The sequence below is a fragment of the Parvularcula marina genome, assembly GCF_003399445.1.
Taxonomy (GTDB): Bacteria; Pseudomonadota; Alphaproteobacteria; order Caulobacterales; family Parvularculaceae; genus Parvularcula; species Parvularcula marina.
In genome coordinates, this window is the sequence record NZ_QUQO01000001.1 from 1,481,111 (window position 1) to 1,596,453 (window position 115,343).

Annotated in this window: 88 protein-coding genes and 1 tRNA gene (2 of these 89 running past the window's edge); 46 read left to right on the forward strand and 43 right to left on the reverse strand. The window is 58.2% G+C overall.

Going from position 1 to position 115,343, the window contains the following annotated elements; translation table 11 throughout:
- From thrS to DX908_RS07015, 5 genes are all read right to left on the reverse strand, one after another.
- Nucleotides 1-1,505, reverse strand: the 5' portion of a protein-coding gene (thrS, locus tag DX908_RS06995) for a threonine--tRNA ligase (protein WP_116391689.1). The gene continues 463 nt to the left of window position 1, outside the view; 1,505 of the gene's 1,968 nt are visible here — the first part of the coding sequence; its start codon is at nt 1,503-1,505; its stop codon lies beyond the left edge, outside the window.
- A gap of 93 nt (nt 1,506-1,598) precedes the next feature.
- Entirely contained in the window at nt 1,599-2,327 is a 729-nt protein-coding gene (locus DX908_RS07000) for a hypothetical protein (RefSeq protein WP_116391690.1), read from the reverse strand.
- A gap of 69 nt (nt 2,328-2,396) precedes the next feature.
- Nucleotides 2,397-2,618 (reverse strand): membrane protein insertion efficiency factor YidD, encoded by a 222-nt coding sequence (yidD, locus tag DX908_RS07005; protein ID WP_199564624.1) that lies wholly within the window; start codon nt 2,616-2,618, stop codon nt 2,397-2,399.
- Nucleotides 2,615-3,052 (reverse strand): iron-sulfur cluster assembly scaffold protein, encoded by a 438-nt coding sequence (locus DX908_RS07010; protein WP_116391691.1) that lies wholly within the window; start codon nt 3,050-3,052, stop codon nt 2,615-2,617. The genes yidD and DX908_RS07010 overlap by 4 nt, the downstream gene beginning before the upstream one ends.
- A 51-nt stretch (nt 3,053-3,103) precedes the next feature.
- Nucleotides 3,104-5,059: an esterase/lipase family protein gene (locus DX908_RS07015; RefSeq protein ID WP_116391692.1), complete on the reverse strand. Its 1,956-nt coding sequence runs from the start codon at nt 5,057-5,059 to the stop codon at nt 3,104-3,106.
- Between the two features lie 112 nt (nt 5,060-5,171).
- Here DX908_RS07015 and DX908_RS07020 point away from each other — a divergent pair, with 112 nt between their 5' ends.
- Nucleotides 5,172-5,810, forward strand: a complete 639-nt coding sequence (locus DX908_RS07020) for a CatB-related O-acetyltransferase (RefSeq protein ID WP_116391693.1) — start codon at nt 5,172-5,174, stop codon at nt 5,808-5,810.
- 121 nt (nt 5,811-5,931) lie between these two features.
- Here DX908_RS07020 and DX908_RS07025 read toward each other — a convergent pair whose 3' ends face one another.
- The 5 genes from DX908_RS07025 to DX908_RS16165 form a co-directional block, all read right to left on the reverse strand.
- Nucleotides 5,932-6,297 carry an endonuclease domain-containing protein gene (locus DX908_RS07025; RefSeq protein ID WP_116391694.1) on the reverse strand — a complete coding sequence of 122 codons (366 nt, stop codon included), beginning with the start codon at nt 6,295-6,297 and terminating at the stop codon, nt 5,932-5,934.
- 157 nt (nt 6,298-6,454) lie between these two features.
- Complete coding sequence (locus DX908_RS16160) at nt 6,455-6,775, reverse strand: hypothetical protein (RefSeq protein ID WP_147303746.1); 321 nt, start codon at nt 6,773-6,775, stop codon at nt 6,455-6,457.
- A gap of 7 nt (nt 6,776-6,782) precedes the next feature.
- Nucleotides 6,783-8,156: a cysteine--tRNA ligase gene (gene cysS / locus DX908_RS07035; RefSeq protein WP_116391696.1), complete on the reverse strand. Its 1,374-nt coding sequence runs from the start codon at nt 8,154-8,156 to the stop codon at nt 6,783-6,785.
- A 197-nt stretch (nt 8,157-8,353) separates the two neighbouring features.
- Nucleotides 8,354-9,157 carry a cysteine hydrolase family protein gene (locus DX908_RS07040; RefSeq protein ID WP_199564625.1) on the reverse strand — a complete coding sequence of 268 codons (804 nt, stop codon included), beginning with the start codon at nt 9,155-9,157 and terminating at the stop codon, nt 8,354-8,356.
- 32 nt (nt 9,158-9,189) lie between these two features.
- Entirely contained in the window at nt 9,190-9,468 is a 279-nt protein-coding gene (locus DX908_RS16165; protein WP_147303747.1) for a hypothetical protein, read from the reverse strand.
- Nucleotides 9,469-9,704: 236 nt separating this feature from the next.
- Here DX908_RS16165 and DX908_RS07045 point away from each other — a divergent pair, with 236 nt between their 5' ends.
- A complete protein-coding gene (locus DX908_RS07045; protein WP_116391697.1) occupies nt 9,705-10,280 on the forward strand; it encodes a TetR/AcrR family transcriptional regulator in 576 nt (191 codons plus the stop codon).
- A gap of 47 nt (nt 10,281-10,327) precedes the next feature.
- On the opposite strand, the gene DX908_RS07050 is transcribed toward DX908_RS07045, so the two are convergent.
- Nucleotides 10,328-11,311 (reverse strand): acyltransferase family protein, encoded by a 984-nt coding sequence (locus DX908_RS07050; RefSeq protein ID WP_116391698.1) that lies wholly within the window; start codon nt 11,309-11,311, stop codon nt 10,328-10,330.
- Nucleotides 11,312-11,535: 224 nt separating this feature from the next.
- On the opposite strand from DX908_RS07050, the gene folE reads away from it, so the two are divergent.
- Together folE and DX908_RS07060 are read left to right on the forward strand one after the other, a co-directional pair.
- Nucleotides 11,536-12,159, forward strand: coding sequence for a GTP cyclohydrolase I FolE (gene folE / locus DX908_RS07055; RefSeq protein WP_116391699.1), 624 nt, complete (start codon nt 11,536-11,538; stop codon nt 12,157-12,159).
- A 240-nt stretch (nt 12,160-12,399) separates the two neighbouring features.
- Nucleotides 12,400-14,379, forward strand: coding sequence for an HWE histidine kinase domain-containing protein (locus tag DX908_RS07060; RefSeq protein WP_116391700.1), 1,980 nt, complete (start codon nt 12,400-12,402; stop codon nt 14,377-14,379).
- A gap of 38 nt (nt 14,380-14,417) precedes the next feature.
- Here the strand turns inward: DX908_RS07060 and DX908_RS07065 are convergent, their stop codons facing one another.
- Nucleotides 14,418-15,131 (reverse strand): DUF3108 domain-containing protein, encoded by a 714-nt coding sequence (locus DX908_RS07065; protein WP_147303748.1) that lies wholly within the window; start codon nt 15,129-15,131, stop codon nt 14,418-14,420.
- Between the two features lie 325 nt (nt 15,132-15,456).
- Nucleotides 15,457-16,041, reverse strand: coding sequence for a hypothetical protein (locus DX908_RS07070; RefSeq protein WP_116391702.1), 585 nt, complete (start codon nt 16,039-16,041; stop codon nt 15,457-15,459).
- Nucleotides 16,042-16,232: 191 nt separating this feature from the next.
- Here DX908_RS07070 and DX908_RS07075 point away from each other — a divergent pair, with 191 nt between their 5' ends.
- The 3 genes from DX908_RS07075 to DX908_RS07085 are packed head-to-tail and all read left to right on the forward strand — an operon-like array spanning nt 16,233 to nt 18,013.
- Nucleotides 16,233-17,045, forward strand: a complete 813-nt coding sequence (locus tag DX908_RS07075) for a LytR/AlgR family response regulator transcription factor (protein ID WP_147303749.1) — start codon at nt 16,233-16,235, stop codon at nt 17,043-17,045.
- Nucleotides 17,046-17,086: 41 nt separating this feature from the next.
- Nucleotides 17,087-17,488 (forward strand): phosphoribosyl-AMP cyclohydrolase, encoded by a 402-nt coding sequence (gene hisI / locus DX908_RS07080; protein ID WP_116391704.1) that lies wholly within the window; start codon nt 17,087-17,089, stop codon nt 17,486-17,488.
- Between the two features lie 36 nt (nt 17,489-17,524).
- Nucleotides 17,525-18,013, forward strand: a complete 489-nt coding sequence (locus DX908_RS07085; protein ID WP_116391705.1) for a hypothetical protein — start codon at nt 17,525-17,527, stop codon at nt 18,011-18,013.
- Here the strand turns inward: DX908_RS07085 and DX908_RS07090 are convergent.
- On the reverse strand, nt 18,006-19,298 hold the full coding sequence (locus DX908_RS07090; protein WP_116391706.1) for an O-antigen ligase family protein: 1,293 nt from the start codon (nt 19,296-19,298) through the stop codon (nt 18,006-18,008). The two genes, DX908_RS07085 and DX908_RS07090, sit on opposite strands and share 8 nt — an antisense overlap.
- A gap of 93 nt (nt 19,299-19,391) precedes the next feature.
- On the opposite strand from DX908_RS07090, the gene DX908_RS07095 reads away from it, so the two are divergent.
- The 6 genes from DX908_RS07095 to DX908_RS07120 all read left to right on the forward strand — a co-directional run bounded on the left by DX908_RS07095 (nt 19,392) and on the right by DX908_RS07120 (nt 25,189).
- The gene (locus DX908_RS07095; RefSeq protein WP_116391707.1) at nt 19,392-20,414 is read left to right on the forward strand and encodes a glycosyltransferase family 2 protein; all 1,023 of its coding nucleotides are present in this window, start codon (nt 19,392-19,394) and stop codon (nt 20,412-20,414) included.
- Nucleotides 20,415-21,539, forward strand: coding sequence for a glycosyltransferase family protein (locus DX908_RS07100; RefSeq protein ID WP_116391708.1), 1,125 nt, complete (start codon nt 20,415-20,417; stop codon nt 21,537-21,539). It abuts the gene before it with no gap.
- The gene (locus tag DX908_RS07105; RefSeq protein WP_116391709.1) at nt 21,536-22,414 is read left to right on the forward strand and encodes a glycosyltransferase family A protein; all 879 of its coding nucleotides are present in this window, start codon (nt 21,536-21,538) and stop codon (nt 22,412-22,414) included. Before DX908_RS07100 ends, DX908_RS07105 begins: the two co-directional genes overlap by 4 nt.
- Before the next feature lie 128 nt (nt 22,415-22,542).
- The gene (locus DX908_RS07110) at nt 22,543-23,481 is read left to right on the forward strand and encodes a flagellar motor protein MotA (protein ID WP_116391710.1); all 939 of its coding nucleotides are present in this window, start codon (nt 22,543-22,545) and stop codon (nt 23,479-23,481) included.
- A gap of 11 nt (nt 23,482-23,492) precedes the next feature.
- Entirely contained in the window at nt 23,493-24,563 is a 1,071-nt protein-coding gene (locus DX908_RS07115) for an OmpA family protein (protein WP_116391711.1), read from the forward strand.
- 344 nt (nt 24,564-24,907) lie between these two features.
- Nucleotides 24,908-25,189 (forward strand): TMEM165/GDT1 family protein, encoded by a 282-nt coding sequence (locus DX908_RS07120; protein WP_116391712.1) that lies wholly within the window; start codon nt 24,908-24,910, stop codon nt 25,187-25,189.
- Here the strand turns inward: DX908_RS07120 and msrA are convergent.
- The 3 genes from msrA to DX908_RS07135 are packed head-to-tail and all read right to left on the reverse strand — an operon-like array spanning nt 25,186 to nt 27,734.
- Nucleotides 25,186-25,704, reverse strand: a complete 519-nt coding sequence (msrA, locus tag DX908_RS07125; RefSeq protein ID WP_116393021.1) for a peptide-methionine (S)-S-oxide reductase MsrA — start codon at nt 25,702-25,704, stop codon at nt 25,186-25,188. The two genes, DX908_RS07120 and msrA, sit on opposite strands and share 4 nt — an antisense overlap.
- Nucleotides 25,705-25,761: 57 nt before the next feature.
- Complete coding sequence (locus DX908_RS07130) at nt 25,762-26,976, reverse strand: serine hydrolase domain-containing protein (protein WP_116391713.1); 1,215 nt, start codon at nt 26,974-26,976, stop codon at nt 25,762-25,764.
- Between the two features lie 41 nt (nt 26,977-27,017).
- The gene (locus tag DX908_RS07135; protein WP_116391714.1) at nt 27,018-27,734 is read right to left on the reverse strand and encodes a COQ9 family protein; all 717 of its coding nucleotides are present in this window, start codon (nt 27,732-27,734) and stop codon (nt 27,018-27,020) included.
- 147 nt (nt 27,735-27,881) lie between these two features.
- Between DX908_RS07135 and rpsU the strand changes: the two genes are divergently transcribed.
- From rpsU to DX908_RS07150, 3 genes are all read left to right on the forward strand, one after another.
- Nucleotides 27,882-28,091 carry a 30S ribosomal protein S21 gene (gene rpsU, locus DX908_RS07140; RefSeq protein WP_116391715.1) on the forward strand — a complete coding sequence of 70 codons (210 nt, stop codon included), beginning with the start codon at nt 27,882-27,884 and terminating at the stop codon, nt 28,089-28,091.
- A 385-nt stretch (nt 28,092-28,476) separates the two neighbouring features.
- Complete coding sequence (locus DX908_RS07145) at nt 28,477-29,226, forward strand: pirin family protein (protein WP_233508650.1); 750 nt, start codon at nt 28,477-28,479, stop codon at nt 29,224-29,226.
- A 73-nt stretch (nt 29,227-29,299) separates the two neighbouring features.
- Nucleotides 29,300-29,998 carry a hypothetical protein gene (locus tag DX908_RS07150; protein ID WP_116391717.1) on the forward strand — a complete coding sequence of 233 codons (699 nt, stop codon included), beginning with the start codon at nt 29,300-29,302 and terminating at the stop codon, nt 29,996-29,998.
- Between the two features lie 13 nt (nt 29,999-30,011).
- Here the strand turns inward: DX908_RS07150 and DX908_RS07155 are convergent, their stop codons facing one another.
- From DX908_RS07155 to cmk, 3 genes are all read right to left on the reverse strand, one after another.
- On the reverse strand, nt 30,012-30,785 hold the full coding sequence (locus tag DX908_RS07155) for a DUF481 domain-containing protein (protein ID WP_116391718.1): 774 nt from the start codon (nt 30,783-30,785) through the stop codon (nt 30,012-30,014).
- Nucleotides 30,786-30,961: 176 nt separating this feature from the next.
- Nucleotides 30,962-32,662 carry a 30S ribosomal protein S1 gene (gene rpsA, locus DX908_RS07160; RefSeq protein ID WP_116391719.1) on the reverse strand — a complete coding sequence of 567 codons (1,701 nt, stop codon included), beginning with the start codon at nt 32,660-32,662 and terminating at the stop codon, nt 30,962-30,964.
- Between the two features lie 285 nt (nt 32,663-32,947).
- Nucleotides 32,948-33,610 carry a (d)CMP kinase gene (gene cmk, locus DX908_RS07165; RefSeq protein WP_116393022.1) on the reverse strand — a complete coding sequence of 221 codons (663 nt, stop codon included), beginning with the start codon at nt 33,608-33,610 and terminating at the stop codon, nt 32,948-32,950.
- Nucleotides 33,611-34,033: 423 nt separating this feature from the next.
- On the opposite strand from cmk, the gene DX908_RS16310 reads away from it, so the two are divergent.
- Nucleotides 34,034-34,192 carry a hypothetical protein gene (locus DX908_RS16310; RefSeq protein ID WP_158548568.1) on the forward strand — a complete coding sequence of 53 codons (159 nt, stop codon included), beginning with the start codon at nt 34,034-34,036 and terminating at the stop codon, nt 34,190-34,192.
- A 163-nt stretch (nt 34,193-34,355) separates the two neighbouring features.
- Nucleotides 34,356-34,670: a hypothetical protein gene (locus DX908_RS07170; RefSeq protein ID WP_116391720.1), complete on the forward strand. Its 315-nt coding sequence runs from the start codon at nt 34,356-34,358 to the stop codon at nt 34,668-34,670.
- Nucleotides 34,671-34,673: 3 nt separating this feature from the next.
- Here DX908_RS07170 and DX908_RS07175 read toward each other — a convergent pair whose 3' ends face one another.
- From DX908_RS07175 to DX908_RS07415, 6 genes are all read right to left on the reverse strand, one after another.
- Entirely contained in the window at nt 34,674-35,195 is a 522-nt protein-coding gene (locus DX908_RS07175; RefSeq protein WP_116391721.1) for a c-type cytochrome, read from the reverse strand.
- A gap of 93 nt (nt 35,196-35,288) precedes the next feature.
- Entirely contained in the window at nt 35,289-36,647 is a 1,359-nt protein-coding gene (locus DX908_RS07180) for a hypothetical protein (RefSeq protein ID WP_116391722.1), read from the reverse strand.
- Between the two features lie 165 nt (nt 36,648-36,812).
- Complete coding sequence (locus tag DX908_RS07185; protein ID WP_116391723.1) at nt 36,813-37,376, reverse strand: hypothetical protein; 564 nt, start codon at nt 37,374-37,376, stop codon at nt 36,813-36,815.
- 8 nt (nt 37,377-37,384) lie between these two features.
- Nucleotides 37,385-58,192 (reverse strand): calcium-binding protein, encoded by a 20,808-nt coding sequence (locus DX908_RS16170; protein WP_147303750.1) that lies wholly within the window; start codon nt 58,190-58,192, stop codon nt 37,385-37,387.
- A 169-nt stretch (nt 58,193-58,361) separates the two neighbouring features.
- Nucleotides 58,362-60,218 (reverse strand): TolC family protein, encoded by a 1,857-nt coding sequence (locus tag DX908_RS07410; RefSeq protein ID WP_147303751.1) that lies wholly within the window; start codon nt 60,216-60,218, stop codon nt 58,362-58,364.
- 160 nt (nt 60,219-60,378) lie between these two features.
- A complete protein-coding gene (locus DX908_RS07415; RefSeq protein ID WP_116391725.1) occupies nt 60,379-61,698 on the reverse strand; it encodes an HlyD family type I secretion periplasmic adaptor subunit in 1,320 nt (439 codons plus the stop codon).
- 96 nt (nt 61,699-61,794) lie between these two features.
- Between DX908_RS07415 and DX908_RS07420 the strand changes: the two genes are divergently transcribed.
- Nucleotides 61,795-64,020 (forward strand): ATP-binding cassette domain-containing protein, encoded by a 2,226-nt coding sequence (locus DX908_RS07420; protein ID WP_116391726.1) that lies wholly within the window; start codon nt 61,795-61,797, stop codon nt 64,018-64,020.
- Nucleotides 64,021-64,033: 13 nt separating this feature from the next.
- Here the strand turns inward: DX908_RS07420 and DX908_RS07425 are convergent, their stop codons facing one another.
- Nucleotides 64,034-64,696: a hypothetical protein gene (locus DX908_RS07425; RefSeq protein ID WP_116391727.1), complete on the reverse strand. Its 663-nt coding sequence runs from the start codon at nt 64,694-64,696 to the stop codon at nt 64,034-64,036.
- Between the two features lie 163 nt (nt 64,697-64,859).
- On the opposite strand from DX908_RS07425, the gene DX908_RS07430 reads away from it, so the two are divergent.
- On the forward strand, nt 64,860-66,236 hold the full coding sequence (locus DX908_RS07430; RefSeq protein ID WP_116391728.1) for a hypothetical protein: 1,377 nt from the start codon (nt 64,860-64,862) through the stop codon (nt 66,234-66,236).
- Between the two features lie 2 nt (nt 66,237-66,238).
- Nucleotides 66,239-66,712 carry a hypothetical protein gene (locus DX908_RS07435; RefSeq protein WP_116391729.1) on the forward strand — a complete coding sequence of 158 codons (474 nt, stop codon included), beginning with the start codon at nt 66,239-66,241 and terminating at the stop codon, nt 66,710-66,712.
- Nucleotides 66,713-66,780: 68 nt separating this feature from the next.
- On the opposite strand, the gene DX908_RS07440 is transcribed toward DX908_RS07435, so the two are convergent.
- Nucleotides 66,781-67,626, reverse strand: coding sequence for a GntR family transcriptional regulator (locus DX908_RS07440; RefSeq protein ID WP_233508717.1), 846 nt, complete (start codon nt 67,624-67,626; stop codon nt 66,781-66,783).
- A 142-nt stretch (nt 67,627-67,768) separates the two neighbouring features.
- Between DX908_RS07440 and DX908_RS07445 the strand changes: the two genes are divergently transcribed.
- From DX908_RS07445 to DX908_RS07455, 3 genes are all read left to right on the forward strand, one after another.
- Nucleotides 67,769-69,187, forward strand: coding sequence for a sodium/proline symporter (locus DX908_RS07445; protein ID WP_158548570.1), 1,419 nt, complete (start codon nt 67,769-67,771; stop codon nt 69,185-69,187).
- 89 nt (nt 69,188-69,276) lie between these two features.
- Nucleotides 69,277-70,476, forward strand: coding sequence for an FAD-dependent oxidoreductase (locus DX908_RS07450; protein ID WP_116391732.1), 1,200 nt, complete (start codon nt 69,277-69,279; stop codon nt 70,474-70,476).
- Nucleotides 70,476-71,237, forward strand: a complete 762-nt coding sequence (locus DX908_RS07455; RefSeq protein ID WP_116391733.1) for a maleate cis-trans isomerase family protein — start codon at nt 70,476-70,478, stop codon at nt 71,235-71,237. The genes DX908_RS07450 and DX908_RS07455 overlap by 1 nt, the downstream gene beginning before the upstream one ends.
- Here the strand turns inward: DX908_RS07455 and DX908_RS07460 are convergent, their stop codons facing one another.
- Complete coding sequence (locus DX908_RS07460; protein WP_116391734.1) at nt 71,238-72,068, reverse strand: GntR family transcriptional regulator; 831 nt, start codon at nt 72,066-72,068, stop codon at nt 71,238-71,240.
- Between the two features lie 170 nt (nt 72,069-72,238).
- Between DX908_RS07460 and DX908_RS07465 the strand changes: the two genes are divergently transcribed.
- The 5 genes from DX908_RS07465 to DX908_RS07485 all read left to right on the forward strand — a co-directional run bounded on the left by DX908_RS07465 (nt 72,239) and on the right by DX908_RS07485 (nt 79,256).
- Entirely contained in the window at nt 72,239-73,750 is a 1,512-nt protein-coding gene (locus tag DX908_RS07465) for an aldehyde dehydrogenase (RefSeq protein ID WP_116391735.1), read from the forward strand.
- Nucleotides 73,750-75,168, forward strand: coding sequence for an MFS transporter (locus tag DX908_RS07470; protein WP_116391736.1), 1,419 nt, complete (start codon nt 73,750-73,752; stop codon nt 75,166-75,168). The genes DX908_RS07465 and DX908_RS07470 overlap by 1 nt, the downstream gene beginning before the upstream one ends.
- Before the next feature lie 44 nt (nt 75,169-75,212).
- On the forward strand, nt 75,213-76,340 hold the full coding sequence (locus tag DX908_RS07475) for a class I SAM-dependent methyltransferase (RefSeq protein WP_116391737.1): 1,128 nt from the start codon (nt 75,213-75,215) through the stop codon (nt 76,338-76,340).
- Between the two features lie 4 nt (nt 76,341-76,344).
- A complete protein-coding gene (locus DX908_RS07480; RefSeq protein WP_116391738.1) occupies nt 76,345-76,653 on the forward strand; it encodes a hypothetical protein in 309 nt (102 codons plus the stop codon).
- 329 nt (nt 76,654-76,982) lie between these two features.
- The gene (locus DX908_RS07485; protein ID WP_233508651.1) at nt 76,983-79,256 is read left to right on the forward strand and encodes a TonB-dependent receptor; all 2,274 of its coding nucleotides are present in this window, start codon (nt 76,983-76,985) and stop codon (nt 79,254-79,256) included.
- A gap of 92 nt (nt 79,257-79,348) precedes the next feature.
- Here the strand turns inward: DX908_RS07485 and DX908_RS07490 are convergent, their stop codons facing one another.
- From DX908_RS07490 to DX908_RS07500, 3 genes are read right to left on the reverse strand one after another with little or no spacing between them, the layout of a single operon-like run.
- Nucleotides 79,349-80,269, reverse strand: a complete 921-nt coding sequence (locus DX908_RS07490) for a hydroxymethylglutaryl-CoA lyase (protein ID WP_116391740.1) — start codon at nt 80,267-80,269, stop codon at nt 79,349-79,351.
- Nucleotides 80,266-80,904, reverse strand: a complete 639-nt coding sequence (gene leuD, locus DX908_RS07495) for a 3-isopropylmalate dehydratase small subunit (RefSeq protein WP_116391741.1) — start codon at nt 80,902-80,904, stop codon at nt 80,266-80,268. The genes DX908_RS07490 and leuD overlap by 4 nt, the downstream gene beginning before the upstream one ends.
- Nucleotides 80,901-82,325, reverse strand: a complete 1,425-nt coding sequence (locus tag DX908_RS07500; protein WP_116391742.1) for a 3-isopropylmalate dehydratase large subunit — start codon at nt 82,323-82,325, stop codon at nt 80,901-80,903. Before DX908_RS07500 ends, leuD begins: the two co-directional genes overlap by 4 nt.
- Nucleotides 82,326-82,461: 136 nt before the next feature.
- Here DX908_RS07500 and DX908_RS07505 point away from each other — a divergent pair, with 136 nt between their 5' ends.
- Genes DX908_RS07505 through DX908_RS07520 form a run of 4 tightly spaced genes read left to right on the forward strand, consistent with a single transcriptional unit; the run spans nt 82,462 to nt 86,201 of the window.
- Nucleotides 82,462-83,127 carry an isochorismatase family protein gene (locus tag DX908_RS07505; protein WP_116393024.1) on the forward strand — a complete coding sequence of 222 codons (666 nt, stop codon included), beginning with the start codon at nt 82,462-82,464 and terminating at the stop codon, nt 83,125-83,127.
- A gap of 20 nt (nt 83,128-83,147) precedes the next feature.
- Nucleotides 83,148-84,071 carry a polysaccharide deacetylase family protein gene (locus DX908_RS07510; RefSeq protein WP_116391743.1) on the forward strand — a complete coding sequence of 308 codons (924 nt, stop codon included), beginning with the start codon at nt 83,148-83,150 and terminating at the stop codon, nt 84,069-84,071.
- Complete coding sequence (locus DX908_RS07515; RefSeq protein WP_116391744.1) at nt 84,068-85,006, forward strand: polysaccharide deacetylase family protein; 939 nt, start codon at nt 84,068-84,070, stop codon at nt 85,004-85,006. The genes DX908_RS07510 and DX908_RS07515 overlap by 4 nt, the downstream gene beginning before the upstream one ends.
- 1 nt (nt 85,007) lies before the next feature.
- Complete coding sequence (locus DX908_RS07520; protein ID WP_116391745.1) at nt 85,008-86,201, forward strand: CaiB/BaiF CoA transferase family protein; 1,194 nt, start codon at nt 85,008-85,010, stop codon at nt 86,199-86,201.
- Between the two features lie 214 nt (nt 86,202-86,415).
- Here DX908_RS07520 and DX908_RS07525 read toward each other — a convergent pair.
- Nucleotides 86,416-86,505 (reverse strand) — tRNA-Ser (locus DX908_RS07525).
- A 159-nt stretch (nt 86,506-86,664) separates the two neighbouring features.
- Between DX908_RS07525 and DX908_RS07530 the strand changes: the two genes are divergently transcribed.
- The 7 genes from DX908_RS07530 (at nt 86,665) to DX908_RS07560 (ending at nt 96,868) form a co-directional block, all read left to right on the forward strand.
- Nucleotides 86,665-87,162, forward strand: a complete 498-nt coding sequence (locus DX908_RS07530) for a CC0125/CC1285 family lipoprotein (RefSeq protein WP_116391746.1) — start codon at nt 86,665-86,667, stop codon at nt 87,160-87,162.
- Between the two features lie 6 nt (nt 87,163-87,168).
- Complete coding sequence (locus DX908_RS07535) at nt 87,169-87,759, forward strand: YdeI/OmpD-associated family protein (RefSeq protein ID WP_116391747.1); 591 nt, start codon at nt 87,169-87,171, stop codon at nt 87,757-87,759.
- A gap of 154 nt (nt 87,760-87,913) precedes the next feature.
- Nucleotides 87,914-91,402, forward strand: a complete 3,489-nt coding sequence (locus tag DX908_RS07540; RefSeq protein WP_116391748.1) for an autotransporter family protein — start codon at nt 87,914-87,916, stop codon at nt 91,400-91,402.
- 136 nt (nt 91,403-91,538) lie between these two features.
- Nucleotides 91,539-92,996 (forward strand): glucose-6-phosphate dehydrogenase, encoded by a 1,458-nt coding sequence (gene zwf / locus DX908_RS07545; RefSeq protein ID WP_116391749.1) that lies wholly within the window; start codon nt 91,539-91,541, stop codon nt 92,994-92,996.
- The gene (gene pgl / locus DX908_RS07550; RefSeq protein WP_116391750.1) at nt 92,989-93,660 is read left to right on the forward strand and encodes a 6-phosphogluconolactonase; all 672 of its coding nucleotides are present in this window, start codon (nt 92,989-92,991) and stop codon (nt 93,658-93,660) included. Before zwf ends, pgl begins: the two co-directional genes overlap by 8 nt.
- Before the next feature lie 9 nt (nt 93,661-93,669).
- The gene (edd, locus tag DX908_RS07555; protein WP_116391751.1) at nt 93,670-95,457 is read left to right on the forward strand and encodes a phosphogluconate dehydratase; all 1,788 of its coding nucleotides are present in this window, start codon (nt 93,670-93,672) and stop codon (nt 95,455-95,457) included.
- Nucleotides 95,458-95,539: 82 nt separating this feature from the next.
- Nucleotides 95,540-96,868 carry a UDP-glucose dehydrogenase family protein gene (locus DX908_RS07560; protein ID WP_116391752.1) on the forward strand — a complete coding sequence of 443 codons (1,329 nt, stop codon included), beginning with the start codon at nt 95,540-95,542 and terminating at the stop codon, nt 96,866-96,868.
- Here DX908_RS07560 and DX908_RS07565 read toward each other — a convergent pair.
- Nucleotides 96,858-98,891: a TonB-dependent receptor gene (locus tag DX908_RS07565; RefSeq protein WP_116391753.1), complete on the reverse strand. Its 2,034-nt coding sequence runs from the start codon at nt 98,889-98,891 to the stop codon at nt 96,858-96,860. The two genes, DX908_RS07560 and DX908_RS07565, sit on opposite strands and share 11 nt — an antisense overlap.
- A 122-nt stretch (nt 98,892-99,013) precedes the next feature.
- On the opposite strand from DX908_RS07565, the gene DX908_RS07570 reads away from it, so the two are divergent.
- Nucleotides 99,014-99,736, forward strand: coding sequence for a Bax inhibitor-1/YccA family protein (locus DX908_RS07570; RefSeq protein WP_116393025.1), 723 nt, complete (start codon nt 99,014-99,016; stop codon nt 99,734-99,736).
- Nucleotides 99,737-99,787: 51 nt separating this feature from the next.
- Here the strand turns inward: DX908_RS07570 and DX908_RS07575 are convergent, their stop codons facing one another.
- Nucleotides 99,788-100,126, reverse strand: a complete 339-nt coding sequence (locus tag DX908_RS07575; RefSeq protein ID WP_116391754.1) for a DUF2794 domain-containing protein — start codon at nt 100,124-100,126, stop codon at nt 99,788-99,790.
- A gap of 85 nt (nt 100,127-100,211) precedes the next feature.
- Here DX908_RS07575 and DX908_RS07580 point away from each other — a divergent pair, with 85 nt between their 5' ends.
- A complete protein-coding gene (locus tag DX908_RS07580; protein WP_116391755.1) occupies nt 100,212-100,595 on the forward strand; it encodes a hypothetical protein in 384 nt (127 codons plus the stop codon).
- A gap of 231 nt (nt 100,596-100,826) precedes the next feature.
- Nucleotides 100,827-101,771: an AEC family transporter gene (locus DX908_RS07585; protein ID WP_116391756.1), complete on the forward strand. Its 945-nt coding sequence runs from the start codon at nt 100,827-100,829 to the stop codon at nt 101,769-101,771.
- On the opposite strand, the gene DX908_RS07590 is transcribed toward DX908_RS07585, so the two are convergent.
- Complete coding sequence (locus tag DX908_RS07590; RefSeq protein ID WP_116391757.1) at nt 101,768-103,369, reverse strand: MFS transporter; 1,602 nt, start codon at nt 103,367-103,369, stop codon at nt 101,768-101,770. The genes DX908_RS07585 and DX908_RS07590 overlap by 4 nt on opposite strands.
- A gap of 137 nt (nt 103,370-103,506) precedes the next feature.
- Between DX908_RS07590 and DX908_RS07595 the strand changes: the two genes are divergently transcribed.
- Nucleotides 103,507-104,385: a 3-hydroxybutyryl-CoA dehydrogenase gene (locus DX908_RS07595; RefSeq protein WP_116391758.1), complete on the forward strand. Its 879-nt coding sequence runs from the start codon at nt 103,507-103,509 to the stop codon at nt 104,383-104,385.
- A gap of 23 nt (nt 104,386-104,408) precedes the next feature.
- Here the strand turns inward: DX908_RS07595 and DX908_RS07600 are convergent, their stop codons facing one another.
- The 3 genes from DX908_RS07600 to DX908_RS07610 all read right to left on the reverse strand — a co-directional run bounded on the left by DX908_RS07600 (nt 104,409) and on the right by DX908_RS07610 (nt 105,746).
- On the reverse strand, nt 104,409-104,795 hold the full coding sequence (locus tag DX908_RS07600) for a response regulator (protein WP_158548572.1): 387 nt from the start codon (nt 104,793-104,795) through the stop codon (nt 104,409-104,411).
- A 10-nt stretch (nt 104,796-104,805) separates the two neighbouring features.
- A complete protein-coding gene (locus DX908_RS07605; RefSeq protein ID WP_116391760.1) occupies nt 104,806-105,240 on the reverse strand; it encodes a MarR family winged helix-turn-helix transcriptional regulator in 435 nt (144 codons plus the stop codon).
- Nucleotides 105,241-105,329: 89 nt separating this feature from the next.
- Nucleotides 105,330-105,746 (reverse strand): helix-turn-helix transcriptional regulator, encoded by a 417-nt coding sequence (locus DX908_RS07610; RefSeq protein WP_116391761.1) that lies wholly within the window; start codon nt 105,744-105,746, stop codon nt 105,330-105,332.
- Nucleotides 105,747-105,898: 152 nt separating this feature from the next.
- On the opposite strand from DX908_RS07610, the gene DX908_RS07615 reads away from it, so the two are divergent.
- Together DX908_RS07615 and DX908_RS07620 are read left to right on the forward strand one after the other, a co-directional pair.
- Nucleotides 105,899-109,375, forward strand: coding sequence for a PAS domain-containing sensor histidine kinase (locus DX908_RS07615; protein WP_147303752.1), 3,477 nt, complete (start codon nt 105,899-105,901; stop codon nt 109,373-109,375).
- Between the two features lie 331 nt (nt 109,376-109,706).
- On the forward strand, nt 109,707-112,697 hold the full coding sequence (locus DX908_RS07620; RefSeq protein WP_147303753.1) for a glucokinase: 2,991 nt from the start codon (nt 109,707-109,709) through the stop codon (nt 112,695-112,697).
- A 9-nt stretch (nt 112,698-112,706) separates the two neighbouring features.
- Here the strand turns inward: DX908_RS07620 and modC are convergent, their stop codons facing one another.
- From modC to DX908_RS07640, 4 genes are all read right to left on the reverse strand, one after another.
- Complete coding sequence (gene modC, locus DX908_RS07625) at nt 112,707-113,798, reverse strand: molybdenum ABC transporter ATP-binding protein (RefSeq protein WP_158548574.1); 1,092 nt, start codon at nt 113,796-113,798, stop codon at nt 112,707-112,709.
- A complete protein-coding gene (modB, locus tag DX908_RS07630; protein ID WP_116391765.1) occupies nt 113,788-114,465 on the reverse strand; it encodes a molybdate ABC transporter permease subunit in 678 nt (225 codons plus the stop codon). The genes modC and modB overlap by 11 nt, the downstream gene beginning before the upstream one ends.
- Nucleotides 114,462-115,220, reverse strand: coding sequence for a molybdate ABC transporter substrate-binding protein (gene modA, locus DX908_RS07635; protein WP_199564631.1), 759 nt, complete (start codon nt 115,218-115,220; stop codon nt 114,462-114,464). The genes modB and modA overlap by 4 nt, the downstream gene beginning before the upstream one ends.
- 111 nt (nt 115,221-115,331) lie before the next feature.
- Nucleotides 115,332-115,343, reverse strand: partial view of an SDR family NAD(P)-dependent oxidoreductase gene (locus DX908_RS07640; protein WP_116391766.1) — the 3' portion only. The gene runs 903 nt beyond the window's last position; the window shows 12 of its 915 coding nt (coding positions 904-915); its start codon lies beyond the right edge, outside the window; its stop codon occupies nt 115,332-115,334.

The window sequence follows — 115,343 nt, forward strand, 5'->3', positions numbered from 1 at the left end:
ACGTAATCGAGCTGATAGGTGCCGCATTGCCAGGTCCGCCCGATTGCATCGCGCAGGTGGAATTCGAGCTTCGGCCCATAGAACGCGCCTTCGCCCGGCAGGATCTCATAGTCGAGGCCCGACTGTTTGAATGCCGTCTCCAGCATCTCCTCGGCCCGATCCCAGGTCTCATCCGTCCCAGCACGGACTTCCGGCCGGGTCGCGATTTTGTAGGAGATATCGGTGAAGCCGACATCGCCATAGACGGTCGCAAAGAGCTTGAGGAAGCGGATCGTTTCATCGATGATCTGGTCCTCGCGGCAGAAAATATGCGCGTCATCCTGCGTGAACTGACGCACCCGCATCAATCCATGCAACGCGCCATGCGGCTCGTTCCGGTGACAGCAGCCGAATTCGGCCATGCGGATCGGTAGGTCGCGATAGGATTTGATGCCCTGCTTGAAAATCTGCACGTGGGCCGGACAGTTCATCGGCTTGATGGCCATCCATTTGGCATCTTCCGAGATGATGTCGCCTTCGCCATCCGTGTTCGGCACTTCGTCCGGCACAACGAACATGCCTTGCGAGAATTTCTCCCAGTGGCCGGACTGCTCCCAGAATTTCTTGTCGAGGATCTGGGGCGTCTTGACTTCGCGATAGCCGTCATCATTCAGCCTGCGGCGGATATAGGCCTCAAGCTCCAGCCACATCGTGTAGCCCTTGGGGTGCCAGAAGACCGAGCCTTGCGCCTCTTCCTGCAAATGGAAGAGATCAAGCTGGGTGCCGAGCTTACGGTGGTCGCGCTTTTCGGCCTCTTCCAGCCGGGTGAGATAGGCTTTCAGCTCTTTCTCGTTGGCCCAGGCGGTGCCGTAGATGCGGTGCAGCACCTCATTGCGATGATCGCCGCGCCAATAGGCGCCGGCCAGTTTCATCAGCTTGAAGGCCTTGCCGATATGCTTCGTGGACGGAAGGTGGGGGCCGCGGCAGAGATCGTACCAATCGCCATGGTGATAGACCTTGATGTCTTCACCTTCGGGCAAGTCACGGATCAGCTCGGCCTTGTATTTCTCACCCTGCGCCTCGAAGAGCGCGACCGCTTCATCGCGCGGCAGGACTTCCTTGCGCGTCGGCAGATCGGCATCGACGAGCTCCGCCATCTTTTTCTCGATGGCGTCGAAATCTTCCGTGGAGAAAGGCTCGGGCCGCGCGAAATCGTAATAGAAACCGTCCTCGATCACCGGGCCGATGGTGACCTGCGTGCCAGGGAACAGTGCCTGGACCGCCTGCGCCAGAAGGTGCGCAGCATCGTGGCGGATGAGGTCGAGCCCGTCGGGCGTGTCGCGCGTGACGATCTCCACCTTCGCATCCGCATCGAGCGGATCCCACAGGTCGCGGACCTCGCCATCGACTTTCAGGGCGATGGCTTTCTTCGCGAGCGATTTCGAGATGTCTTCGGCGATCTGAGCACCGGTCACGGCAGTGTCGAACTGGCGTTGAGCGCCGTCAGGCAGGGTAATTACAGGCATGATATTCGGTCTGGTTATGAGGGCATGACGCCGCCGCTGTCTCTGCGGCGAACTCTTGGCCCGGGTCAAGTCTGGGAGGGGGGTGAAGCCCGCTTATTCAGGCAGGAGCGGCGGGAAGCTGATCGTCTCAGCCGATGTTGCCACCGCCGGCAGGGTCGTCACCCGCGTTCGCTCCGCCTCCGGCACCGAAACGCGCACGGACATGCGGACGGCTTCCTCATCGGTGGCGCCGACTATGGCCGCAATCTGGCGGTGATCCATCGGCACGGCCGCATGAGAGAGGGTCGTCTCGGCCAGCGTCCAGCCCGGCACGCGGGTATGCGGCCCTGCGCTCAGGGTCGCAGCCTCGCCACTGCTCAGCGTGTCAAAGGACGCGCGGCTGGCAGTCTCGAATTCCTCAATCTTGGTCATCTGGCAGGCCGCATCACAGGGCACGCCGATCATGGCGGCGCGCAGCGTGAGCTGGCCCGTCGCATTTCGGTCCCCGAAGAGCGCATTGCCAAAGGCGTCAAGCCCGGTGCCCGAATAGCTTACCGCCTTGCCGACAAGGCCGCTTTCAAGCGGGGTGGCCTGGCTCCAGACTGCGCAAGCGCCTTCATCGCAGTTGGACAGGGTGTGGATCACTGGCCAGCCCTGATGGCTGCGCGCGCCGATCACAATGCTGCCGTCGGTGGCTTCCGTGCGGTGCACGATGTCCCAGCCGGTGACCGAAAGCGCGGTTTCGAGGTCGTCGAGGCGCATGCCCGCGCCCTCTTCCGCAGCGAACGCGACGGATCTAAGCGAGACGGCCAGAGCGGCCACACTGACGGCGGAACGGATCATACCCACAACACCCACTCTCCAATGGGAAAATACAATCATTTTTGGCCGGTTCGCGCAATGGCGCAAAAGCTACGGTACCGGGTCAAATCCATGCGTGCCGCCCGGCCGGCAGCGCCCCAGACGCCCCGCGGTCAGCCGTGTAGCCTTCCAGAACGAATATTTCCGGTAGGCCTCGATCGCGTAATTCGAGCAGGTCGGCTCATGCCGGCAGCGGACCCCAATGGCCGCAAAGGCCGGCGAGAGGGTGTATTGATAGACCCTGAGGAAGAAGATCGCGAGGCGGCGCATCATAGAGCGGCCCGCAATAACTGCTCGGCGCAATCGGCAGCGGCCTCGAAAATCAGCAAGGTCGAGGTATGCCGAGCGGGATACTCCCGGATGGGCAATAGTTTTTCCAGCTCCGCCCAACGCTCACCGGAGGGGGCCGGTCCCTCCTCTTTCAGCATCGCGGTCATCTCATCGCGGAGCGTGATCAGTTCTTCGAGCGACGCCCCGCGAACGGCGCGCGCAAACATCGAGGAAGACGCCTGACCCAGCGCGCAGGCTTTCACATCGAGCGCGATGTCGGTGACGATGCCGTCTTCGGCCTTGATCGCAAGGTCCACCTCCGAGCCGCAGACGCGGCTGACTTTCCGCGCCCGCGCATCCGCCTCTGGCAGATCGGCGCGCGGCGGAATCGACGCAGCGGCTTCAAGGAGGTCGCCTGAGTAAAGATCACTGAGCATGCCCCCAATGTAGGCGGCGTGCGCGGCGGCGAACAGCCCTTCGCGTTGCGGCTAGTCGAAGCTGCGCGCGGCGGGGGTCTTCTCGGCGATTTTCTCGATCAGGAATTCCCGCACGACCGGCACGGTGAAATAGGTCGTGTGGTAGAGCTCATCCCAGGTGAAATGCTGGCCGACCTTTTCGGACAGGTTTGGAATGTCCCCGCCCAGCGAGAGGCCATAGAGGCCGACTTCCTTGCGGATGAATTCGAGCGTTTCAGGCGCCGAGCCGTTGACCCGGTCCTGCTGCGCCTGCGCGATCTCATCCGACAGGACAATCGCCCGTGAAGGCTCACCTTTACGCGGATAATAGCGGACGGCGAAGACCGACTCGCCCTGAATATCATCCGTTCCCAGAAGGACGGCCCGGATCGACCGGACGATGCGCGCATCCCCGATGGTGCGCAGGTAATCTGCCCAGGAGAGGCTGACAAAGAGCAGCGAGACCGCGACAAGCACAAAGCTACCGACAGCGAATTCAAACGGCGCATCAAAGAGCGCGGTCACGTCGCTGAGGCCTGTGAACTGCTGGGAAAGGGTCTGGCTGAGCATCCCCTCTTCCTTGCCTTTGATGGTCAAAAGGCGTTTGAGCGAGCGGATGATCGCAACGAAGGGATTATTCGATTCCTCGTCATATTCCGCCCGCAGGATGAGGGAGAAGAGGACGATCAGCACGACCCCGAACAGGATCGGCCGAAGCGCGCCCTGCGGAATAATCTTGGTCTTATCGGAGAATTTCTCAGCCCCCAGACCAAGCCCGACAACCGCTTCGTCCCGCTCAGACAAAAAGCCATTCCATTTGGGCAGAAAGACTGATCGGAAGCGGCGGGTGCGGAAGACGTTATAGAGCGCGCGATCCCGCTTCCGGCCGGTAAAGGCAAAGATTGCGACAAGCGCGATGACGATCCCGCCCATGCCGAAAAGGCCGCGCTGGAATTCCCCTAGCCAATTGACAGCTGAATCGTGCGGGGACGCTTCCTTGTCTTTTGACTTGCCTTTCGCGGGCGCCGCCTGCTGCTGGACGAAGTCTTCCTCAAGCCCGAATTGCTGCGGCATCGGGACGTCTTCCGCCATCATCCCGCCTAGATCGGAATAGTGATCCCCGAGGGAGGGCTCTTCATATTTCTCCGCTTCGACCGGCTCCTCTCCCTCATCTTCGGCTGGCGCGGTCGCAAAATCAGAGAGCGGATCACCTTCCGCAGGCGGTTCTTCGCCCGTGTCCGCCTCAGCCGACATCTCGGCTGGCTGGCTGGCCATGCTCGGCCGGTCGGTCGAGAGATCCTGAAGTTCGAGCAGCTCATCGAAACTCTCATCGAAGCCTTCGATCACCTGCGTGATCTTTTTCGGAGCCCAGCCCTGCGCCCAGTTGCAGGAGAAATCGGGGAAGAAGGAATCGCGCGCGGCGATCTTATCGACGCTGCAGCGGACATCGACCCCGGTCGCGATGCCGTAAAAGAAAAAGGCCGAGAGCCCGAGAACAAAGAGAAGTTTGGACCGTGACAGGTTCCACAGGCTGTTCGGGCGACGGAAATGAAGGAAAGGCGTGCCAACCGTGTTCCAGCTCAAAATCCGTTCAAGCTGGCGCTTTGGCAGGTCGATATATTGCAGCGCATAGCGGATGACATTGCCGCCATGGCTGTGCCCGATCAGAATGAAATAGGTGTCGTCATCGGCCTTGATGGCGCTTTCGAGTGCCTCGGCGAGGGCCATGCCGGCCTCGCGGCGCTGGGTTTCCTTGTAGGAGCCTGACCAGCGGAAGCATTCGGCCACTGCGCGGCCTTCATCACCGCCGAATTTCTTGGCGATTTCCTCAACAAAAGGGCTGGGGGGCACTTCCATGCGGTCTGGCATCTCGACCGGCTGGCCGGTGAACTGCCTCTCGCCCTGCCACCATTTGAGCCGAGACTCGCCAGAACGCGCAGGTTCTGCGTCAAAAGTCCCATGAACATTGATGATGCGAATGATCGCCATCAATAACCCCCCTCGTCCTTGAGGATGTTACGTCCTCAAAGGGGTTGTGAAAAGAGCGGTTTTAATCTGAACGATGTTCTTTTCGCGCCGAAATGACCAAAGGAGCTCGCTTATGCATGGACCAGACCCGCAAAATCCTCATCCCCTGGCCGGTCATGAGCGTGTCGGCTTCCTCAAGCCGCTGGTGACGGCGGAGAATGTCGAGATCGGCGAATATACCTATTATGACGATCCCGAAGGCCCGGCGGGGTTCTATGGGCGGTGCGTGCTCTATCATTACCCCTTTGTCGGCGATGTCCTCCGCATAGGGAAGTTCTGTGCGCTGGCGACGGGGGTGAAGTTCATCATGAACGGCGCGAACCACGCCATGGGCGGGGTCTCGACCTATCCTTTCAATATCTTTGGCGGCGGCTGGGAGGAAGGGTTTGATCCAGCCGAATGGTCCGCAGGTCACAAGGGCGATACCGAGATCGGCCATGATGTCTGGATCGGTTATGGTGTCACCATCATGCCGGGCGTGAAGATCGGGCATGGGGCGATCATCGCATCGAAATCCGTGGTGACGGGCGACATTCCCCCTTACGCGATTGCCGGCGGTAACCCCGCCAAAGTCATCCGCTCACGGTTCGATGAGAAGACTGTCGAGCGCTTGCTGGCGCTCAGCTGGTGGGACTGGCCGCCCGAAAAGATCGGGCGGCACGCAAGAGCGCTGGGCAGGATGGACTTCGAAGCGCTGGAGGGGGCGGAATAAATCGCCAAAGCCCCTCACCCGGAGACCGCAAAAGCGATCTCCGACCTCTCCCCAGACTTGGGGAGAGGTGATCTCTCGACGCCCACCCCACCTCTCCCTTGAAAAAGGGAGAGGTCGAAGCTCAGTTAACTGAGCTTCGGGTGAGGGTTTTCTGGCATTCCAAAATGATCGCGTGCAGCACCATATCGATGTCGGTTTCGATGTCATCATTCCAGAAGCGGATGACACGAAACCCCAAGCCCCCAAGAAAGGCGGTACGCCTATGGTCGTAAGCCACTTCCGCTGGTGTCCCATGCGTCGCGCCGTCAACCTCGACGATGAGTTTCGCTTCAGCACACGGAAAATCGACAATATAAGCGCCACGCGGCACCTGACGCCGGAACTTGAACCCGCCAAGCTGCTGGTTGCGTAGCCGGCGCCATAAAAGCGTTTCCGCTTGCGTCTGATCTGCACGGAGCTTTTTGGCGAAATTCAGAGTACGTGACATGATGGGAACATATCATGAACAACAAGAGGTGTCCACTTCAAGAACCCCTCACCCGGCGCTACGCGCCGACCTCTCCCCCGTCCCGGGGAGAGGTGATCTCTCGCCGTCCGCCCCGCCTCTCCCTTGAAAAAGGGAGAGGTCGAAGCTCAGCGTCCCATCAGTTTAAGTCGGGCAGAAGCCAGTACATCACTGCCAATATCGACAGCGCGCTTGTGTACCCCAGAACCATCGCGAACCAGTAAGGTCTTTGCGATGGGCGCCTGAAGACCATCGTCAAACAAAACAGAGCCGGAAGCACCGCAAAGGCCGTACCGATGGATGAAGCCAAAACAAAGCCGCCGAGCATGATGCTCGGCTGAAAATCCGCAGAGATACCAAAACAAATCGCGCCGATCAGCCCAAAACATAGCGCGCTACCTAACGAGACCCCGGCTCCAAAAAGGAATGGATTGCCTTCATATCTGAAGCCTCTAGCCACAGGGTTCCTACCCCCGCCGCCAAGTCACGCCGTCGGGACCGTCCTCGAGGATGACGCCTTTGGCGGCGAGGTCATCGCGGATCTGGTCGGAGCGGGCAAAGTCCTTGTCCGCCCGAGCCTGCTGGCGTTCCGCAATGAGGGCTTCGATTTCGTCCGCTGTCGGACCGTCGCCTGAGCCTTGCTGGAACCAGTCTTCGGCGGAAGAGGCGAAGAGCCCCATCAGTTCTCCACTGGCGCGCAGGCTGGCGGCGGCGACCTTGTCCCCGGCGCTGGCCTTTTCGCGCAGCTCATGAAGGGCGGCAATCGCCTGCGGTGTGTTGATGTCATCGGTCAGCGCCGCGCGGACGCTCGGCGCCACCTCGCCGCCTTCGGCCACATCGCTCAGCACGCGGTAGAATCGGTCAAGCTGGGACTTGCAGCTCGCCAGCAACTCCTCCGACCAGTCGAGCGGCTGGCGGTATTGTGCCGTGAGGAGCGCAAAGCGCAGCACTTCACCCGGCCAGCGCGTGAGCAACTCCTGCGGGGTTTCAATATTGCCGACGCTTTTCGACATTTTCGCACCATCGAGCCGCAGCATGCCGTTATGAAACCAGAAGCGCGCGAGCGGCGTGTCGCCAGTCTCGGTGCCGCAGCAGCTCTGCGCAATCTCATTCTCATGGTGCGGAAAGCGCAAATCCTGCCCGCCGCAGTGAATGTCGATGGTCTCGCCCAGCACATCCCGGATCATCGCCGAACATTCAAGGTGCCATCCGGGGCGTCCGCGCCCCTCAATCGGCCAATCGGCAGGCACATCCCAGCCGGGCTCGTCATCAGCGGAGGGCTTCCAGAGGACAAAATCAGCAGGGTCTTTCTTGTAAGGAGCGACCTCAACCCGCGCACCAGCGATAATCGCGTCGCGGTCGAGGCCGGAAAGCTTCCCGTACCGATCAAAGCTTTTCGTATCGAAGAGGATATGTCCGTCCCCGGCATAGGCGTGACCGCGCGCCAGCAGGATCGAGACCAGCGCCTGCATGGCGGGGATCGTCTCGGTCGCGCGCGGCGCCACGTCAGGCCGCTGACACCCCAGCGCATCAAGCCCCGCAAGATAAGCCTCGGTTGCCCGCGCGGTGATGACGCCGATCTCAACGCCCTCTTCCCTGGCGGCCTTCATGATCTTGTCGTCGATATCGGTGAAGTTCCGCGCATAGCGAACATGGCCTGCGCCAAATTCATGCCGCAGCACGCGGATCAGCATATCGGCATTCACCGCTGCACGCGCATTGCCGATATGGGGCGGCGCATAGACGGTCGGCCCGCAACAATAGACCGTCACCCGGTCGGGGTCGGCGGGGATGAATTCACGTTTCTCGCGGGTATAGCTGTCGTAAAGGTGCATTGGCATGAACGGGCATTTGCCCGCTCCGGCCGCAGGGCGCAATCATGCAGATGCCCTGCTGGACTTCACAGAAAAAGGAGACCCGGCGGGACACCGGATCTCCTCTTCGGGCAGGCGATCAGAGAATTGAGGGCAGCAATTCACTCCTCGCCTTTTGGTCAGTCAGGCATGAGCAGGGACCCTGACTGACCCAAGGCGCGTTGTCAGAGGGCTTTTGACACGCGCTCAACCGTTTCTTCCGTCGTCCAGACGCCGTTAGAGACGTAACGGAAATTGATCAGTGCAGCGAGGTAACCGTCGCCATCCGGCACGATGGCACCAGCCGTTGCGTCTTTGACGACAGCAACCTCGAAGCCCTGTTCCAGTAGCTCATAAAGATGCGCCTGGGTGCAGAGATTGGCCGACATGCCCGCAAGGATCACCTTGTCGATGCCGCGCTTACGAAGCTGGAGCGCAAGATCATTCTGCTCAGGGCCATAGATTTTGTGCGTACTCGTAATAACCGTCTCGCCGTCATGGATGTACTGGCGATATTGCGGCATGAAGTCAGAGCCGGAATTGGCGAACCCTTCGAGCGTATAGGGATCTTTACGGTCGAACATGCCGATCGAGTGCATCAGGCGTTCGAGCGCGCCTTCGAATTGCCAGCCATGGTCTGTCGGATAATAGTGGTGGGGCGAGATGAAGAGCGGCAGATCTTCATCCTTTGCCAGCTTCATCAGGCGTTCTAGGTTTTCGACCGTGTTCTGCTCGGTGACACTCTGGCCGATCACACCCCAGCTCACCCCATCGGGAGAGAGAAAGTCGATCTGCGGGTCGGTGATGACGATGGCCGTGCGCGACCGGTCAATCTCCATATCGATCTGCGGCAGCGCAGGCTCTGCCGGCTCGGCATAGGCCGGGTTCGGTGACGGCTTGACCGTCATCATGGATTCAACAGCTTCACCAGCGGCCATTTCAGCCATGAAGACGAGAGCCGTGACAGCACCTTTGAAGAAAATAGACATGTTACTCGTTCCCTTTATCTGTATAAGGATTTTCAGTCCGTGCTCGATGAGCGCAGGAATGACATTGCGGTTGATTTCAGCTTGCCTGCCAAAGAGCCCGACCATTCGCGTAGCCACAGGGCCGCATAGATTTCCTGATCGAAATGCCCCGAGCTGAGGGCATGTGATGTCACGTCTTCCAGTCTCTGCTTGCAGTGATGGGATCCGTGATCAGGGGACATGGCGCCCCCCTCCTCCCTTATGTGCCCAGCGCTGGCAGCCAGCACATTCGCATGTGTACGGATTTTCTTAGTTGCCGAATTGCGGGTCATCTTTGCTCTCTCCATGACAGGCAGTCTTTTCGGTTTCCGGCCAGCTCCCGAAGGATAACCGATCGGTACATGTAAAATACGCACATAAACCGATCGGTCAACCCACTTTGATAGATTTTCTGACAGAAATCCGCTCGATGGTGCGTATTCTGTTGATAATATTAGGATTTCTGAGGGTAGATTTTTGCAGCGGCACCCTCTAGGTGTGGACCGATCAGTATATGAGAGTACCCATAATGAGCGAATCCAAGAGAGACCAGCTAGTGCAGCGCGCGCTGCAGGTCTTCTATCAGGGGGGATTTCACGCTGTCGGCATGGATCGGCTGGCAAAGGAGACTGGCGTTTCCAAGACGGCGATCTACAAGCATTTCCGGACCAAGGATGATCTGATCCTCGCCACGCTGCGGCTGCGCGACGAGAATTTCCGGAACTGGATGATCCGCGGCATCGAGGAGGAAGCCGAAACGCCGGAAGCTCGCCTTTATGCGATCTTTGATGTGCTGGGGCAGTGGTTCGCCGAACCCCAGTTCCGCAGTTGCATGTTCATCAAGGCGTCCTCGGAATATCAGGACCGCAAGCACCCGGTGCATGCGATCTCTGCCGAGCACAAAAGGCTGATCCACCGCTATTTCGAGGGGCTGGCCGAGAAAGCCGGCGCTGCCGAACCATCAGCCCTCGCCGACCAGCTTTTGCTCCTCAAAGAAGGCGCGATCGTGCTGGCGCACCTTCTCGATCCAAAAAAGACCGCGATTGATGCGAAGGCCGCAGCAACCGTGCTGATCGACGCTGCACTGCGGCCCGTCACAGATTAGGCAAGACCGCTACATTCAACGGAATAAATACTCAGTATACTGCTGGGCTATGCCGCATTCCACTTACGTATGGCCGTTCGACGCGCCTTGAGCGGCTCTTCAACAAAGGCCACGACCAAAGCTGACACAATGAGTGTGATGATGGTTCCAACTAGGAATCGCTCCAGCCAGCGCTCCGCCCCCATCGCTGTTGCGAGTGCTGCGCACGGCCAATGGACCAGGAACACAGGATAGCTCAACGATCCCGCCCAATCGGCCATCATGCTTCTCTTTGTGCTTTTCAGGAAGAATCCGAAGGCCATAAAAAGGACATATGGACCCACCCACAGATTCAGCCATGACCAGATATCTTTTGGGCTACCGCCTTTGAGATCGAACAGAAGCGGAGTTGCAAACAAGATGACGGGCAAAGCGAGCACTGCAGCCCATTCGATGATCGTTGGTATCTTGCCTTTGAACTCGTATCTGAGTGCGCCTAGCGCGAATGCATATCCAGAAGCGATCCAGTTGCCGTAGTATGGGGCATTACTCATCCATGCCCAGATGAAAGGCATGATCATGAATGACATCAAAACTGGAACACGGAATTTTTCGACAGCCGTATAAAGAATAAAAAGAAGAACATACCAGACGAGCTCCACATGGAGCGACCAGGACGGCGGCAGGAAGCGTTGCGGATTGCCCTGCTGCCCAAAGATGATCAGGTTTCCGAACAAATTGCTTGCCGTTTTCGGAAGATCCATAGCGCCGTTCGTCGTCTTCGCGACTTCTGGTATTGTCAGCACAACAACAAAAGCAAAGATCGCGCACGCCCAGTAAATTGGGTATATTCTCAAAAACCTGTTGGTGATGAACGCTTTTGCCCTGTCTTTGTACGCCTCAGACAAAAGCTTTGCGATCAGATAACCGCTGATGAAAAAAAACATCATCACTGCGACTCGTCCCGCTTGGGGCGCGATCGGCCTCCAGAGATGGAAGACCACGACGGACATCGCGAGGAAGAAGCGAAAATAGGCCAACCGAGTGAACATGAGACACTTTATGCGTTATCTGAAGTACGATCACTACTTTTGGTTGACGCCCTAAGCAAGTGCGTCTCGACCGCGCAAGAAAATCAAGAGCATTTGCATTTTCAGGGGATTGCCCCATATCCTGCTGACATGGCCGGTTAAGTCTGGATCCAGGAACCTGCTCCGGCCCTCATATTCCCCCACAGGCGCGAACCTGGAATCGCTCCTTCGATAGGACAGACCCGATGAGCGTCATTGCCTACGATTCCAAGTCGCATGCGCCCTCCAAAGAGAAGGCCGGCGCCGAACCCACTGCCGCAGAAGCCGAAGAGGCCGTGCGCACCCTGATCCGCTGGGCAGGTGACAACCCCGCCCGCGAAGGGCTGCTGGATACGCCCTCCCGCGTGACCAAAGCCTTCAAGGAATGGTTCGCCGGTTACGCTGAAGACCCCGCGGAGGTTCTCGCCCGCACCTTCGAAGAGGTTGAGGGTTATGACGATATCGTCGTCATGAAAGACATTCGGCTCGAGAGCTATTGCGAGCACCACATGGCGCCGATCATCGGCAAGGCGCACGTCGCCTATCTGCCGGATGGCAAGGTCGTCGGCATCTCCAAGCTTGCGCGGCTGGTCGATATTTTCGGCAAGCGCCTGCAGGTGCAGGAGAAAATGACTGCGCAGATTGCCCAGACGCTGGATGATGTCCTCAAGCCGCGCGGCGTCGCCGTGATGATCGAGGCCGAGCACCAATGCATGTCGACCCGCGGCATCCACAAGCACGGCGTTGATACGCTTACGACCCGCTTTACCGGTGTCTTCAAGGACGACCCGGCAATGGAAGCGCGGTTCTTCCGCCTGATCGGCCGATAAACAGACCCATTTCTGGCATGTGAGCCCCCGAAGCCCTGCTCACGGGGCCACTTGTCCGACAGGCGCAAAATTTTCGCCTGCACCTGCAACCGAATTCACCGGGCCGCGTTTCGTTATCGGCACCATGTGTTTTGGGCGGTAAAAGCAGGCGCATACTTTCATGATTGGACACGTTCCTCCCCGCAGTCGTCGGGAGAAAATCATTGTCGTGACGGGCTCCCGTCAGAAGGGGCGGCGCACATGCTGAGACGGCAGGCAGCCAATCACGGCAAGCTCAGCTTTCTTTCAGGCGATGGCGAAATGGCCCGCCGGATCCGCGAGATGGACTGGAAGAACCATCCATTGGGCGTGCCGGAGAACTGGCCCGCATCTTTGCGATCCGCGCTCGGCATCGCGCTCAATTCTGCTTATCCGACTGCGATCTATTGGGGGAATGAGCTCCGGCTTCTTTACAATGATGCGTGGGCGCCCATTCCGGGGCCCCGCCACCCAGCCTCCCTGGGGGCGCCGGCGAAGGACGTCTGGCCGGACATCTGGGACGTTATCGAGCCGCAGTTCCACAAGGTGATCGAAACCGGCAGCGGCGTCAGCATGGCCGACCAGTTCCTGCCGATGACACGTTATGGTGTGCCTGAAGAGACCTATTGGACCTATAATTTAACGCCCATACGGAATGATGACGGCCTCATCGTCGGCATCTTCAATTCAGGACATGAGACGACCACCAATATTCTCATTCAGCGTAAGGACAAAGCCATCCTGAAGCTGAACGATGCGTTGCGCAATTGTACTGATCTGGAACTAACTTACCGAACAGCTCTTGACCTGATCGGCACGACAGTTGGCATCGACAGAGCCGCGATCATTAATCTGGATTCCGGCGAAGAGACGGCCAGCATCACACAGGAGTGGTGCACGGAGGGACAGGATCGCCTCAATGTCGAGCAAAATCTTTCTGACTGGGGGGACTGGATCGCGTCAGAAATGCGCAATGGCCATATCGTCAAGCTGGATGATATTCATCACCATAATGACAAAAAAATCCATTTCGAATTCCTTGACCAAAACGGAATTGCAGCGCTGCTGGCTATCCCCAAACGGACGAATGGCGTTCTGACAAGCGTCATTCTCCTTAGCAAACAAGCGCCCCGCGACTGGAACGAGATTGACATCTCGACGGCGGAAGAACTGCTGGAGCGCACAGAGCACTGGATCGAGCGCATCCGGAACACTGAACGCGAACACATCATGATGCGCGAGATTGACCACCGGGCACGAAATGCCTTGGCCGTTGCGCAATCGGTTGCACGTCTCACCCGCGCCAGCACGATTGAAGACTACAAGCAGAAGATCGAGTCGCGCTTTGCTGCGCTAGGCCGTGCGCATAAGCTTCTCGCCACCGAGCACTGGCAGCGCGTCAGCCTGAAGACATTGATCGAGCAGGAGCTCGACATATTTGCAGCCGAGAATTCTAAAATCGCCGCGCTTGAGGGCCCGAATATCCAGCTTCGCCCGGAATTTGCGCAGACTACGGAGCTTGTCATTCACGAGCTTGCGACGAACGCCTCCAAACACGGCGCGCTCAGCGATCCTTCGGGCGAGTTGAAGATCAGCTGGGCGATCTCAGAAGACCGGCTGAATTTTGAATGGGTTGAAACCTGGAAGACGAAGAAACAGTCCGATGCGAAGGGCAATGGCTTTGGCTCGATCCTTCTTGATCGGATCGTCTCGAACCAGTTGCAGGGTGAAATCAACCAGACCGTACATGAGACCGGCTTTACCTGCCGGATCGAATTCCCCCTCAATCCGCAGGCAGAGAGACGCGATCAAGAGACCCGACAGGCGCCCGCCGCCCCTGACACGATCAGGATCCTGATTGCTGAGGATGAAGCGATTGTCGCCATGGATATCGAATCCATGATGACCTCAATGAATTACGATATATTCGGATGTTTCGGTACGTTCGAAGAGACGATGAAAGCGATTGAAACAGGAACGCCTGACCTCGCACTGCTGGATGCGAACCTGCATGGCGAATCGTCCATTCCGATTGCGGAGAACCTGATCGCCAGAGGTGTTCCAGTCATCTTCGCCACGGGCTATTCAGAGCTGACCGGCAAGCTTGCCGAATATTCGGACCTTACCATTCTCACAAAGCCTGTGGATGAAGGAAAGCTCGCCCGCGCAATTGAGGCCAAGCTGTCCGCCATCCGTCAGTAGAACAATTCCCACCCCGACACGCCAAAAATCGGCAGTGTTTACTCCGTATCCGGCGAAAGGCGTTCGAACCGCATGTCGAGGCTTGGCACATCAATGCGGAGAACCTCGCGTGTGTCGACTGAAACATAGATCACATTTTCGGGCGTGACGTTCTGCACCTCTATGCGGAAGGCTTCGGCCTCGCCAGCCGGAATTGCAACACTCACCCTGCCCGTCACTTCCAGGGTCACCTCCTCGATCGCCCCTGAGAGGGAGCTGAACCAGGGAAAAGTGAAACGATGCCCCTCATTGAGAGGCAGGGCCGCGGCAAGGCCAAACAGTGATGCCCGCGAGAGGAGGCCCTCTGGCGCCTCCTTCTCGAAGGGAACAACCCGCTTTTCAAGATCGCCCGGTCGTTTGAGCCGGTATTCTCCAGTGACTGTCCCGTTACTGAAGGAAAGATCCGCATCAATGATGGAACCGGAGAAATCTCCGTCGATGATTTCCCGACGCGGCAGAAAGCTCTCCGCATCAAGAATGATCGTGCCGGTTTCCTGAATGTCAGGCCGCATCACCGTCGTTTCATCGATGACATAGAGCCCGTCTTCAAAACGGGTGGAGTATGTCATCTGCCCCCGGACTTCGTCTTCCTGAACAAGCTGGAAAACAGCTTTTCCGACAGGAACAAATTCGCGCGCAAAACTCAGCTCTTCAGCTTTCACCATCGAGCCGAAACCCGCGACGAGCACGAGACCGGATAAAAGTAGTTTCAATGTGACCTCCCTCAATGTCCTGTTGCAGTGAGGTTAAGCGCATCGGCCCGGCGGAGATAGCGCCATGTCCGCTTCCCGATCATCCCGTCGGCGCGTCAGATCCGTCGTCGGCAGGTTTATCCTGCCCCTCAGCACCCAGCTTGACTACAAGCTCTTTCGGCCCCTCATGTAGGTTTCGGCCTCGCCAGCCTTGGATCGTAAGTTTAACCCTGCCCGTTCAGGTTGGAGAAAGTGTCCCCTGACGTCTTGGAAGACGGGAACGGCGAAACGAGATCTCCTTCCCTCCGGGACAGAGCGGCGGCGAGGCCGAACTGGTCGGGCGATATCACTGCGATACCGCACCAAGCTCTGGTGCATCCGCATGGCGGACATAACGAAGATTCCAGACGATCTGCGGCGCGCTCCACTCCCCTTCAGGGTCCTTCGAGACGAACTCTCCCCATGAATGAAGCGAGCCATCCTCTTGAGGCGCCCAGCGCCAGGTTCGCTTGCCGATCTTGCCGTCCGGCGTGTCAAATTCCGCAGTCGACAGGGTCATCACCCCGTCCTCATCAAGCTTGCCTGTAAGTTCGATCGGCCAGCCGCCATTTCCGAGCCAGACCTGTTTCCAGCCGCCGCTTAGCAATGGGTAGCTGAACGAGATCCCGCCATAGCGATAGGGCGCCCCGGCAGTACGATATCTATCCGTCATCTGCTGCCATTCCTGATGAATGACGCAGTCATTGTTGATCTTCCTGATACGGTCGATGCCTTGAACGACTCCTGTCTCCCAATCGAAGGCAACCCACTCTCCCACCCACATATCGAACTGGGTGTAGGGCGCCTTCTCGCACGGTGGCGCAAAATCGCCTGAGGGCTGCGCGCCTAGCGCAAGGAGAGAGACCAGTAGTGACGAAGAGAGAAGAGACATGATGAATCCGGAAGCTGTCGTTTCGCCTCTTCAATTTCCTCCTGTGTGCCTGCCTGACCAGAGGCGGCAAGCTGATTAGGGACGGTAGAACAAGGCGCTGGGACGAATGGACAGCTTTGCGGGACGGAAAAAACCTGATCACTACCTCCCCCCATCTTCTCAATCAGGTGGAATTCGGCAAGTTGAAGGGCATGGTTTTCCCCGGTCTCAACTCCATGCCGAGACGATGGCAAGACGCGGTGCGTGTCGCACTGGTCACCGGGCTGATCTGGCTAGTTTTCGTCGGCCTGCTCTCTGCCTTTACCTATGTCGACATGAACAGGGCCGGACGCGAAGTGACTTATCTGCGCGCCTTCAAATTCTATGGTCTCGGCTTTTTCTGCTGGCTGTTTCTCGGGCCGCTTAATTTCGCCATTGCGCGTGATCTTGGCATGGAAGGCAGCCGACTGCGCACAGTTGTCCTCGTTGCCATAGGCTCGATCCTGACCAGCCTTGTGATCATCTTTGCCTATGTTTTGCTCTTTTATGCGCCGCTGATGGGCCAGACAGCCGGTGAGGTTCTGAAGTCATTACAGCTGATCGACTGGGCCTGGGATACGATCCTTTTCGGGACGATTTATCTCTCGGGCCTTGCCCTTGGCCAAAGGGTGAGAACACCACCTCCCGAGTCGTCCAGTCCAACACGTGTCGCCGTCAAATCTGCTGGCCGTATCGACTATATCGAAGTGAACGACATTCTCGCCGTCTCGGCGCAAAGCAATTATGTCGAACTGATCTGTGCTGAACGTACGCACCTCCACCGCTCCACCCTGTCAAACTTCATTGAGCAGTATGCGGATGCCGGGTTCATCCAGATCCATCGATCGCATTATGTCCGCGCCTCTGCCGTGGAGTCGATCCGTGCGAATGGCGGACAGGGCCGGCGCGTCATCCTGAAGACAGGACAAAACCTGCCGATCGCGAAGAACTACTGGAGCGGCATCGAGGAAGTGATTGGCGGTTAAGGCGCTCTACTTTCCGTCTTCGCTCGGCTAGAGCGGGCCCCATGACAGACCCTCGCGACGAAACTACGGCGTTCACCCCTAAATTCGGGGCGGACGGGCTCCTACCCGCCATCGCGGTCGATGCTGAGACAGGCGAGGTTCTGATGCTCGCTTATATGAACGAAGAGGCGCTGAAGCGGACGCTTGCGACAGGTGAAGTCCATTACTGGTCCCGCTCGCGGGCGGAACTCTGGCACAAGGGCGCGACTTCCGGGAACATTCAGGAACTCGCGGAAATCCTGATCGATTGCGATCAGGACACGCTGCTCCTGCGTGTCCGGCAACGGGGCCCCGCCTGTCATACGGGGCGGCCGAGCTGCTTTTACCGCAAGCTCGTCACAGATAACCCCGAAAGCAAAGAATTGAACGGGACTGTTCAGCTAAGATTCATGGATGTGGAGTAGGCAGAAGATCGATCCAGCGTGGGAGTATGGGATCAAATGTCTTCGACTAGCATCAATATTGAAGATCTGCCGCCTGAAACAAGTGCGGCCATGTTCAACAAGCTGATTGCCCGTTTCTGGTTTTCACCATTCGCCATCAGTGCCGCGACCATCGTCGTCGCCGAGCTGATGCTTCTTGCCGGCAAAGTTTATGGCGGCATGGAAGTTTCTGGCGATGTGCTGGCCGCGTTGACATTCCTTGCTGCGGCCATGCTGGTGGCCGGGACCATGCCGGGCTGGAACTGCCTGAAATGGGATGACACCGGCCTCGACCAACATGCGGGCCTGACCCATTTCCACGTTGACTGGAGCCAAGTGAAATCGGTCTCCCCGATGCCAGGGGGTTTGCGGATTTCCTATGTCGATACGGACGGCGCCCGCCCCGTCGTCAAACGCGGCTTCATCCAGAACCGCTATGCGATGGAAGGCGAGAAATTCCGCCGCCTGATCGAAGAGCAGTGGCTGGACAAGGCGTCGCTTAGCTGATTGCCGGACGCGTCGGAGACGGCTTTTCCATAAGGCTGGTGAATGCCGCCGTCCAGAACAGCATTGGCCCGAGCGCCAGCGCATAGAAAAGCTCTGACTCAGTGAAGCTACGGATCAACAGCACGACGACGATCAGTAGAAAGAAAATATCTGCTCGCTCCTGATTTCGCCACCACGCGCCGAATGTCAACAAGCCCCCGCGTACATAGGTATAGATCGCTGCCAGAAGTCCGATGAGACCCAGATGCACAGTCGTCTCATAATAGGCATTATGGAACCGGAACTGGCCGTCTGAGCTGTAGAACTGATCCGCAAGGCGCACGGCAGTGAAATTATCCGCGAGCCAGAAATTCCCAGCCCCCACCCCGAGTAGCGGGTGTTTTGAGATTGCATCATTCCCGGCCGCCCAGATAACCGTCCGTCCCGTGAGGGACTGGTCTTTTCCAAAGGCGCCAAGCGTATCCTCGATCAAATTGACCCCGTAGAAATTGGTCAAGACGAGAAGGCCGAACGTCATGACTGCAATGCCGCCAAGGACAAGTGCAGGACGAAGGCCCCTGATATGCACGGCAGGGCGCCAGATCAGCACGAGGCCGAGACCGAGCGGGATGGCGCCAGCAAGGAGTAGGATTGCCGTCGCAGAGAGCGCCTGCGCGATCAGGCCCAGCGCCACAGCTAGAATGCAAGCCGACAGTAGCCGCAGGACAGGCCGGCATTGGCTGGAGAGCGTTACAGACAGGGCCGCAATACTTAAGATCACCATATGCTGGGCAAGAATGTTCTTATGCGGAAAAACCCCGATCAGGGCGAAGCCGCCATCGGCCCCGCCAATCCATTCGCGTGTGCCGGTCAGCGCGGAGGCGACCGCCAGCATTCCTTGCCCGCAGACAATAGCAACCGCCACCTGCCGCGCATCGAGGCGGCTTGCCACCCCTGCGGCAAACAGCATGGCGAGCGAGAAGAGCGCCCCATACCGGATCGCCACCATCATATTGTCCGCCCAGAGAGCAGAGATCAGGCACAGAACGGGTAGAACGAAAAGCGGCCAGCCCTTGCGGACGACCGGCAGGATTGAGCGCCAATTCATCCCTAACCAGAGGATGAGGAGAATGGTGAAAGGCAACCGGAGCGGCTGCGCCATCGGAAAACCAAGCGGCATAATGACAAATGCGCCCATCGCCATCAGCTCATCGAGCAGATTTCCTCGGCCCGGCTGCAGAGAAATCCGCGCGGAAACCGGCGAGTTGGGGGCGGCAAAGGCCGAAAACGGGGCAGACTGGCTCATCACGGGTATTTCTTCCGCAAAATTCACGCCATTGGCGAGGCTTTGGGCTCAATGTTGACGTTTTTCCTAACTAATTCGTTTTAAACATGAATCATGGAGTTGGTTCTGAAGTCAGATGCCGTCGCAAATGTCGACGCGCTCGCCCGGCGGATCGTCGTGGCGGTACCGACTCTTAATGAATCTTCAACCATCGCGGCCTGCCTCACCTCCCTGATGAAGGGAAATGAGAACATGCAGTTCCTTGTTCTCGACGGTGGCAGCGATGACGGCACACGCGAGATCGTCGCGCTTCTCGCGGCGAAACATCAAAATCTCTCCTTGCACCACAACTCCCGCCGCAATCAGGCCGCTGCTATAAATCAGGCGAGCCAGATTGCGGACGGCAAGCGAGATATTCTGATCCGTTGTGATGCGCACGCGATCTACCCAGAGGGCTATGCTCTTTCATTAGGTCAAAAACTTATCGAGATGGGCGCCGACAGCGTCGTCGTACCGATGGATGCGGTCCATACGGAGGATGCTGGCTGTTTTGAGCGCGCCAATGCGATGATCGTTGATACCCCGCTCGGCTCAGGCGGATCGGCCCACCGGGGTGGTCGGAAATCCGGTTTTGTAGATCACGGCCACCATGCCGCCTTCTGGCGAACGCGGTTCGTGAAGCTCGGCGGCTATGACGAGGCGATGCTTGCCAATCAGGATGCGGAATATGACACTCGCCTGCGCGCAGATGGCGGCAAGATCTGGCTCGATGCCGGAATCAGACTCGACTATTTTGTCCGCAAGACACCGCGGTCCCTCTGGACGCAATATTGGCGCTATGGACGGGGCCGCGCGGATCATATCCGCAAGCACCTTGTCACGCCGCGCATCCGTCAACTGATACCCGTTCTTCACGTTCTTGCCCTGATGTATTCAGGTGCCTTCCTGACAATGACCAAATGGGCGACCGCCTACCCTGTCGTTTACGGCGCCACGGTTTTGGGTGCGGGTGTCTGGGCGGCGCTCAAGAACCGCACGCGTTGCGGGCTGATGGCGCCGCTGGTCCTTGTGATCATGCACACCGGTTGGGGGCTGGGGTTCATTCGGGAGATGATCGTCCCGATGCGGAGGCGTTAAGTGAGGATTGCCGTTTTCGGCCATGATGCAGCGGACACCATGCTGGCTCGGCGGATCGGCATGATGGAACGGCTCGGCCATGAGGTCACAGCCTTCACCATGCGGCGCGATGAAGCCAAAGACCGCGGCTGGAAGAATATCGATCTCGGCCAGACCTATGATGCCAAGCTCTTCCACCGGGCGTGGGCCGTCCGCGGCGCGATCAAGCGTTGCAAACAGCACGCTCGCCTTCAGGGAACGGATCTTTTCTGGGCCCGCAATCTCGATATGCTGACAGTCGCCATCGCCGCCCGCCGCGATGCGCGCAGCCATGCACCCGTGATCTATGAGACGCTCGATATCCACCGGATGCTGACCAATAAAGGTACACCATACGAGATGTTGCGTAAAATTGAGCGGCGCCTGATGCGCAATGTCTCGATGATTGTGACCTCCTCTCCTGCTTATGAGCGGGAATATTTTGACCGGATCCATCCCGGCCACCCCGATGTCGCGCTGATCGAGAACAAGCTACCGCTTGAGGGACTTCCGCCGCGTCCCGCAACGCCGCTGCGTGACGGACCACTGCGGCTTGGCTGGGTCGGTGTCCTTCGCTGCGCCCGATCCTTCGCCATGTTGCAGGAGATCGCCAAAACCTTTGCGGGCCGTATAGAGGTGATCCTGCATGGCGCACATGCAGCTGACCAACTGCCTGATTTCGAAGAGGCTGTGGCGCGGACGCCGCATATGACCGCTTACGGACGTTATACCTCCCCCATCGACCTGCCAAAGGTGTATGGCGATATCGATATCGTCTGGTCCGGGGATTATTTCCAGTCACGCGGCGGGCCGGTTGCGATTGGCAATTCAAGTTGGGCGCTGGCCAACAGGCTTTATGAGGGCGGCTATTATGGCGTGCCCGCGATTGTCCCGCAGGGTACAGAGATGGCCCGGTGGATCGAGCGTGTTGGCACTGGCCGTGTAATCCCTGAACCCGTCGAAGAAACCCTGCCGCGCCTTCTCGAAGAGCTGATGGCCGGGGGCATCGTCCCTTTGCGTCAAATCGTTGCGGATACACCGTCCACGGTTTTTGTTGATGACGGCAGTGAGCTTGACGCCCTCCTCTCCCGACTTGAGAGCCAATGACGGAGCTGGTCGTCGCCATCTGCACCTATCGGCGCGACAGCCTTGCAAACGCAATCCGGTCGGTCGATGCGCAAGGTCCTTTGCGCGCAAGCCGCATTCTGATCATCGATAATGACGAAGCACCTACCGCCAAGCCGATGATTGACGGCCTCCTGACATCGATCCGTACCCCGCTTGAATATCTCCACATGCCGGGCCGCAATATCGCGCTCGCCCGTAATGCGGCCTTGGAGCACTCCATGGGCAACCGGCTCGCCTTCCTTGATGATGACGAAACGGCAGCGCCTGACTGGCTGCTCGAGCTCAACACCGTTCTGAGCCGCGCCTTCGGCGCCGTGATGGGCCCGCAGATCGCCGTCTATCCTGATACTGCGCCGACCTGGATGACCGAACTTTCACCCCATAGCCATTGGCCGAAATCAGAAGACGGCATCGCCCTGACCGGTCACACGGCCAATTGCCTGATCGATCTCTCACACCCCGTCATGGCAGAAATGCGGTTCGATGAAGCACTCGGCCGCCGCGGCGGCAGTGACAGCGCCTATTTCGCGGCCGCGCGAAAAAAAGGTGTGCAGCTTGGCTACGCTCCTGATGCCCATGTCTTTGAACCTGTCCCTGCGGCGAGAATGTCACGCCGCTGGCTCCTGCGTCGCCGCTGGCGGGTCGGAGAAGTACTGGCAGATATTTCGGAGGCGAACCGGGCCTCACTTATACTGACGGCTTTTGCCAAGACAGGATGGTGCGTCGGCGCTGCGGCGCTCTCCGTCTGGTCGCCTGCCCGGTTCCACAAGGCGCTTTTCCGGGGGGCAATGCATGCCGGGATGGCTGCAGGCGCAAGCGGCATCAGGCTCGGTGAATACTACAGGGAAAAGTAGCAGTATGGTGCAGAGTTTCCCGCATCGCTTGCGAAGCCGCATGTCATCAAGGTTTCAATCGCCCGGGACTTTCCATGCTCCGGGCTTTGAGGCACAAAGTGAATGCTAGGGTATGGATGAGGGCATCAATGGCACGATCACTTGAACGCGGGGTCCGTTTCAGCGGCGCGAGCGGGTCTATTCTCGCCATGGTGCTGTTCATCGGCGCGGTGAGCTTTGTCGGCTTCTACCTGTCGCCATGGTCGCCCAACCCGAATGACCTGCTGGTCGAAAGCTTCTACGCCAACCCCTATCTGAACGGGCTGATCCTGTTCGTCCTCGTCCTCGGCATTTTCTATAATATCCGGCAGGCCCTCGTCGTTGATCCGGCGATCCGCTGGGTGAATGCCTTCCGCAATTCCGTCGACCCTTCACGTACCCGCCTGCCGCGCCCGCCTGCCCTGATCGGCGCGATGGCACGCATCCTCCTCGATGCTGATGAACGCGGCGGCCGCCTCAGCCAGGCGTCGGCTCGCGCGATCCTTGATTCCATCGGAACACGGATCGATGAGGGCCGCGAGACCGGCCGTTATGCCGGGAACCTCCTCGTCTTCCTCGGCCTGCTCGGCACCTTCTGGGGCCTCCTGCAGACCGTCACCGATGTCTCGGGTGTCATCTCTTCGCTGGGTGCAGGAGATGCAGGGCAGGACAGCGCGACCGCGGTTTCCGCGCTCATCAACAACCTCAATGAGCCCCTGTCGGGCATGAACACAGCGTTCAGCTCGTCCCTCTTTGGCCTTGGCGGCTCACTAGTCCTTGGCTTCCTCGATATCCAGGCCGGTCAGGCGCAGAACCGTTTCTATACCGATCTTGAGGACTGGCTCTCCGGGATCACCGATAATTCCTCACATCAGGGCGGCGGTGACACCAAGAATTTCAGCGATATCGGCGATGCGATGGCCCATCTTCATGCCGCCATCAAGGAGCTGAGCGCCGGGCAGGCCGATGCCGCGCAAGGCGTGCGCGAGGAAATCAAGCAGCTCGGGCGTACCCTTCTTGAAGGCGATGACGCCGTTAAACGGCGCTAGGGAGCCTATAGATGGCGCGTCGCCGTTCACGTTCATCACAGGCCAATATCTGGCCCGGCTTTGTCGACGGTCTGTCGACATTGCTTCTTGTGCTGATGTTCGTGCTGTCGATATTCGTCGTCGCGCAATTCTATCTCGGTGAGCAGCTCACCAAGAGCCAGGAACGCCTGAATGAGCAGGACAGCGAGCTGAGCCGCCTGCGCGCCGAACTGGCCGCTCTCGCCGATGATCTTGCTCTCGCCAAGGCGGATGCCGCGCGCCTGACCGATGAGAACTCCTCCCTGCGCCTTGATCTCGATGTCCTGCAGGACACGATTGATGACAAGAATGCGCAGATCGCTTCGCTCGGCACCGCCATCGCGGCGTCTGCGGAGGAACTCGAGGCCGAGAAGGCCCTGACCGAGGACCAAAAATCCGAAATCGCGACCCTCAATGCCCAGCTTGCCGCCTTGAGGCGCCAGCTCCAGAGCCTGCAGGAAGCGCTCGAAGCCGCCGAAGCCAAAGACCTTGAGCAGCAGGCTCAAATCGAGAACCTCTCCTCGCGCCTTAATGCGGCGCTCGCACGGAAGGTTCAGGAGCTATCGGAAGTCCGCTCACGGTTCTTCGAAGAAGCCCGCTCGGCGCTGCAGGACCTGCCCGGCGTCACGGTGCGCGGTGACAGGTTGATCATCAGCGGCGATGCACTTTTCGGCTCCTGCGAGGCGACCCTCTCCGCCGGCGCACAGGAAAGCCTCGACGGGGTCGCCATCGCGATCCTCGAAATCGACCGCCGCATCAAGCAGCAGATTGCCGGCCGCGAGAATGACGAAGCAACCCAAGCGATCCAGAACTGGGTTATCCGGGTCGACGGCCATGCCGACCAGACCCCGCTGGGACCGAGCTGTGCCGCCCGTTTCGTGGACAACAAAGGCCTCTCTACCGCCCGCGCTCTCTCGGTCACGCGCTATCTAGAATCGCGCGGCGTGCCGTCCCGCCGTCTCGTTGCGAGCGGCCTTGGGGATGACTTCCCACTGGTCAGCGGCCGGGATGCCGCCTCGCTTGCCCAGAACCGTCGCATCGAGTTCAAGCTGACCGAGCGCTAATCCACTGACATTCATGTGTTTCCGCTACTTGCGGGGAAGATGAGCGGATTTTAACCGCTGATCTGCCCGCGGGGACTTATCCCCGCCATATTCAGATCGCATATTCTGAATACGCAACGGATCGGGGCTCTGCCTCTCCCCCCCTCGTTGGGCCTCGATTCGCCAAGTCGGTTTTGCGGCACGTTGCCCCCCAACCTGCCGTAAACCGGAACCCCGAAGCCCTGGCGCGCTCCCCACATGCGCCAGGGCTTTTTCGTGGGCGCGATAAGAGAGGCGGGACCGCTGGACCACGGCCCGGCAAACCGGATAGGCGCTGGGGCGTTCAGTTTTAGAAAGCCCCGCCCATGCATTATGCGCTAAGTATCTTTTTCGCCGTTTTTCTCGCCGAACTGGGTGACAAGACCCAGCTGGCGACAATGCTCTTTGCGACGGACAAGCAGCATCACCCGCTGATGGTGTTCGGCGCGGCGGCGTCCGCCCTCGTCCTCTCAACGGCCATTGCCGTGGCGCTGGGGGTGGCGGCAGAGAAATATCTCTCGATGATCCCGCTCAAACTGATCGCCGGGCTCGGCTTCATTGCCATCGGCATTTTCACGGTCTGGGACCATTTCAACACGAGCGCTTAAGCGACCTTGTCGACCGTCCAGTCCGGCCGGGCATAATGGCAGGTATAGCCGTTGGGATGCTTCTCAAGATAATCCTGATGGAAGTCCTCGGCCTCCCAGAAGACACCAGGGGCGGCAAGTTCCGTGACGAGCTTGCCCGGCCAGCGGCCAGAAGCCTCGACCTCCGCCATCACTTTCTGGGCAATCGCTTTCTGTTCGTCTGACGTGTACCAGATCGCGCTTCTGTACTGGCTGCCAATGTCATTACCCTGACGGTCTTTCGTCGTCGGATCATGGATCTGGAAGAACCACAGGAGCAGTTTCTCATAAGAGACGACATCCGGATCGAAGATGATCTCGATGGCTTCGGCATGGCCGGTCGTGCCGGTTTTGACGTCCGGATAGGTCGGGTTTTCAAAGGCCCCGCCGGTATAGCCGACACGGGTGCGAAGGACGCCCGGCTGGTTGCGGATCAGATCCTGCATCCCCCAGAAGCATCCCCCGGCCAGCACGGCGCGTTCGGTTTTCTCCGCCATGGTGAATTCCTTTTCGATCATTTCTCATCGGGCCATATGGGAAGCCCGGACATTTCCTCAAAGGCCGGCGCCTGCATCGAGAGCCGCCGACAGCATGGCTGGGAATTCGGTGTTGCCGATCGGATAGTTACGGTCGGCGCCCGTCATCACGACCAGCACCTCGCGTGAAGGGTCAACCCACATGACCTGACCATTATAGCCGTGGAAGCCGAAAATCGCGCTGTCTTGGAATGGTACCCAGAAGTGAAGGCCATAGCCGAAATGATCCGATGCCGGTTCATGGCTCGGCTGGGGCGGGGTCGTCACCAGCGTCATCCAGCCCTCAGGCAGAAACGCCTCGCCATTCACAATGCCGTCATGCATCGCGAAAAGACCGATCTTGGCGTAGTCCTCAAGCCGGATATTGATGCAGCAATAGCCCAGCTCTTTTGCGTCCCTCGCATTGCGATCAAGCAGCCACGTCCCGTTGCCAAGCCCCAGCGGCGCGAAGAGCTTTTCCTCGGCCAGATCGCTCAGTTGACGGTCATAAGCGCCGCGCACTACCGCTGAAAGGACGATGGTGTTCGGAGACTGGTAGTTGAACTCCGTGCCCGCCTCTTTTTCACGCTTATAGGTACGAACGAATTTGTCGACATCCTGATTGAGGAAGAAGACATTGAAGAAGAGCTTGCGCATATCCGAGCCGATGGCTTCATAATCCTCAATAAAGTCGATGCCGCTCGACATCATCAGAAGGTGCCGGATCGAGGTCGAACCGTAATCCGTCCCCTGATAGACAGGCGCATATTTCTCGGCCGGGTCATCAATACTGTCGATGACGCCATCCTTGATCCCCATGCCGATCATGAGAGAGATGACGGATTTTGCGACAGACCAGCTCGTGTGAAGATCATCTGCCGTCTCACCGCGCCAGTATTCCTCGAAGACGACCGCGCCATCTTTCACGACCATCAGCCCAGTGATGTCATGGTCACGAGCATAATCCTCAACCGTGCGGGCCTCGCCGTCATGGGTGTAGGCAATCTCAAGTGGCCGGATATCGCGCGGCAGGCGCCGGAATTCGGTGGAGGCGGCCATCTCCCGATGCGGGAAGACATCCGACATCGAGCGATAGAATTGGGTTCTGTCCTCGGCATTGCGGCCTTCCCAGACACCGGCGGGCGAATAAGGCGCCCACGGACGGTAAAACCACATCAGAAATACGACCAGAAGAGCGGCCACCACGCCGCCCAGAACGACCGCGATGGTCTTCCAGTTCAGATTAACACTCACCCCATTCCTCCCGCATTGTTATTTTTGTCGGTATAAAGAGTTCAGTTGCCGGCCCCGTATCGGATTCGGCCGAACATGCTTGCGATGCCGGCCGGATCAAAGCCTTTCTTTGCGGCTTTCGCCTTCCATTTCTCGAAGCTCATGACATTGCCGATGCGGTCATCAAGAAACGCCCAGCTTGCCGAATATGGCGTCTCGCCGTCTTCTTCATCATCCGCGAACCAGCGTGTCAGAGTCGAAAGATAAACCGCCGAGAGGGTCGCGCGCTTAGTGTACCAGTTTCCATCAGTCGAGATGTCGCCCAGCGCGCGCCAGATCGCGCCTGCCGTCCGCCACGCCAGTCGCGCGCCCAAGCCCGCCAGATGCGGCAGAGTCAGGACGGCCCCGGCACGCCGAGCAGCTTCCCGATGTGGCGTCAGTTGCTCAATGCGGCGGCGGACGAGCCAGGTGACCTTGTCCCGGATCCGGGCGGGGGGCTCTTCGAGCGCCTCATAGGCTGCCATCATCGCGAGATCCTCGCGCTCGGCCCAGAAATCGAGGACATCCGCAATGCCTTTAGGAAACAGGCGTTTCAGCGCGCCATCGGCCCGCGCGGCGGCGTCTATACTGGCCGCCTCACAGGCATTTTCCAGTGCCGTTTCGTTCCATCCTTCAAAGGCTGCCTCTTCCAGCATCGCCTCAAGAATGGCGTGCCGTTGCCTCTCTGCCGCATCGCTCATCATTTTTACGTCTAACCTCAAATCCGGGCCAATTGTCATGCCCCATTATATTGGACTCTTTGACCTTCATCTGATAGGGGCCGGGGCTCCGCCGCAGGTCTTACGGGCTGCGGCACGATATCTCATGTACCGAAAACCCTGAGGAATAGGGGGCGAGCCGCCCCGAAACATTGAGGAGACCGCGTCATCGTTACCATCGTCGTGCGCGACAACAATGTCGAGCAAGCCCTTCGAGCGCTGAAGAAAAAGATGCAGCGCGAAGGGACTTTCCGTGAAATGAAACGCCGGAAATTCTACGAGAAGCCTTCCGAACGGCGCGCCCGCCAAAAGGCCGAGGCCGTCCGCCGTGCGCGGAAGCTTCAGCGCAAGAAGATGCAGCGCGAAGGCCTCATCTAAGGCCAACGCCGTCCTGACGGATCAAAAAGCCGCCCGGCCTTGCGCTGGAGCGGCTTTTTTCGTTGGTGCAAGCCCCTGAAGAGCAGAACATGCGAGGCTGAAGCGTCATCCTCTGGAAATACAGATAAACACTGGGCGCCCTGCTTGTGATCCTGACCACTGTGAAACTATCAAAGTCATTGGCCGGGACATTGAGAATTCGGGCGAAGCCATCGACCGCGGTGTCTCAATTGAGGTCGAGAACGAAGCCGCCCCGGCCGGAGCCCGAGACGCGCCGACTTTTCCATTTTGCGCAAACGCGCCTTGCGGCCAGCCCCATTTTTAAAAGGGGGCTAGCCCCCGACATATCTCCCCGACAGCAACGACAAAGAAGGGAGACATCGAAATGTCTGGACTGTACATGCTCGATGACGTGAAGGCCGGCCCGCGGCTGGCCCTTCGCGCCGCAGAGGACAGAGGCACAGCCGATCATGGCTGGCTGAAAACCGCCTACAGCTTCAGCTTCGCGGATTATTACGACCCCAAGAACACCCATTTTGAGGCTTTGCGGGTCATCAATGATGACTGGATTGCTGGAGGCAAGGGATTTCCCATGCACCCGCATCAGGATTTCGAAATCTTCTCCTACGTCCTTGAAGGCTCAATTTCGCACAAGGACAGTATGGGGAACGGTTCGACCGTGAAGGCGGGCGGGATCCAGTATATGACCGCAGGTTCGGGGGTCATGCATTCGGAATTCAATCCGAGTGCGACCGATCCCATGAAGCTGTTGCAGATCTGGCTGATCCCGGCCACGCGCGGAGCCAAGCCCCGTTATGAGGTCATGGACCTTTCGCCCGAGGACAAGGATGGCAAGCTCGCCCTCTTTATCTCCGAGGACGGACGGGACGGCACGATCCGAACACTCGCCCCGGCGGAAGTCTATGCTGGGACATTCGATGGCGATCAGAAAGCGTCGCTGACGCTGCGTGACGGCCGCCGTGGATGGATCCAGGTCGCCCGCGGGTCTGTCCATGTGAACGGCCAGAAGCTGACCCATGGGGACGGGCTTGCCGTCCTCGATCCCGGTGAGGTGTCTATCCACGATGGCGAGGACGCCGAAATCGTCGTCTTTGACCTCAAACAGCTCTCTTAAGACTGTGGCCGGTCTGCCCTAGGCAGGCCGGTCCGGCCGTTATACGGTAACATTGTCTTTTAAAGGGCTGGTTATGAAACGCATCCTGTTCGGCGCGCTTGGCGCGATAACATTGCTCGGCGCTCAAGCCGTGGCCCAGAGCAATTCGATCGGCAGCAGCGGCAGCCAGTCTTCCGGCCCGGTGCAGGTACACGAAGCGACCAGCCTGACCGAGATGAAGAGCCTGATGACGGCTAATGGGCTGGCGGTGAGCCAGATCCAGGGGCCGAGCAGCCAGATGCTCCTCGTCTCCACCCCGCAAGGCGGGCAGTTTTTCCTCAACCCGCGCGGCTGCGCTGATCCAGCGAGCCAGACCGGCTGCAAGATGGTCGAGCTGGCCGTCCCCTTTCAGGGTGCCCCGGCCAGCACCGAAGCGGTCAATAATTTCCATATCAGCGCCTCGCGCCTTGCCTTTGCCCTCACCGGCTCAGACGGCACGGTCGTCGCCTATAAACTCTATTATCCCGGCGGGATCACGGATGATCACTTCCTCTTCCTGCTGACGGGCTTCCTCCTCGATGTGGAGAGCTTTGCCAGCAAATATAGCGGCGCGAGCGGACAGCTTGTGAGCTTTGAGGAAGAGTCATTCCCGCCGCTCGCCAAGACGGTCGCCATGTCGGCGAGCGATCTTTCTCCTTATGCGCCCTATTTTGCCGTTGAGACGAAAAACGGGCCGGAGACGAAATTCCTTGGCGGCATGCTCGACGATATCGCAGAGCAGTTCGGCAACTAAGCGCTCAGTCTGATCAGAAACCGAGGACCACGGACGCTTTCAACTGAGTGTCCGTCGCCTCGCGGTCTTCGGCCGGATCGGTTTCGTGCTTGATCTGATAGGCCAGCCGCGTCGAGAGCGTCTTGGTGATTTTGGTCTTCAGCGACAGCCTGCTCTCTAGCGTTGAGTTATTCTCCGTCCAGGTCGCATCAGCATCATGCTCAAGTTCGACATTCTCACGGATGTGCCAGTCCATCTCACTGCCGAGGAAGACTGCGATCTCGGTTTCCTCTGACTTGAATTCGGGATCGGGGCTGTCAGGCTCGATGAAGACCGTATGGCGGATACCGGGACCAGCAATGACGTCCCAGTTGAACTGATCGCCAATGGCGATCTCGTGGCCCATGCCTCCGCCCACGAAAGCCCGGCCATCATAGCCGGAGAAAACATCGCGTTCGTACCGCGCGCGGCCATAGGCAAAGGTGCGGTCGCCTGTCTGGACCTCCAGCCGGTACTGGCCGAACCATTTGTTCTGGGTCTCTTCGGTGACCTTCGCGCCTTCGACTTCCTTGGTCGTGCGGGTGAAATCGCCGGCGGCTTTGAGGTCGTGCGAGTAGCGCCCCAGCACGCGCTTTGCCTCGAACCGGGCACCGAGCACCGAATTCTCCGTATTCCCCGTTGCCGAAGACGCCGAGAACTCAACCGTGCCGTCCCAATTGTCCTCGCCTTTTTTAATTTCCGCCTCTGACGCGAGGGAGGGGGTGGCCCAGATCAGGATCAGAGCCGGCAGGACACTCGAACAGCGCATCGGGATAGCCTCTTAGTACGCAACTGGGTTTGGGGAGATAAGCGTAAGCACCTCCTTAATGGAGGTCGCGGCGATGCGCCACATTTTAGCCACAATTGTGACAAGGTCGTAACGGCCGATAAAAAAGCCCGGAGCATCGCTGCTCCGGGCTCTGATGGTTAACGCTCGAAGGAGGCTCAGCCTTCTTCGGTGTCTTTCAGGGCAGCGCCAAGAATATCGCCGAGCGAAGCGCCGGAGTCGGCAGAACCGAACTGTTCGACGGCTTCTTTTTCTTCAGCGAGTTCGCGTGCCTTGATCGACAGCGACAGGCGGCGCGACTGCGGATCGAGCGCGATGACGCGAGCGTCGATTTTATCGCCAATGGCGAAACGCTCAGGACGCTGCTCGTTACGGTCGCGGCTGAGGTCGGATTTACGGATGAAGGCTTTCGGGCCGCCATCGGTACCGACGCGCACTTCGATGCCGCCATTCTCGACCGCGGTCACGGTGCAGGTGACGTCATCGCCGCGTTTCAGCTCGCCAATCGCATCCATCGGATCATTGGCAACCTGTTTGATACCGAGCGAGATACGTTCCTTGTCCGGATCAACATCGAGGACTTTGGCCTGAACGACCTGACCTTTCTGGTAATCCTTGATGGCGTCGTCGCCGGAACGTTCCCAATCGAGATCGGAAAGGTGGACCATGCCGTCCATGTCGTCGTCGATGCCAACGAACAGGCCGAACTCGGTGATGTTCTTGACTTCGCCTTCGATGACAGAGCCGATCGGGTGTTTCTCGGCAAAGCTTTCCCACGGATTGGAGAGGGTCTGCTTGAGGCCGAGCGAAATGCGGCGCTTGCTCTCGTCAACTTCGAGAACCATGACGTCGACTTCCTGACCAGCCGAAACGATCGAGCTGGGGGGCACGTTCTTCTTGACCCAGGACATTTCCGAGACGTGGACGAGGCCTTCGATGCCATCTTCCAGTTCGACGAATGCACCGTAATCGGTGATGTTCGTGACCTTGCCGTGGAACTTGCCGCCCATCGGGTATTTCGCTGCAACACCTTCCCATGGATCGGGCTGGAGCTGTTTCATGCCAAGCGAGATGCGCGAGGTTTCCGGGTTGATCTTGATGATCTTCACCTGAACCGTGTCGTTGACATTGAGGACTTCGGACGGGTGGTTCACCCGGCTCCAGCTCATGTCGGTGACGTGAAGAAGGCCGTCGACGCCCGGGGCGAGTTCGACGAAGGCACCGTAATCGGTGATGTTCTTCACGACGCCATCGCGCTCGTCACCCTCGTTCAGGTCACGGACGACTTCCTGGCGATGTTCAGCACGATCCTCTTCGAGAACCGAGCGGCGCGACACGACGATGTTGCCGCGGCGCTTGTCCATTTTCAGGATCTTGAAGGGCTGGGTGATATTCATCAGCGGGCCCGCATCGCGAACCGGACGAATGTCAACTTGCGAACCCGGAAGGAAGGCCACCGCACCGCCGAGGTCGACAGTGAAGCCGCCTTTGACACGGTTGAAGATGACGCCTTCGACGCGGTCTTCGTCTTCGAATTGCTTTTCGAGGCGCTCCCAGGCTTCTTCGCGGCGGGCGCGGTCGCGGCTGATGACAGCCTCGCCTTGGGCGTTCTCGATACGGTCGATGAAGACGTCCACTTCGTCGCCAACCTTGATGCTGACTTCAGCACCCGGATCAGAGAACTCACGAAGAGGAACGCGGCCTTCGGTCTTCAGACCGACATCGACGATGGCCATGTCTTTTTCGATACCAGTGATACGGCCTTTGACGACCGTTTGTTCGAAGGTCTCCTTGTCAACGACGGACGCTTCGAACATTTCCGCGAAATCGTCGCGGGACGGGCTAAGTGTTTCGGACAAAATGTGCCTCGGGACGGCAGGCGGACCTGCCAGGGTTGGGCCCGGACTTCCTTTGCTATGTCACGGAAGGGCTCGGGCGGGTTGAACATGGACGGCGCGAGAAACGGGACGATCAAACCTCAGATGGTGAAACCCGTAGACTTACGCGCGTCGTTCTCCCTGGCTCGATCGGACCCGCAGGCACGCTGCCCGCGAATGGCGGCGTTATACACATGGGGGAATGGGGGGCAAGCCTTTGGCCGCCTTCCATTTGGCGGCTTCTTTCAGGATGAGTTTGATGTGGTTTCAGTTGCTCGCGGGCACGGCGCCCGAGACACCGAGTGCCTGATCGATATGCCGGCAGGCCCGAGCAAAAACGGCATCCGCATCAAGGGTCGTCGTATCGATGAAATGGGCATCGGTCGCGGGCCGCATCGGCGCGGTTGCCCGGCCCGAATCCCGCGCATCCCGGCGGCGGATATCTTCAAGCACCGCATCGAGCCCCATCGCATTGTCGCGCTTTTCCAGCTCCAGCCAGCGGCGTTTCGCACGCTCCTCGGGGCTTGCTGAAATATAGAGCTTTACCAGCGCATCGGGACAGACGACCGTCCCGATATCCCGGCCATCAAGGACCACACCGTTTGAGCCTTTGGGAGGATGGGCCGCAAAATCGCGCTGGAATTCGAGAAGGGCCGCGCGCACCTCTGGCTGGGCGGCCACGATTGATGAGGCGCGGCTGACATCAGGTGTGCGTATATCGGCGCCATCGATCTGGTCGAGTGAGAACGCCCGCGCCACACGGGCGGCATCTTCCTCATGACGCGGATCAAGGTTCTGCGAGAGCAGGATCCACCCCACACCGCGGTAAAGAATGCCGGTATCGAGATAAGAGAGGCCGTAATAGGTGCAGAGCCGACGGGACAGCGTCCCCTTGCCGCTAGCAGCAGGGCCGTCCACGGCAATGACGATCGGCCGGTTCTCAATCATCCGCTCTACCCTCTAGCGTGACGTGTCCTGCGCGGGCGATTTGTGACGCTGAGCTCGCCCGAAAGCAAGAAGCAGGTGTCAGCCGCCTAAATCTCCTGTGCCGATGATCCGGCCGGACATCAACGCTCCTGTTCTTCTTCCAGAGGCGTTATCCACAATTCAGGTGTGCGTCAGTCACGCCATGTGGATGATGTGGAAATCAGCCTCAACCCGTGCCCTAGCATCGTGCGGTTGCACCGCAAGAGACGATAATCGTCCAGATACACCCACGGTAGCAACAGTTTGTTGCTCTTACGCCACAAGAACGGTGTCGTGGCTACAAATGATTCGATGATCTTAACAAGCCTGTTGATATCCACACTTTCGCTGTGGAAAACAAATCCTTGGGTATGTTGGGGTTTGGTCATGACTGATCGTGTTGAAAAACAGATCTATCTATCAACGCATCGCAAGTCACTGCGTCGGCGCTTCGCACAGATGCCGCCTTCGAAGAAGGCAGAGCTGGCAGTCTTTGCCTCTGTAGGCGTGACGGCTTTCGTGCTGGTAGGAATGCTGGTCGCCTAAAGACGGCTGCATGATCGATGATAGTTGAAAAAGGCGCCCTCAACGGCGCCTTTTTCATTTTATGGTTAACGGCGTGACGCCCGTCACATCCGCCCCTCACCCCGCCTGCTACCTCATCCTTGTTGCTGATGATGGCAGCACGGAATTTTAGAGGAGAGAGACCATGACCAATTTTGCCCCGCGCACCGCGACCTTCGCCGCTTTCGCTCTCGTCGCCTCGGCGGTCGCAGCGATTTCCTACAGCCCCGCTGCCGCACAAGAAGCCGCCCCCTCGCCGCAGGATATCTCCACAGAGGTCGCAAGCTTCACCCAGTCTGTGATGATTGAAGTGAACACGGATTTTGCCCAGCCAACCCCGGCACTGGAAGCGCGCTTCGCTGCGCTGGATGACAGCTCAGCTATCAAGCCCGACCTGAGCTATGCCCAGAATGATCAGGACCAGGAAGAAACTGTCACTCAGGTTGCGGCTAACTGGTAATCCCTACCGCCCCTGCTCGAAATCATAGACTTCCTCGCCGATGAATTTGTCGGCGAGGTCTTCTTCCATATCGATCTCGGTCAGGAACCAATCGCGGAGATCCTCGGGCACATCCTCAATCGTGAAGGTTCCCTGCACGGCCTCATCGCGCGAGAAGGCCGTCAGGTCTGCAAGATCCTGCCCCGTCAGATTGATCTGATAGCCGAGCTCAAGCCGCTGCAGCTCTGACATGATCGGCGCACCCGCCCACATCCGGGCGGCAAAATCATAGGCGCCTTCCTGCCGGGACCATTCAACCGCATCGAGCCCAGGGGCAGCACGCCCCCCAACACCCTGCACTGAATGGCAGATTACACAGCCCTCGCTGACGAACAGGGATTTGCCGCGCCGCGCGTCCCCGACCATGGCGAGAGGCGTCACCTCGACCGAAGTGACTTCGGAGGTGTCACCACCACTCATCTTGCCGACGAAGAAACCAGCTATCAGGGCCACAGCGATGCCCCCGTAAAGAATAGGGTTCTGCATGGATCTCTCCTTCCTGTCGCAGTGTGCTCTTAGCCGCTCTTTCACGTCACGATTTGAGAAATCTCAAATTTCCACAGTGCCGCAGGAGGCCGCTCAGATCCCTTCCACCATTTGACTGGCGCGCAACGATTCCTGCTGCCGGGCTCGCGCTTCTGATCGCGCCGCTCGATCCGCTTTTTTCGTCAACAACCCTGTCCTGGCTGGCACACAAAAATAGACCAGCACACCAAATGTAATTGCCTTTGAGACGATCAAAGAAAGGTCCGCCCCAACGATCAGCAGCAGTGCCGGCACCATGAGAACCAGAAAAATCTCACCTCGTGCCGTGCCATAGCGGCTCTGTTCAAGCTTCGCGACCCAGATACCAATCAGACCGAAAAGCAGCATTCCGTAATAGCCAAATTGCTGGAAGGCCTGCGAGAACCCCATCGGTGAGAGGTAATTGAGCTGCTCAGTGAAATAAGCGAATTCGAACTCGCTCTGCCGCAGGAAGAGCCCCTGCTTCGTCGCACTGCCGACAAGCGAGGCCGGCACAAATTGCTGCACGAAGGCGTTCCAGAAGATCGACCCATATTCATAATACTGGGTCAGGCTGGTGCTATAGATCCGGTACATGGCGCCAGCGATTTCTGTGTTCTCGAATGTTTCGCGGGAAGAAAGCGCTTGGGCGAAAAGGTCGGAAATATCTGAATTACGCCCCTCCTCCGTCCGCAATAAGGGAAAGAGACGCATCGCCACCATCATCCCGGCGATGGCCCCAACCGCCGCGATCCTGCCCAGCCGGATCCGCGTATAGTTGATGATGAAATAGCCATAGAAAATGCCAAGCGTGAGCACCTCCGTTCGGCGAAACAGGAAGAGGACGTTCATCATCGGGATCAGACCGAAAAAGAGCCCGAGATAGAGGTGGTACATCTTCCGTGTACGCGCCCAGAGCCACATCTGGATGACAATCGAGACATAGGTGAAGCGGATCACGAACACGAGATAGGTCGGCAACCCTTCGAAATAGATTGAGTAAAAGCCGCCGCTCAGCAGGTAATTCCGCACCCCGCCGCCAATCCGCGCGAGCATGAAGAAAGCGATGATTGCGATAATCCCAAGGGCAGCCGAGGTCAGGTCGAGAAATCGTTCCTGCCGACGGGTCGGCGGCATGAAAAGTGGCCGCTCCCGCCTGACTTTTGGTCTAGCCAGATAGTAGCCAGCAAGGCCGAAAATCGAAGAACCAGTGAGCAGAATCAATGTCGTCGAGACGACACCTGTGTTCCTGTACACTTCGTACACGTAGCTGCCGGACTGGATGATGGCGATGAGCTGAAAGAGCACGAAAGCGACGAACACACCTGCAAACAGGAACGGGAATTTCATCAGATGGATGCCATGTGCATTGCGAATGGCAATGACAAGCAACCCGAGGGTCAGCCCATAAGTGATCAGGAGTTCAGTGCTCATGCCCCGTTCCGATTGCCGCGCGACTGGCGCGCAGGAGATGCCGTCATCTCCCCCTACCAGCCGCCGTCAAGGCGAGGCAAACACTATCAAGACAAGCAAATGACCGCATTCCGGGCCATTTTGGTCTGAGAGAATTTCTGTTTTTTCTCGAAGGCGAAACGGCGTTTAGCGCAACCTGATGATCTCTACCTGGTCAGCCAGATCCTGATTTTCGGTATGCCGGACTCGGACGGTCACGTCGTCGCCCGAATAGCCCTCTTCGATGAGCATATTTCGAACCGCCATCGCCCGATAATACGCAAGGCGCTGCTTGCTCGTATACGCGCCGTCCTGAGCGACAAAGTACGATGTGATGGCCATGGGATTTTTGTCTTCACCCACAACCTGATTGAAATAGCCTTTGATCAGCCGCTCAGACTCCTCATCGACATCGACTGTCCTGCCGATGAATTGCAAGGTCAGTTTCTCACTGCTCTGGAAGACGAGAGCGGCGTGCTCGGTTGTCTCCTTGACGCGCTCGTCCTGCTCGATGGTGATGACTTCGGTCTTATCAAGGTTGGTGGACTCCCCGACGGGGTTCTCAACCCGCACATCAACGATCTTTAGCGAGAGCACGAAAATCGCAATCGCAAGAATAATGAGAAGAAACGTCACGACCATGACGATCGTCGACAGGGCGTCGACGAAACCCGGCCAGTGGTTTTCTTCTGCCTGTTCTGCCTTCGCCATGTTTCGCCCTATCCAGTGAACACAGTGAGTTCCGCGATGGGATTACTCATGGCATCCGTAAACGTATAAACAGTTTCCGTCCCGCTCACGACATCGGTCGTATAAGTGCCGGTCAGGTTCAGCGTGTCATCGCCGTCGATATAGAGGGTGAGCTCATTATCGGCATCCGTCATCGCCTGTACCGCGGCAGCGTTCAGATCAATCGTCGCGCTGACACCCGCGCCGGTGAAGTCGATCACCTCGACATCATGCAGGGTACTGAAAAGATCTGCTGCGTTGAAGCCGCCACCACTGGTGTCGGAAACATTGACCCTGTCATCGCCTGTGCCCCCATCGATGATGGAGGAAAGGTCGATCAGATCCTCATCGAGATTGAAGGTATCATTACCTGCACCGCCACTGAGCGTGTCGGCACCGCCACCGCCTTCCAGCGTGTCATTGCCGTCCCCGCCGTCGATGACGTTGTCGCCAGAATCGCCGGTGATATCGTCATCCGAGCCCGAGCCCGTGACATTCTCAATGCTGGTGTAGCTGTCGCCTGCTGCATCACCGCCTGTGCCGCCGCTCGCCAGCGAAAGCGTCACGCCAGAGGCTGAGCCGCTGTAATCAACTTCGTCCGTACCGCCATCACCCTGAAGGTCATCAGCGCCGGCCCCGCCGAGGAAGAGATCATCATCGGCGCCGCCGATCAGCGTATCATCGCCCGTCCCGCCATCAAGTGTGTCGGATCCGCTGCCGCCTTCGAGACGGTTAGCATTGCCATCACCTGTCAGGCTGTCTGCCGCGGCCGTGCCTGTCGCATTCTGGATACCGGACAGGCTGTCCGACCCCAGCGAAGCACCTGTCGCTGTCCCGGCCGCGAGATTGAGGACGACCCCACCGCCGATTGCGGCATAGCTGACGCTATTGGTCCCTGTACCGCCGACCAGCGTGTCATTGCCAGCACTGCCGATGAACTCATCATCGCCGCCAGCCCCATCAAGGCGGTTGGCGCCTGTATCACCCGTCAGGGTATCACCCTGCGCCGAGCCGATGACGTTCTCGATAGAGTTGAGGACATCGCCTGCAGCGTCTCCGCCGGACGTGGTTCCAGCCCCAAGGTCGATATTGACGGCGGCAGAACCCGTATAATCTGCCGTGTCCTGACCAGCGCCGCCGGTCAGCGTATCAGCGCCTGCGCCGCCATTGAGCGTATCGTCGCCACCTGCACCGTCGAGCACATTGTCCCCGGCATCGCCGGTGATATCGTCAGCGGAGCCTGAGCCCGTGACATTCTCAATGCTGGTGTAGCTATCGCCAGCCGCATCGCCGCCCGTGCCGCCGGTTGAGAGTGAGAGCGTCACGCCAGAAGCCGAGCCGCTATAATCAACTTCGTCCGTACCGCCATCACCCTGAAGGTCATCAGCGCCAGCGCCGCTGATGAAGACATCATCATCAGCCCCGCCAACAAGCGTGTCATCGCCCGCCCCGCCATCAAGTGTGTCGGCGCCGCTACCGCCTTCCAGACGGTTGGCAACCCCGTCGCCAGTCAGGCTGTCTGCCTGCGCAGAGCCGATAACATTCTCAATGCTGCTATAAGTATCGCCAGCGGCGTCACCTGCCGTGCCGCCACTCGCCAGTGACAAGGTCACGCCAGAAGCTGCACCGCTGTAATCGACTTCATCCGTACCGCCATCACCCTGATGATCGTCAGCCCCCGCACCGCCGATGAAGACATCATCGCCAGTGCCGCCCACCAGCGTATCGTCGCCAGCCCCACCATCGAGTGTGTCCGCGCCGCCCGCGCCATCGAGGCGGTTCGCCGTGCCGTCGCCCGTCAGAACATCGCCTTGCGCCGAGCCGATCAGATTTTCGATTGAGTTGAGGACATCGCCTGCAGCGTCCCCGCCAGACGCCGTCCCGGCGCCCAGATTGATCGTGACGGCGGCAGAACCCGTATAATCTGCCGTGTCCTGACCAGCACCGCCGGTCAGCGTATCAGCGCCCGCGCCGCCATTGAGCGTATCGTCGCCACCTGCGCCGTCGAGTACATTGTTCCCGGCATCGCCGGTGATATCGTCATCCGAGCCCGAGCCCGTGACATTCTCAATGCTGGTGTAGCTGTCGCCTGCTGCATCACCGCCTGTGCCGCCGCTCGCCAGCGAAAGCGTCACGCCAGAGGCTGAGCCGCTGTAATCAACTTCGTCCGTACCGCCATCACCCTGAAGGTCATCAGCGCCGGCCCCGCCGAGGAAGAGATCATCATCGGCGCCGCCGATCAGCGTATCATCGCCCGTCCCGCCATCAAGTGTGTCGGATCCGCTGCCGCCTTCGAGACGGTTAGCATTGCCATCACCTGTCAGGCTGTCTGCCGCGGCCGTGCCTGTCGCATTCTGGATACCGGACAGGCTGTCCGACCCCAGCGAAGCACCTGTCGCTGTCCCGGCCGCGAGATTGAGGACGACCCCACCGCCGATTGCGGCATAGCTGACGCTATTGGTCCCTGTACCGCCGACCAGCGTGTCATTGCCAGCACTGCCGATGAACTCATCATCGCCGCCAGCCCCATCAAGGCGGTTGGCGCCTGTATCACCCGTCAGGGTATCACCCTGCGCCGAGCCGATGACGTTCTCGATAGAGTTGAGGACATCGCCTGCAGCGTCTCCGCCGGACGTGGTTCCAGCCCCAAGGTCGATATTGACGGCGGCAGAACCCGTATAATCTGCCGTGTCCTGACCAGCGCCGCCGGTCAGCGTATCAGCGCCTGCGCCGCCATTGAGCGTATCGTCGCCACCTGCACCGTCGAGCACATTGTCCCCGGCATCGCCGGTGATATCGTCAGCGGAGCCTGAGCCCGTGACATTCTCAATGCTGGTATAGCTGTCGCCAGCTGCATCGCCGCCCGTACCGCCGCTTGCCAGCGACAGCGTCACGCCTGAGGCCGAGCCGCTATAATCGACTTCGTCCGTACCGCCATCACCCTGAAGGTCATCAGCGCCAGCCCCGCCGAGGAAGAGATCATCATCAGCCCCGCCAATCAGCGTGTCATCGCCCACACCACCATCAAGCGTGTCCGCGCCGCCTGCCCCATCGAGGCGGTTAGCAACCCCGTCGCCAGTCAGAACATCGCCTTGTGCTGAACCGATCAGATTTTCGATTGAGTTGAGGACATCGCCTGCTGCATCACCGCCGGACGCCGTCCCAGCGCCCAGATTGATCGTGACGGCGGCAGAGCCGGTGTAATCTGCCGTATCCTGACCAGCACCGCCAGTCAGCGTATCCGCGCCTGCACCGCCAGTGAGTGTGTCGTTGCCACCTGCACCGTCGAGGACGTTGTCCCCGCCATCGCCGGTCAAATCATCATTCGAGCTCGACCCTGTCACATTCTCAATGCCGCTGAAGACATCGCCCGCCGCGTGGCCACCGGAAGCTGCATTCGTACCCAGATTAATCGTCACGCCGGAGGAGGAACCGGTATAGTCGATCGTATCGAGCCCGCCACCGCCCGTTAGCGTGTCCGCACCGCTGCCGCCGACCAGCGTGTCATTGTCATTGCCGCCATCAAGGCTGTCATTGCCGTCCGCGCCTTCAAGCCGGTCAGCGCCTGCGCCGCCTTCGAGCGTTTCAGCAACGCCGACGCCGATGATGGTGTCGGCAAAATCGCTGCCGATGACGTGCTCGACGCCGGAGACGGATTCGCCTTCTGCAAACCCGCCGGAGCCAGCCGTGCCATCGAGCGTCAGGATGATGCCGTCATCAGATCCCGCATAGGTAAGCTGATCCGTACCGCTGCCGCCGATGATCGTGTCTGCGCCTTGCGATGCCGTGATCGTGTCATTGCCGCCACCAGCTTCGATGCGGTTATCCGCAGAACTGCCTGCGATGGTGTCCGCATTGGCGGTTGCTATGACGCTCTCGATACTGATGAGCGTATCGCCCGTTCCATCGCCGCCCGTCACGGTCTGGGCGGCAAGATCGATATTGATCGCCAGCGAGCCGGTGTAGTCTGCCGTATCTGTCCCGATACCGCCGTCAAGGACATCCGCCCCGGCCCCGCCGCGCAGGATGTCATTGCCCGACCCGCCGGTCAGGGTGTTGACCATCGCATCGCCGGTCAGCGTGTCATTATAGGATGAGCCCAGAATATTCTCGATACTGACATAGGTGTCGCCACTGGCTTCGCCCGCGGAGCCTGTGCCTGCGCTGAGGTCGGCTGCAACCGCACTCAGGGCGGCAGAGAAATCGAGAAGGTCCGTGCCGTCGCCACCGATCAGGTGGTCCGCATTGATCCCGCCTGCCAGCGTGTCATCACCATCGCCGCCATCGAGCGTTTCCGCGAGAGTGCCGCCCACCAGCCGGTCATTGAAATCGCCTGCGATGACATGCTCAATGCCCGAAAGCTGGTCGCCCTGTGCCAGGCTGCCCGTCGAGGCGCCCCCTGTCAGAAGGATCGTCATCGCCCCGCCGGCTGCGGAGTAATCGACGACATCCGTGCCGCTGCCGCCGATGATCGTGTCCGCACCGAGCGATGCAATAACCGTGTCGTCGCCATTGAGCAGGTCGAAACTGTTGGCGCTGTCACTGCCGGTGATGCTATCCGCGCTGTCCGACCCGATGATGTTTTCGATCGAGGTCAGCGTGTCGCCTGCGGCATCGCCACCCGCGGCGGTGCCGAGCGCAAGGTCAATCGTGACCCCTGCGGCAGAAGCGCTGTAATCGACCGTATCGGTTCCGGTACCGCCATCAATATCGTCCGTGCCCGCACCGCCGATGATGACGTCATTGTCGGCTCCACCGACAAGCTGGTTCGTCCCGGCGCCACCGATCAGCGTGTCGTCGCCCGACCCGCCATCAAGCGTGTCATTGTCATCGCCGCCATCGAGATTATCCCGGCCCGCGCTGCCGCGCAGCGAGTCCGCGCCGATGCCGCCGCGGACGGTGTCATCATCACTGCCGCCATCGATCGTGTCATCCCCGGCATTGCCGTCGAGGACGTCCGAACTGCTCTGCCCGTCGATCGAGTCATTGCCGTCATTCCCCTCGACCGTATCCTGACCGTCACCGGCAAAGATCACGTTGTCGAGCGTGTCGCCGACAATTGAGTCATCGAAATCGGTACCTCGGACATTCTCGATACTGATGAGAGAGATCGTATTACCACCGCTGCTCGCCTGCCCCAGCAGAAGATCAACCGTCGCCCCGGCCGACGCATCACTGATATCGAGGAGGTCGATGCCGCCCTCACCATCCAGTGTGTCTTCCGCAGCGGTGAACTGGCCGCCGAGTGTGTCGTTGCCGTCGCCGGCCTCAATCAGGTTAGCGCCTGCGTCACCGGTGAGATCATCATCATGTGCAGAGCCGATGATGCTCTCGACTTCCGTGACCGTATCACCTGCGGCATCGCCCAGCAGGAACAGGCTGAGGCTGAGATTGACCAGCACCCCCGTCGCCGAAGAGGAATAGGAAATCGTGTCCGTCCCGTTGCCGCCTGAGATGACATCCGCACCGAGATTGCCTTCGAGCAAGTCATCGCCCTCGCCGCCAGCAAGCGTTTCGGAGATGTCTCCGCCGATCAGCGTATCCGCAAATGCCGAGCCGATGATGTGCTCGAGATTGGCGTATGTGTCGCCTTCGGCATGTCCGCCAACACCCGTTCCGGTCAGCAGATTGACGTTGACGCCGGTGGAACCGGAGAAATCGAGAATATCGACATCCGCGCCGCCATCGATATCATCGGCGCCGGCATCACTCAGTATAAGATCTTCCTCGTCACCGCCGGAGATCGTGTCATCCCCGTCACCGCCGGTCAGCGTATCTTCGCCGTCATCGCCGGTGATGACGTCATTGTCCGCACCGCCATCAATATTGTCGTGGCCTGTGCCGCCGTCGAGGGCGTCATCCCCGGCCTGGCCCAGAAGGACGTCATTGCTTGTCCCGCCCGAGATTGTATCATTCCCGGCACCACCATCGAGAACGTCATTCTCGCTGTCACCGAAGATCCGGTCGTCACCATCATCACCAAAGATGCTGTCCTGACCACTTGAGCCGCGCAAGATATCGTCCTCGCCGCCGCCCCGGATCGTATCCGCGCCGCCATGCCCCTGTATTTCATTGGCATTGTCGTCACCGATCAGGCTGTCACTGCCATTTGTGGCGCTGATATTCTCAATATCCGTATAGGTATCGCCCTGCGCATGGTTGCCGAGACCCGTCCCGGTCGTCAGGTCAATCGTGATCGCGCCGCCATCAAAGGTGATCCAGTCGATCCCATCGCCACCGTCAATATTATCCGCTCCCGAACCAGCATTGATGGTGTCGTTTCCGGTTCCGGCATCGATTTCGTCAGCACCACCCCCACTGCTGATGATATCATTCCCGCTGCCGCCGATCAGGGTTTCATCCGCTGAGCCAGAGTAAAGCGCATCGTTGAAATTTGTGCCGATGACGTGCTCGACTTCGAGGATCAGGTCGCCCTCTGCATCTCCGCCCTGACTGAAGCCAAGACCGAGGCGCACCGTGACACCTTGCGTGGATGCTGAGTAATCGACAACGTCGATGCCGTTGCCGCCTTCGATGCGGTCCGCGCCTGCGCCTCCAACAAGCGTGTCGTTGCCGTCACCGCCATAAAGCTCATCGTCGCCATCATCGCCGGAGATCTCGTCGTCGCCCTGCTCGCCACGAAGGATGTTGTTTTGGGCATCGCCAAACAGGAGGTCGTTGAAAAGCGACCCCGTCAGGTTTTCGATATCGATATAGACATCACCCAACGCATCATTGGTATTGATCGCCGCATTGGCAAGGCTGGCTGTCACGCCTACGGATGAGTTGATATAGGAGGCGATATCCGTGCCCGCTCCGCCGTCAAGTGTATCGGCGCCGCCACGTCCCTCGAGCGTATCATTGCCGGAATCGCCCTGGAATTCGTTGTCGAGCGCATCACCAATGAGAGAGTCACCAAACGCCGTACCGAGAATATTCTCGACATTGAGGATGACATCACCCGCTGCATCACCTGCTCCGCCGACATTGATCGAGAGGTCCACGACAACCCCGAAGGCCGACGCGCTGTAATCGAGCCAGTCGATGCCATCGCCGCCATCCAGTGTATCGATGCCGGAGAGCCCAGCCAGGGTGTCGTTACCGTCAAAGCCGTAAAGCTCATTCTGGCCGGAGTTACCGGTCAGAACGTCATCGCCACTGCCTGCGCGCACGATTTCAATCGAGACATATGTGTCACCCTCGGCCGTGCCGCCCGTACTGGTCCCGCCAAGGTCAACAATCAGATCTTCCGTATCTGCACTATAATCTGCGACATCGCGGCCTGTCCCGCCATTGAGAACATCCGCGCCCAGACCGCTGAGGATGGTGTCATCATCCTCGCCGCCAAAGATTGTGTCGTCTCCGTCGCCCGCGTCGATCAGATCCGCGCCGTCATTGCCGAGCAGGCTGTCATTCCCGCCATCGCCATAGAGGGTGTCATCATCCTCACCGCCATCAAGCGTATCCGCACTTGTGCCGCCCTGCAGCGTGTCACTACCCGCGAGACCCGAGATAACGGAGCCTGTATTGCTCGCCGTAATCTGATCATCAAAGCCCGAGCCCTGCACCTGCTCAAACCCTGAAACCGTGTCACCGGCGGCATCCCCGCCTGTGCCGAGCCCCGTTTCGAGTGAGAGGATGACGCCTGAACCGGCATTGAAATACGAAAGAAGATCCGTTCCCAGACCACCGATCAGGTTATCCGCGCCTGCTCCGCCCTCGATCGTGTCATTGCCGTCCCCGCCGTCAATGATGTTGACGGCACCGTCACCGGTCAAGTTGTCGCCAAATGCCGACCCCATGACATTTTCGATTTCGATCAGCACGTCATTGGCTGCATCGCCGCCAAAATGAACGCCGGTCAACAGGTTGATCGTCACGGCAGAGGCCGAAAGCTCATAGGTCGCGGTATCGATACCGTCGCCGCCCGTCAGCGTATCTGCGCCCGCGCCGCCTTGAAGCGTGTCATCGCCCGTGCCGCCGGTCAGGGCGTTGGCATTGGTGTCACCGGTCAAGCGGTCCGCAAACGCACTGCCCGTCACATATTCAATACCGGAGATATCATCGCCATCGGCATCGCCGCCGGTATTGATGTTCGTTGCAAGATTGACGGTGACCCCAAGGGCCGAGCCAGAATAATCAACAAGGTCCGTACTCGATGCACCGCCATCAAGCGTATCAGTCCCCAGACTGCCATGCAGCGTGTCGGAACCATTCCCGCCTTCCATGAGGTCTGCTGCCGCACCGCCATAGAGAATGTCTGCCCCAAGATTACCGCGCAGCGTGCTGCCCGTATCGGCGGCAGCCAGCGTGTCATCAAGTGACGAGCCGGAAAGTACTTCAAAACCGGAGATGACATCGCCTGTTGCGTGGCCACCTGTCGCCGTCCCCGCCTGAAGATCGACATCAACCCCAGAGGTCGAATTGGCATAGACAAGCGTGTCTTCACCGAGGCCACCGACAAGCGTATCCGCGCCTGCGCCGCCTTCGACGAGGTCATCGCCCTGCCCGCCGACAAGGTTGTTGCCGAGACTGTCCCCAGTCAGACTATCATCGAAGTCAGAGCCGATGATGTTCTCGATTCCTTCGAGGGTGTCGCCATCCGCATCACCGCCAACACCAAGATTGCCGACAAAGAGCTGGACATCGACACCCAAGGCGGATGCCGAATAATCGGCCGTATCAAAACCGGCGCCACCAATCAGGGTGTCGGCACCCGCAAGACCGATCAGTGTGTCATTGCCTTCACTGCCGTCAATCCGGTTCGCCTGCGCATCGCCCGTCAGGCCATCCGCAAAGAGGCTGCCGGTGATATTCTGGATATTGAGGAGCGAGTCTCCGTCCGCATCGGCCCCTGAGTGAGTATTCGCACTCAGATTGATCGTTACCGCGCCGCCGGAAGCGGAATAGGACGCCGTATTGATGCCCGCCCCGCCCTCAAGGATGTCCGCGCCTGCGCCGCCTTCGAGCGTGTCCGCGCCATCGCCCCCGTCGAGCGTGTCATCGCCTGCGTCACCGAGAATGGAATCATTGCCCGCCCCGCCTTCGAGGAGGTTTTCGACGGTGGAGCCTTCTAGTGTGTCGTTGCCGGACGATCCTCGGATATTCTCGATCTCGATCAGGACATCGCCCGCCGCATCGCCGCCAATTCCGCCACCCGTCAGCAGGCTGACAGAGACGGGTGCGCTCGATGCGCTATAATCAACAAGGTCGATGCCGGCCCCGCCTGTCAGAGTATCCGCCCCGCCAAGCCCGATCAGCGTATCATCGCCCCCCTGCCCGGAGAGCGCATTGCTTCCCACATTCCCGGTCAGAAGATCATTGAAGGCCGAACCCAGAACATCTTCGATGTCGATGAGGACATCGCCCTGCGCATGACCACCCGAAGCGGTTCCTGCCTGCAGATTGATGATCACCGCCTGATCGGAGTTCGTGTAATCGACACGGTCCGTACCGCTGCCGCCATCCAGCGTGTCCGCGCCAACGCCGCCCGCCAGCGTGTCATTGCCGCCGCGACCGCGCAGCTCATTGCCCAGCGCATCGCCGATCAGAAGGTCATCGACAGATGTACCGTACACCCCTTCAATGCCAGTCAGCACATCCCCGGCGGCATCGCCGCCCGTGACTGCGCCCGGATTGGACAGATCGACGACAACACCGGCAATCGAATTGCCATAGTCAGCAATATCGAACCCAAGACCACCCTGAAGGATATCGCCGCCTGTGCCGCCGACCAGCGTGTCATCCCCGTCTCCGGCATCAAGGATATCGTCCGCCCCGAGACCTTCGAGCGAATCATCGCCGCCGCCGCCCGTCAGGATGTTGATGGCATCAGAGCCGCGCAGGTGATCATCGCCCGTCAGTGAGCCAATGATATTCTCGACATTGGAGACGAAATCTCCCTCTGCATCACCGCCCGAGCCAAGACCGACTGTCAGGAACAGGTTGACCCCATCCACCGACTGAGAATAATCGACCGTGTCCGTACCGGTGCCGCCGTCGATGATGTCCGCATCCGCCCCGCCCGAGAGCGTGTCATTGCCAGCATCGCCCAGAAGGGTGTCGCTGCCCGCACGACCAACAAGGCTGTCCTGCCCGCCCGCACCGGACAGCACATTGGCGCCGATATCGCCAAACAGGATATCGTCACTTGCGGAGCCCGACAGGTTTTCAATCGCAGTCAGGACATCGCCCTCGGCATCCCCGCCGCTGGCTGTCCCCGCCTCAAGATCGATAATAACGCCAGAGGCTGAATTCGTATAAAGCGCCGTATCCGAACCAACCCCGCCGTCGAGTGTGTCGGCACCTGCGCCACCTTCGAGCGAGTCATTACCCTGACCACCGATCAACTGGTCATCGCCGCCGCCGCCGGTCAGGAGGTCATTCCCAATCCCGCCTGTGATGATATTGGCTGCCGTGTCGCCTGTCAGCGTGTCGGCATGGTTCGAGCCAATGATATCTTCGATGCCGGTCAGCGTGTCGCCATTGGCGTCCCCGCTTGCCCCCTGCCCAAGCGCCAGATCGACGGATACCGCAACGCCTGATGCGCTATAGTCGGCTACGTCCTGACCCGCCCCGCCACTGAGCAAGTCTGAGCCTGCGCCACCCGCGAGTGTGTCGTCTCCGCCGCCGCCTTCAAGTGTGTTCGCGCCCGTGTCGCCAGTGATCGAGTCGTCAAAATCGCTGCCGGTGACGTTCTGTATATCGACATATTGGTCGCCAGCCGCTTCGCCTGCGAGCCCTTGTCCAAGCTGAAGATTGATGATGATGCCGCCAAGCGCCGTCGCAAAGGAAATCGTATTGATGCCAGTGCCGCCAAGGATACGGTCTGCACCAAGCCCGCCGATCAGCGTGTCGTCGCCGCTGTCACCCTGAAGGGTGTCATCCCCCTCAGCGCCATCAAGAATATCCGTACCCGCAGCACCAGAAAGAATATTCGCATTTACATCGCCGGTGATGACGTCATCGCCATTCGAGCCGATAATGTCTTCGATCGAAATGAAGCTGTCGCCTGCAGCATCGCCGCCGCTGCCCGTTCCGGTGCCAAGATCGATCGTAACTGGTGAGGCTGAAAGCCGGTAATCCGCAACATCCCGGCCCGTGCCGCCATCAAGGACATCGCCGCCTGTTCCGCCAACCAGCGTGTCGTCATTTTCACCGCCAAGCAGTGTGTCGTTGCCGGCGTCCCCGACCAGGCTGTCATCACCTGCGCCTGAGGACAGAAGGTTTGCGGCGCTGTCGCCCGTGATTGTGTCATCACCGCTCCCGGTAATGACGTTTTCGATACCCGTCAGGCTGTCGCTGCCGATATCGGCGCCATTTGCGGAATCACTGTTGAGATCGACCGTGACAGAATTCGTCGCTTCGCTGAAATCTGCCGTGTCGCGTCCAGCGCCACCATCCAGCGTGTCATTGCCCGCAAGACCCGAAAGCGTGTCATCCCCACCATTGCCGAGAAGATGGTTCGCGCCCGCGTCCCCGGTCAAGTCATCCGCCCCCGCAGAGCCCGAGATATTCTCGATGCCGGTGAGTGTATCGCCCGCGGCATCCCCGCCAGCGGTAGCGCCGGTGGAGAGATCAATAGTGACGGCCCCCGAAGACGTCTCGTAGCTGACCCAGTCGATATCCGCGCCGCCATCGATTGAATCCGCGCCAGCGCCGCCTGCGAGCGTGTCATTGCCCTCTTCGCCCTCAAGCGTGTCATCCCCTGCACTGGCTGCGATAGAGTCGTTGCCAAGTGCGCCAGAAAGCTGGTTAGCAAAGCCGTTGCCTGTCAGCGTATCATCATGATCAGAGCCAAGAACATTCTCGACATCCGTGATGACATCGCCTTGCGCATGGCCACCAATGCCGATCCCGCTGGCGAGATTGACATTCACGCCTGCGTCAGAGGCATTGTAATCGATCGTATCCGTCCCAACGCCGCCATCCAGCGTGTCACCGCCGGCCAACCCCTGGAAGAGGTCGTCCCCAAGGCTGCCATAGAGGGCGTTCGCCCCGCTATTCCCGATCAGCGTATCATCTCCGTCGGAACCGATGATCCCCTCAATACTGATGAGGACATCGCCGTCGGCATCGCCGCCAAAATAGATCCCGTTCTGAAGATCGATACTGACCGCCTGCGCGGACTGGGAATAGTCAGCGATATCAGCCTGCGCCCCGCCATCAAGCGTGTCGGCACCGACACCGCCCGCCAGCGTGTCCGAGCCATCGCGGCCCTCAAGCAGGTTATCCGCGTCATCCCCTGTCAGCCTGTCCGCAAAGCTTGAGCCTTCAAGGTTCTCGATATCAATCAGGATATCGCCAACCGCATCCCCGCCGCTGCCGGTACCGGTTGAGAGATCAACCGTGACGGCTTCGAGTGAAAGCGCGTAGCTGACAACGTCCGTCCCCGTTCCACCTTCAAGGCGGTCGGCGCCTGCATTCCCAATCAGGCTGTCGTCGCCGTCTTCGCCGTAAAGCGTGTCATCGCCAAGACCGCCCGTCAGAGTGTCATTGCCCGTGCCGCCAGCAAACGTATTGGCAACGGCGTTCCCCGTCAGACTGTCATTAAAGGCGCTGCCGATAATGTTTTCGATACTGACGAATGTATCGCCCGCCGCATCCCCGCCGGATGCGGAGCCTGTGCCAAGGTCAATCGTCACCGCAGCAGCGGATTCAGAGTAGTCCGCCGTATCGGTCCCGGCCCCGCCATCAAGCGTATCTGCGCCTGCGCGCCCTGCAAGCAAATCATTGCCGTCATTGCCGGAGAGGACGTTATTACCCGCATCGCCCGACAGTGTGTCGGCAAAGTTCGAGCCGTAGATGCCCTCAAACCCGCTGATCGTATCGCCGGTCGCGCTGGCGCCCGACGCCGTGCCCGCGACAAGATCAACCGTCACCCCACCGGACGAGGAGAGATAAGAGACGATATCGGTTCCGATCCCGCCCGTCAGAAGGTCTGCGCCTTCGCCCCCATCAATCGTGTCGTCCCCGACATCGCCATCCAGCGTATCGTCCCCACCAAGACCATCAAGGGAGTCATTCCCTTCCAGCCCGAGAAGCTGGTTCGCCCCGCCATCGGCCGTGATGACATCATTGAGGCTAGTGCCATCGATATTCTCGATACCGATCAATGTATCGCCTGTGGCATCCCCGCCAAGAGCGACCCCGTCAACGAGACTGATCGTGATCCCTTGCATGGAGGAGCGATAATCAGCCGTATCGATCCCGGTCCCACCATCGAGAATATCGCCGCCTGCGCCGCCGATCAGACGGTCATTGCCGGACTGGGCGCGCAAGGTATCGCTGCCTTCTGCGCCAGACAGCGTGTCATCACCGGCCCGCCCATCGAGCAGGTTGGCAAATATATCCCCGGTCAGGGAGTCCCCTGCATCCGACCCCGTCACGTTCTCGATGCCTGTTAGGACATCGCCGTCAGCATCGCCGCCCGTGCCGCTACCGGCCGCGAGATCGACACTGACCGCTGCGCCCGAACTCGAATAATCGGCCGTGTCCGTCCCTGTTCCGCCCTCGAGTGTGTCCGCGCCCTGCCCGCCGATCAGTGTGTCATCGCCACCAAGGCCGCCGATGAAGTTCGCACCCGTATCGCCTGTCAGGTGGTCATTGAAGATGGAACCGAGCAGGTTCTCGAAATCCGTGAAATTATCGCCCTGCGCATCACCACCGCTGCCCGTTCCCGCGGCGAGTGAGACCGTGACCCCAGAGACGGAGGACTGATAGGACAGAAGGTCCGTCCCGTCACCGCCATCCATGATGTCGCCACCGCCAGCGCCCTCGATCGTGTCATTGCCGACACCGCCATATAGCTGGTTGATAATGTTATCGCCGACGAGGCTGTCATTCTGGCTGGAACCGATGACATTCTCGACCGCGAAGATGATGTCACCTTCTGCATCCCCGCCAAAGCCGAGATTAGAGGCAAGGAAGATCGACACACCACTGACAGAAGCCGAGTAGTCCACCGTATCAACGCCGACACCGCCATCGATCAAGTCCTGCCCGGCCCCACCGATAATCGTGTCAGAGCCCGATTCACCGTAGACGGAATCATCGCCATCCCGGCCGGTGAGGATATCGTTCCCATCCCCGCCGCGCAGCAGGTTCGCGCCCGCATCCCCAAGGATCGTATCCGCGCCGCTACTGCCGAAGATGCCTTCGATCTCAATCAGCGTGTCGCCCTCGGCGCTGCCAAAGAGGAATTGCTGGAGCTGGATGTCGATATAGACCGCCTGCGTACTGTCAGAATAATCGGCAATGTCCGTCCCGGCACCGCCGATGATCTGGTCACCTTCGGCCCCGCCCTGCAACGTATCATCAAGATCGCCGCCAAGCAGCGTATCGACACCGAAGCCGCCATAGATAAGGTCTGAGCCGCCAGCCCCTTCGAGAAGGTTGTCATCAAGACTGCCGACGATACGGTCATTGCCGGCTGTACCCAGAACATTTTCGATGGAGATCAGGACATCACCCTGGGCATCCCCGCCGGTGCCAAATCCGCCGCCAAGATCAACATCAATTGCCCCCGCAGAGGAGCTGTAATCCGCAAGGTCAATGCCGAAGCCGCCAATGAGCGTATCAGCGCCGGCAAGACCGATCAGCGTGTCATCGCCTGCGCCACCATCGAGTTGGTTAGTTGAGACATCGCCCTGCAGCAAGTCACCAAACTCAGAACCGCGCAGATTTTCGATCCCAATCAGGACATCGCCCTGAGCCGAACCACCAGTGGCGGTCTGTAGCGTCAGGTCAACATTTACTCCTTGAGCTGAGTTTATATAGGTTGCCGTATCGACCCCGGCGCCGCCGTCAAGCGTGTCGGCACCGATGCCGCCATCAAGCTCATCCTGATCTGCGCCGCCCCGAAGATAGTCATCGCCATCACCGCCGTCGAGGCTGTCATTACCGGCAAGGCCCCAGAGTTCATTGGCGCCAGTGTCGCCTGTCAGGTCATCGGCATATTGCGAGCCTTCGATGCCTTCAATGGAGATCAGGACATCGCCATTCGCATGCCCGCCAGAAGCCGTACCTGCGCCCAAATCAACTGTGACGGCTGCGCTGGAGGACGTATACGATGCAATATCAGTGCCTGTACCACCATCCAGCGTATCGCCTGCGGCGCCGCCTTCCAGGGTGTCATCACCATCAAGGCCGCTGAGGACGTTAGAAAAGATTGTCCCATTGATGCGGTCATTGAAGAGAGACCCCAGCACGTTTTCTATATTGGTCAGAGTGTCCGCTTCGGCGAGACCACCAAACCCTGTACCAAGCTGGAGATCAACGACAATGCCTGCGGTGGATGCCGAGTAATCAGCCGTATCGATGCCTGCGCCGCCATCAAGGTGGTCACCACCTTCGCTGCCGACCAACGTATCAGCACCGCCTTCGCCGAAGATCGTGTCTTCGCCACCAAGGCCGTCGAGTTGGTCTGCTCCGCTGCCACCGCTCAGGATATTGCCGAGCGCATCACCGATCAGCGTGTCGTTAAAGGAAGACCCCGTTGCATTTTCAACGCCTTCGAGCGTGTCACCCGTCGCATGACCGCCCGTTGCGCTATTGGTTGAGAGATTGACACTGACGGCTGAAACAGAGCTGTCATAACTGACCGTATCAAGACCATCGCCGCCGCGGATCAGGTCTCCGCCGGCCCCGCCAACAAGCAGATCATCATCCGCGCCGCCTTCGAGCGTGTCAGTCCCCTCACCGCCGCGCAGCGTGTCATTGCCAACCCGCCCCTCGAGCAGATTGTCGAACATATCGCCGGTCAGCGTATCGGCGAATGCGGAACCGAAGACGATCTCGATCGAGTTGAATGTGTCGAACTGTGCATCGCCGCCTGTGCCTGCGCCGACCGAGAGGTCGATACCAACTGCGGTGCTGGAAGCGGAATAATCAACTGCGTCGCGGCCTGTGCCGCCGTCTAGGTAATCGCCGCCGCCAAGGCCGATCAGCGTATCATCGCCACCTGCACCCAAAAGCTCGTTCTGTTCGTCACTGCCGATCAGCAGGTCGTTGCCTTCCGAGCCTTCGATATTCTCTATAAGGATATAAACGTCACCGGCAGCGTCCCCGCCGATCCCGATGCCATTGCCCAGATCGACCGTGATCGCATTGAGCGAGCCGGTATAGCGCGCCGTATCAGAGCCATCCCCGCCATCAAGAGTGTCAGCGCCTGCCCCGCCCTGAAGCGTGTCATCACCTGTTCCGCCAAAGAGACGGTCGTCTCCTCCAGCGCCATCGAGGACGTCGTTTCCGGCTTCACCATAGAGATCATTCGTGTCGATTGTACCGAGAAGTGTGTCAGCAAAGGTAGAGCCGCGCAGGTTCTCAATACTGGAGAGGACATCGCCTGCCGCATCACCGAACGAGGCGGTTCCCGCAGCAAGATCCACAAAGACGCCTGCGCTGGAGCCAAGATAGGACGCCATGTCCTGACCCAGGCCGCCAAGAAGCGTGTCCGCGCCAACACCGCCCGCCAGCTCATCATCGCCTGCATTTCCGGAAAGAACGTTTGCTGATGAGTTGCCCGTCAGCGTATCCGACAGAGCTGAGCCTTCAAGATTCTCAATGCTGGAGAGCTGGTCGCCTTCCGCATCACCGCCGAGCCCGGCACCGGTCTGCAAATTGACATCAACCGCGACAAGCGAAGCCTGATAGTCAGCAGTATCGATGCCGGCGCCACCTTCAAGCGTATCTGCACCCTCGCCGCCACGAAGCGTGTCATTTCCGCCCGCGCCGGAGAGCACATTGGCTTGTGTATCGCCAGTCAGAATATCCGAGAAAGCCGAGCCAATCACATTTTCTATACTGAAGAACGTATCGCCAGTCGCCGTACCGCCGCTGGCCGTGCTGTTCTCAAGATCAATAATGACGGCCCCGGTCGATTCCAGATAGGAAACCGTGTCGAGCCCTGCCCCGCCGTGAAGCTCGTCACCGCCTTCACCGCCCTGCAGCAGGTCATCGCCGGCACCGCCATCAAGAGTGTCGATACCGAGACGGCCATTCAGCGTATCATTGCCGGCACCCCCATCAAGGAAGTTGGCGCTATCGTCCCCTTGCAGATTATCACCGAAGGCAGAGCCGAGCAGGTTTTCGATCGAGACATAGATATCGCCATTGGCTTCTGCCCCAGAGCCGATGCCGCTGACCAGATCTACGCTGACCGCGCTACTGGCATTCCGGTAGCTGGCCGTATCGATCCCGGTGCCGCCATCAAGCCGGTCTGCGCCAGCGCCGCCTTCCAACTCATCGTCGCCGCCTTCGCCTGAGAGCGTATCATCACCGACGCCACCGCTGACGGTGTCTGCCCCATCGCCTGCAGAAATCTGGTTACTGACTTCATTGCCGGTCAGACGGTCCGCGAAACTGCTGCCCGTGAGGTCTTCGATATCGGACAGTCGGTCACCTTCGGCATGCCCGCCAATCCCGGTGCCTACAGCCAGATCGACTGTGACGCCTTCATTCGACTGCGAATAATCCGCTCGGTCACGGCCTGTGCCGCCTTCGAGTGTGTCCGCGCCTTCATTACCGGCAAGGACGTCATTGCCGCCGCCACCATCGAGCACGTTCCCGGTATCATTACCGATCAGTGTATCATTCTCGACTGAACCGATGACATTCTCGATGCTGCTGAATGTATCTCCTTCCGCATCACCGCCCGAGGCCGTGTTGAGCGCAAGGTCAATCCGGACCGCAGCGGTTGAATCGCTGTAGTCAATTGTATCCGTACCCGTATCACCGAGGAGCTCATCAGCGCCACTGCCGCCCTTGAGCTGGTCATCGCCAGTACCGCCCTGAAGTGTGTCGATACCGACACCGCCTTCAAGCGTGTCATTGCCGCCCTGACCGGAAAGAAGGTTTGCCTCATCATTACCGATCAGAAGATCGCCAAAGCGCGAGCCGCTAACCCCTTCGATAAAGCGAAGAACGTCACCACTTGCCGAGCCGCCGACCCCGCTGCCGCTTTGCAGGTCGATGAAGATCGCCGCACCCGACCCCGCATAGGCAGCGATGTCGAATCCATCGCCGCCATCAAGCGTATCCCCGCCTTCGCCGCCATCGAGCGTATCGTCTCCACCTTCACCGCGCAGGAGGTTATTGGAGATATCGCCTGCCAGATAGTCACTAAACTGGGAGCCTGTGACGTTTTCGATGGAGAAGAAGGTGTCTCCGTCCGCATCGCTCCCGGTACCGATATTCTGTAGCAGGTTGACGCTGACGCTGCCGCCCGAATTGATATAGGAGATCGCGTCGGTTCCGGCACCGCCATCAAGGACGTCTGCGCCGCCTGCGCCGATCAGCGTGTCATTCCCGGAGTTACCGCGTAAAATATTGTCCTGATCGTCACCAATCAGCTCATCGGAAAAAGTCGAGCCGGCAACGCCTTCGATGCTGATCAGCACATCGCCATCGGCATGACCGCCCGTCGCGGATTGAGTGCTGAGATCGACCTGAACGGCAGCATCCGACTTGGAATAATCGACAAGGTCGCTATCCGCCCCCCCATCGAGCGTATCGGCACCGATGGCGCCTTCGAGCGTATCATCGCCAGCAAGGCCACGCAGGATATTATTGCCCGCATCACCGATCAGGATGTCAGAAAACGCCGTACCGGTTGCATTCTCGATGGAGATCAGCGTGTCGACATCTTCACTGCTGGTTGTCACCTGATCAAGCTGCAGGTCGATCGTCACGCGAGAGGAGAAATTGCTGTAGTCGGCTGTGTCGATGCCGTCACCGCCATCAAGGATGTCTGATCCTGCATCACCTCTCAGCGTGTCATCGCCGAAATCACCTTCCAGCGTGTCATCACCTGCGCCACCGAGAAGATCGTCATCCCCGGCGCCTGCATAGAAGGCATTGTTCAGCCCACCGCCGACGATCGTATCGTTGAAATCGGTGGCGATGATATTCTCGACGCCGCTGATGACGTCACCTTCCGCCTCACCGCCCGAACCAGTTCCTGTGGTCAGGTCGACCGAAATCGCTTCGTCGGAATTTGCGTAATCTGCCGTATCAATTCCGTCACCGCCGGTCAGCGTATCCGCCCCAAGGCCACCAAAGAGGAGATCATCACCGCCAAGGCCGGAGAGCTCATTGTCTCCGTCCGTCCCGATCAGCGTGTCATCAAATGCCGAGCCATCAACCGCTTCAATCGAGATAAGGAAGTCGCCGCTTGCATGTCCGCCAAGGAATACCCCGCCGCGAAGATCGACATAGACGCCTTCATCGGAGGCGTCATAGGAGGCCGTATCAAAGCCGCCGCGGCCATCAAGCGTATCGCCGCCGGCAAGACCGGCAAGGAAGTTATCTTCCGCATTCCCCAGAAGCGTATCAGCGTAGGCAGAGCCTTCTACACCTTCGAAATTCGAAATCTGATCGCCTTCAGCATACCCGCCTGCGACTTCACCGGAGGCAAGGTCAACAGTGACCGCACGCTGCGAGAGCGCGTAGCTGAGGATGTCGAAGCCTGAGCCGCCATCGAGCGTGTCTTCTCCGATTGCTGCAAAGATGAGGTCATCGCCGCTACCGCCGAACACATTGTTCCCCGGCGGATTGACTGGCAGGACAGTGATTTCATCACCGGTCAGTGGATCAATCAGTGTCTGGTCTTCCTGAGAGAAGACATATTTCTGGACCAGCTGTGCGCTGCCATTCGTGATGCCGGCCTGGCCGGTTTCATTCACAACGTCGTAGGTGACGCTCAGAATATCGCTGCCGAACTCGCCATCCTCGTTCGGCTCATTCGTCGTGTCCGAAACCACATAGCGGATCTGCGCCTCGAACGTATTCGGATTATCAGGATCGAGCGTGAATTCGTATCCGCCATCAACCTCTACGCCGTTGAGCACAATCCAGCCTTCGGGCAGACCGGTGATGGTAGCCTTGACCGGCACATAGCCCTTGAAAGGGATATCGACGGTAATTTCGAATACGCGTGTCGTTGACCCATTTGCTGCCAGAATGGGACTGTCAGCGTATATGATATCATTGAGATCAGTGCCGGTGATTGTTTCAATCCGGCTCTGTGCGGAGTAATTCGGATCGACATCCGCGGGCACGATGGCCGTTGCACCCTCAATCGTCAGCCCGCCAGAGGCGTTCACCGACTCGGTGCGCTCAGTGAAACCAAGCAGGCGGATGCTGATGTCAGACACACCAAGATCGAACGTAGAAGAGTTGTCTTGCGTTTTCGCAGACGACGCGCTGCTTTCAGCCGGGGTCGTATACTGACCACGGGCGGAGGAGATATCCTCACTCGCAGGCGAGCGGCGTGCATTGAGGTCTGAATCACCAAATTCCGTATCAACCAGATCGAGATCGGCGGATTTCGGCGGCTCGCCTTCGATGACGACTTCAACGGGGACTTCGACGACCTGAACGACGACCTTGTCAGGATCAGCCGATGCGTTAGCCCCGCTCGCATCGGTCATCTTCATGCTGATGTCGATCTGTTCTTCGACTTCCAGCGTGCCGACGAGCGAAAGAAGTTCCTGTCCGGATACGAGCACTTCCGCAAAAAGGAAGGGATCGAGGTCTTCCGTCGTGATACTAAGAGCGGCACCGACGAGAATGATCTGTGCACCATCCGGGAAGGTCAGGATGATGTCGATATCGACAATCTCGACCGTGACATCAGAGATCGGAAAGTCGAACGCAATCTGATCGGTGCTGGTATGCACCAAGAGCTTTTCGCCCGCTGCCGGCTTATGCACGATCTCGCGATCCGTCGGTTGCTCCGACGTCGAAGCAGACGCCGAAACAGAAGCGTTCACATCGCTATCATTTTCACCGCGCGCCATTACTGTCCCGTCTACTAGCCACTTCGCCGGATCCTTGCGGAGACACGCCCACCCGGCCTGGGGCCAGCTTGGGATAGACTCCGCCACCAGTTTGCTAGGGAATCTGGCTTAATTTTTGATTTCCAAGTGGTGGAAAATTAACGCTGGCGGACGATCCGGTAAGGTGCCGTTAACGATTGAGGGCACCCGGAAGGTCATATTCGCCGATGAGGTATTCGAGCAGGATATTCTGGATCCGCAGACTGCCGATTGAGGCGCTCGTATTCTCAAAAGTCGTGACAATCAGCTCTTCGCGAGCGACCGAAAGGTCGGATTGGGCATCCAGCAGATCAAGGAGTGAGCGCCGCCCGGCCTCGAACTGCTTTTTGTAAAGCTCCACGACCCGTTCGCTGGCATCGACTTGTTCCCGGAGGATATCGCGTTTGTCCTGGCTCGTCTGCAGGACGGAGATGATGTTGTAGGCGTCCTGTTTGAGCTCGCCACGCAGCTCTAGAAGAAGCTGGCGGGTCTCATTCTCCCGCGCATTCAACTGGCCTCGTTTTGCGGAAGACTGGCCGCCATCATAGGCCTGCCACGTCGCCGTCACCATTGCCCTTGCATCGGACGCCCAGCTTTCCGCCCCAAGGATATTTTCCTTGTACGCCGTCGAAACCTGCAGATCGATATCGGGCAGGCTTTCTCTTGCTACCGCACGGGATTGGTGCCGGATCGACTGCATCTCGCGCAACAGCGCCTGCATCGCGGGATTGTGTTGAAGGAACTCGTCCATGTTTTCGGATTTGAGCTCGTAAGCCTGGCTGAGATCCATGGCCGGCACGACGAGCGGTCCCGGCTCCAACCCTGTAATCCGTCGGAAATCTCCGATCGCGCGTTGCCGACGGTTCTGCAGGTCGATGAGATTGGTCCGGGCACGGTCGAGCCGGGTCATCGCCCGTTTCAACTCCGCCTCGGAGATATTCCCTGCATCGAAGTTCTTCTGAACGAGCGAGACGATATCCTCATGCGCTGTGATGTTTTCCTCGCTTGAAGCCACAAGCTGTTCGGCGCTGATGAGGTTGAGATAGGCGTTGATCGCAGCGACGGCTGTGTCTTCAACCGTGTCGCGCTTTTCCAGTTCACGAGCATATTGCAGGGATTTTGCCCGCTTGATGCTGTTCGATGTGCGGCCAAAGTCAAAGATCCGCTGGCGTATACGGACATAGGCTTCAGACCGCTGGAGAATGCTGACGCGTGGCTGTCCTTCCAGATGCGTCCCCTCAACGCCGCTTGCCCCGCCAAGCTGGACTTGCGGCATCATGTCGGCCCTGCTTGCGCGCACGGCATAGCGCGCATCTTCTGCCCGCCAGCGAGCTGCTCCGATCCGTGGGCTGTTCGACAGCGTATAGATCAGGACATCTTCGAGCCGCATCTGGTCACCAGAATTGTCCGGAGGTGCGATAAAATACTGATTGATGTCATCCCGTTTGAGCGTCGACTTGGTAACGATCGGCTCCAGCGCTTTCTGATATTGCTCCGCATCCCCATCATGCAGGCTTTCGCGCTGAACGATGAGTTCGGGGCCGCTCGGCTGTTCTTCCTCATCATCCCGATGAAGATCGAAAGAGAAACGCTGCAGGATTGAGCGCCTTTTCTCGGACTCTTCTGCTTCATTGATGACGGGTGCAGCTGCTGGCATCGGCGCGGGAGCCGCTGCCTCCACAGGCTGATCCAGCTCCAGCAATCGCTCTTCCGGCTCGTCTTCCTGCAGGGGAGCGTCGCCGCCTGCATCTTCGTCATTGACGATGGGATCTATCCGGCGCGGCTGTCCCCGAAGTGCTTTCTTGCGCGAGGCGCGATTCTCTGCCGTTGAATTCTCGGCGAGGCGGGCTTCGGCGAAGAACTTTCCGTCGTCGGCAGGCGGGACATATTCGAGCGCGACTGGCCCTGCACTCGCCTCGGCAATCAGCGAAGCGAGCTCGTCACTTTCATCAGAATTATCCTGAAGTATCAGCGATGTAGCCGCCACAGCCTGATGCAGCGCAGACACATGAAGAGTCTGCGCAGCACACAACGCCAATAGAAGCTGAGCAGATCGCAACGCCCATTCCCTCGCCGACGAGCCACGCGGCTGTGACGGCCATTAACCTCGGATTAAGGATGGTTACCATTCGTATCCTTACCCGATGCTTAACGGGGGAAAACGCCCTCTATTCGCGTAAGGCATTGGCCTGAATCCGTTTTACGGGGCGCAGGACATAGTCGAGGACACGCTGTTGACCAGAGATGATGTCGACCTCCGCCAGCATGCCCGGCACGATGGGATTGCCGTCGCCGAACTGGTCACCTGCCGCTTCAATCATGACGCGGAAATAGGTGTTCCCCTGTTCGTCCTGCAGCGCATCGGGTGAGACCTCGATGACCTCCCCTTCCATGCCGCCATAGCGGGTGAAGTCATAGGCGCTGACCTTCACGATGGCCTTGAGGCCGGTGTAAACCTTGGCACGGTCTTTCGGCGCGATCTTGGCTTCAACAGCGATTGGCGCATTTTCCGGCACGATCTCGGCAAGCGTCTGGCCGGGGCGCACGACCCCGTTCACGGTGTTGAAGTAGAGCTTGTTGATCCGTCCACTGGTAGGCGCACTGACATCGAAGCGCTGGCGGCGATCCGTCAGGGCCGCGATCGATTGCTCAAGCCGGGAGATCTCGGCTTCGGTTTCGGCAAGCTCGCGTTCCGCTTCGGATCGGAAGCTCGCTTCAGCTTCGCGCTTGCGGCTTTTGACCTCAGAAAGGGACGCATCGTTTTGCTGGACCTGGTGCTCCAGCTCGGAAACCTGCGCTTCCAATTGCTGGTATTCAGTCTCTGACTTGATGAGATCATTCCGCGCGACAGCGCCTTCGGCCGCCAGCCCGCGCAGGCTCTCAAGGCGTTCGGACATCAATTCACGCTCGCGGCGCTTGCTCGTCAGGGCAGATTGTTTCTCGGACAATTCGACCCGGCGCTGGGCAACCTGTTCGTTCAGCACAGACAGCGTTTCTTTTTGCGTCTGAAGACGGCGCTCAAAGAGCCGTGCCTGCTGGGATATCTGGTCCTGAGCCACCTCGAAAGGCAGGTCGAGGAAGTCGAGTTCTTCCTGGCCATTCGCCTCCGCCTGCAGGCGGCGCTTACGGATCAGCGCATTGCCCAGAGCCACTTTCTGCGAGGCGAATTCAGCTTCGGCAAAGCTGCTTTCGATCCGCATCATGACCTGCCCCTTCTGGACATAGTCACCTTCCTGAACGAGCACCTGACTGATAATCCCGCCTTCAAGGTGCTGGATAAGGGCGTTCCGCTCCTGCGAGACGATCCGCCCACTGCCCCTCGTCACGCGGTCGACCTGACAGACCGCCGCCCAGACAAGGATTGCCCCGAATACGACCGCCACGATACGGACGAAGGAGGCACTGACCTCAGTGGTAATGGCATGAACAGGATCTGCGAGCGGATCCGTTTCCTGCCCGGAGCCCTCTGTCTTGTCTAAATTCAGCACCGATCAAGGTTCCACTTATCGTTAATGGACCATTACCGATTGCCCCCTAACAATTTGCTACCAGCGTATGAGCGCCCCAGAGACAAAGAGTGATTGATGCTGAACCGGCTCACCAGATCCCTGCCTTTTGTGAATGGGCCGCATGGCCATGAGGATGAAGTCGCGGTGGCCCCTGTGTCGGCCGAAGCGCTCCCTGTGCCGCTGTCGATCGCAGAGGCTCTCTCACGCATCTCCGATCAGTATGTGGAGTCCGGCATTCCGGTTGGCGCAGACGAGCATGACCTACCCCGAGATATCGCAGGCCCCGAGACCATCGCGCTCATGTCTGAGCGGCTCGGCCTGAATGTCCGTTTCGAGACCATTTCACGCAAGACGCAGCGCAAATTGCCGCCCGTCTCTATCGCGCTGACCAAAACCGGCGGTGCTTATATCCTGACCGAAAGCCTCAAAGGGGTTTTCATCGAAGGGAAATCCGGCAAGCTCGATACGCAGCTAGCCGCGCTTGAGCCCTTCCTCTCTGGCCGGCTGATCATTCCCAATCTTGAGAATAATGCTGTCCGCCGCCTTCTGGGTCAGGCGAATTCCGCCGCCAACTCATTTGCTGATGAGCACCGTACGACCATTCTCGGCCAGTCGCTCCGTACCCTCTGGAATGATCACCGGCCGCTGCTGATCCAGCTCGCCACCGCCGCGATCCTGACCAACATGTTCCTGATCGCACTGCCGCTCTTCATCATGTCGGTTTATGATCGGATCATTCCGCATTCGGCCATTGAGAGCCTTCAGACACTGGCGCTGGGGATCACCATCATCCTGCTCGCCGATTTAGGGGTGAGATATGCACGCCTGAAATTCGTCGATGCGCTCGGCCTGTCCCTGTCTTCACGGATCCAGCGGAAGATCTACCAGCAGATCCTTTTCGCCCCCATGGCGAAATCGCCCAAATCCTCTTCCGCGCTGACGAGCCTGCAAGGCGAGATCGATAATTTCACGCTCCTCTTGCCGGAAGTTCTCGCCGGAATCGTCGCTGATGCGCTCTTTTCCATCACGGTTCTGATGATCGTCTTCATGATCGGTGGGCCTGTCGTATTTGGCCCGATTGCCGGGATGATGATCGTCGTGGCGCTGATTGCCAGCACGGCCAATGCGACCATGCGCCAGAACAAGATTTCGATGAGCCTGCGCAGCGCCACAACGCAGCAGATGAACGAGACCATCGACTCGCTTTCCAGCATCAAATCGACGGGAGCAGAGTATAACCTGCTCGCCCGCTATGAACGCCTGACCGGGCTTTCCGCCGGGCAGCTTCATCTGACCCGCCACAAGGCGCGTTTTGCCTCCAACGCTGCCAGCATCATCATTCAGCTGACCATTGTCGGCACGGTGGTCCTGAGCGTCTTCCGCATCAGTGGCGGGATGATGTCGATCGGCAGCATGGCCGCCATCACGATCCTTGTCGGCCGCGCGGTCATGCCGATTGCGCAGCTCACCGACAATATCTGCAAACTGCTTGGCACGGCCGCGGTCATCAACAGAACGCTGGCTGATCTTCCCGAAGAGGAGCCGAGCGCCCGTGACCTGACCAGTAACCGCCGGTCCTTTTCGGGCAAGATTGCTACACGGTCCGTCAGCTACACCCATCCGGACACGGAGAGGCCCGCCCTTGAGGGAATGAACCTTGAGATCAATGCCGGTGAACGGATCGCCCTTGTTGGCCGGAACGGCAGCGGCAAAAGTACCCTCCTCCGGCTTCTCTCATGTATCTATGCGCCCAGCACCGGGACCATGCTTTATGACGACCACGAAGCAAGCCAATACGGCGCCCGTTTCTTACGCCGTCAGATCGGCTATCTCGATCAGGATGTCGTCCTCGTGCAAGGCAGCCTGCGCGACAATATCTGCCTGGGGCTGACGGAAATCGACGAGCAGCAACTGGCCCGCGCCGTTCAGCTCTCCGGTGTCGACCGGTTCGCGCGGCTGCACCCGCAAGGCTACGGCATGAATGTCGGCCCGCGGGGCTCTGCCCTTTCCGCTGGAGAGAAACAGTCAGTCGGTCTTGCCCGCCTTTTCATGAGGGATTGCCGTGTTCTAGTGCTCGATGAGCCGACCTCGATGATGGATCAATCGGCAGAAGCCCATATCATCGAAGCGCTCAAGGCCCTGCCAAGTGACATCACGATTATCGTCAGCACCCATCGCCTTCGGCTTCTGAATGCCGTTGATCGCGTGATCACGCTTGATGCCGGACGGATCGTGAAAGATTCAACTGTCAAGGAATTGATGGCGATGCAGGCGCCTGCGAAAAGCGCCGCCAACAGCTAAAGCCAAGAGCAGTTCAGGGACGGTAGGAAAAACCGATATTCAGGACGGGATAGATTTTCAGCCCGTCAATTTCGTCCTCGACGTTTTCCTGTTCAAGCAAGAGATCGGCTAGAAAGCCCGGATCCTCGCTCAGCAATCCGTCTTCGGCTGACAGCCGGACGTCAGGTGAAGCCGAGAACAGCATCCCGGCACGGACGAACACATTGACCCGCCGGTCACTATAATAGGTGCTGTCCCAGCCCGCCCCGACATAGGGCATCAGTTCACTCGCCTGCACCGTGCCGGAAATCACGCCCACCTGTTCAGGCGTATAGATATTGCCGCCAATCTCGACATCACCATCTGGCGTTCCATCCAGCGAGAAGCCGGGATCCTTGCCATAAAAGAGACCTGAGGAGATCGTGAAACCGTTCTGGAAAGGGTGGTAGTCAATCGTCGCGGTCGCGCCACTCAGATCAGCAGAGAGATCATACTGCACGCCGTCATAGTCTTCATCAGCGGCATCAAGCTCCGCATATTGAAGCCCTGTGCGGATGATGAACTTGTTCGAGAAACGGTGATGCAGGCTGATGCCGATCCCTGTTGTTCCGACCTGTCCGTCGACCGCGAGGCGGTCTTTGATCCCTTCCGCGCCTGCCATGGAGGCGATGGCCAACAACGTCGCAGCAACGGGCATGATGAACCTCCATTTAGGGCAGGACAGATGGATATCTGGGGAAAATGGAAGGGTGCCTGATAAGAAAGTGTTAACGCTCTTTCCTCGTCAACCTTAATTCGAGTAACCGTATTTAAGCGAATGGCCGTTAGAAAACCTTTGGAAAACAGGGTTTGATAGTGGCATGAATTCCATCCGTACTGAATTTGTCCGTATCGGCGTAGTGGCCGCGATCCTATTCACGCTCGCTCTCTGGCAGCGTGATTTCATCGTGTCCGCCATTCAGTCGAATGTCCCTCTTAACCTGACGATTATTGGGACTTTTGCATTCGGTCTCTCTCTCGTCGGCATGGCCCTTTATGCCCTGCGGAACGAATTTCTTGCCCTCTATGCCCTGAAAGAAGCACATGAGGATGCTGAGCGTGAGCTGCGGAACCCTGATGCCGACCCGATGTGGCGGTTTGAGCGCGCGCACTCACCTGCCATTGTTTTCAAGCGTCCACGGATTCTCGGGCAGGCCTATGATCTGATCTCTGAGCAGCTTGCACGTGACCACACCCTGACCATCAATGCTGCGACGATGCAGACTCTGATGGAAGGTATCGATGATCGGCTTGGGGAGCGGCGTGGGCTGATCACTTACGTTTCAGGCATCCTTGTCTTCCTGGGCCTCATCGGGACATTTATCGGCCTGATGGTGACGCTGGCATCTGTCGGCGACATCTTGGGGGGCTTGGATCTCGATAGTGCAGACCCAGCCGCAACCGTGTCGGCCCTGATGGCGAACCTGCAGACGCCTCTCGGCGGGATGGCAACAGGCTTTTCGTCATCCCTATTTGGTCTTGTCACTTCACTGACGATCAGCATCATGTCACAGCTTGTCGGCCGGGCAAGCGGCAATCTGAAATCTGATTTCTCCCGCTGGCTCTCCACCATTGTCGAGCTTCAGGAGAACCCAGCCAGCGGTTCATCGAAGGCCGCCGCTCAACACAGCGCCGCCATCGAAGAGAAACGCCTTGCACTTCTGATGCGGACCGCACGTTATGTGGTGAACTCCTCACAGCGCCAGAACCGTACTCTGAACACCTCACTTGAGGTGCTGCGCAAGCTGACCGAAGAAAACCGCGAACAGAAAAAAGAAATTGCCCAGCTGGTCCATGTTGCCCGCGTCCTGACGCGCCAGCAGATCCACACGACAAGAGCTATGCAGCAATCGAGTGAAGCGATTTCCTCCCTCGCCCGCGCTACTGACCTGAAAGATGAGGTCCATAAAGTCTCAACGATCTTCAGCAGTGACCTTCAGGAACGCGACATGCTTCTGCATGACACGCTTGAATCGCTCCGTCTCGAGATTGCCGCGAACAAATCCGCGCAAGGCCAGATTACGTACCGGGATGATTCTGAGGCTGAGTATCTGTCAAACGCCCTCGCCGAGGACAGCGTGCAATATGATGTCTCTCGCCTGCAGAAATTGGTCCGGACGATTTATTCGATGGAGCAGTCCGCCGGAGCCAGCGCGGATGACGAAACTAACGAACCCCGCATCGCGAAGGAGGCATAAGCATGTCTATTCTATCCGTACTTCGCAAACCCAAAAAACCCGCCTCACCAGCACCTGTAGACCTTAGCTCTTCCGGCTATAGCGACAGCGAGCTTGAGAAATTCACGCAAGCGCAAAAAGATGCGCTGATTGAGCGTCTTGAAAAGGACCGGCTCAAGAATGAGCATCTGAGAACGGACCAGCGCCAAAGCTGTTTCCTGATCGCGCGCCTCGAATTTGTCGAGAAAGGCCTCGGCATGGATGGCGTGGTGACGGATGCCTCGCTTGGCGGGATCAATTTCCGTCCGGCCTCCCGTTTCATCCAGGAACGGACGAATGAGCGTATCGTGGTCCACATCGGCGATGTCGCGCTCAAAGGCATCCTGCGGCGTACGCAGCCAAGCGGCTATGGAATCCAGATAAACCCGCGCATGACAGACGAGCAGTTTGCAGACATTCTGGAAGCCTCTGCTCTGCCATTTGAGCAAACCATCTAACGTGACCGGCGGGCTTTTTGGCCCGCTGGCATGCAGTATCAAGCACCCGCGTCAGCAGATGCGCTTTTTCACGCGATCCACTTTCTCTCATGAGAATCTTCGGCACGCCTGAGGTTTATTTCGAACACGTACTTATCCGGCCGGTAATGCGCGACGATATATTCGACAGCCCGCTTGTTCTGATCGTGCACGATCCGCGTCACGCGGGTCAGCGGAACACCGACTTCCACTTCAAGCGCTGACGCCAGATCCGGTGACGCGGCCACCGCCGTGACGGTCTGGCGGGCGCTTGTCATATGCACGCCTCTTGCCTCGAGAATCGCGAGGAGCGGCTTGGCGCTCAGATCCTTGCGGCCAATGCCTTTTGCGATGTCGCCTGGAACATAGCTGACAACATGGGAGAATGGCGCGCCAGACAAACGCCGGCGGCGGACAACATATTGAACAAGATCGCCTTCTCTCAGCTCCAGCGCTGACGCGACGATCGCCTCTGCCTTGCGCATTTCAAATGCCAGAAGCTCAATTTCCGTTCGTTTGCCGACGATCAGTAGATTCTCGATGAGCCCGTCGAAATTGGCCTTGGGCGCCCGCGCATGCATCTCATAGCAAACGGTCGTGCCCCGCCCCTGCTGGCGCGTGACATACCCCTCTTCGGCCAGTTCATTGAGGGCCCGGCGGATCGTGATCCGCGAGACGTCAAATTCTTCGCAGAGTTTCGCCTCGCTAGGCAGAACTGTGTTGAAAGGATAATCGCCGCCGACGATGCGGTCGCGCAGCACAAGATACGCCTGATGATAAAGCGGTGTGTGTGCTGACGCATTGATGGGCGCCGACCCCTCGACCGGTTTTGGCATCTCAGCCGCAGACTGCTTTTTCTTCATTGCTGATTCTTCCGCCACGTCCTGCGCAGTCACCTCGCTCAATGGGTGCGTCCTTCAGATCGCCTTTTCGCGCAGTCAGAGGACGGCTTGCAATGATTAGATATATCATATCATTATGACATTTGCAGGAAAAACGGCCCGCATTCAGCGAAAGCCGATGCTGCAGGGAAAGCCCATGTCCGAAAACCTGACCACTCTGCTTTTTCTCGCCTTCTTCAATGTGGTCCTGCTGGGGATCGGATTTTTCGCCTATCGACGCGTCAAGGACAACAACGACTTCATTTTGGGCGGCGCCAAGCTGGGGCCCTTCGTCTCCGGGTTGTCCTATGCGGCCAGCACTTCTTCCGTATGGGTTCTTCTTGGTTATTCAGGATATGTCTATGCCGTTGGCCTCTCGGCCCTTTGGCTCTTGCCCGGCATATGGGGCGGCTATGTCGCTGTCTGGCTAGGACTGGGCAAAAAGCTGAATGATGAAACACGGACCCAAGGCCATCTGACGCTTACGAACTATATCTCTCACGGCCAGCCTCGGCGCGCGCACGCCATCATCGCAGCGATTGCCACGCTTCTCATTGTCTTCTGTTTTACTTTTTATGTCGCTTCCCAGCTTCAGGGCGCCGGCAGAACTTTCGAAACCTACTTCGACTGGAAGTTCAGTTATTCCGTACTGATTGGAGTCGTTGTCGTTCTCTTTTATTCTCTTCTGGGCGGCTTCTGGGCCGTCTCACTGACTGACACCATTCAGGGGCTATTCATGGTAGCGATCAGTCTTGCTGTACCGATCGCCGCACTGGTTGCTGTTGGTGGCCCCGCAAGCCTCCTGAGTACCCTGCCTCAGGCGGCACCTGCCGGGTTTCTGAATGCGACTGGCGGCTATCAGGGCCTGACGCTGATCCTCTTTGTTGTGGGTTCCATCAGTATCGGTCTTGGAACGCTCGGCCAGCCGCATCTCCTCAATCGTCTGATGGCGCTTCGCGACGACAAAGCACGCAAGCAGGGATTTGCCATTGCCTTCGGTTGGAGCATCGCTGTTTATCTGGGTATGACGCTGCTGGCCTTGTGCGGTCGCGTGCTTTTCCCTTCGCTGGAAGCATCAGAGACGCTGCTGTTCCAGATTTCCGCTGAATACATGCCCGGGATCATGAGCGGTGTCGTGATGGCGGCCATCCTGTCAGCCATCATGTCGACGGTCGACAGCCAGTTGCTGGTCGTCTCCTCCTCCATCACACATGACATGCAGCTTGAGCGGATCGCGCCGCGGCATGCGGTGCTCGTCTCCAGGATCGTGATGATCCTCGTTGCCGCTCTGGCCGTTGTGCTGACCTTTCTGGCGCCGGATACAATCTTCCAGCGCGTCCTTTTTGCCTGGACCGCGCTTGGTGCCGCGTTCGGCCCGATCGTGGTCGCTCGCGTTATAGGATTTAAGCACGGCCCAGCCACTGTCATGGCCGCGATGCTTGTAGGCTTCGGCTCCGCCGTGACTTTCTTTTTGCTGCCCAACACGCCGGGAGACATTGCGGAGCGATTGCTCCCATGGTGCTTCAGCATCGTCATTCTGATGGCTAGAGCCAAGCGAAACGCATCAAAGCGATAACTCCAACTTGTATTTCATATAATATATGTGGCATGGCGGGCCGGTCGCAGTGCCGACTCCAGTTATAAAGAGCCGACCGGGAACCATGCATGCCATCTTCTGATTATAATGTAGCGATCATCGGCGCAGGCCCTGTCGGACTGTTCTCGGCGCTCCGGCTCTCCAATCTCGGCGTTTCCTGCGTTGTTCTGGAGGCGGAAAATGAGCTGCCCGAAGATTTGCGCGCCTCGACCTTTCACCCGCCAACATTGGATATTCTTGAAGATGCCGGCATTGCGGATCGGTTGATTGCGCAAGGCCGTGTCTGCCCGACATGGCAGATCAGGCAGCATCCCGACCATGATTACGTGGAATTCGATCTCAGTGTCCTGAGCGAGGACACCCGTCACCCCTATCGCCTGCAATGCGAGCAATCACGCCTTTGCAAGCTGCTTTTGAAAGAGGTGCTTGAGCGCGAAAATATCGATGTGAAATTCGGCTATCGCCTGACGGACCTGACGCAGGATGACACCAGAGTGTCGTTGGCGTTCGAAACATCCGATGGCGTGGAGACGCTTGAAGCCCGCTATGTCATCGGCGCGGATGGATCGCGCAGCCAGGTCCGGCAGGCATTGAACTTCCCATTTGAAGGGCTGACCTATCCGGAAACGACCATCCTCGCGACCACGCGTTTTCCGTTCGAGGAGCATTTACCGAACCTTTCCGGCATCAATTATGTCTGGAAAGAAGGCGGCACATTCAGCCTCCTCCACCTGCCGGATCTGTGGCGGTGCAGTCTTTATCCTGATGCGGACGAAGATATCGAAGACGCGCTCAAGCCTGAATCAATTCAGCGAAAGCTGCAGGAAATCGTTCCCAATGAAGACGGATACGAAGTCGAAGATACCCGGCGCTATCGCATCCACATGCGTATCGTTGATGATTATCGCAACGGCCGCGTGATCCTCGCCGGAGATGCTGCACATATCAACAGCCCAAGCGGCGGCATGGGAATGAATGGCGGCCTGCATGACGCATGGTTCCTCACCCAAGCCCTGCACGAAGTTGATCAGGGTGCCCCCATTGAACGACTCGACAGGTATACGCGCCAGCGCCGTCCCGTCGCCGAAGAGCAGATCCTGAAACAGGCAGATGCGAACCGGAAAAGGATGCAGGAGCGCAATCCCGAACGCCGCAGCGAGATGTTCGCGCAACTCAAAGAAAAAGTCAGTAGCCGAGACACCCTTCATGCGCACCTGCTTCATTCTTCCATGATCGCAGGCTGGCGCCAGTCGATGGCGATCGACTGATGCCGGATCGGGTCTATGATTACGGTCGGAATGCGCGCATCGGTGTCGCCACGCCGCAGGCAAACCCCACCGTCGAAGCAGAATTCAGTGTGCTCTATCCGCGCGCTGTGTCCATTCAGGCGAGCCGCCTTGTCAGTAAAGCTGCCAATCCCCTCGCCCGTCTCACGGCTTATTTCGAGGAGCTTGAAGACACGCTCGGCACCTATGGCGGCATGCATTTGTCAGCCTTCGGATTTGCCTGCACCGGAAGCTCATACCTTGTTGGCGCAGAGCGTGAAGATCAGGCATGTAAAAAGCTCTCTGAGCAATTCGGCTATCCAGTAGAAACCGCAGCCAGAGCCATTCTTGCCCGCCTGAAAGCCGAAAACATCAACCGCATCACTATCGTCATGCCCTATCCCCAGCCGTTGGTGGAGGCGGCCGTCGCTTATTGGCGCAGCCGGGATCTGGAAGTTGTCAGTGCACATCGCGTGGAAACCCGCACCGCGGACACAACGACGATTTACGAGTTGACCAGCCAAGATGCGACCGAGGCGCTGAAACCCCTTGATACGGAGAACACGGACGCCATTCTGTTAAGCGGGACCGGCATGCCGACACTCGCTTGCATCGCAGGCTCCAAGAAAAACCTGCCCGTTCTGTCCTCGAATTATTGTCTTGCCTGGCGCTTGCTTGAACTCGCAGGCGCATCCGACCTGATTTCAGAGGACGGTTTGGACATCAGCGGCTGGGAAGCCAGACTTGCGGAATGCGTGCCCTGATCAGGTATGGCGCCATTGCGGGCGCATGGTGGCGCTCTCCCGCGACAGCCGCATGAAATATTCGTACTTGTCCGGACGATAAAGGCTGACCTGATAAATGCAGGGCTCGCCATCCGCATCATATACTGTCCGGCGAAGCTGGATCAGGGCCGACCCTAGGGGAACGCCAAGCGCCGAGGCGGCGGGGTCATGCGCCAAAGTCGCGCTGATGCTTTGATCCGCGCAGGAGGCGCGAAACCCGGCCCTTTCTAGATGAACGAGTACCGGATCATTTCCCAGCGGTATATCCGCCAGTGGTTTTGCCGTCTTGGGCGCCACATAGACGCGGCTGTAGGAAAACGGCGCATCATCATGCAATCTGAGTCGAACGACACGAAAACATTCCGTATTCGGTTGTAACCGCAGCGCCTCAATCGCATGGAGGGTCGGCACTTTCCAGCCGGTTTCAAGATTTTGTGCCTGCGCTGCCAGACCGCGGGTCAGCAGATTGTCGATCGGCCCCCTGATCAGCGGCGGCGAGGGCTCTTCTTCCCGCGGGGCCACGCAACTGCGCGCACCGCGACGGCGGATGACGAGATTTTCTTTCTCAAGCTGATTGAGCGCCTTGCGCACCGTCACCCGCGACACGCCATATTCGGCCGTCATCTCACTTTCGGACGGTAGCGGCTCTCCCGGCCCAAGTTCGCCATCGCGGATCTTCTGGGCCAGCAGAACATAGAGCTTGTAATAGACAGGCACGCCTGCGCGCGAATGTCCTTCCTCTCCATCGCCAAATGAGGCCTTCTGGTTTTTCGGCGTGTGGCCGGCAGCCTTCGCCTTAGCAGTTGTCACCGGGGCGATCCTCTATGTTCTTGTTTTGCAACCTGTCGTCATAACGGCTTACATAGCAAGTCAATCCAGAGCTCAAGGGTCAGAAATCAGTTGCGCCCGTCCGGAACTTGTATCTAATGTAGACCAAGTTACCGAGCCCCTTGCCGACCCAGCGGCTGAAAAGGAACCTCATGTCCGACACGACCGGCGACATTGCAGCAAGCCACAAGATACCGGCACTTTGCGGAAACATCATCGGCGGGGAAACCTATACGCAGGGCGATCAGATACCCGTTATCTGTCCCGAGACCGACGAAGTCGTCACCCATGCGGTTGAAGCCGATGATGAGACTTTGGATCTCGCTATCAGGACAGCTCAGGAAACCTTCGAACAAGGCGAATGGTCAAAAGCCTCCAGCGATCACCGCCAGAAAGTGCTTTTCCGCATCGCGGACCTGATTGAGAAACATCAGGAAGAGCTGGCTTGGCTTGAGACACTGAATATCGGCGCTCCGATCCGGCAGTCCGAAACACGTCACGTCACCCGCGCTGTCCTGAACTTCAGGTTTTTCGCCGAATACTGCTCACAGACATCCGGTGACGCCTATTATCAGCAGCCAGATTACCTGACGGTGGTCACGCGCGAACCGGTGGGCGTTGCCGCCCTGATCGGTCCATGGAACGCGCCCATCGCCCTGACCACAATGAAAATTGCTGGCGCTATTGCGTTCGGCAATAGCTGCGTCGTGAAGCCATCAGAAATCTCTCCCCTGACGGCCTTTCGCGTTACGCAGCTACTTCTTGAAGCCGGCCTGCCCGAAGGCGTCGTAAATCTCGTGAATGGACGCGGCGGAACCACGGGCGCGGCGCTGTCATCGCATGACGGCATTGACCGATTGTCCTTTACCGGCGGCACCGCCACCGGGCGCGCCATCATGTCCGCCGCAGGCAAGAACCTCGTGCCCGTCACGCTGGAGCTCGGCGGCAAATCCGCGAATATCATTTTCGATGATGCCGATTATGAACAGGCCCTGGACGGATCATTGCTTGGTATTTTCAGCAATAATGGTCAGCAATGCCTCGCAGGTTCACGCATCCTCGTGCAGCGGTCCATTTTCGACCGGTTCGTTGCTGATTTCGTCGGCCGTACGAATAATCTGCGCATGGGATCGTCCTTTGATCGCCGCACGGAAATCGGTCCGCTTGCGACCAAATCCCATTTCAACCGTGTCCTTTCCTTTGCTGACCTTGCGCGCGAAGAGGGGTGCGAGATCCTGACCGGCGGTCGCGCCGCGGATGGATACTCCAGCGGGTATTTCTTCGAGCCGACCGTCGCCGTCACGCCGCGAAATGACCTCCGGATCTGTCAGGAAGAAATCTTCGGCCCCTTCGCCACTATTCAGGTCTTTGACACGCCTGAGGAAGCATGGCGGATCGCCAATGAATCCGACTTTGGCCTTGTCAGCTATGTGTGGACATCAAGCCTTGAGACCGCAACGACCGCCCATAAAGCCATCAAGGCCGGCATGGTGCTGATCAATACGCCCATTGTCCGGGAGCTGCGCGCGCCCTTTGGCGGGTTCAAGGATTCAGGTGTTGGCAGCGAAAGCGGCGCATCCTGCGAAGCTTTCTATACAGAACAAAAAACAACCGTCATTCCCATGGCGAAACCCAATCTGCCGAAGCTTGGATCGGAAGCCTAGTGAACAAGAATGTGACGGATGCCCCGACGCTGAACCCGGGCGAAGACGGCCAGCCGAAAGTGGCGGGCGCCTACGATCCTGCGAAAGCCCTGCCACTACTATTGTGCATTGGCTGGGGGGTCGGAACATTCGGCATCTCCGTCATGTTCAATTCCGTCAATCTGCTGCTGCAACGCTATGCGACGGATTTTCTCGGCATCGCGGCCGCCTCTTATGGCGTGATCTATTTCCTCTCAAAGATTTACGATGCCATCACCGATCCCCTGATGGGGGCAATCTCCGACCGTACCAAAAGCCGTGCCGGTCGCCGCCGTCCCTATCTCGTTCTTGGCGGCCTCGTTTCCGCCGCAGCCTTCATCGCCCTTTTCAATGCGCCGAGCATTGAGGAAACCCCATATGCGATCGCAATCTTTGCGGGTCTACTGATCTTATATTCGACCGGTTATACGATCTTCAACGTCCCTTATCTCGCCATGCCGGCGGAGATGACGACAAATTATCTCGAACGCGCCCGGCTGATTTCATTTCGTGTGTACGCGATCGGTTTCGGCAGCCTTGCGGGTCTCTCCTTTGCCCCGATGCTGGTTGCCATGTGGGGCGGCGGACGCGAAGGGCATGTCATGCTCGCCTGGATCTATGGCGCATTGATCCTTATCGCGAGCATCACCTGCTTTGCTGCCACCAGTCAGGCGCGCGCAACGACGAACGTAGAGAAATCACCGCTGAGCCGCGCGGAGAAACTCAAACTCATCTTCACGAACAAGCCGTTCATGATCCTTGTTGGTGTCAAGACATTGCACCTTGCGTCTCTCGCCGTAACGCAGGCCGCGTTCATCTACTTTGTCGTCTATGTTCTGGATAAAGGCTATGGCGCGCTCGGCCTCCTCGGCCTTGCCAATGCCGCCGGTATGTTGGTCGGCAACCCTCTGTGGTATTGGGCAGCCAAGAGACTGCGCGACAAACGCATCCTCTATATGTGTGCGTCGGTTTTCGCCGGATTAGTCTTGTTGAGCTGGTGGTTCTCCTCTGCTTCCGAGCCCATGGAAGTCACAATGCTGCGCAAGTTCCTGCATGGCATCACCACGGCGGGGTCGCTTCTCTTCGGTCAGGCCATGCTGCCAGACGCCATCGCTCATGATGCTCAGCGCTCCGGGCTTCGCCGCGAAGGCATCTTCGCCGGGATTTTCACCACCGCAGAGAAGTTCGCTTTCGCAGTGGGCGGAGCAATCACCGGGATTTTCCTTGGCCTGATGGGATATATTTCGTCGACGACAGGTGCAACGGATCAACCAGAAACTGCTATTAGGGCGATCTATCTGTGCGTTTCCGTCCTGCCTGCGACACTGTTGTTCTTCAGCGTCCTGTTGCTGACGCAGTATAATTTGAGCGAAGATCAGGTTGAGGCAGCAGCCAGATAACACCGGCCGCACTGCTTCCGACCTTTATGTGAGAGGACATCTATATGGCCCGGAATGCACAGCACGACCTCCTCACCCAGCCGGCAGGTGATATCGCCGCGCGGCAGCGCTATGTGCTCGCCTTCAAGAAACGTGTGGAGCAGATGCGCCGCAAGGCACGCGTCATTTATGACAAGCGTATCGCCTCGGACGTTGCCTCCCAGCCGGAAGGCGACGTGAGGGACAATGCGGTCCTCAATGCCCTTTACAAAGACGATCTCTATCAGACGATCTGCACGCTAAAGCTGACAGGTCAGGAATTGATGTGGTCGGCCATCGCCGACACGGTGGAACCCTCCGCCGAAAACCTATCGTTGCGGTTTGATGCACTTACAAAATCGAAGTCCAATCTTGGCTCCGTCACTCTTGATCCGGCGTTGGAACTGCCGGAAGAACTGAAAAAGGTTCACATACATCTTCAACCCGGGGGCTACCTGCGGGATGAAGGCCCCTCCGACCTTCTAGCCGGTGCCTATTATGAGGAGGGCGGAGCGCTTTATTCACGCGGGCAGAATGTCGGTACGCGCGAGAGCAAGGCAGAATGCATGATCCGCTTCCTTGGCGAATGGAAACCCGACTTCAAACCGGCGCGTATTCTCGATATGGCGTGCTCTGTCGGCGCGTCATCCGTTCCCTACGCCCTCACCTTTCCCGATGCGGAAGTTCACGCCATCGACATCGCGCCATCCATGCTGCGTTATGGTCACGCGCGTGCAGAAGCGCTGGGCGCGAGCGTCCATTTCCATCAGATGGATGTCGCCCAGACGAAGTTTGAAGATAACAGCTTCGATCTCATCGTGTCGCATAACGCGATGCATGAGATGTCCACAGAGACGCAAAAAGCGATGTTCAAAGAGTCGTGGAGGCTCCTGAAACCCGGCGGAATTTGTGTGCACCAGGACGTTCCGCTGCGCTTCTCAGAACTCGACAGTTATGAGAAAGCGGAACGTTCTTTCGATAAATGGTTCAATGGCGAGCTTTACTGGACCGACTACGCACAGAATAACTGCAAGGACATGTTCGACGCCGCGGGGTTTGATACCTCGAAAGGCTATTTCGGCTCTTTTGAACAGGCCGACAAAACTATGAAATGGTATCTTGCCGCTGTCGAAAAACCGGCAACCGACGGGTGATCAGATGGATATCGATTACACAAAAGATCCCGTGACTTCCGCAACGACGCGTCCGGAGTTTTTCGAAACCCCCGGTCTCGATCGGCTTTACGCCATGCTGGTTGGCCTCACGGAGCAGTTTGCCGTCTCGCTTGAGCGACACGACACCCTAAAGCAGATCCTGATCGCAAAAGGTCTCGTGACAAAAGAAGAGATTGCCCAATACACCCCGTCGCAGGATGTCATCCAGCAACGTCAGGCCGCTCACGAGCAGCTCGTCAACGCCATCCTCAAACCCATTGAGGAAGAACTGCTCGGCCTTGACCGTCAGTAACAGGACAAGACACGAACCTGTCCGCATCTGACATCATGTCAGTGAAATCGTGACGGGTGCAGTATTGCACTCCTACCCAATCATCACTTCCGCAACTTACCCTCTCATCACTTCAATCTGCAGTCGCATGCAGCGATCTTTTGGCCACACCAGATCGAGCCAACATGTTGCACATATGTGACAACTTGGGGGATTGCGCATCCGAAGCAGATGTATTGTTTCTAATACAAGTGATTTTGGATTATGCTTTTGCGTAAGCAACAGAGGGCTGGAGGCTACCGCTCAAGATTGAGCGTCGGCAAGCGGTAAAGGAGACAGCGATTATGGACATGAAACGTACACGCTTTTTGGCATTGCTAGCGACTTCACAGATCGCGCTTTGCGTCGCACTGCCAGCCAGTGCGTCCGCACAGGAAGAAGAGGCAAGCGCGCCTACCGGCGACGTCATCGTTGTGACAGCCCGCAAGAAGGAAGAAACCCTTCAGGATGTTCCGCTCTCAGTCGACGCGTTTGATTCAGAGGGCCTGAAAGAACGCGGCCTCAAGGATATCAGCGAGGTCAGTAACTTCACGCCCGGCTTCACTATGGAGAAATTCGGCGGACGCCGCGGTGCCGAAGGCGACACGTCCCGCCCCGTCATTCGCGGCCAGTCAAATATTCTGGGTGAAACCAACGCGGCCGTCTTCGTTGACGGGATCCTTTATTCCGGCTCCTTCCTGTCCTTCCCGTTTGCTGCTGTTGAGCGGGTTGAGGTCGTCAAAGGTCCGCAGGCGGCACTCTTCGGCCGCGCGACTTTTGCTGGTGCCGTAAACGTCATCACAAAGAAGGGCACCAATGAGTTCGAGAATAATGTCACCGCGACGGTGGCAGACTTCGGCGAATATGACATCAATGTCAGCTCGAGCGGCCCGCTCATCGAAGACAAGCTCTTTTATTTCGTTCACGGACGTTACTACGACTATGGCGGTGAGTATAAGAACTCACTGGATGGCCAGAAGGTCGGTGAGGAACAGACAATCGGCTTTAACGGCTCGCTTGAGTTCCATCCCTCCGAAACTGTCAGCATGACGCTGCGTGCAGGTTATAATGAGGACGATGACGGCCCCGCCGCACAGGTCGTGCAAAGCCGTTTCTTTAATAACTGTTTCCTCGATCAGGCGCGGCAATTTTACTGCGGTGAAGTCCAGGAATTCGACGAGACGACACTCGATCTTGCCCGCCTCGGTGACGATGCCGGCCTGACACGCGAAGTCCTCCGCATCTCCGGTTCGATGGAATGGGACATTGGCGGCTCCGGCTATATTCTGTCCTCAAATGCTGGCTACACGGATTCCTCGTCCGTTTATGGCCAGGACAACACGTTCCTCGGCAACCTCAATAACTTTGCAGGCAACACGCTGGTCCGTGTGGAGCATATTGATCAGGACGAATGGTCAGCGGAACTCCGGCTCGACACACCGGCCTCGGAATCAATCCGCGGTACGATCGGCACCTTCTACTATGAGCGTGAGAAAGAGTCGTTCCGCCGCTTCCCGATGTCGACAGCCGTCATTGCGGATTTCGGTACGCAATATACGGATAACTGGGCCATCTTCGGCGCGGTAGAAGCCGACCTCTCCCCGGCACTGACGGCACGGGCTGAGATTCGCTACTCTGAAGATACGATCGGAGTAGAAACGGCCGCAGGCCCCATCCTCGAAGAGACATTCTCCTCGGTGACGCCGCGCTTTACTATCGACTATCAGGCAACGGACGACATGCTGCTCTATGGCGTGATCGCTCTTGGGAACAAGCCGGGCTACATCAACGAAGACCCTGCTCTCCCGGCTGATCTGATTTACGTCGATGAAGAAGAAGCCTGGAACTATGAGATCGGCGCCAAGACGAGCTGGGCGGACAATACGTTCTTCCTGAACGTCGCAGCCTATTTCATCGACTGGGACAAACAGCAACTCAGTAACTCGGTCTTTGTAGGCGGCGTGCCGACCTCGATCGTCACGAATGCCGGTAAGACAGAAGTGAAGGGCTTTGAAATCGACTCTCAGTGGATCCCGACGGATGAGCTGAAATTCGATGTCGGCTATGCGTATTCCGATGCAGAACTGACCGATTTCTGTGACCCCGTTCAGGGGGGTGAGCTGACCGGTTTTGACTGCGTGAACGACGATGGCGTTCAGGGCGGCCAGACGGCAGGCAATCAGATCCCGAACTCGCCGAAGCATCACTTCACGGCATCTTCTCAGTATACGAAGCCCATTATGGATGGTCAGTATGACTGGTTCCTGCGGGGTGATTACGCCTATATCAGCAAGAAATATGCTCAGGTTCATAACTTTGCGCATACCGGCGATCGCAGCCTCCTGAACCTGCGTACCGGTTTCGCCAAGGGCGATGCGTGGAAGCTGACCTTCTTCGTTGATAACGTCCTCGACGACAAAACGCCGTCGACAGTGGTGCGTTATGCGGACCTCGTGAACGGCAACTTTGCACCGCAGCCGCCAGAACAGAACAACGTTCCGGGTACAACGCCTTATGAGCGCGGCTTCCTCTTCCCGCTGGTCGAGTCCCGCCAGTTCGGCGCAACATTCTCCATCAACTTCTAACCTCCCTGGTAAGTACGACGAAGAAAAGCCCCGCCATCATGGCGGGGCTTTTTTTTGTCCGCATACAAATGCAGAAAAGAAAGCTGCTTGACCTAATACGTGGCGCCGAGCGGCCGCCCGGCTTCCGGAATGAAGCCGAATAGTTCCTCATCAGGAAGAGCCGCCTCTACGATCTTCCGGCATTCAAGCAGGCCATCAATATCCACGCCCGTGGAGACACCCATCGCCTCGAACATGTAGACGAGGTCTTCCGTCACGATATTGCCGCTCGCGCCAGGTGCCGTCGGGCATCCACCCAAGCCGCCCAGAGAGCTGTCAAAAGTCGTCAGTCCCTCTTCAAATGCCGCAAGCGCATTGGCTAGGCCAAGCCCTCGCGTATTGTGGAGGTGAATGCCGTTAATCTTCCCATCGCCTGCGATAGATCGCGTCAGGCTGATCATTTGGCGTACAGAGACCGGGTTGGCGTATCCGGTCGTGTCAGACAGGCCGATTTCATCAACCCCGATAGCCGTCAGCTCCTCGGTAAGCGTCGCTATTTTCTTCTCGCTGACCGTACCTTCAATTGTGCAGCCGAAAAGCGTGGACAGGCTGACTTCAAAATGTGGGCGATTGTCGGCATCGATTTCTGCCAGCAGGGCCATGATCGCCCGTGCCTCATCCAGCATCTGGGGATGGGTCCGATTGACGTTCTTTATACTGTGAGTTTCGCTGACGGACAGCGGCAAGGTCATCTTGTGCGCACCAGATTCCACTGCCGCCTTTGCTCCGCGTATATTCGGCACAAGGACTGCGATCTCAAGACCATCAATGTGCCGAGCACCTGCGACGACTTCTGCCGTATCTGCGACCTGCGGCAACAGCTTAGGGTTCACGAACGAGCCGACTTCGACCTCACGCAAGCCGGCCTTTGCCGCCGCTTCGATCCAACGGAGCTTTAGCGCCGTTGGCATGATCGATTTGCAGTTCTGCAGCCCGTCACGCGGGCCGACTTCGCTTATCAGGACGTTGCTCATATCTCGTCTTTATATATCCATGGCCTTTTTATCCGATGATCACGGATAAAATCTTCAATTTTCGCTGAGTGCGTTTGCGTCAGGTCGACAGGGTCAAAGCCGTTCAGCAACATCTCCCGCTCCGCATCTGCAAGCTGGAAAGACATGATGACGGCTTCGCTCTCGCTATTCATCAACAACACACATTTGTTCAGGTCGATCTCGATCTGAGGCGGTTGTGCCGAATCCTGAAGATCTGTCGCCAGCCGTGCAATTGAGGCTCGCGGCAGAGAAACGGGCAACACGCCGTTCCGAATGGCATTCGCGCGAAAAATTGATCCGAAGCTTTCCGCTATGACGGCGCGGATACCATACTCAGCGAGCGCCCAGACCGCATGTTCGCGCGACGAGCCGCATCCGAAGTTCGCGCATGCGACAAGGATGGTGGCATTCTGAAAAGCCGGTTTATTGAGAATAAAATCAGGGTTCAGATCACGCGCATTGGGCGTCAGATAGCGCCAGCCTGCAAAGAGCCCCTCGGACAGTCCTGTTTTGCCAACCGTCTTCATCTCCCGGGATGGAATGATTTGGTCCGTATCAATATTGTCCCGCAGGAGCGGTGCGGCAATGCCTCTATGCGTGGTGAAAGGTTTCATACCGGCCTCACCCCGCCCGCCTCTCGCGGATCGGCGATGACGCCCTCGATAGCAGAGGCTGCAACGGTCGCCGGGCTGCAAAGATGTGTACGCACGCCGGGGCCTTGCCGCCCTTCGAAATTACGGTTGGTGGAGCTGACCACTCTTGCGCCCGGCGCGAAGGTGTCTCCGCCCGCATAAAAACAATATCCGCAACCGGGCTCTCCCCATTCAAAACCGGCTTGTTTGAAAATCTCAGCAACCCCTTCTGCTTCGGCCTGACGTTTGACCGCTTGCGAGCCTGGCACACAGATCGCTTTGACGTCTGGCGAAACCTGATTGCCTTTCAGAATGTAAGCGGCGGCGCGCAAATCTTCGATACGGCCATTTGTACACGAACCGATAAAGGCGCCATCGACTGCCTCACCTAGAAGACGCTGACCGGGCTGCAATTCCATATAGGCAAGTGCGTTTTCAGCTGCCTTTCTTTTCTCCGCAGGCAAGTCTGCAATGAAGGGAAGCGTTTGATCAATGCCGCCTGACTGTTCGGGACTGACCCCCCAGCTTATCTGCGGCGCCAGAGCATCCGTATCGAGAGTGATATTCTTATCGAACACAGCTTCTTCATCAGAGGCAAGGTCGCGCCACCATGACAAGGCATCATCAAGCTGCGCGCCTGTTGGCGCAAACTCCCGGCCTGCTAGGTACTCAAATGTTTTTTCATCCGGCGCGATCAGCGCGGTGAAGGCCGCAAACTCAACCGCCATATTGCAGAGCGTCATGCGCCCTTCCATACTCATCTGGCGGACGCCTCCGCCAGTGAACTCGACAGCGTGATTGGCCGCTGCGCCTGCTCCGATCTGAGCGATCAGTGCCAGAACAATATCTTTTGCATAGACACCCGGATGCAACCCACCTTTCAGGGTGACCCGCATATTTGCCGGTTTCTTCTGTTTCAGCGTCTGCGTTGCCAGCGCATGTTCAGCGGCGGATGAACCGATCCCCCAGGCCAGCGCACCGAACGCGCCCAACGAACAAGTATGGCTGTCGGGACAGACAATGCTGACACCGGGCTGCACGATACCAAGCTCCGGCGCCATGACATGCACGATCCCCTGCCTTGCATCATCGATATCGATAAGCGTCACCCCGGACCGTGCCGCCGACTCTCTGGTCGATGAGATAAAGACATCACCGCCGGGCGTTCGCGCCTCATTCCGCGTACGGCCGGGCCGGTTCGACACGATATGATCCATTGTACAGAATACATGGGCGGGCGTTTTGACCTCGCGCCCTTTCTCCCGCAGCGCCTCCAGCGCCACCGCCCCCGTGCGCTCGTGCAGCAGGATGCGGTCGATCAGGAGGAGGTCTTCGCCTGACGCGTCCGATTGAATGCAGTGCTCCTGCCAGAGCTTGTCAAATAGGGTCGAAGACGGCGTCATGTGCCTCTTTTCATTGTCCTGAACCGGCATTCCGGCCTGTCACGGCGCTTGCTACTATGCACAGCAAATGTTATATCTCTATAACATTAAATCAAGAACCGATTTAGAGAAAAGCAAGCGCATGACAGAACCGACCATGGTCGCGACGGACAAGACGGCGAAGCAGATTTTCGAGGAAGCCTACGCCAATCCGGCCCGGCGCGCATTCGGCTTCGGCACAAAGATCGCCATTGTGAATGTGGACCCGCAAAAAGCCTATACGCGCCCGGATCTTTTCCCAAAGACCGCCTACGTCACAGATCCTCTGCAATGCGAATATATCGACCGCATCTCAAAAGCCGCTCGAGCTAAGAACTATCCCGTCGTGTGGACGCATGTCAGCTATATGGAAAATGCCGCCGATGCCGGTATATGGGGGACACGGACCGATACACCGGACAGCCTGCAGAATATCAAATATGGCTCTGATCGGGCAGAATTCGACGACAGACTCACCATCGATCAGAATGTAGATGCAATTTACACCAAGCGTATGCCGTCGGCGTTTTTTGAAACACCGCTGGCCTCGTTTCTCACCTGGCACAAGGTAGACACCGTGATTGTGACCGGTGGGTCGACATCAGGCTGCGTGCGCGCCACCGCCGTTGACAGTCTTTCACACGGATACCGCACGATTGTTCCCATGGAATGCGTCGCCGACAAACATGAAAGCTATCACTACGCAAACCTCACGGATCTTCATCTCAAATATGCCGACATCGTTCCTGTTCAGGCCGTATTTGACTGGATCGAAGCCCACTAGACACTAGCGAGCACAATTTCATGACAGCTGATCCGGGACTGTATTCTTATATTCCCTATAAGGACCGACCGAAGATTGTGTGGCCGGGCGGCAAGAAACTCGCCCTTTGGGTCGCACCCAATATCGAATTTTACGAGCTGTCACCGCCGCAAAACCCCCAGCGGAAAAGCTGGCCTCGCCCTGAGCCGGACGTTGTGAATTACGCCTATCGTGATTTCGGCAATCGCGTTGGTCACTGGCGGCTGATGGAGGCCATGGATGAGTTCGGCGTCCGCGGATCCGTTTCTCTTTCGGTTGCCATGTGCCAGCACCATCCCGAAATCATCGCGGCGTGTCAGGAGCGGAACTGGGAGTTCTTCTCCCACGGAATTTACAATACGCGCTACACATACGGTATGGATGAAGCGCAGGAGCGCGCGGTCGTTGAGGACTCCATCCGAACCGTCAAAACCGCCACGGGTCAGGATATTAAAGGCTATCTGGCGCCTGCCCTAACTCACACGATGAGCACGATGGACATCATCGCGGATTGCGGGCTCAGCTATACCTGCGATCTGTTTCATGATGACCAGCCCCTGCCGGTGAAGGTCAAGAATGGCCGGTTGATCTCCATGCCCTATTCGCTCGAGGTCAATGATCACTATGCCTATAATGTCTTTGGTTTCTCACCTGAGCAGTATACGGACCTCTTAAAACGCCATTTCGACACCCTTCTCGAAGAGGGGGCCGACAGCGGTACCGTCATGTGCGTGCCCCTGCACGCCTATCTTGTGGGGCGCGCCCACCGCATTGATCCCTTCAGGAAAGCCCTCGAATATTTCGCAAGCCATAGCGACGATGTCTGGCTGACGACCGCCGCCGAAATCTCCGATTTCTATCTTGCGAATTACTATGACGAATTCGATGCGCATATTCGCGCGCATGGAAAGGGAGGTACGGCATGACGCTCCCTGATGATTATCTCAAATACCCCAAACGCCAGCACGGGATGGATCACGACCTCTACCCCTGGTCCAATCTGTTTGACCGCAAGCCGGTGTCATGGCCGGAAGGGGCAGGTGTGGCGCTCTGGATCACCATCTCAGGGGAATTCTTTCCGTTGACGCCCAATACCGGCCCTCTGCGTGCGCCGGGCCATATGGCAACGCCCTATCCTGACTTCCGAACCTTCACGACACGTGATTACGGCAACCGCGTGGGCATGTATCGCATCATGAAAGTGCTCGACTCGCTCGGACTTTCCGCCAGCGTCAATATGAGCAGTGATCTGACGACACGCGCGCCCATGCTGGTAGAAGAATTCAAAAGCCGGAACTGGGAGATCATCGCCCATGCCCGTAACATGAATGATGTCGTCCATGGCGAAACGCCAGAGGACACAGAGCAGGATATCATCGACAGGACGCTCGACGATCTTTCGAACAATGCCGGGATCATCCCTAAGGGCTGGATGTCACCAGCGCGTTCTGAAAGCTATGCCACTCCGTCGCTCCTAGCGCAGTCCGGTCTCGAATATGTGTGTGACTGGGGTAATGACGACATGCCTTATCTGATGACGACTGAGGGCGGCCCCATCCATGCCATGCCGTATACGCATGAACTCGAAGACCGCCATGTCCTCCAAAATTTGGGCCAGCGCGAAGAAGTCTATATCGAACAGATCATCGCCGCGTTTGACCGCCTGTCAGCTGAAGCAAAAGATCATGGCGGACGAGTGCTTCATCTGGCGCTGACGCCATACATTATCGGCCAACCCTTCCGCATCTGGGCGTTAAAAGAGGTGCTGAACCGCATCCTCGAGAAAGGCGCTGTCTGGAATGCAACTGGCGAGGAGATTCTGTCTGCGTGGCAGAATGCACAAACGCCGGAGACAGCGTAACATGAAGAATACCCTGCCCCTGCGCGGCGTAAAAGTCATTGAACTGACGCATATGGTCATGGGACCAGCCGCCGGCGTTATCCTTGCCGACCTTGGCGCGGACGTCATCAAACTGGAGCCCATTGGCGGCGACCCGACCCGCCGCCTGAAGGGGTCCGGCGCCGGTTACTTCCCGATGTATAACCGCAACAAGCGCAGTCTGTCCGTAGACCTCAAATCTGAGGATGGACTGAAACTGGCAAGGGATTTGATCCGCGGCGCGGATATCTTCATCGAGAATTTTCGCGGCGGCGCCGTTGAACGGCTAGGTCTGGGGTATGACACTTTCAAAGAAGAAAATCCCGGCCTGATCTTCTGCTCGGAGAAGGGGTTTTTATCCGGCCCTTATGACCACCGCACCGCGCTTGATGAAGTCGCCCAGATGATGGGGGGCCTTGCCTATATGACAGGCCCACCAGGCCGTCCGCTGCGCGCCGGATCATCCGTGATCGACATTGCAGGCGGCATGTTCGGGGTCATCGGCATTCTGGCGGCACTCGCTGAACGCTCCGCAACCGGACGAGGCCGCAAAGTCGTCAGCTCGCTTTTTGAGACCACGGCCTTCATGGTCGGCCAGCACATCGCGCAGGCCGCCGTCACCGGCGAGACCGTCAAACCGATGCCGGTGCGCACATCCGCTTGGGCTATCTACGATCTCTTTGACACCATGGACGACAAACAGCTCTTCATTGGTGTGGTCAGTGACAAGCAATGGCCGATTTTCTGTAACGCATTTTCCTTGCACGGATTTCGTGATGATCCCGGCCTGCAAACCAATGCGCAACGCGTTGAAGCACGCGACCGCATTCTTCCCGCCATCAAATCGATCTGCAAAAGCCATTCGCAGGATGAGCTTGTCAGCATCCTCGAAGAAAGCGGGCTTCCCTTCGCGCCGGTTGCGCACCCGCAGGATCTGACCGACAATCCGCACCTCAATGCGAATGGTGGACTTCTGAATATCGAACTCCCCGATCAGGAGGGGTCAGCAAAGCTGCCTTCCCTGCCACTCGAAATCGATGAGACGCGTACGTCATTGCGGTATGATCCACCTAAAGCCGGCGAGCATACGCTGGAGATCCTCTCAGAGCTCGGTTGCGATGCAGCGCGCATCAAGCGCCTCATTGATCAGCAGGTCGTTGACCCGCTCGACGAGTAAAAAAGCGAGTTCAAGAGAAACTTTGTGCCCAATCTTCGGCTCAGAAGGCCACATGCGTGGCCCGGCTGGTCAGGCCGCCCTGCCGGAGGCGCTGCGCGCCGTGAGGCAAAATATAATAAGCCTGAGCGGTGAAAGTCCGCCTGCGCTTCATGCGAAGCTCCGGCGTGACAGCCATGCGCTCAAGTAGCCGAAGGCGGTAGCGCGAAAAAGAATCTGGCGGAGAGAGAGGGATTCGAACCCTCGGAACGCTTGCGCGCTCAACGGTTTTCGAGACCGCCCCGTTCGACCACTCCGGCACCTCTCCACGGGGGTTCGCAGGACGCGACGAAGCCATGATCAGGCAACTCCGATTGTCCGGCGAGCGGGCGTGCTAATGCCCCGCGCGCGCGGTTGCAACCTATTTGTGAGAGGCACTGTTCTGGCCTAATGGACGGCTGATGACAGAGCGCCTAATCTTGGCGCCATGAACAAGATCCTGATTGCCGCCCTCACCCTTTTTGGCCTTGCCGCCTGTGCCTCGACGACCAGCGTTTACGGTCCCGCGACCGATACCGGTTTCGGCTATCGCGACCAGCAGATCGAGGCCGACCGCTACCGGGTCTCCTATCGCGGCCGGGACATGACCAGCGCCGATGACGGCGCCCTGCGGCGCGCAGCCGAAATCGCCACTCGCGAAGGGGCAACATGGTTCCGGGTTGTCAGCCGCGATGTTGAGACCCCTTCGGGCCGCAGCTCCGGCACAAGCATCGGGATTGGCGGCGCCACGGGCGGGCGCAATTCGAGCGTCGGGGTCGGCGTCCGCCTTCCGCTCGGCGACAATGGCCCTCGTGAAGCCGTTGTCCGGCTCGAAATCCTTCTCGGCGAAGGCGAAATGCCCGGCGATGAGGGCGTTTATGACGCCCGCCAGGTGCTCGGTAATCTGGGCGGCACAACCGTCGGCGAAAGCGCGCTCGACGGATAAGGGGTTATGGCGAGCAAGACATCGCCAGATGACTGGTTCGCCCAGGAGCGACCCTTTTCGGATGCGCTCCTCAGGCTGCGGCAGCTGATGCAGGCGGCCGGACTCACCGAAACGATCAAATGGGGCATGCCCTGCTATACGCATGAAGGCCGAAATGTAGCCGGGCTCGGCGCCTTCAAGGCGCATTTCGGGATCTGGTTCTTTGAAGGCGCGCGGCTTGTCGACAGTGACGGCCTTTTGACCAATGCCCAGCCGGGCAAAACCCAGATGATGCGCCAGATGCGGTTTACCGATGAGAGGGAGATCAAACCCGCCCTGATCAAGCGTTACCTGAAAGAGGCCATGGCGCTGCCGCCTGAGAAGAAGAAAAAGGCTGTCAAATCAAAGCCTCCCGTCAAAATTCCGACCGAACTGGTTGATGCTATCAAAGCCGATCCTGAGCTGAAAACGGCCTTTTCCGCGCTCAGTCCCTCCTGCCAGCGCGAATATGCAGAGCATATTGGAGAGGCCAAAAAGCCAGAGACAAGAGAGCGGCGGCTCGGGAAAATGATCCAGATGATCAAGGCAGGTCTCGGCCTAAACGACAAATACCGCTAAAGGCGCGCCAAACCTAACCAGGGTGACATCTCACGGCATCTTGCATTGCGCAGGGGGTTCGGCGAGGACAGCGTTCAAAAGGCTGGGGCACCGCGAAAACCGGGTCCCTTTCGGGTATGTCGGGGCGACAGGTTCCCCGCGGGAGAAGTAATTCATGACCACCACGCTTAGTATCCGGCGTCTGTCCCTTTCACTTCTGGCAGGCTCCGCTGCGATCGCCATCGGCCATCCGGCACTTGCCCAGCAGACAATCGACTCGGATACGACCGATCCCGTCGCGACCTCTACGACTGGCGATCTGACCATCTCTTCAGATGGCAGCATTACCGTGACCAGCGGCACCGCTGTGACCATCGATTCCGATAGTGACGTCGTGCAAAACGGCGAAATCGCGATCGACGACACATCGGATGATGGCAGCGCCGCAGCAGATGACGCAACCGGCGTTCTGGTCACGGGCGATGTGACCTTCAGCTACGTTCAGAGCGGGACGACCCGGCTTGAAGATGACAGTCCGGTCGACCCGGACGACAACGATGAGAACGGCATCACCCCGCCCGACTATGCCGATAACCGCTATGGCTTCCGCCTCGATGCGGGCAGCTATGACGGCGCGATCCTGTTCAACACCACAGCCCTCGTCGCCGTTCGCGGGGACGATTCCGCTGCGATCGCGCTTGATGGTGATCTGACGAACTCGGACGGCGACAATGTCATCGATTTCTTCGGCGACATTATCATGACCGGGGAGAATTCCGCGGGTCTGCTGATTAATGGCAACATGGACGGAAATGTGAATGTCGGCTCCGGCTCCAGCATTTCCGTAACGGGCATGGATAGCAGCGCGATCCTCGTCAACGGCGCCATCAATGGCTCGCTTCGGGTCAACGGCATTCTTCAGGTGACAGGCTTTGCCGATACGAACCCTGAGCTTCCGATTGAAGATGATGCCAGTACCCCCGATGTGGATGAGTCCCAGTCAGCTGAGGCCCTCGCCATTCTGGAACGGAATGCGTCACAGACCGCCCTCACATCTGGCGACGGTGTTGCTGTCTATAACGACGTCGTAGGCGGTGTACTGATTGATGCGCCGCTGGTCACGGAATTCGCGGATGTCACCGATCAGACTGTCACGACGGCCGCGATCAGCGTCTTCGGGGTTGGTAATGCCCTGCGGATCGATGGCGGTGCCGGCGGCATCACAATCGGCGCGTATGAGAACGTCAATATCGACGAAGCTCGCCAGGCACTGCTGGATGATGATGATCCGGATAATGATGATGACATCCCGGAATATGGCGATTACGGCGTCATCAATCGCGGCCAGATGGTCAGCAATGGCGTCTATCCTGGCGTTGCTTCCGAAGCCGTCTCCATCCGCAATGCAACGATCGAAGGCGGTATCCGCAATGACGGCGCCATCGACACCCAGTCTTTGCGCGCAGCAGCGACCGGTATGTATATTGGCAGCGGCGCGAATGTCCCGACCCTCTTTAACCGTGGACGGATCAGTGCTGGGGTGAGTGGCTCGGGCGGAGATGCGACCGGCATCCATATCGACGTCGGCGCCAATCTGCCGAGCTTTAACAATGATGGCCGGATTGAAGTCTTCGCAATTAGCGATGACAGCGATGTTTATGCGATCCGCGATGAAAGCGGGACGATCACTGAGTTTGTGAACTCAGGCATCATCCTCTCTCTCCTGAGCGACGAGAATGACAACAATGCGAATACTGAGCGTGACAATGGTGAGCCGGTAGGCCAGGCCATCGCGCTTGATTTCAGCGCAAACACGACGGGCGTGACGATCCGCAACACGGTGACATCTCGCCCGGGGATCAATGTCGACTCTATCGGGCGCGCCAATTTCGGCCAGATCACGGGTGATATCCTGACCGGTTCCGGCGATGACATGTTCATCGGCGATGCCGGCCCGACCTTCGGCACGCTCTATCTTGGTGCTGGCAACGATACGGTTGATCTCTCGCAAGGTTCAGTCATTTCAGGCGGGATCGACTTTGGCGATGGTGACGAACAATTGCTGGTCGACAACGGCCTCGTCGCCGGCATGATTGATTTCGGCACGGGCACCTCAATCCTGTCCTTGAGCAATAATTCGGCTCTGGTCGGGAACATTGCTTCGGCCGGCTCCCTCGACATCACTGTTGCAGGCTCTTCGCTCACATTCGGATCAGGCACGGACCTGACCGTCGGTTCACTGATCGTCGACCCGATGGATATCATGGGAGAACAGGTTGCCAGTACGCTTGGCTTCTCGATCTCTGCCGATGGCTCCAGCGTTTCGAGCGTCACAGCAGGACTTGCCGATCTCGACAGCACGACCGAGCTTGAGATCCTCTTCGAAGGCGCCTTCGACAACGAAACTGTCGATCAGGTGATCCTGTCGGCAGGCACGCTAAACATCGACATCGATGCGCTGAACGCGTCCCTCAGCGAGAATGCGGATGGCACCCTGCCGGTCCTTTTCAAACAGTCAGTGCGCCGCGACAATAACGACCTCTCCCTCGTTCTTGAGCGGAAGACAGCGGCAGAACTGGGTATCGGCAAAGGCATGACGAATGCCTTCGCACCGGTCATCAGTGCCCTGACTGCGGATCAGGATCTTGGCAGTACCCTCTTTAATGCCACGACCAATGAAGAGTTCATGAGCCTCTTCAGTCAGGTTCTTGCCGGGCCGCTGGATGCACCGCTGGCCTATTCGCGGGCACAGAACAACTCCGTCACGTCTCTCGTCAGCCACCGTGTTGATGCAATCACTTCCGGGGATGACCGCCTGCAGCGCCGCTTCTGGCTTCAGGAAGAGGGCTACTTCGTCAATCGCGATCCTGATGACAGCTCCAACGGTTTTGACGGCGGCGGCTTTGTGATTGCTGGCGGTGTCGATGCGCCGATCGGCATGTTCGATGCGGTCGGGATCTCAGGTCACTACGCTTCTGCCCGTTACGACGAGCAGCTTGGCGAGGACTTCCCGTTTGACCGCACGACGATCGGCCTCGATCTCTATTTCGCGGACCGTATGGGCGCTCTCGAAGTCGACGGCCGCATCGGTTACGCGATCACGGATTCGACCTCCGAGCGGAACATCAATTTCGGCGGTGGCAACCGCGTCGTGACCGGCGACTGGAGCGGCACGCAGCTGACCGCGAACAGCCGGGTCCGCTATGTCATGAAGATGGGCAAGACCGAAGTTCGGCCGTTTGCCGGCTTCGACCTCGTTGCTCTGAAAGAAGATGCCTATACGGAAACAGGCAGCCCTGCGCTGGCGCTGACGGTGCAGGAACGTGAGGCCGAAAGCCTTCGCGCGAATGTCGGTTTTGAGCTTTCCCGCGTCTTCACCTCGGGCCGTCAGGCCTATGAGTTCAGCGTCCCGGGCACTTTCCGTCCGCGCCTGACCGCGGCCTGGAGCCAGGAGCTCCTGACCGATGACTACACCGCGACCTATAATTTCGACGGCGGGCAGGAATTCACCCTGACTTCCGAGCCGGAAAGCGGTGCCGCGATCATCGGCGGCGACATGACCTATGAGAACGAGTACGCCACGATCCATGCGGGCGTTTCGGGCACCTTTGGCGAGCAGACGGAAGTCTATACGCTGCGCGTCGGTGTCGGCCTCAAATGGTAGCCTAGAGTGTGGGCCGGTATGCCCCTTATGGGTGACCGGCCCTCCTAGTGACAGTAAGGGGCAAATGCCCCCATCTTGACCTGTCCCCCACTCACGGTATGGGAGCGCTATCATTGCGCGCCCATGGAGAATTCTGATGCCTTCTTCTGCCCCGACTTTTGTGCTTTTCGGCGCGACCGGCGATCTGGCGCGGCGCATGCTCTTTCCGTCGCTCTACTTTCTTCACCTCGAAGGACTGCTGACTGACGGCCAGCGCATCATCGGCGCCTCGCGCTCAGAGCGGACGAGCGAAGACTTCCGTGCGCAAATGGAGGACTGGGTCCGTGAGCGGACGGGCGAGCATTTCGATGCAGAAAAATTCGCAAGCTTTGCCGAACGCGTCACCTATCTCTCCGTGAACGCCAACGAGCTTTCTGACTTTGAGCGCCTGAAAGAAGAGATCGGCGGCAGCGATCAGGAAGCAGTCTTCTACCTCTCGACCAGCCCCGCCATCTTTGCAGCCACGACCCAGAACCTCAAAGCGGTCGGCCTGTCACATTCCCCGAATCGCATTGTCGTCGAGAAGCCGATCGGCCACGATTTCTCAAGCAACGTCGCCATCAATGATGCGCTGGCGGATGCCTTTGACGAAAACCGGACATTCCGGATCGATCATTATCTCGGCAAGGAGACGGTGCAGAACCTCATCGCCCTGCGCTTCGGGAATACGATTTTCGAGCCGCTGTGGAGCGCTACTTCTATTGACAGTGTGGAGATCACCATTGCCGAGGCAGTCGGCGTGGAAGGCCGCGGGGATTATTACGACGATTACGGTGCCATCCGGGACATGGTGCAGAACCACCTCCTGCAGCTCCTCTGCCTTGTGGCGATGGAGCCACCCGCCTCTCTCGATGCCGAAGCTGTTCGCAATGAGAAGGTGAAAGTCCTCAAGACGCTTGCGCCGATTACGGCGGAGAATGTCGAATCCAAGACCGTGCGCGGACAATATTCCGAAGGCTTTGACGAAAAAGGCGGCAAGGCCCCAGATTACCTCACCGATGCTGACCGCAAATCGAGCAACACGGAATCCTTTGTGGCGATCACAGCGGAGCTGCGGAACTGGCGCTGGAAGGGGGTCCCCTTCTATATCCAGACCGGCAAACGCATGGGCGAGCGCAAGACGCGGATCGTCATTTCCTTCCGACCGGTCCCGCATTCGATCTTCTCCGGCGCGGTATCCGCGAATGAGCTGATCATCACCCTGCAACCGCAGGAAGAAATCCGCCTGCAGATCATGAGCAAGCGGCCGGGCCTGACATCAGGCGCCATGTCCCTGCAAGAGCTTGGGCTCAACCTGTCGCTTTCCGACCATCTGCCCGAAGACCAGCAGCGCCGCCGGATTGCCTATGAGCAGCTGATCCTTGATGCGCTGAACAACAATCCCGCGCTCTTCGTCCAGCGGGACGAACAGGAAGCCGCATGGCGCTGGATTGATGGCATTGTCGCCGCTTGGGACCAGCAGAACATGAAGCCCAAATCCTACAAGGCCGGAACGTCCGGGCCATCGGCGAAGCACACGCTGACCGAACGGAACGAGCATAGCTGGTATGACTGATCTCTCCGCATACGAGACGAAAGACGCGCTTGCCGCCGCGGTCGCAGAGGCAATTTCGGAAAAGCTCCGTGCTGCTATTGAGGCGCGCGGCATGGCAAGTTTCGTGGCCTCCGGCGGCGGCACACCGAAACCGGCCTTCGAACTTCTGTCACAAGATGACCGGATTGATTGGGACAAGGTGACGGTCACCCTGTCCGATGAGCGCATGGCACCGCCCGAAGCAGGGGTGAGCAATGCCGACATGCTGCGCGAACATCTCCTGAAAGATGCGGCCGTCTCTGCGCGTTTCCTGCCGCTCGACACGCTCTCTTCGCTTGAGAAATTCGACCTGCCCTTTGATGTCGTCCTGCTCGGCATGGGCGGGGACGGACACTTTGCATCGATCTTTCCAGATGGGGACGGCATGGATGCGGCCTGCGCACCAGGCGCGACGATCCTTGCCGAAACAATTCCCCATCCCCTGCCGCCCGAGGCGCCCTACCCGCGCCTCACGCTCTCGCTGCCCGCCATCCGTCAGTGCCGTGATCTCTTTCTGATGATTTCCGGCGAGGGCAAGCGGGATATCCTCGAGCTTGCCGGATCAGACGCCCCTGAAGGCGATCTGCCGATCCGGCGCCTCCTCCACGATCCTGACTTACCGCTCAGCATTTTCTGGGCGCCATAGGAGACCGCGATGCCGACCCATAGTGCCGTCCAGTCCGTCATCGACCGTATCGAAGAGCGCAGCCGCGAAACGCGCGCTGACTATCTCGACAAGATCGAGGCGATGCGGCGACGGGGCAAGCGGGACGGTCATCTCTCCTGCGGCAACCTTGCACACGCCTATGCTGCCGCCTCAGCAGGAGACAAGCTCCGCCTTCGGACGGCTGGCAAGTCGCTCGGCATCGTCACGTCATATAATGACATGCTCTCTGCCCACGCCCCTTATGAGGATGTCCCGAAACTCCTGAGGGATGCCGCCCGCAAGGTGGGTGCCGTTGCGCAGGTCGCCGGCGGCACGCCCGCCATGTGCGACGGTGTGACCCAAGGACAGGACGGAATGGAGCTTTCGCTCTTCAGTCGGGATGTCATCGCCATGGCGACCGCCATTGCCCTGACCCATGACACATTCGATGCCGCCCTCTGCCTTGGGGTTTGTGACAAGATCGTACCCGGCCTTTTCATCGGCGCCGCCTCATTCGGACATTTGCCAATCCTGTTTGTCCCGGCGGGGCCGATGACCTCGGGCCTGCCGAATAAGGAGAAGGCGCGCATTCGCGGTCTTTATGCGGAAGGCAAGATTGGCCGGGCAGAACTCCTCGAAGGAGAGATGGCCTCTTACCATAGCCAGGGCACCTGCACCTTTTACGGCACCGCCAATTCGAACCAGATGATGATGGAGGTCATGGGCTTTCACCTGCCCGGCGCCGCCTTCGTCAATCCAAACACGCCATTACGTGAGGCCCTGACCCGCGCTGCCGCAACCCATGTTCTTGGGATGGAAGATTTTGGTATGGCGGAGATGACCTCCGCTGCGACATTCACCAATGCGATTGTCGGGCTTCATGCGACAGGCGGGTCGACCAACCACACGCTCCACATCATCGCGATGGCCCGCGCGGCGGGGTATCTTGTGACATGGGAAGACTTCTCCGACCTCTCGGATGTCACCCCCCTCCTTGCTCGCGTCTATCCGAACGGCGCCGCGGATGTGAACCATTTCCACGCCGCGGGCGGCATGGCTTTTGTCATCTCCGAGCTACGCAAAGAAGGTCTGCTATCGGACGATTGCATGACCGCCATGGGCAAAGGGCTCGCCGAATACGGCAAGGAGCCCTTCCTGAAAGATGGCGAGCTGGTCTGGCGCGACGGGCCGGACCGTTCGCTCAATGGAGATATTCTGCGACCGATCACCAACCCGTTCCAGCATCAGGGCGGGCTCAAGCTCCTGACCGGGAACCTCGGCAAATCCGTCATCAAGAGTTCCGCCGTCGCGCCCGAGCACCGCATCGTCGAGGCCCCCGCCATTGTCTTTCACGATCAGGATGAGTTCCTCGCCCGGTTCAAGGCAGGTGATCTCGACCGCGATTTCGTCGCCGTCGTCCGCTTTCAGGGCCCGGCCGCCAATGGCATGCCGGAGCTTCACAAACTTTCCCCGCAACTCGGCCTCCTACAGGATCGCGGACACAAGGTCGCACTCGTTACCGATGGCCGCATGTCGGGCGCATCGGGCAAGACCCCGGCGGCGATCCACGTCACACCCGAGGCCCTGCATGAAGGCCCGATTGCCCGCATTCAGGATGGCGACATCATCCGGCTCGATGCCGAGGCCGGCACCCTCGAAGCCAAGGTCGATGATCTGATGTCGCGGCCTCCTGTCGCGGGCGGCACCAACAGCCATGACGGGGTGGGCCGTGAGCTCTTTGGCGGTATGCGGGCCGCGGTCAGTCGCGCCGATGAAGGGGCCTGCACCCTTTTCTAGCCCCCTCGCGCCTGCCTCTAGGCAAATCGGGTCTCCCAGCCTATCAGGGGCGCAAAATTGAGCCTGCCCCAAGGAGTTCTCCATGCGCGTTGCGATGATCGGTACCGGCTATGTCGGTCTTGTGTCCGGTGCCTGTTTCTCGGATTTCGGCCATGACGTAGTGTGCGTCGACAAGGACGCCTCCAAGATCGAGCGGCTCGAGCAGAATATCATGCCGATCTACGAGCCGGGCCTTGATGCGCTGGTCGAAAAGAATGTGAAAGCTGGCCGGCTGGCCTTCACCACGGATCTTGCCAAGGCCGTGCCCGGCGCGGACGCCGTCTTCATTGCGGTCGGCACCCCGTCGCGTCGCGGTGATGGCCATGCGGACCTGTCCTACGTTTATGCGGCAGCAGAAGAGATTGCAGCGGCGATCACGACCTATACCGTCGTTGTCACGAAATCGACCGTACCCGTCGGAACTGGCGCGGAAGTCGAAGCCATCATCCAGAAGGTCCGCCCGGATCTGAAACCCGGTGTCCATTTCTCCGTTGCGTCGAACCCGGAATTCCTGCGCGAAGGCGCGGCCATTGATGACTTCAAACGCCCGGATCGCGTCGTCGTCGGCGCACAGGACGACAAGGCCCGCGAGACGATGAAGGAGCTCTACCGTCCACTCTACATCAATGAGACGCCGATCGTCTTCACCAACCGGGTGACATCCGAACTGATCAAATATGCGGCCAACGCGTTCCTTGCGACCAAGATCACCTTCATCAATGAGATGGCGGATCTCTGCGAGAAAGTCGGCGCCAATGTGCAGCAGGTCGCCAAAGGCATTGGCCTTGATGGCCGGATCGGCTCGAAATTCCTGCACGCAGGGCCGGGCTATGGCGGCTCGTGCTTCCCGAAAGATACGCTTGCACTCGTCCGTACTGCCCAGCAGCATGAAAGCCCTGTGCGCATTGTCGAGCAGGTCGTTGAGATCAATGCCGACCGCAAGAAGGCGATGATCAACCGCGTCCGTGCGATGGCGGGCGGCGACCTCTCCGGCAAGACGATTGCCGTCTTGGGCCTGACCTTCAAACCGAATACGGATGACATGCGCGACAGCCCGAGCCTCGATCTCGTCCCTGCGCTGATCGATGCGGGCGCCACCGTTCGCGCGCATGACCCCGAGGGCATGGAAGAAGCCAAGAAGCTGCTCCCCGACGCGCTGGTCTATTGCGATGGCCCCTATCAGGCGATGGAAGGCGCGGATATCGCCGTCATCCTGACCGAATGGACCAATTACCGCGCGCTCGACCTTGATCGCGTGAAGTCGCTCCTCAGCGCGCCCAAGATTGTGGACCTGCGCAATGTCTATGATCCGGCGCAGATGGAGCGTGACGGCTTCGAGTACAGCTCGATCGGGCGTCCGACTACCAGCTGATGGTGAGGGCGGCCCGCGCCGCCCGCTCCTCCCCCGGAAAATAGCGTTCCGAGCCAAATGCGAAATCGGCCCGGGTGGCATATCGCGTATCGAACAGGTTCGAGATTTCGCCTGACAGAACGAGCCTGTCCGTCAACTGCCATTCGGCATCAAGATCGACGACCTCGTGACCGGAATAACGGACCGTGCCCGCTGCATCCATTTTGTAAGCACCGACATGTGCCAGCCGGGCGGAGAGGCGCAAGGCATCCGCCGGGCGCCAACGGAGAGCGGCATTCAGTAGCGTCCCCGGCGCGGTATCTACTTCCGTTCCTGCACGAATGACCTCACTTGACTGCGCGACACGACGCGAGAACCCATAGCGGTGATCAGCAACTGTCCCGGCCAGCCGGAGGCCCAGCGCATCATTGACCTGCCAGTCGAGAAGGAACTCGACGCCTGCATGATCCGTCTTGCCGTCATCGACCGTGAAGCCGTCCGCATCCCGGAACAGGAAATGCGCCTTTCGCCCCCTGAACCCGATGATTTCTGCCGTCAGACTGTCTGCGAAATAGCGGATTCCGGCCTCGGCCATATCAAGCGTTTCCGGTTCGATCCCGTCGACGCTCTGGTTGATCTGTAGGCGGTAGAGATCGGTTGTCTGGGGCGGCCGGGCGCCGCGCGAGAAACTGGCGATCAGACTGACCCCGCTGCCCAGATCATAGATACCGCCCACACGCCCGGTCAGAACGGTGAAGTCGTCTTCCCGGTCAGCGGGCCTCAGGAACCGGCCGACCGTCCCCGACGCGATCCGGTTATCATACTCATAGCGCGTATGATTGAGCCGCGCGCCTGCCTGCAGCGACAGACGCTCCGTTGCCTGATGTCTGATCCGCAGGAAAGGGGCAGCCGAAAGGCTTGTTACCTCGTAATCATAATGCACGCCTTGCGTATAGGAGAAGACATCCGGGATCGCCTGCTCTTCAAAGAGGTCTCCCTTCGCCCATTCAAGATCAAACCCGGCGAGGAGTTCTGTCCGCGCACCCAAATTCTGCCGCCACGAAGAGAGAAGCCCCGTAGCGACATGGCTGTTCACCTCAATCGCCTGGGAGGGGAGGAAATGGAGCCGGAAGGTCATGTCACTGACAATGGCGTAAGGAGTAAGCGTCAGGACACCTTGCGTCCGTGTCAGGACCGCTTCGCTTGACAGCACCAGATGGTCGAGATCGCGAAACGCCGCCGGATTCGGATTACTCCGGCGCAAGGCATCATCCCGGTACGCATCTTCTCCCTGCACGAAACCGGCGGTTTCCTGTTCGAGGTGATGAAAGGAAGCACGGCTCGTGATCGACACGCCTTCCCCCTGCCAGCCATGCGCGAGCTGGCCCTTGAGCTGGTTCACGCCGCTATCGTCCCGATAACCGCCATCAGAATAGCCATGAAGCGCCGTGTAGAAATTACCCCCGCGCCATTCCGCTGTTCCAGAATATCGCTCGAACGCGCCCGTCCCGAGTCGCAGCCTCCGGAAATCCTCTCCCAGCGGCGACGGCGAGATCACATTGACCGCGCCATGGACAGCATTGGCGCCATAGGTGACGTCCCCCGGCCCGCGCACGACCTCTAGCCGGTCCGCAAAAGGCGTCATCGCATCGAACAGGCCATTCACATTGGCAAAGCCCGCCGACCGCAGCGGCACCCCGTCCTGAAGATATAGAAATGAGCCCGCACCCGCCCCGCCCGTCAGGACAGGAGAGCGGATCGCGGTCAGATGCTCCTGTCCCGAGCCCGCCTGAATGAACGCCCCCGGCACCCGATTGATAAGGCTCGCAGGATGTTCAGCCAGTCGTGCTGCCTCATCCATCAAGTCGACAGGCGTGACGGCTACAGGGCTCTCTGCCAATGGGCGCGCGGCCCGTTCAGCCGTCACGACAATGATGTCAGCATCTTCTGCGGCACCCGCAGTCATCGCCATGGCGGACAGCCCCATGACCAGAAGTGTTACCCTAGCGTCCATATGTGCCTTCATGGCGCGACTATCGGCCATCTGCTATGCTTTTCTTAAGGGAAAATCGGACAGACTCACCGCGTGATTTCATTGAAAAACCCCCCGGAATAGCTACATTCTGCCCTGAATTTCGACTCTGACAGTCGGGAATGGAGAAAGACATGAACGAGACTGATCGCCTTTATCGCGCCGAGAGTGGCACGCTGAGCGGCGCGACCTATGACGAAGGCCTGCGTAAATACATGCTCGGCGTCTACAACTACATGGCGATGGGCATCGCCGCGACCGCGCTGGTCGGCCTGTTTTTCATGACGAACGAAGCCGCGCTGCGGTTTGCCCTCAATCTGCGCATGATCCCTTTCATCGGTGTCATCGCGCTGGGCTTCATTGCCCCCCGCCTGATTTTCAGCGGTAGCGCTGGCCTCGCCCATGCTGCCTATTGGGCATATGTTGCGCTCTGGGGTCTGCTGATCGGACCGGTTGTCGGGATTTATACGAATGCCGGACTGGGCCTTGATGTCATCAAGGCGTTCTTCATTGCGACCTCAATCTTCGCCTCGATGAGCCTCTTTGGCTACACGACCAAGAAAGACCTGTCGGGCTGGGGCCGCTTCCTGTTCATGATCGGCATCGGCTTGCTTGTAGCTCTTGTGGTCAACATCTTCCTTGCCTCAAGCATGTTCAGCTTCCTGATCTCATGCGGCGTGGTGGTCTTCATCTCTGCTGTAACCGCGTTCCAAACGCAGATGATCAAGAGCCTCTATTCGGAAGGCGCCTCGAGCCATAACCAACGCGCGTCGATCTTTGGCGCCTTTGCACTCTACGGCTCATTCGTGACCCTGTTCATCCACATCCTGAACATTCTGGGTCTCGCCCGCGACTAAGCGGCACCCGGAGCTGACAAGATGAAAGCCCGCGCTTCGGCGCGGGCTTTTTCATTTGATGAGCTTGAGTTTCTGGCGATCAAAGACTGAGAGCACCTGCCGCAGCTCGCTTCCGCGTTTGAGGACCTGCCCGGTCATGGCAATGACCTGATACATGCCCTGCTTGTTGCGTAGTCTGGGGATCTTCTCGACGCGATAGAGCGGCGCCTCCGCCGTGCGCCGGAAAATCGAAAAGACGGCCCGGTCCGTCAGCCCGTCAATCGCGTAATCCTTCCACTCGCCTGCGGCGACGAAGAACCCGTAGACATTGAGAATGGCATCGAGCTCGACCCGCTCAAAGTTGACGGGGAGGGCCTGACGGCCTCGCGATGGGCTTTGTGTCATCGACATCGGACAAACGGTATGCCGAAAGGCGCACTTTTGTCCATTCTTCAGAGGCTTGGCAGATGGCCGCAGATTGGGCTTATCTCACCCGATGACAAAATTCCTGCCGCTAGCTCTCCTCCTCCTCGTGATCGGTTGCGCACGCCCATGCTGCGTGCCCGAGCCTCATCCGCTTGACCCATCGCCAAGCTTTGAGCGTCCACCCAACCCGCAAACGATCGATATCGTCGGGAATTATGCCGGTCGGGACATGACCATCACAGTCGATGGCCGCATCGTCCATGAAGGCATCCGCTATCTCGAACCTGAAGGCGTGATCTGGCGGCTGACCGTCGGAAAGCGAGACGGCGCCTCCGTACTCATCGTCGACATTGAGGATTGCGAGAGCAAGCTGGAAACGGCGCTGCCCGCCCCATCGCCGGATGATCAGACCACCCTATTGATACGGGATTGCGAGCTTGAGATTCTCAGCTGAGGCAAGGCTGTTAACGCTTCACAAAGCATGCCGTCAAAAGGTCATATTCTCTCCCTCAGCCTGACAAATTCCGCCGTCATATTAGTAGACGTCGGTCGAGGGGACGACCCTTGAGTTCGGATCAACTCGCCCCCCAGCCCCCGAATAAAGGCCCCTCGCCCGACTACTCTTCCCCACTCTCCCAACATTTGGGTCTTGCCGCATGAGCCGGCGCCCGGCAGGGCGTCGGACATGCCTTCTGTCGGATCGCTCCTTGCGCCGCTTGCCGGGGCCACCCTGATCGGCGTCATCGCTGCCTGGCTGAAGCTATTCGGCCAGACAGAGGCGCGCGTGCTGTCACGCTTTGTCTTCCTCGTGGCGATGCCGGTTGCCGTTTTCAATTTCGTCGTCGATGCGCCCCCGCCGGAGCCTGCCTATCTGGGCATGATTGCCGGATATCTGGCCGGGCTCACCGCGACCGTGGTGCTGGGTTTCTTCTGGATACGGCGTTTTTGCGGGGCGAGCATTCAAGAGACGGGCGCCGCCCTTTTCGCGGCGATCTGCGGCAATGCGATTTTTCTCGGCCTGCCAATTGCGCTTGGCGTGCCCGGCTGGGGACCGCCCTTCCTGATCCTGATGGTGTTTGAGGGGACAATGACCTTCGCCATCGCGACCGCGCTGATGACTTGGCCGGATAAGGATCATCCTGACCAGTCGCCTGTGAAAAATGCCGTGAATGCCGCCACCCGCGCCATCCGCAATCCGGTCGTGGTCGGCATGGCGCTCGGCTTTCTTCTCATGATGCTCGGCATTCAACTGCCGGAAATGGTTGCCGCGCCGCTCGATCTTTTCTCCAAGATCGCTTCTCCGCTCGGCCTGTTCGTGCTCGGATTGTATCTTGTCATCCTGCCGCGAGAGCAAACCGCCCTGCCGACGAAGCTGCTGATCGGCCTGTTGCCGCTAAAGCTCATTATCTTCCCCGCGATCACCGCCGGGATCACTTGGGTGCTAACATCTGACATTGCCCTGACGAGTGCCGCCGCGCTTTTCACGGTCGTACCGCCTGCGGTCTCCTCTGTGGTCCTTGCCAGCTCTTACGGCTTTTATGAGAAGCAGGTCGCCGCCATCGTCGCGGTCGGCACGCTGATCGGTATGCTGACGGTCACAGGCTTTCTGGTGATTGCACTCGGCGCCTAGTCGTCGTCTTCGTCGACATCCGTCCGGTCGCCAAGGGACGCCCCAAAGATACGGCGGATACCGGTCGACTGCGCTTCTTCTTCACCCTCATGACCATGCGGATGAGATTTCTCAATCGACGGATCGATGAAGAACATCGCGACGATAAAGGCGAGGAAGCAGAGCGCGATGGAGACCCAAGCCAGCATCTCGAAACTGTAGATCATCGCCTCGCGGTAATTGGCGGCATTGAGGCCAACAAGATCATCGCCCGCGCCATAGCCGACCGCGGAGACGACCGGATTTTTCTCTGCCACCTTATAAAAGGCCCAGCCCGCGACTGCGCCATAGCCTGCAATCGCAAAGAGGGTCGCCGCCCGCGCCGCCGCATTATTGATGCCTGAGGCGACCCCGTGGGAATGCTCCGGCGTCGCATTGAATAGCGCCGTGTTCATCCCCGGTACGACAAGCGCGATGCCTGCGCCAAAGATGGTGATCGACCCAAAGACCCCTGCCAGCGTCCCTGACCAGGGCGCAAGCCCCATGGACGCAAAGGCCGCGACCCCGACAAGCGAGCCCGTGGCCAGCATCATCCGGACACCATAACGCCGCGCCAGCTTTGCCGAGAGCGGCGTGAAAATGACCATGGGCAATGCAAAGCCGAGGAAGGCGACGCCAATCTCATTCATTCGGAAGCCGAAAGCGTCGGTCAGGAAGATGGGATAGAAAACGAAGATCCCCCCCATCGCGCCGTAAAGCAGGAAGGTGATGACGTTGATCGCGTTAAAGGTGCTGATGCCGAAGAGCTCAGGCGGCATCATCGGGCTTTTCACTTCCCGCTCGACAATGACCAGCAAGAGAAGCGCGACGAGGCCAATCCCGATGGGCACGCCCCATTCGAGCGACTTATGCGCCGAATGCGGCTCCGACAAAGTGATGAACCCATAGGCGATCCCCGCAAAACCGATGATCGCCAAGAGCGCGCCTGCCCAGTCGATCCGGTCGGGGATCCGTGCAGGCGGCCGTTTGGGCACAAACCACCACGCAATCAGCATGGAGAGAATGCCGAAGGGCAACGGCAGGATGAAAATCATCCGCCAACTGGCAAATTCAACGAGCCAGCCACCGACCGGCGGGCCGATCGCGGTCATGATGGCCGATGCCACAGACCATATCCCGATGGCCATGCCCCGACTCTTGCGGGGGAAATAATCGGACAGCAGCGTCAGCGACATCGGCGTGAGGAGCGCTGCCCCCATGCCTTGGATCGCCCGCGCGAAAATCAGCACTTCAGCTGTCGGGGCGGCCGCGCATCCGATCGACGCGATGGTGAAGAGGATCACCCCGGCGATAAATGTCGCCCGCCGTCCGTAAAAATCACCGATGGCGCCGCCGATCAGCATGAGCGCAGAGATGAACAGCATGTAGATCGAGGCGACCCACAGCATTTCGCCAAGGCTTGCATTGAGGCCGGCCTGAATCGGGTCCAGGGCAAGAGTGACGGCCGTGCCGTTCACGAACGCCATGGAAGAGCCCATGATCGAGGCGAGCAGCACCGCTATCCGCTGGCCAAGCGTGCTCTCGACCACGCCCTCCTTCTCGATATCGCCCTGTGACAAATGCCGCCCCTGACTATGCGTTCAGCCTCCATAGCGGAGCCGGATAGCGAGGTCAGCCCATCGCCGTTGCTGCACCGCAAAAAGACGGGCATAAACAGTCACAAACACGTCTCACCCTAAGGCAGAGGATTGTGCCCGTGACTAATGTTACCAAGATCGGCGTCGTTGGCGCCGGACAGATGGGCGCCGGTATCGCCCATGTTTTCGCCCTCGCCGGCCACGACATCGTCATTCACGACATCGATGAGAATAATATCCAGCAAGGGATTGCCGGGATCGAAACCAATATGGGCCGGCAGGTCTCAAAGGATGTCATCACCGAAGACGAAAAGAACGCGGCCATGGCGCGTATCGGGGCGGCTCCAAAATTCGAAGACTTAAGTGACTGCGATCTCGTCATCGAAGCCGCGACCGAGAATATCGAAATCAAGAAAGACATCTTCAGGCGGCTTTCGGCACTGCTGAAACCCGAAGGGATCATCGCGACCAATACCTCGTCGATCTCGATCACGGCGCTTGCCGCCGTCACGGATCGGCCGGAGAAATTTGTCGGGCTTCATTTCATGAACCCGGTGCCGCTGATGAAACTCGTCGAAGTGATCCGCGGCATCGCCACCAGCAATGAGACCTTCGAGATCTGCCGTGACCTGATCGACAAGCTTGGCAAGACGATGGCGCTGTCGGAGGATTTCCCGGGCTTCATCGTCAACCGCATCCTGATGCCGATGATCAATGAAGCGATCTACACGCTGTATGAAGGTGTCGGCACGGTCGAGGCAATCGACACCGGCATGAGGCTGGGTGCGAACCATCCGATGGGCCCGTTGCAGCTCGCAGATTTCATCGGGCTCGATACCTGCCTTGCCATCATGCAGGTGCTTTATGACGGGCTGGCCGATTCAAAATACCGCCCCTGCCCGCTGCTGGTGAAATATGTCGAGGCCGGATGGTTAGGCCGCAAAACCGGCCGCGGTTTCTACGATTATTCAGGCGAGATTCCTGTAGCGACGCGCTAACAAAACAAAGTCGGCGCGGAGAATTACTCCGCGTCGGTTGGCACTGCCTTGCTGATCGCGGAGACAACGTCTTCGTTGCGGAATGGCTTGATCAGGACTTCACTTGCCCCCCATGCGTCCGCCATGGCGATCGCCTGCTCCAGCGTGCGACCCGGGCCGCCGCCTGACATTACCACAACAGGAATGTCCGATCCCTGATCGCGTATGTCTCTGAGGACATTCAGGCCGTGATCTTCCGGCAGCCACAGATCGAGCAGGACGACATCGAAATTCTGTCCATTGTCTGAAAGAGCTTTCCGCCCCTCTGAGGCATTATCAACCTCAGTGACCTGATGACCTTCCATCTCCAGGACGGCAACCAGCCCTTCCCGGACATGCGGATCGTCATCAATAACCAATATGTTCAGCATCCGGATGCCCCTATTCCTTCGACTGCGCCAGGTGATCTGCCAGATGCGCCACGACGCGCGAAAAGGCTGACCTGTCTTCCTGACTGACTTGCCCCAATGCCAGCGCCAGCTCCTGCAGCGGGTCTTCTGACAGTTTCGTTTTTCCCTCATCCGTCAGTTCATAGAAAACGACCCGGCGGTCATCCGGGTTGCGTCTTGAACTGACAAATCCTCTGCGCTCGAGCGCGGCGGCAGCCCTCGTTGCCGTCGAGAGCTCTACGCCCAAAAAAGAAGCGATCCCGGAAGCCGTCCGGGCCGTTTCCCCAGCAAGGTCAAGATATCGCAACACGGGCCATTGGGCGGGCTGCAGGACGAAAGGTCCGCGCTCACGGTAGATTGCCCGAGCCACCTGCTCATAAATCGAAGCAAGGCCCATCAGTTTGCGGTCCGGCGCCTCGCTGGTCATCTGCGCTCTTTTTTGCTGTTGCCAGCAAGTGATGCCTCAAGCTGCTCTTTTTGTCCAGAGCATTGAAATATTCTGACAAGACGTTGTGTTTAATCACATTCTTCGATTTCGACCTCTGCATCGAGGCAGAGCGCCAAAGTGATCGCCGCAGCGCTTGCGGCATTCGAGACACCGAGCTTCTGGTAAATCCGGCGCCGAAACGTATCGACTGTGTGGACGGAGATATCGAGCATTCGGGCGATTGACTTCACGCCCTCGCCCTGAGCCGTCAGCAACAGAATCTGCCGTTCGCGTGGTGAAAGGCGCAAGCCCAGATCATCCATTGAGCGCTTCACGCGGATACGCATATTTCCCAGCTGCAGCCAGTTATCCTGCGCAGGCAACTGATTGTCATTTTCTGATGCAGGTGACCAGGAAGGGCGATGAACGGTTGGCGCCACCGTCTGATCAGTCCGGCGGATCATCGTCGGGTAATGGCTTCCAGCAACTGTTTTGAGAGCTTGCATTCTGTTTCTCCCCAAAATGGACGGCGTATGTACTAGAAGTAGTTGCTATATGCAAGCAATAATTTGCTACTTTTTCAAGCATTTCATGCGACGACATTGTGAGCACAACCGCGGGCCACTACGCTGCCCCGCCTAGGCAGAGGAGCGCGCGAGTGAAACCGGTCCTGGATGACGGGCTTCTGGGCAGTCTGGTACATGGTTCAGATGTACCAGCACTGGCATGCCGTCTCGATAACCGATCAGCATCCCTGACGAACGAGGCCTTCGCGCGCACTTTCGGCCGGGACAATGAGGCCGCTCGCCTGCTGGTCAGCAAGGGAAGCGCCCATCCGGGCACAAGTACCTATAACCTTACCTCAGAAGTCGACGGCATCACACGGCGGTTCCTCCTTGAGAGGATCACCTATCAGGGTCAGGATTGGCTGCTCGCCAAGGGCATCGATCTGCCAGCACGATCAAACATCGACAATGATCCGCCCCCGCCCGCAGAGCCCAGCCTTCTTGACCGCGCCGCCGCCTATCTCTGGCAGGCTGACAAACTCGGTCGACTGGGCTTCTTTTATGATGACTATAGAACCGGTATCTATCATGCCACAGACCGATGGTATGATTTAACGGGTTTCCCAAAACCGGATAAACCGTGCCCGTATGAAGAGCTGGCCAAAAAGGTTCTGACAGAGGAACAGCTTTCAGAAAGCCTGGAGCGACGGGAAAAATCCAAACAGAATGCCGGCGCTTACCGCCATGAGCATGGGCGTGCTGACGGCTCTTATGATACGCACACCCTCATTTCTGACGTACAGGTCGAGGTTGATCCGGATGGAAATCCGGTCGGCGCTTTCGGTATCACGATCGAAGTTCCCGAGCTAAAACAGCTTGAGTACAAGCTACGACATGAGCGAGAGGTCTTCTCTCGCGCTCAGCATATTGCCAGGGTTGGTCATATTCACGACAACATCAAGGCTGGTCACTGGCACGCATCGGAAAGTTTCTTCGAACTTATCGGTCGCCCCCCCATTCATGAGAACATCGTTTATGGCAGTGAGTTGGATGAGCGGATCATCTCTCTTCACAAGGACAAAATCGAAAAACTGCGGTCCGGGTTCAATCAGGGTATCGTCCCCCCCCGTTTCATCTTCGAGACAAAACGCTATCGTACGGATGAGCCAGCTTTTTTCGAAATCTCGTCATACCCTGAACAGGATAATTATGGCGAGGTCATCGGTTATTTCAGTATCGTTGTAGACGTCACTGAATCACGGAAACTTCGTCAGGGCCTGGAAGAAGAGCGCAATCTGCATCTTCAGGCTCAAGAGCTGGCAAAGCTCGGACATTTTATCCTTGATCCCAAAAGCCTCAACGTCACCGTGTCACCAGTTCTCCTAGAACTTGTAGGGGTGGATCCTGATAATCCTCCGCAGACATATGGTGAAATGTCTGACCTATTAGTCAGCACGGAAGATGCAGAAGAAAGCGCCGGAAGATTACGCTCATTCCTCAAAAAGCCTGCCCCCTATCATACAGACATACCAATCTCGCGAGCCGACACTGGCGAGAAGCGTGTTCTAGCCGTCTTTGTTAATCCGGAGACGGATTCTGAAGGCGTGCTCAAGCAGGTCTTTGGGACCATCAGAGATGTCACCGAAGAAAGAGAGCTGGAACGACAACTGGAACTTGAGCGCCGACGGTTTGAACGAGCACAGCGGCTAGGGAAGATTGGGCACGCAGTAGACAATATTTCCAACGGAGCATTCAAAGCTTCTGATGTTCTTTGGGAATTACTCGGCATGCCCCCTATCCGAGAAGATCTACCTTATGAGGAAGTTGCCAAGGCTATTCTCCCCCCTGAAGAGGTGGAAATCAGCCTCAAACGTCGCGCAGAGGCCATCAGAATTGGCGAGCCGTATAAGTTTGAGCTCAACACTACGCGTCGTGATAATGGGAAACCTCTCACCTTCTTTATAGAGAATTATCCGCAAAAAGACAGTGACGGCAATGTCACGGAATTCTTCAGCGTGGTTGCCGACGTGACTGAACAACGGCGCCTGGAACGAGAACTGCAGAATGAACAGGCCGCATTTGAGAGAGCTCAACGCCTCGCCAGAGTTGGTCACTTTACGCAAGATCTCAAGACTCAGGAAATCATCGCGTCCGAAACTGTCTGGCAAATGCTTGGCTTCACCGGAGGCTCACGCCCCCGGAGCTACGAAGAGTTTGCCAGCACCTTCATGAATGCCCAGCAACGCCTTATCACTGAAGAAAGGCAGAAGCAGCTTATTGAGGCGGGTACTGATATTTCCTACGAGATCGATCTGGCTAGGGTCGATACAGGCGAACGAGGTACTTTTGCTGTTGCTCTTCACCCCGACAAAAATTCCAGCGGCAAAATCGTCAGGATCTTTGGCGTTATTGCGGACGTAACTGAACAACGCCAACTGGAAGCCTCGCTGAGAGATGAACGGCAATTCTTTGCCAAAGCTCAAGAATTTGCGCGTCTTGGTCATTTCGTCGATGACCTTCGAGATGGATCATTCTACGCCTCAGAGATGCTGTGGGAGATTGCTGGTCTGAGCACAGATGAAGACCGCCCTAAATCTCACGCTGAGCTTTTAGAGAGATTTTTGACTCCTGCCGAACGCACACTGACTTACGCTCGGCGTGAGCAGGCCATGAAAGATGGACAATCCTATAGCGCTAAGATTCCAGCCAAAGGAAAGAAAGGTGAACCTGTCCGTCAATTCTGGATCGAAGTCTTTCCTGAAAAAGACGATGACGGACAAGTCGTCAGATTTTTCAGTATTGTCCAGGACATTACTGAGCGCGAACTAGCCGAACAAACGCGCGAGCAACTCGAGGAAGCCCTTCAGGAAGCACAAAAACTGGAGGCCCTAAATTATTTTGCTGGCGGGATGGCGCACGAGCTTGGAAACCTTCTCCAACCTGCACTCAATTTCGGCGCACTTGCACACTCTGCCGCATCCAAGGGTAATGCTGCCGCAGCTGCTCTTTATGCAGATCGTGTTCTCGCCGCCGTCAATCGCGCGACAGATGTAACCAGACGCGCCCTCCAATATGTCAGGGAAACACCGACACAGGCAGAAGCGATTTCCCTCTCAGCTGCTCTAGAGTCTGCACGGATTATCCTGCGTTCAACTGCACCGGCGCTTGAATGGCGAATAGATCCCGAACTGAGCAACGTAAATGTCATCGCCGATGAAACCGGACTGCTACAGGTCCTCCTGAATCTGGTCCGTAATGCAGCCGAAGCTGGTGGCCCATCTGTCAAAACCGAAATCAGGATGAGCAAAACCCGTCTTTCTCCAAATGACGCACAACAACGCGGCGTTGCCGCAGGAGAATACGTCCTGTTGACCGTGACCGATCATGGTCCTGGCATCCCGAACAATGTCCGAGGGTCAATATTCGATCCGCTCGTGACGACGAAAACAGGCGGCAAGGGGACCGGCCTCGGCCTCCCCGTTTCAAAAGGTCTGGCGGAGCGTTGGGGCGGTGCCCTCTATCTTGCAGGCACTGGGGAAAAGGGAACAACGTTCGCGATTATCTTGCCTATTGCAGCCTCTGCCCCCAACGGAACTACCGAAGCGTCCGCCCCGACTTTACTGAAATAGAAACACGACAGGCTGAAACGAAAAAATGACGTCAGCTCGTTCGTTGAGCACCATGAGAGCAGCAATAAAATCGACGGACCTTGGAACTTGCCTCTTTGAATAAAGGTCGGCTGACAACCACCTAATACACCTAGATAATTTCTACCCCAGATAATGATAATCGACAGAAAATACTGAAATGAAAATCTCACGGCATTAGCGTGCCGAAATAAAATTTTTACTCCGTTTACTTACATATTAACAGCTCCTGTCGAATTATCATCATTCAGACAAATTCCTTTTGAGCCTAACAAGGTAAACTCTGCCCATAACTATAACAGGGGTGGATGGCGTGAGCGAAAAGGCCATACTCGTAGATATCAGCCGTGACACGTGCCAGCTTGCTGTGATGCGCTGGACGGGCGAAGACCGGCCTGCCTTCATGTTCAACCGCGAATATGAAGCACAGTCGCACGCACGCCTGGATGATATGCTCGATACATATCTTGAGCATTACGACGCCCCCACACCGAAGACACTTGGAATTGCTATCGCAGGGCCGATCACCGGCGATATTGTCAGGTCCATGCACAATCATCTCCATGCAGACATAAATCTGCTCAAGGAGAAATTCGGCTTTAAGCGCGTTATACTTCTCAATGATGTTAGCGCTATCGCTTCATCGATTCCATGGCTTGATCCCGCCGACATACTTCAATTTTCAGGACCTCGCCTATCAGGCCAGTTTGATACAGAGCACGGTCGTTATGGCGTTCTGAATTCCTGTAAGGGACTGGGCTGCGCATCTTTGAATGCAAACGAAGGCCAGCTTACAATCGTCGACTCCGAAGCAGGTCATGCGACATTTGCCTTTACGGGCAAGGGCGCAGAACTCCTCACCAGCCTGCGAAAGAGGTACGGCTTCATCAGTAGAGAAACCGTTCTGACATTCGATGGACTGGTTCGCATCTACAATGCCTTATGTGAAGTCGAAGGCATTTCGAGCTCGACACTCGCCGCTCATGAGATCATCATGTACGGCAAGACGGGCGCCGACCCTCTTTGTCAGCAGACGCTCGATTTTTACTATGATGCCCTCGCATCGGTTGCCGGGGATTTCGCCCTTGAGCGCTGCACGACGAATGGCCTTTTTATCGCTGGCGGCGTTGTCAGGCGGACGATGGAATCGCTTCCTCGTGAAGCGTTTCGCAAGCGGTTCGAAGACAAAGGTGACTTTTCCGAATTCACATCGGCCATCCCGGCCTGCATCGTCCACAATCGCAGCGCCGGACTGATCGGCCTGGCCCGTCATGTATCAGAGAAACTGGCGCAGGATGCAGAAAACCGTCTGAAACCCTTGGGACCAACCATTCTTGAGGAAGTCTCAGGCCACCTTGATCAGTCTGCCTTCATCATCAATGACCGGCTCGAATTTGTCGGCGTGACATCACAAAACTGGTATGACACGCCGGGAGCAGAGACGCTGACCGAAAAGGGCGCGCCCCTCGGCCCGTTCCTTCAGGCGATGGAGAGCTCTCTTCAGCTGACGGATGAAGAAACCGCCGACACACTTGCGGTAAAATTCTCCGGCAATCAGGAATTCGAGTTTACGCGCCGCGTTTTTGGCAGCCGCATACTCAGATGCCATGCCTACCCCCGCCCCTCTGGCGGCTTTGTCGTTATCGAAACGGACCGGACACTCGTTCATAATCGCACACGTGAGCTTGAGACGATTGCCCTGACCCTGCGTCAAGAGAAGAACAACGCGGACGCCGCGAGCCGCGCAAAGTCGGAATTTCTTGCTAATATGAGCCATGAAATCCGTACCCCCCTTAACGGGGTATTGGGTATGGCAGATGTGCTGCGACGTTCCTCCCTTACTCCATCTCAGATCGAGACTTTGGACGTCATCATCTCGTCTGGTAATTCTCTTCTAACCGTCATCAATGACATCCTCGATTTCTCGAAAATCGAAGCCGGCAAAATGCGGATCCAGCAGAATAATCTGGATCTTCAGTCTTGCACGGATGAAGTTGCCGCTATTCTGGCCGCAGAGGTCGACAGGAAGGGTCTTGAACTCATGACTCGCTTCCGTCCTGATACGCCGCGTTGGCTGCTTGGCGATGCGGGCCGCCTGCGCCAGATCATGACCAACCTTCTTGGCAATGCCGTGAAGTTTACGGAAGAAGGTCACATCCTGCTTGATGTGTCTGGGGGTCAGATTGGTGATGAAGCCGACATCTCGATCACCGTCACAGATACTGGATGCGGCATTCCCGACGACAAGCTCGAGACGATCTTCCAGACTTTTGAGCAGGTCGACGGCTCCTCCACGCGGGTTCATCAGGGGACGGGACTTGGCCTCTCGATCACCCGGCGCATGGTCGAGCTGATGGGGGGCACGATTTCGGTCAGCAGTACACTCGGCGCTGGCTCTTCTTTTACCGTTAGACTGCGGCTGCCGCTGGGGGTCGCTGAAGAGCTCTGCCCGAGCAGCATTGACGACGGGCTTGATGGTTATCGTATACTGATTGTTGATGACCAACCGGTGAACCGAACAATCCTTCAGGAGCAGCTATCCGCATGGGGCTGCGAAGTGATCTCCGCCGCTGGTGCATCTGACGCGATCAGCGCGCTCTCACGAGAATTCGAAGAGGGACGCAAGGTAGATGCAGCGATCCTTGACTATCAAATGCCGTATATGGACGGTATGACGCTGGCCAAGGAATTGAAAGCCCAGAAGCAGTATCGGGACATCCCCCTGACACTTCTGACGTCCGTCGGTAGTGTCGTTGATGCGCCTGATCTTGATCAGGCAGGTTTTGTCACTCATCTCGTCAAACCGGCCCGCGCCCAATCTCTCTGGCATGCTCTCGTCAAAGCGCTTGGAAAGGTGCAGCCGGTAACGCAGACTGACAATCCGGATAACCAGCCCGGCTCTGAGGAAATGGACCGCCCGGTCATGCGCGTACTCGTTGCTGAGGACAATGCGGTCAACAGGATGGTTATCACAGCCATGCTGGAGAATGGCGGCTATGAGATCACTATGACGGAAGGTGGCGAAGAAGCCGTCTCTGCCTTCTCAGAAATGAAACCGGACATCGTCCTGATGGATGTACAGATGCCCGGCATTGATGGCCTGGAGGCAACAAAGCGTATACGGTCGATTGAAGAGCAAAACGGCATCGAAGAGCATGTACCGGTGATCGGGATCACGGCGCACACCATGCCCGAAGACCGCCGGCGATGCCTTGACAGCGGGATGGATGATTATCTTCCCAAACCGATCGTCAGAGACAAGCTTTTGGGTGTCATGGAGCGTTTCCGCAAGCAGTCCGCCTGACCGGAAACATCAGACCTCAAGGCTCGCCGTCTTGACGAGGGCAAAGACCCGCTCACCTGCCGTGAGGGCTAGCTCATCTAACGCTTCACGCGTCACCTGCGCCCGCAGGCATTGGCCATCTATCTCCATTTCGATCAGTGCAAGCGGCTGATTGTCTTCAACCGTTGCACCTTTGAAAATGGCCGGCAGGATATTCCTGATGCTGATCTGCTCCGGCTTGTGCCGTGAGATCGCAACATTGCGGGCTTCTATTCTGAGACGAATGTCGGTGCCGGTTGCCATCGCGTTCGCTGTCGGCAGGGAGATGACACCGTCACCAATGGCTATCCGGATCAAGTGATAGGCTTCATCATGGCTGGTGACGGTTCCAGTCAGAATAACGCCCGGCTCAATGCCGCTATCTCCCTTCGCAACACCATGTTCATTGAGCACCGGCACGGTCGGGCCTGACGCCTTCACTCTGCCTGCTGACAGAATAATCGTATTCGAGGCGAGTTGGATCACCTCTCCCACATCATGGCTCACATAAAGCACAGGCATGCAGAAGCGCCCCGGCAGATCACCGATCAGCGAGAGAATATCTGCGCGCCGTCCCCGGTCGAGCGCTGACAGGGGCTCATCAAGCAGGAGCAGACGAGGTCGGCTCAGCAAGGTTCGGGCAAGCGCGACACGCTGGCGCTCACCGCCAGAAAGGGAGATGGGCAGTCTGGGCAGCAAGGGGGATAGCTCGAATGCGTCGATGATATCAGCCTTGGAGAAGGCAGTTTGTGTACTGCCGCTCCGCCGATCCGCGTAGAGAAGATTTCTCTCGACACTCAGATGTGGAAACAGCCGGCCATCCTGAAACATATATCCGATGCTACGGCGATGTGCCGGAACGAACGCGCCACTCACTGTGTCGCAAAGAACATCCGCGCCATGAGCGAGACGGCCGCGATCAGGTCTAAGGAACCCGGTGATCAATCGGAGAAGCGTCGTCTTGCCGCTGCCGCTCGGCCCGAAAATGGCTGTGATCCCGTCAAGCGGGATGGATTGAGCGATACTCAGCTGGAAATCGCCAAAGCCATGCTCGATATCGATCTCCAGATGATCAGTGGGCATGGACGCGATACCGGCGATTGAAGACGTAGACGAACAAAAGAACGCAGAAGGAGAAAAGGAGAAGCAGCAGCGACAAAGCGTGCGCTTCATCATAATTTAGCGTCTCGACATGCTCATAAATAGCAATCGAGAGCACCCTCGTCTCTCCCGGGATATTGCCGCCGACCATGAGGACAACACCGAACTCGCCGAGCGTGTGGGCAAAGCTGAGCACGGCCGCGGTCAGAAATCCCCGTACGGAGAGAGGCACGGCAACAGAAAAGAACGCATCGAGAGGCGAGGCCCGCAGGCTGGCGGCCGCCTCCATCATTTCTCCCGCGACGTTCTCAAAAGCCGCCTGCAACGGCTGGACCGTGAAAGGGAGAGAATAAAGAACCGAGGCGATGACGAGCCCCGCGAAAGAAAAGATCAGTGTGTCGCCTGTCAACGTGATCCAGAAACTGCCGATCGGAGATGACGGATTGAACGCCAGCAGGAGATAAAATCCGAGTACAGTTGGCGGCAGGACAAGAGGCAACGCCACCACAGCCTCGATCGCGGGCTTCAACCTCGTTCGTGTCCGAGCCAGCCACCAGGCGAGAGGGGTGCCGATCAGGAGGAGCAGAACCGTCGTCACGACTCCGAGCTGCAGCGTCAGCCATAGCGCATCGAGGTCAGGCAGGCTCATTCCGTCTCATACCCATGGCCGCGGATCAGAGCTTTCGCCTTCTCACTTTTCAGGAAGTTGATAAAGTCAGTCGCGGCGGCATTCTCACCCCCGTGGCGCAACAGGACCGCATCCTGCCGGATCGGATCGGAAGATTCTTGAGGCGGGATCCACACGAGCCCAGTCTGCTCGCGCACTTCCGGATCAAGCTGTGACAGGGCAACGAAGCCGAGTTCTGCATTCCCTGTCCAGATAAAAGCATAAGTCTGGCCGATATTCTCCCCAAGGACGATCCTGTCCTGAAGAGCTTCGAAAAGGCCGAGCGTGGTGAGAACCTGCCTTGCGGCCTGCCCGTAAGGCGCCAGTTCCGGATTGGCGATCGCAAGACGCCGGAAGCTCATCTGTTCCAGCCGGTCTGGGCCTGCGGATTTCGCGATCGGATCAAGAAGGACAATCCGCCCGACAGCATAGGTGAACCGGTCTTGTGCTCGGCTCACTTCAACCAAACGGCGAGGCCGTTCCTGATCCGCCGAGAGGAAAACATCATAGGGCGCGCCATTGATGATCTGGGCATAGAGTTTGCCCGTCGAGCCCGCCGACACCAGAAGATCGTGTCCGGATTGTTCCTCAAAGACCAGCTCCAGCTCATCCATGGCCGGCTTGAAATTGGAGGCAACGGCAATCCGCACGACTTCGGCCTGTGCGACCGCCAAAAGGCCCACCAGCATCGTAGAGATGACAGCCAGAGCGGACATGAGATTCTTGGTGGTGAACATGACGGCTGATCCGTATACGGGTTTCATCACCCGCATACAGCCAGCATGGCTTCTACGGGAGAAGCCGTGATATTGAGATTTTCAGCCTGTCGGGGTCAACCCCGCCCCTGATCAGGAGCTTTC

Coding starts and splice junctions, on each gene's coding strand:
- DX908_RS07045 (WP_116391697.1), top strand. CDS start 9,705: ATGAGCGAATCCAAGAGAGACCAGCTAGTGCAGCGCGCGCTGCAGGTC.
- leuD (WP_116391741.1), bottom strand. CDS start 80,904: ATGAAACCTTTCACCACGCATAGAGGCATTGCCGCACCGCTCCTGCGG.
- hisI (WP_116391704.1), top strand. CDS start 17,087: ATGACAGACCCTCGCGACGAAACTACGGCGTTCACCCCTAAATTCGGG.
- DX908_RS07520 (WP_116391745.1), top strand. CDS start 85,008: ATGAAGAATACCCTGCCCCTGCGCGGCGTAAAAGTCATTGAACTGACG.
- DX908_RS07025 (WP_116391694.1), bottom strand. CDS start 6,297: ATGTCACGTACTCTGAATTTCGCCAAAAAGCTCCGTGCAGATCAGACG.
- DX908_RS07425 (WP_116391727.1), bottom strand. CDS start 64,696: ATGCCCGTTGCTGCGACGTTGTTGGCCATCGCCTCCATGGCAGGCGCG.
- DX908_RS07560 (WP_116391752.1), top strand. CDS start 95,540: ATGCGCGTTGCGATGATCGGTACCGGCTATGTCGGTCTTGTGTCCGGT.
- DX908_RS07430 (WP_116391728.1), top strand. CDS start 64,860: ATGAATTCCATCCGTACTGAATTTGTCCGTATCGGCGTAGTGGCCGCG.
- DX908_RS07120 (WP_116391712.1), top strand. CDS start 24,908: ATGCATTATGCGCTAAGTATCTTTTTCGCCGTTTTTCTCGCCGAACTG.
- DX908_RS07485 (WP_233508651.1), top strand. CDS start 76,983: ATGAAACGTACACGCTTTTTGGCATTGCTAGCGACTTCACAGATCGCG.
- DX908_RS07010 (WP_116391691.1), bottom strand. CDS start 3,052: ATGCTCAGTGATCTTTACTCAGGCGACCTCCTTGAAGCCGCTGCGTCG.
- DX908_RS07000 (WP_116391690.1), bottom strand. CDS start 2,327: ATGATCCGTTCCGCCGTCAGTGTGGCCGCTCTGGCCGTCTCGCTTAGA.
- edd (WP_116391751.1), top strand. CDS start 93,670: ATGCCGACCCATAGTGCCGTCCAGTCCGTCATCGACCGTATCGAAGAG.
- DX908_RS07420 (WP_116391726.1), top strand. CDS start 61,795: ATGCTGAACCGGCTCACCAGATCCCTGCCTTTTGTGAATGGGCCGCAT.
- DX908_RS07475 (WP_116391737.1), top strand. CDS start 75,213: ATGGCCCGGAATGCACAGCACGACCTCCTCACCCAGCCGGCAGGTGAT.
- DX908_RS07075 (WP_147303749.1), top strand. CDS start 16,233: ATGGTTTTCCCCGGTCTCAACTCCATGCCGAGACGATGGCAAGACGCG.
- DX908_RS07020 (WP_116391693.1), top strand. CDS start 5,172: ATGCATGGACCAGACCCGCAAAATCCTCATCCCCTGGCCGGTCATGAG.
- DX908_RS16165 (WP_147303747.1), bottom strand. CDS start 9,468: ATGACCCGCAATTCGGCAACTAAGAAAATCCGTACACATGCGAATGTG.
- DX908_RS07500 (WP_116391742.1), bottom strand. CDS start 82,325: ATGACGCCGTCTTCGACCCTATTTGACAAGCTCTGGCAGGAGCACTGC.
- DX908_RS07610 (WP_116391761.1), bottom strand. CDS start 105,746: ATGCAAGCTCTCAAAACAGTTGCTGGAAGCCATTACCCGACGATGATC.
- zwf (WP_116391749.1), top strand. CDS start 91,539: ATGCCTTCTTCTGCCCCGACTTTTGTGCTTTTCGGCGCGACCGGCGAT.
- DX908_RS07580 (WP_116391755.1), top strand. CDS start 100,212: ATGACAAAATTCCTGCCGCTAGCTCTCCTCCTCCTCGTGATCGGTTGC.
- DX908_RS07605 (WP_116391760.1), bottom strand. CDS start 105,240: ATGACCAGCGAGGCGCCGGACCGCAAACTGATGGGCCTTGCTTCGATT.
- DX908_RS07135 (WP_116391714.1), bottom strand. CDS start 27,734: ATGACAATTGGCCCGGATTTGAGGTTAGACGTAAAAATGATGAGCGAT.
- DX908_RS07535 (WP_116391747.1), top strand. CDS start 87,169: ATGGCGAGCAAGACATCGCCAGATGACTGGTTCGCCCAGGAGCGACCC.
- DX908_RS07565 (WP_116391753.1), bottom strand. CDS start 98,891: ATGGCCGATAGTCGCGCCATGAAGGCACATATGGACGCTAGGGTAACA.
- DX908_RS07015 (WP_116391692.1), bottom strand. CDS start 5,059: ATGGCGATCATTCGCATCATCAATGTTCATGGGACTTTTGACGCAGAA.
- DX908_RS16170 (WP_147303750.1), bottom strand. CDS start 58,192: ATGGCGCGCGGTGAAAATGATAGCGATGTGAACGCTTCTGTTTCGGCG.
- DX908_RS07515 (WP_116391744.1), top strand. CDS start 84,068: ATGACGCTCCCTGATGATTATCTCAAATACCCCAAACGCCAGCACGGG.
- folE (WP_116391699.1), top strand. CDS start 11,536: ATGAGCGTCATTGCCTACGATTCCAAGTCGCATGCGCCCTCCAAAGAG.
- DX908_RS07150 (WP_116391717.1), top strand. CDS start 29,300: ATGAAACGCATCCTGTTCGGCGCGCTTGGCGCGATAACATTGCTCGGC.
- modC (WP_158548574.1), bottom strand. CDS start 113,798: ATGCCCACTGATCATCTGGAGATCGATATCGAGCATGGCTTTGGCGAT.
- DX908_RS07510 (WP_116391743.1), top strand. CDS start 83,148: ATGACAGCTGATCCGGGACTGTATTCTTATATTCCCTATAAGGACCGA.
- DX908_RS07480 (WP_116391738.1), top strand. CDS start 76,345: ATGGATATCGATTACACAAAAGATCCCGTGACTTCCGCAACGACGCGT.
- DX908_RS07145 (WP_233508650.1), top strand. CDS start 28,477: ATGTCTGGACTGTACATGCTCGATGACGTGAAGGCCGGCCCGCGGCTG.
- DX908_RS07060 (WP_116391700.1), top strand. CDS start 12,400: ATGCTGAGACGGCAGGCAGCCAATCACGGCAAGCTCAGCTTTCTTTCA.
- DX908_RS07170 (WP_116391720.1), top strand. CDS start 34,356: ATGACCAATTTTGCCCCGCGCACCGCGACCTTCGCCGCTTTCGCTCTC.
- DX908_RS07070 (WP_116391702.1), bottom strand. CDS start 16,041: ATGTCTCTTCTCTCTTCGTCACTACTGGTCTCTCTCCTTGCGCTAGGC.
- DX908_RS07585 (WP_116391756.1), top strand. CDS start 100,827: ATGCCTTCTGTCGGATCGCTCCTTGCGCCGCTTGCCGGGGCCACCCTG.
- DX908_RS07050 (WP_116391698.1), bottom strand. CDS start 11,311: ATGTTCACTCGGTTGGCCTATTTTCGCTTCTTCCTCGCGATGTCCGTC.
- DX908_RS07505 (WP_116393024.1), top strand. CDS start 82,462: ATGGTCGCGACGGACAAGACGGCGAAGCAGATTTTCGAGGAAGCCTAC.
- DX908_RS07455 (WP_116391733.1), top strand. CDS start 70,476: ATGCCGGATCGGGTCTATGATTACGGTCGGAATGCGCGCATCGGTGTC.
- DX908_RS07465 (WP_116391735.1), top strand. CDS start 72,239: ATGTCCGACACGACCGGCGACATTGCAGCAAGCCACAAGATACCGGCA.
- msrA (WP_116393021.1), bottom strand. CDS start 25,704: ATGGCGGAGAAAACCGAACGCGCCGTGCTGGCCGGGGGATGCTTCTGG.
- yidD (WP_199564624.1), bottom strand. CDS start 2,618: ATGATGCGCCGCCTCGCGATCTTCTTCCTCAGGGTCTATCAATACACC.
- DX908_RS07490 (WP_116391740.1), bottom strand. CDS start 80,269: ATGAGCAACGTCCTGATAAGCGAAGTCGGCCCGCGTGACGGGCTGCAG.
- DX908_RS07175 (WP_116391721.1), bottom strand. CDS start 35,195: ATGCAGAACCCTATTCTTTACGGGGGCATCGCTGTGGCCCTGATAGCT.
- DX908_RS07600 (WP_158548572.1), bottom strand. CDS start 104,795: ATGCTGAACATATTGGTTATTGATGACGATCCGCATGTCCGGGAAGGG.
- pgl (WP_116391750.1), top strand. CDS start 92,989: ATGACTGATCTCTCCGCATACGAGACGAAAGACGCGCTTGCCGCCGCG.
- DX908_RS07090 (WP_116391706.1), bottom strand. CDS start 19,298: ATGAGCCAGTCTGCCCCGTTTTCGGCCTTTGCCGCCCCCAACTCGCCG.
- DX908_RS07570 (WP_116393025.1), top strand. CDS start 99,014: ATGAACGAGACTGATCGCCTTTATCGCGCCGAGAGTGGCACGCTGAGC.
- DX908_RS07155 (WP_116391718.1), bottom strand. CDS start 30,785: ATGCGCTGTTCGAGTGTCCTGCCGGCTCTGATCCTGATCTGGGCCACC.
- DX908_RS07185 (WP_116391723.1), bottom strand. CDS start 37,376: ATGGCGAAGGCAGAACAGGCAGAAGAAAACCACTGGCCGGGTTTCGTC.
- DX908_RS07115 (WP_116391711.1), top strand. CDS start 23,493: ATGGCGCGTCGCCGTTCACGTTCATCACAGGCCAATATCTGGCCCGGC.
- cysS (WP_116391696.1), bottom strand. CDS start 8,156: ATGCCAATGCACCTTTACGACAGCTATACCCGCGAGAAACGTGAATTC.
- DX908_RS07040 (WP_199564625.1), bottom strand. CDS start 9,157: ATGTCTATTTTCTTCAAAGGTGCTGTCACGGCTCTCGTCTTCATGGCT.
- DX908_RS07450 (WP_116391732.1), top strand. CDS start 69,277: ATGCCATCTTCTGATTATAATGTAGCGATCATCGGCGCAGGCCCTGTC.
- DX908_RS16310 (WP_158548568.1), top strand. CDS start 34,034: ATGACTGATCGTGTTGAAAAACAGATCTATCTATCAACGCATCGCAAG.
- DX908_RS07540 (WP_116391748.1), top strand. CDS start 87,914: ATGACCACCACGCTTAGTATCCGGCGTCTGTCCCTTTCACTTCTGGCA.
- DX908_RS07180 (WP_116391722.1), bottom strand. CDS start 36,647: ATGAGCACTGAACTCCTGATCACTTATGGGCTGACCCTCGGGTTGCTT.
- DX908_RS07110 (WP_116391710.1), top strand. CDS start 22,543: ATGGCACGATCACTTGAACGCGGGGTCCGTTTCAGCGGCGCGAGCGGG.
- DX908_RS07085 (WP_116391705.1), top strand. CDS start 17,525: ATGTCTTCGACTAGCATCAATATTGAAGATCTGCCGCCTGAAACAAGT.
- DX908_RS07095 (WP_116391707.1), top strand. CDS start 19,392: ATGGAGTTGGTTCTGAAGTCAGATGCCGTCGCAAATGTCGACGCGCTC.
- modB (WP_116391765.1), bottom strand. CDS start 114,465: ATGAGCCTGCCTGACCTCGATGCGCTATGGCTGACGCTGCAGCTCGGA.
- DX908_RS07575 (WP_116391754.1), bottom strand. CDS start 100,126: ATGTCGATGACACAAAGCCCATCGCGAGGCCGTCAGGCCCTCCCCGTC.
- DX908_RS07105 (WP_116391709.1), top strand. CDS start 21,536: ATGACGGAGCTGGTCGTCGCCATCTGCACCTATCGGCGCGACAGCCTT.
- DX908_RS07530 (WP_116391746.1), top strand. CDS start 86,665: ATGAACAAGATCCTGATTGCCGCCCTCACCCTTTTTGGCCTTGCCGCC.
- DX908_RS07445 (WP_158548570.1), top strand. CDS start 67,769: ATGTCCGAAAACCTGACCACTCTGCTTTTTCTCGCCTTCTTCAATGTG.
- DX908_RS07435 (WP_116391729.1), top strand. CDS start 66,239: ATGTCTATTCTATCCGTACTTCGCAAACCCAAAAAACCCGCCTCACCA.
- modA (WP_199564631.1), bottom strand. CDS start 115,220: ATGTTCACCACCAAGAATCTCATGTCCGCTCTGGCTGTCATCTCTACG.